Below are 108,237 nucleotides of genomic sequence, written 5' to 3' on the forward strand. Positions count from 1 at the left end.
CCTCGCCCTTGTCCACTCCTGGGTCCGCTTCGTCCCCCTCCCCCTCTTCACCTTCCGGTTCCGCTTCCGGTTCCGTGCGGGGACCCGGCGGGGCCGAGATGGTGGCGGCGCCGGTGCGGATCGCCGACGCGGCCACGGTGCGGCTGCTCAGGCCGGGGGATCGTGTCGACGTGGTCGCGTCGGACGGCCGCGGGCAGGGGCGCGTGGTCGCGGCCGGGGCCCGGGTGAGCGCGGTGCCGGACTCCGGCGGTACGGAACCCGGTGCGCTGGTCGTGCTGTCCGTGCCCCGGCCCACCGCGGCACGGCTGGCGGGTGCGGGCATCACCTCACGGCTGGCGGTGACACTGTGCTGAGGACTCCGCCGGATATCGAATCGGTGTCAAGTCCCACACGGGAGCTACGGGATTGGACAGCTCCGGCGTGCCCTGACGTAGGTTGCGGAGCTGTTTGTTCCACAACTTGTGCAGAGGGGCCCCTTGGTGAGCGAGAAGCAGCAACCCGGCGTCTGGGAGGGCTTCAAGGCCTTTCTCATGCGGGGCAATGTCATCGATCTGGCCGTCGCGGTGGTCATCGGAGCGGCCTTCACCAACATCGTCAACTCGGTGGTGAAGGGCATCATCAACCCGCTGGTGGGTGCGATCGGCACGAAGAACCTCGACAGTTACACCAGCTGTCTGAAGGATCCGTGCAAGGGCAGCGGGGACACCGCCACGGGGGTTCGGATCCTCTGGGGCTCGGTGCTGGGCGCCACGCTCAGCTTCGTGATCACCGCGGCCGTCGTCTACTTCCTGATGGTCCTGCCGATGTCGAAGTTCCTGGCCCGGCAGGCAGCCCGCCAGAAGGCCAAGGAGGGCACGCAGGAGATCGTCGAGGTGTCCGAGCTGCAGGTGCTCAAAGAGATCCGCGACGCCCTGTTGGCTCAGCGCGGTCCGGGGCAGCGGCCCGACTAGGCCTGTTCCGACGAGGGCTGTCGTCACAGTGGGGACCGGGCGGGGGCCGGTCCCGAGGGCGCGGGGGCCGTGTCCGCCGGCCCCGCTGCCCGGCTCAGATGTGGTGGGGCGGCTTCTCGTCGAGGAAGCGCTTCAGGTCCGCCGCGCTGTCGGCGTCGTCGCGCGACCCCTCGCCCCATCCCCGGTCCGTGTCGTCGGAGGACTGCCGGCTCAGCGGGTCGTCGAAGACCAGCGTCGGCTTCCGGGGAGCGGGGCGCACCTCCCCGGACGACTCGGTGCGCGGTTCCGGGGCATCGCGCGGTTCGGGCGCGGGGGTGGTACTCATGCGTCCAGGGTACGCCGAGGGCGTGCCGGCCCCTCGCGCCACAACCAGGAGATCAGGCCCCCGGCGTGGGCGTTCCGGGTTCTTTTCTGCTGTGCTTGGCCGCATGACGTCCAGTTCCGCTTCCGAATCCGCACCGCCGCCCGACACGTCCCGGCACGGGCCCTTGCGCAGGATGACCGCCCGGGGCCGGGACGAGGCGCACCGGGTCGCGACGCCGCTGGAGCTCTTCTTCGACCTGTGCTTCGTCGTGGCGATCGCCCAGGCCGGCGCCGAGCTGATGCACTCCATGGCCGAGGGCCACGCGGGCCGGGGCATCCTCAACTACGTGATGATCTTCTTCGCCATCTGGTGGGCGTGGATGAACTTCACGTGGTTCGCCTCGGCGTACGACAACGACGACGTGCTCTTCCGAGTGGTCACGCTGGTGCAGATCGGCGGTGTGCTGGTGCTCGCCGCCGGGGTGTCGCGGGCGTTCGAGAACCACGTCTTCCTGGCCGTCTGGCTCGGCTACGTGATCATGCGGCTCGCGCTGATCACCCAGTGGCTGCGAGCGGCGCGCTCCAGCGAGGGCGCCGAGAGAACGATGGCGCTGCGCTACGCGGCCGGCGTGCTGCTTTGCCAGGTCGGCTGGCTCGGTCTGGTGGTCCTGCCGGAGTCCGCCCGCGCCTGGGTGTTCCTGGTGATGGCGCCCTTGGAGATGTGCGTCCCGTTGTACGCGGAGAAGGACTACGTCACCTCGTGGCACGCCCACCACATCTCCGAGCGGTTCGGCCTGTTCACGATCATCGTGCTGGGCGAGTCGATCTCCGCGGCCACGGTCGCCGTGAAGACGGGCGTGGACGAGCAGGACGCGCTGGGCCATCTGCTGCCGATCGCCGTGGGCGGACTGCTGATCGTCTTCGCCGCCTGGTGGATCTACTTCGCGGTGCCCATCCACGGTTTCCTGCGGTCCAACAGGCAGTCGTTCCTGTGGGGGTACGGCCACTATCTGATCTTCTCGTCGGCGGCCGCGATCGGCGCGGGTCTGGAGGTCGCGGTCGAGCAGGCGGTCGGCAAGGCGCACATCTCGACGCTCGCCGCGTCCGCCGCGGTGACACTGCCGACGGCGCTGTACTTCCTCATGGTGTGGCTCCTGCACGCGCGCCACTTCAAGGTGGGCACCGCTCAGCAACTGGTGCTGCCGACGGCCGCGTTGCTGGTGATCCTGTGCACCTTCCTGGGCGAGTGGGCGGTGCTCGTGGCAGGAGTCGTGGCGGCCCTGACGGTGGCCGTGGGAGTGATCCTGACGGCGCGGATGACCGCGCCGGAGAGACGGGAGACGGCGGGGGCCGCTTAGGGGCCCGGGCCGCGTAAGGGCCGATCGAGCGGCTCGGGCACGGGCGGACAGGCCGACTGATCGACGGGCAGGCAGGCACGCGGGCAGCCGGGCAGGCGGGCAGTACCGGCGGAGGGGAGTACGGGCCGAGGGGAGTACGGGCGGACCGGCGGGCGGGCGAGTGGGTGGACGGCCGAGCGGGCGCGCCCGGGAAGCGCGGAGGAAGCGCTGGGCGGAGAGGGGAGCGCCGAGGGCGGGGCGGGGGAAACACTGGACCCATGACAGTTGACGCTCTGACAGATGTCGCGGGGCTGCGCGTCGGGCACGCGACACGTACCGGCGGCGGTTGGCTCACCGGCACCACCGTGGTGCTCGCTCCCCCGGGCGGCGCCGTCGCGGCCGTCGACGTGCGCGGCGGTGGACCCGGCACCAAGGAGACCGACGCGCTCGACCCGCGCAACCTGGTGCAGCAGGTCGAGGCGGTCGTCCTGACCGGCGGCAGCGCGTACGGACTGGACTCCGCGTCCGGGGTGATGGCCTGGCTGGAGGAGCGGGGCCGCGGCGTACGGGTGGGCGTCGATCCGGCGCACGTCGTGCCGGTGGTGCCCGCCGCCTGCGTCTTCGACCTGGGCCGCGGCGGCGACTTCCGGGCACGGCCGGACGCGGCCACGGGCCGGGCCGCGGTCGAGGCGGCCGACGCGAGCGGACCGGGCGCCCCGGTGGCGGAAGGGTGCGTGGGTGCCGGCACGGGGGCGACGGTCGGGTCGGTCAAGGGCGGTGTCGGGACGGCGAGCGCCGTGCTCGACTCGGGGATCACGGTGGCCGCGCTGGTGGTGGCCAACGCGGCGGGATCGGCCGTGGATCCGGAGACCGGAGCGCTGTACGGGGAGTTGCTGGGGGGCGGCCGGGTGGAGTATCCCCCGGCCGGGGTCCACGAGGCGGCCCGGCACCGCCTTGCCGAGGCCGCCGCGAAGAACGCGCCGCCGCCGCTGAACACCACGCTCGCCGTCGTCGCGACCGACGCGGCCCTCACCCGGGCACAGGCGCACAAACTCGCCGGGACGGCACACGACGGCATCGCCCGCGCGGTACGGCCGGTGCATCTGCTCAACGACGGGGACACGGTGTTCGCGCTGGCCACCGGCGTCCGGCCACTCGCCGCCGGGAACCCGCTCGCGCTCAACGAGATCCTGGCGGCCGGCGCGGACCTGGTGACACGGGCGATCGTGCGGGCGGTACGGGCGGCCGGGTCGGTGGACGGCCCGGGCGGGGCGTGGGCGTCGTACGAGGAGTTGTACGGGAGCCGGTAGTCGAACAGCCGGACGTCCACCGACCAGTCGTCGGCTGCCGGTCGTCGACAGCCCCTGGGCGACTGCCCGTGGTCGACAGGCCGTGGTCGGCAGCCAGCAGCCGACAGTCGGTGGTCGGTGGCAGGTGGCCGCAGGGGTGTCCGCGAAGGGGGGCGAATGTCCTGGTTCTGTCACCGGAAGGCGACAGGCGGAGATCGTGGGAACCCTGCTCTGCACCGCGCGCTCTTTCCCCACGCACCGGAGCGGATCACCCACATCACAAGGAACTGGAGAAGCCCGTGAATACGCCGAACTCAGCAGCGCGGCGCGCACTGGGGGCCTGTGCCGCCCTGATGGTCGGCGCCCTCGCCCTCACCGCCTGCGGCGGCAACGCCAGTGCCGAAACCGACGGCAAGGGCGGCAAGAACGGCAGCGGCTCGGCCAAGACGTCCACGGCGAAGATCGTCATCTCGGCCAAGGACGGTTCGACGAGCGCGTCCATCAACGCGACCGGCGTGAAGGTGAGCGAAGGCAAGCTGACGGACGTGAAGATGACGGTGTCGGGGAGCGGGGCCGCCGTGCCGGGGGCGATAGCCGCCGACGGCAGCAGCTGGCAGCCCGAGGCACAGCTGGAGCGCGGGACGAAGTACCGGATCTCGGCCACCGCGAAGGACGCCAACGGGCGCACGGCGGCCGCCAACTCCATTTTCACGACGGTCTCTTCGAGCAACAGCTTCATCGGTACGTACACGCCCGACAACGGCAGCACGGTCGGCGTCGGGATGCCGGTCTCCTTCACCTTCGACAAGGCGATCAGCAAGCAGAAGGCCGTGCAGTCGCACATCAGCGTCACTTCCAGCAGCGGGCAGCAGGTGGTCGGGCACTGGTTCGGCGCGCAGCGGCTCGACTTCCGGCCCGAGCAGTACTGGAAGGCAGGCTCCAAGGTGACGATGAAGATCGACCTGGACGGCGTCGAGGGGGCGAACGGCGTCTTCGGCGTACAGAAGAAGACGGTCACCTTCACCATCGGCCGCTCGCAGGTCTCCACGGTTGACGTCAACACCCAGACCATGACGGTGGTACGGGACGGCAAGACCCTCAAGTCGGTGCCGATCTCGGCCGGCAGCCCGGAGCACACGACGTACAACGGGCAGATGGTGATCTCCGAGAAGTTCACGCAGACGCGGATGAACGGCTCGACGGTGGGCTACGGCGGCGAGTACGACATCCCGGACGTGCCGCACGCGATGCGCCTGACGACCTCGGGCACCTTCGTCCACGGCAACTACTGGTACAACCGCGGGAATCCGCCCTTCGGCCGGCAGGGCACCAGCCACGGCTGTGTGGGCATGGCCGACGTGCAGGGCGCGCAGGGGGACACGACCGCCAAGTGGTTCTTCGACAACTCCCTCGTCGGGGATGTCGTGACGGTGAAGAACTCGCCCGACAAGACGGTCGCACCCGACAACGGTCTGAACGGCTGGAACATGTCGTGGAGTGCGTGGACCGCGGGAAGTACCGCCTGACGGGACGCCGTTGACGCCGGAGCGGGCCGCGTGGGAACTCGCCGCGCGGCCCGCTCGTTTTTGTGTCCGTACGTTTTCTCGGTTCCCAGGAATGATGTCGGACCGAGGGGCTACGGTATGCACCCACAAGGTGACATGCAGCAACGCCGGGAGAAACCTTGAGCGTTCCGTACGAGACAGCAGCGTACGAACCACCCGAGTCGCCCGAGTCTCCGGAGGAGCACCTCGCGCGACTCCTCGGCCGTGCCCTGAACTCCTTCGAACTGCCCGACGAGGCGATACGCCGGCTCGACTGCGCGCTGGCGCACGACAGTTCGCTGCACTCCGCGCACCACAGCGCGGGGCTGCACCGCGAGACGTACCGGCACACCTGGCTGCTCGCCGACGGCTCCGCGGTCACGCTGTGGGAGCTCGTGCACAACACGGCGCCGGGAAGCGCTCCGCAGCACGAGGTGTACGTCGACGAGGAGGAGCTGCGCGCGGCCACGGCGCGGCTGCCGCTGCCGCCGGACGCGCCGGACTTCGAGCTGCCGGTGATGGACAGTCTGTCGCCGATCCCCGAGCCGCGGCACGCGTACGTGCCCGACGACTCGGCGGACCACGCGCGGCGTCTGCTGCGGCGCGCGGAGAACGCGGACCGGCCGGGTCCCGACCTGGCGTCGCTGTTGCTGCGGACCGCGTTCGCGCACCAGATCACCCAGGCCTTCGGCCGCCCCTGCCGGGCAGGCCAGGTGGGCCTGTGCTTCTCGCTCTACGAGCACGCGTTCCTGCTCCGCGACGGCGGGGAGATCTCCCTGTGGGAGGTCGAGCACACGGCGACGCCGGACGGTCGGCACATGTGCGAGGTCTACCCGACGGAGGAAGCGGCCCGCGCCGCGATGGAACGCCGGGCAGCGCGACTCGGCTGACACGACTCGGCCAAGACGACTCGGCCGACACCACTGGACCGACCCGACGCGGCGGCCGATACCACTGGACTGACAGGACTCGGTGCGGATGTGGCCCGGTGTCGCAGGGGACGCCGTTGCGGGCCGGCGCCGCGGAGCACGCCTTCTACGGGCGGCTGTCGCTGAACTGCCGTACCAGGCCCGCGAACGCGGCGCGCTCCTCGGGGGTGAGCTCGACGGACTCGGCGACGGGGCCGGAGCGCCGCTGGTGGGGTATCGCCCGCAGCACGGCTCCGCGGGGCCGCAGGACGCCCGCGGCGCGGGCCCGGCGCACCAGACGGATCAGACCGATGGCCCAGACGACGGTCAGGAGGGCGAGGACCGCCACGCCGATCAGCTGGGAGATCGATACATGCTCAGGCATACGCACCAGTAGACACCACGGTCCGGGGCTTGACCCCGGACCGTGACGTATATCGCAGATGCCCCGAAGGGGGCTGATCTCTCACAGGTGCGGTGAACGGCTCACCACCGCACCAATCGGGCGGGCGGAAGGCGGCGCGTCTCAGGCCGCGACCGGCTCCGTGGTATCGGCCTTCGCCGCTATGGGAGCGTCCGCGACACCCGCGCCCGCGTCGGCGGAAGCCTGCTTCCGCATGCCCTTCAGGACGACCACCAGCGCGGTGGTGACACAGACGCCGGCCGCGATCGCGATCAGGTAGAGGAACGGGTTGCCGATCAGCGGGACCACGAAGATGCCACCGTGCGGGGCCCGCAGCGTGGCGCCGAAGATCATCGACAGGGCTCCGGTGACCGCGCCGCCCGCCATGGCGGAGGGAATGACGCGCAGCGGGTCGGCGGCCGCGAACGGGATCGCGCCCTCCGAGATGAAGGAGGCGCCCAGGACCCAGGCCGCCTTGCCGTTCTCGCGCTCGGTCTGGGTGAAGAGCCGGCCGCGCACCGTCGTGGCGAGGGCCATGGCGAGCGGCGGGACCATACCGGCCGCCATCACGGCCGCCATGATCTTCATGGCCGAGTCGCTGGGGCTCGCGACCGCGATACCGGCGGTGGCGAAGGTGTACGCGACCTTGTTGACCGGGCCGCCGAGGTCGAAGCACATCATCAGGCCGAGCAGCGCGCCGAGCAGGACCGCGTTGGAGCCGGTGAGGCCGTTGAGCCAGTCGGTCATGCCCTTCTGCGCGGAGGCGATGGGCTTGCCGATGACCACGAACATCAGGAACCCGACGATCGCCGCGGAGATCAGCGGGATCACCACCACCGGCATGATGCCGCGCAGGGCCGCCGGGATCCTCACCTTCTGGATCCCGATCACCACACCACCGGCGAGGAGACCGGCGGCCAGGCCGCCGAGGAAGCCGGCGTTGATGGTGAGGGAGATCGCCCCGCCGACGAAGCCGGGCACGAGACCCGGCCGGTCCGCCATGCCGTACGCGATGTAGCCCGCCAGCACCGGGACGAGGAACCCGAAGGAGACGCCGCCGATCTGGAAGAGCAGCGCGCCCCAGCTGTCCGCCTGGGTCCACACGAAGTGGTCCATCACCGACGGCGCCTTGTTGATCTGGTAGCCGCCGATCGCGAACCCGAGGGCGATCAGCAGACCGCCGGCCGCGACGAACGGGACCATGTAACTCACACCGGACATCAGCCACTTGCGGAGCATGGTGCCGTAGCCCTCACCGGAGGTTCCGGCGCGCTCCATCGGCGTGCCCGGTGCGGTGCCCGCGGTGACCTCGCCGCGCTCCGCCTTGCCGCGGACCTCGGAGATCAGCTCGGTGGGCCGGTTGATGCCCGCCTTCACACCGACGTCCACGGTCGGCTTCCCGGCGAACCGGTCCTTGTCCCGTACGGGCACGTCGTGCGCGAAGATCACGCCGTCCGCGGCCGCGATGACCGCCGGGTCGAGCCGGGTGAATCCGGCCGAGCCCTGTGTCTCGACGACGAGTTCGACGCCCGCCGCGCGGCCCGCGTTCTCCAGCGACTCGGCCGCCATGTAGGTGTGCGCGATACCGGTGGGGCAGGAGGTGACGGCGACGATCCGGAACGGACGCTCGCCGGTGGTGCCCGTGGCGGTGTCGGCGGAGGCCGCCGCCGACACCGCCACGGAGTCCTGGGAACCCTCGGCCGCCTCGGCCCCCTCGGTGGCTTCGGTCTCCTCGGTCGTTGCCGGGGACGCGGCCGTGCCGGCAGCCGTGGCCGCCGGGGACTCCTCGCCGCGGATGAGCGCGGCGGCTGCCGTCGCGTCGTCCACGGCCCGCAGCGCGGAGGTGAACTCGGCGTTCATGAGCTGGCGGGCCAGCGACGACAGGATCGTCAGATGCGCGTCGTCGGCGCCCGCCGGAGCGGCGATCAGGAAGATCAGGTCGGCGGGCCCGTCCGGCGCCCCGAAGTCGATCCCGGCGGCACTGCGTCCGAAGGCGAGCGTCGGCTCGGTGACGTGTTCGCTCCGGCAGTGCGGGATGCCGATGCCGCCGTCGAGACCGGTCGGCATCTGCGCCTCCCGGGCGGCCACGTCGGCGAGGAAGCCGTCCAGGTCGGTGACCCGGCCCTTGGCAACCATGCGCTCGGCGAGGGCGCGTGCCGCCGCCTCTTTGGTCTCGGCGGACAGGTCGAGATCGACCAGGTCCGCGGTGATCATCTCGCTCATCGCGGGCTCCTTTGCACGCGTATCGCCCGTGGGGAGTGGGCGGGGGTGGGGACAGGGGTGAGGACGGGGGTGAGGACGGGGGTGAGGACGGTGGTGCCGCACGCGGAGAACTCCGTAGGTGCGGGGATGGCGGGATCTGCCGGGTCTGGGGGACCTGCGAGAACTGCGTGATCCGTGTGATCCGCGTGATCCGCGAGGCCGGTGCCGTGGGTGGGACCGGGGAAGTCCCGCCACTTCAGCGCCCGTTCGGGAGGCGCCTTCGGGACCGGACCGCGGCGGCTCGACGTCTCCGGGGCCGGCCCGGGGAGCGCGTCCCGGCGCGCGGCCGCGCTCGTGGCGGCGGTGCCCGTCATGACACCGGCTCCGTGAGGACGCGGTCCACGGGGATCTCCGTCGTGACGGTCACGCCGGAGGGGTCGAGATCGGCCGGTCCCGGCATGACGCTGCCGGGCAGCTGCACGGCAGCGGCACCGTGGGCGACGGCGGAGGCGAGGGCTTCCGGGCCACGGCCGCCGGCGATCAGGAATCCGGCGAGCGAGGAGTCACCGGCGCCCACGTTGCTGCGTACGGCGTCCACCCGGGCGCTGCCGAACCAGGCTCCCGAGGCGTCCACGAGCAACTGCCCGTCCGCGCCGAGGCTCGCGAGCACGGCGCCCGCGCCCATCTCGCGCAGTTCCTCGGCGGCCTTGATCGCGTCGCCCACGGTGGTCAGGGGGCGCCCGACGGCTTCCGCGAGCTCCTCGGCGTTGGGCTTCACCACGTCGGGCTGCTCGCGCAACGCCGCGAGCAGCGCCGGCCCCGAGGTGTCCAGGGCGATCCGGGCACCTGCCGCGTGGGCGCGGGCGACGAGGTCGGCGTACCAGGAGGGACCGAGTCCGCGCGGCAGGCTGCCGCAGCAGGTGATCCAGTCGGTGTCGCCGGAACGGTACTGCCGGCGCACCGTCTCCAGCAGCGACTCGGCCTCGGCGGGAGAGAGTTCGGGGCCGGGCGCGTTGATCTTCGTGAGGGTGCCGTCGGGTTCGGCGACCGAGATGTTCGACCGGGTGGCTCCCGCGACCGGGACCGGGGCGACCTCGATGCCCTGCGCGTCCAGCAGCTCGGCGACGAGTGCGCCGGGCGCGCCGCCCAGGGGCAGTACGGCGATCGTGCGCCGCCCGGCCGCGGCGACCGCGCGAGAGACGTTCACGCCCTTGCCGCCCGGGTCCATGCGCTCACCGGTGGCCCGGTTGACCTCGCCGCGGTCCAGCGAGGGGACCTCGTACGTGCGGTCGAGGGAGGGGTTCGGGGTGACGGTGAGGATCATGCGCGTACTACTTCCGTGCCACCGCGCTCGATGTCGGCGGCGTCTTCTGGGCTCAGACCGGTGTCGGTGATCAGCAGGTCCACGTCGCTCAGGTCGCCGAAGCGGGCGAAGTGCTCCTGGCCGTGCTTGGAGGAGTCGGCGAGCAGCACCACCCGGCGCGCCGCCTGGACGGCCGCGCGCTTCACGGCGGCCTCGGCGAGGTCGGGGGTGGTCAGTCCGTGCTCGACGGAGAAGCCGTTGGCGGCGATGAACAGGACGTCGGCGCGGATCTCGCCGTACGCCCGCAGCGCCCAGGCGTCCACGGCGGCGCGCGTACGGTGCCGGACGCGTCCGCCGACCAGGTGGAGCTGGATGCCGGGATGGTCCGCGAGGCGGGCCGCGATCGGCAGACTGTGGGTGACGACGGTGAGCGTCGCCTCCAGCGGGAGGTCGCCGGCTAGGCGGGCGATCGTGCTGCCGGCGTCGAGGATCACCGTGCCCTCGCCGGGCAGTTCGGCGACGGCGGCCAGGGCGATGCGGTCCTTCTCGTCGGCCGCGGTGGACTCGCGCTCCGCGAGATCGGGCTCGAAGTCCAGGCGCCCGGCGGGTATGGCACCGCCGTGCACCCGCCGCACGAGACCCGCGCGGTCGAGGGCCTTCAGGTCACGCCGGATGGTCTCCGCGGTCACCTGGAACTCCTCGGCCAGCGACAGCACGTCCACCCGTCCGCCGTCACGAGCCAGCCGGAGGATCTCCTGCTGCCGCTCCGGTGCGTACATGTCCGTTCGCCTCCGACCGATGCCCGAATCTGTGGTTTCAGTCGGAGGCTACGCCCGGATTTCCGGAAAGTAAACAGGTTCGGACGCGGGACGGACACAAACAGGCATCGACGCTTCTCAGAGGCGTCCCGAGAGCGGACCTGATCGATCCCCGCACCCGCCTCCGGACCGCCCACGCCACCGGAACCGCCGGGCCCGCCCGCGCGAACGGCCGGTGCCCGCCCTCCGCGGACGGAGAACGGGCACGTGACCTGGGGGCACCGGCCCCTCGGGCCGCTCGCTGTCGAACCTCGGGAGATCAGCCCATCAGCACCGGCCCACCGTCGGACACCTCGGCGTCCTCCGACGAACGCACACTGTCCTGCACACCGTCCCGCCCCGCGGACGGGGACTCCTCCCCGGCGGACCCCTCCTCGGCGGACTCCTCCCCCGCCCCCTCCACATGCTGCGCCGGCCGCTTCGGCAGCGCGAACATCAGGAGGAAGATGACCGCCATGACCGCCACGACCCAGCCCAGCGCGTACTGGAAGGCGTCCACGAAGGCCGGGCCCACCTGGACCAGGGTGAGCCGGTCGGCGATCTGGCCGAAGAAGACCACCGAGACCAGCCCGAGGCCGAGCGCGTTGCCCATCTGCTGCACGGTGTTGATGAGCCCGGACGCCGAACCGGAGTGCTCGCGCGGAACCTCCGACAGCACCGCGTCGGTCAGCGGGGCCACGATGAAGCCCATGCCCGCGCCCATCACGACCAGCGGAAGGGCCATCTGCCAGGAGGCGATGGACATGCCGTACCGGCCGGCCTCCCAGATGTAGAGCAGTACGCCCACCGCCATGATCAGCGCGCCCGCCTGGAGCACCTTGCGCCCGAAGCGCGGGACGAGCAGCTGCACCGACATACCGGCCGCGGCCGAGACCGCGATCGAGAACGGCACCCCGGTCAGCCCCGCCCGCAGCGGGGTCCAGCCCAGACCGACCTGCATGTACAGCGTCCAGACCAGGAAGAAGATGCCGAGGCCGACCCCGAAGACGGTCTGTACGGCGATGCCCGCGGCGAAGCTCTTCACCTTGAACAGCGACAGCTCGACCAGCGGCGAACCGTCCCGCGCGGCCTTGCGCTTCTCGTACGCCACCAGCGCCGCGAAGACGACGAGGGAGCCGGCCATCGACGCGTACCCCCACAGCGGCCAGCCCAGCTCGCGCCCGCGGGTCAGCGGGTAGAGCAGCATCAGCAGGGCCAGCGTCACGAGAGCCACACCGACGAGGTCGAGCTTGAGGGCTTTCGGCGCCTTGGACTCGCTGATGAAGCGCCGTCCCAGGATCAGCGCGGCGACACCCACCGGCAGGTTGATGAGGAAGATCGGCCGCCACTCCAGGCCGAACAGGTTCCACTCGGTGAGCAGCGCGCCGAGGAGTGGACCGGACACGGCTCCCAGACCGATGATCGCGCCGAAGAGACCGAAGACCTTCCCCCGCTCGTGCGCCGGGAAGGTGGCGTGCACGATCGACAGCACCTGCGGCACCATCATCGCGGCCATGCCGCCCTGCAGGATCCGCGAGGCGACGAGCATCTCCGGGTTCGCGGCGAAGCCGCACAGTGCCGAGGCGACCGTGAATCCGCCTATGCCGAGGAGGAAGACCCGCTTGCGGCCGTGGATGTCGCCGAGCCGTCCGCCCGTGATGAGGCCGGCGGCGAAGGCCAGCGCGTAGCCGGCCGTGATCCACTGGATCTGGCTGAACGAGGCGCCCTCGTCCCGCTGGATCGACGGGATGGCGATGTTGACGATCGTGACGTCGACGAGGTCCATGAAGGCCGCGGTCATCACGATGGCCAGGGCGATCCAGCGCCGCCGGTCGGCCGCGGCGGCCGAGCCGTGCGCCTGCACGGCCGCGCCGCTGGGAGGGGTGTCGGTGGAGGTCATGAGAAGAAGGTAGGCCCCCATTAGGTCAGTTCATGTCCTAGACGTGCGGCACTCTGGGAAACATGACGACGGACACGCCGGCCCGGCTTCTCCAGCTGCTCTCCCTCCTCCAGACGCCCCGCGAGTGGCCCGGCGGTGAGCTGTCCGAACGGCTCGGGGTGTCCCGGCGTACCGTCCGCCGCGACATCGACCGGCTCCGCGAGCTGGGGTATCCGGTGCAGGCGACGAAGGGCGCCGACGGCGGGTACCGGCTGGTGGCGGGCAAGGCGATGCCCCCGCTGGTGCTCGACGACGAGGAGGCGGTGGCCATCGCGGTGGGCCTGCGGGCGGGCGCCGGGCACGCGGTCGAGGGCGTGGACGAGGCCTCCGTACGGGCCCTCGCCAAACTGGAGCAGGTGCTGCCGTCCCGGCTACGGCACCGCGTGTCCACCCTGCAGGCCGCGACCACCCCGCTGACCAGCGGGGACGGGCCGAGCATCGCACCCGAGACACTGACCGTGATCGCCTCGTCGGTGGCCGGCCGCGAGCGGCTGCGGTTCGCCTACCGCTCCGGGGACGGCACACCGTCGCGGCGGCAGGCCGAGCCCTACCGGCTCGTCTCCACCGGCCGTCGCTGGTACCTGGTGGCGTACGACCTCGACCGCGCCGACTGGCGCACGTTCCGCGTCGACCGCATCACCGAACCCTTCGCGACGGGCGTCCGTTTCACAGCGCGCGAGCTGCCGACGGGAAGCGCCGCGGAGTATCTGCGGCGGTCGATGTACCGGCGTCAGGAGACGTACGACTTCGAGGTCACCTTCGCCGCGCCCGCGGCGTTCGTCGCGGCCCGGCTGCCCAACTGGCTCGGCGCGCCCGAACCGATCGACGAGCACAGCTGCCGGCTGCGGACCTCCGCCGGTGACTCGGTGGAGTGGCTGGCCGTGCGGATCGCCCTGGTCGACTGCGAGTTCACGGTCCATCGGCCGCCGGAACTGGTCGGCTACATACGGGAGTTGGGCGAGCGTCTGACGCGGGCGACGGGCGGTACGGAAGGCTTCGGCACCGTGATCGGGTGACGCACGCCGAGGTACGCCGCCGTGCCGATCCCGGCGGTGCGCATCCGCAGGCGCCGATCCGCCGCTCCGTCGTGGCGGCGCGCGTTCAGGCGGTGCCCCAGGGAAAGTCACGCAGCGCTTCGAGGTGGCTCAGCGCGCGCGGTACCGGTCCGGCGGGGCCGTCCGCCGGGTCGTCCCCCGCGGCCCAGGTCTCCACCGCGACGCGCACCGCCGCGCCGGCGACCGCGGCACTGAGCCGGATTCCGGAAGCCGTCACGCGCCCCGCCCCGGCATCACTCGCCGCGCCGGCGCGATCGGCACCATCACCGCCTGCGACACCGCTGTCCGGCGCATCCCCACCCGGCTCCTCGCCACCCGGCGCACCACCACCCGCGGCACCACCCGCGGCACCACCCCGCTGGGAAAGCCGCGCCGCCAGCACCCCCTCCAGGGTCCGTTCCGCCCCCTGGCACGCCTCGCCCCACACTCTGAGCAGGGCGGGGCTCCCGTCGGCCAGGCGGAGGAGGGAGCGGGCCCATTCCATGGACTCCGGCCGCACGCCGACACCGGGTGTGAGGGTCCGGACGACGGCGTGGCGCAGCGCGTCGAGGACGGACAGGCCGGCCGGGGCGTCGCGTACGGCCTCGGCCCACTTCTCGACGCCCGCGGCGAAGAGCGGGCCGAGGGCCTCCTCCTTGCCGGCGAAGTAGCGGTAGAAGGTGCGCGGCGCGACCCCGGCGGCGCGGGCGATGTCCTCGGCGCGGGTGGCCCGCAGGCCGTGCTTCATGAAGAGTTCCGCCGCGGCGCGGGCGATCTCCATCCGGGTGGCGGCCTTCCGCCGCTCGGTCAGCGACAGACCGGCACCCGCGCCCGCACCGGTGCCGACGCCCGGTCCGGTATCGGTGCGGGTACCGGCACCAGGGCCGGAGCTCGCGTTGATGCTGGTGCCGCGCGACGGGGAGTTCCCTGCGTGGGCGGCAGAGGCACGGACGGCGGGGCGGGCCGTGCGTTCGGTACCGGTCACGGTCGGCAGGTTATGCCTCTGTGGCAGACTCTGCCATCCGGGTCACCCCGGGGTTCAGGTACGGGGTGGCCCGTCGGCCTGCCCGAATCCGACCCGCCCGCGCCGCCTTCCCCCGACGACCGCGCCGAGCGAAGGCCCCGTACAGCCGAGCGAATGCCCCGCACGAAGGCCCCGCCCGCGAAGACGGCGCAAGACCCCGCACGACGACAAAATGGAGCCGAGCCCCGGCGCCAGGGGGGGAAGGCGCCGAAGCTCGGCTCTGGAAGAGTCCCGGCGCGGGGGGGGGAGTGCGTCGGGACTCGGTTCTGGGGGGTCTGGGGCCTGCGCCCCGGGACCCTGAACCCTGGGCCCTGAGGTCTTGTGCCCAGAGCTCAGCGTTTTGAAGCGGCGTTACATGGCCATGTCCGGTCGAGTTATGGCCGACCTCAAGCGGTTACGGATCGGCCGCCCCGCCCGGACGGACCGGACGGGTGCTTCGGATCCCTACGAACCATACGCGGACCGGAACGGTATGAACCGCACGAACCGCGCGAACCGCACGTACTCATTACGTCGCCCTCGTCACGTCGGCCCCGTCACACCGCCCCCGTCACGCGGACCCTCGTCACGCCGCCGCGTCGAAGCCCGTGTCGCGAGCCAGCTTCTTCAGCTCGAGCAGCGCGTGCTTCTCGATCTGGCGGATGCGCTCACGGGTGAGGCCGTGCTCCTTGCCCACCTCGGTGAGCGTGCGCTCGCGGCCGTCGTCGATGCCGTACCGCATCTTGATGATCGAGGCCGTGCGCTGGTCGAGGCGGCCGATGAGGTCGTCCAGTTCCTCGCTGCGCAGCAGCGTCAGGACCGACTGCTCCGGCGAGACGGCGGAGGTGTCCTCCAGGAGGTCACCGAACTGGGTGTCGCCGTCGTCGTCCACCGCCATGTTCAGCGAGACCGGGTCGCGGGCCCAGTCCAGCACGTCACCGACGCGCGCCGGGGTCGAGTCGAGCTCGGCGGCGATCTCCGCGTGCTCGGGCTCCCGGCCGTTCTTCCGGTTGAACTCGCGCTGCACACGGCGGATCCGGCCCAGCTCCTCGACGAGGTGCACGGGGAGACGGATCGTGCGTGACTGGTCGGCTATGGACCGGGTGATGGCCTGACGGATCCACCACGTCGCGTACGTCGAGAACTTGAAGCCCTTGCGGTAGTCGAACTTCTCGACCGCGCGCACCAGGCCCGCGTTCCCTTCCTGGATCAGGTCCAGCAGCGGGAGGCCGCTGCGGGGGTAGCGGCGCGCCACCGCGACGACCAGCCGCAGGTTCGAGCGGATGAAGACGTCCTTGGCCCGCTCGCCCTCGACGATGAGCGCCTCTAGTTCCTCACGGGTCGCGTCCGCCTTGGGGGCATCCACCTCGCCGTCGATGATCTGCCGCGCGAACACACCCGCCTCGATGGTCTGGGACAGCTCGACTTCCTTGGCGGCGTCGAGCAGGGGTGTGCGCGCGATCTCGTCGAGGTACATGCCGACCAGGTCGCGGTCGGCGATTTCGCCGCCTACGGCGCGAACACTGCGTGCCGCGTCGCTGGTCTCGCCGGTGGCGGACTGACGACGGGCGACGGCACGGGTTGCCATGCGTGCTCCCTTGCGTATGGAGGTTCCCCCTGCTCCAGCCGGGGCCGAGAGCTCGGGGGAGGGCTTGCGGATCCTGGTGGCGGCTCGGTCACTCACCCGAGTGCCCGGCATCCGAAGGAAACAACGACTGGAATCCGGACAGAATTCCCAACCCGTTCCCCTATTTTTCTGATCATGCAGTACCCTGTGCCGCCACAGCAGGGGGTCAGATGACGTCAGAACGTACAGATGTGCAGGTCAGGGCCGGAGTCGAGGGCGATCTCGTCGGCCTCACCGAGATCTACAACCACTACGTGCGCGAGACGCCGATCACCTTCGACACGGTGGCCCTCACTCCGGAAGACCGCCGTCCGTGGCTGCTCTCCCACCTGGAAGACGGTCCGCACCGCCTGATGGTTGCCACGGACACGGACCCGGAAGCAGGGGATCCGGAAGCAGGGGGCGGGCGGATTCTGGGATACGCCACCTCCAGTGGCTTCCGCCCGAAGGCCGCCTACGTCACCTCGGTCGAGGTGTCCGTCTACCTCGCCCCCGACGCGGGCCGCCGCGGCATCGGCACGCTCCTGTACGAGGCACTCTTCGAGGCGCTGGCCGGCGAGGATCTGCACCGCGCCTACGCGGGCGTCGCGCAACCCAACGAAGCGTCCGTGCGACTGCACGAACGCCTCGGGTTCCGGCACGTAGGCACGTACCGGGAGGTGGGCCGCAAGTTCGGCCGTTACTGGGATGTCGCCTGGTACGAGAAGGAGCTCTGACCCGGCGGCTGCCTGGCTCGGCCCCGACGCCACCCGACGCCGCCCCTCCGGTGACTCCGCCTCGCCGGTGCCCGGACCTCAGCCGAACTGCACCGACCGCTTCGCCAGCCCCATCCAGAAGCCGTCGATCACGGACTTCTGGCCGTCGAGCTCGCCGGTGGCGTCCGCCGCGCCCATCGTCACGAACAGCGGGGCGAAGTGCTCGGTACGGGGGTGTGCCAGCAGACCGGCCGGCGACTTGTGGGTGAAGTCGAGCAGGGAGTCCCAGTCGTGGGCGTCCAGGGCCCGGTGACCCCAGTCGTCGAACTCGGCCGACCAGGACGGGACGCCGCCCTGCCGCAGCGCCGCCAGATTGTGCGTGAAGAATCCGGAGCCGACGATCAGGACGCCTTCGTCACGGAGCGGGGCCAGCTTGCGGCCGATGTCCATCAGCTTCACCGGATCGAGGGTCGGCATCGAGATCTGCAGGACGGGGATGTCGGCCTCGGGGAACATCTCGACCAGGGGCACGTAGGCACCGTGGTCGAGGCCGCGGTCCGGGATGTCCTGGACGGGGACGCCGGGTGCGCGCAGCAGCTTTCGTACGGACTCGGCGAGCCGGGGGGCACCGGGGGCCGCGTATCGCACCCGGTAGTAGTGCTCGGGGAAGCCCCAGAAGTCGTACACGAGCGGCACGGTCTCCACCGCGCCGAGGGCCAGCGGGGCCTCCTCCCAGTGGGCGGAGACCATCAGGATCGCCTTGGGGCGGGGCAGTTCGGCGGACCAGGCGGCCAGCTGGCCGGGCCAGACCGGGTCGTCGGCCAGCGGCGGGGCGCCATGACTGAGGTAGAGGGCGGGCATGCGCTCCCGCGGGGCACGCCCCTCGGTGACGTCGGACATGGCGACAGACATGGCGGCTACTCCCTCCGGGGGTTCCATCGTAGGACCGATCATCCCGTTATTTGAAGTCTCAAGCTCTCCTGCCCGACTCTACCCCCGACTTGTTTAAGCTTCAAGAAGAGGCTCGTACAGTGGAGTACATGAACACGGCATCCGCACCCGCTGAAGAGCCGCGCTGGCTCACCGACGAGGAACAGCGCACCTGGCGTGCGTACATGCACGCCGCCACCCTCCTCGAGGACCACCTCGACCGGCAGCTGCAGCGCGACGCGGGCATGCCGCACGTCTACTACGGGCTGCTCGTCCAACTCGAGGAGGCTCCGCGCCGACGCCTGCGGATGACCGAGCTGGCGATGAACGCCAAGATCACCCGCTCCCGCCTCTCGCACGCGATCGCCCGCCTGGAGAAGAGCGGGTGGGTGCGCCGGGAGGACTGCCCCTCCGACAAGCGCGGGCAGTTCGCGGTGCTCACCGACGAGGGCTACGCGATGCTGCGCAAGGCGGCCCCGGGCCATGTCAGCGCCGTGCGCCAGGCCTTCTTCGACCGGCTCACCCCCGAACAGCACAAGTCCCTCGGCGACGCCATGCGCGTCATCGCCGAGGGACTCCAGCCGAAGGACGCGGGCGCGGATCTGCCCTGGCTGCGGTAGCGCTCCGCCGGGTGCGCCGGCCCCCGGACGCGGGTCCGCCCCGGCTCCGACGAAGTCGGAACCGGGGCGGACCCTGGGATTCGTACGGGCGAGGCGTCCCCACCCCGCGCCCGTACGCGAAGTACCCGCGCCACGGGTGATCAGTGGGCGATTACCGGCACCTTGATCTCGTCCTCGGCGCCCTCACCCGAGCCCGCCGTCGAGGACATGTCCGGACGGCCGGTGTTGACGAGGGTCACGGCGATCGCGGAGGCGAGCACCAGGATGCCGACGGCGAACCAGATCGCGTTGGTGTAACCGTTCACCAGCCCTTGCAGCTGGACCAGCTGCTGCTGCGGCTTGGAGGCGGCACCACCGATGTGGTCCGCGATGTACGACGTGGTCGCCGAGGCGGCGATCGTGTTCAGCAGCGCCGTACCGATCGCGCCGCCGACCTGCTGCGAGGTGTTGACCATCGCGGAAGCGACACCGGCGTCCTGCGGCTGGACACCGTACGTGGCCAGGGACATGGCCGGCATGAACGCCGTACCCATGCCGAGGCCGAGCAGCAGCTGGGCCGGGAGCAGCAGACCGGCGTACGAGGAACCGATCTCCATCTGGGTCAGCAGGAGCATGCCGATCGCGGCGGTCAGGAAACCGGGGGCCATCAGCAGCCGGGGCGGGACCCGGGTCATCAGGCGGGCACCGATCTGCGTGGAGCCCGTGATCATGCCCGCGATCATCGGCAGGAAGGCGAAGCCGGTCTTGACCGGCGAGTAGCCCTTCACGATCTGCAGGTAGTAGGTAAGGAAGAGGAACAGGCCGAACATCGCGATGATCGCGAGACCGAGCGAGAGGTAGACACCGCCGCGGTTGCGCTCGGTGATCACGCGCAGGGGCAGCAGCGGAGCCTTGACCTTGGACTCGACGAGGACGAAGGAGGCGAGCAGCACCGCCGAGGCGACGAACAGGCCGATCGTGCTGGAGTCGCTCCAGCCCGCCGACTCGGCGCGGGTGAAGCCGTAGACGAGGGAGACCAGACCGAGGGTGGACAGGACGACGCCCGGGATGTCGAGCGGCGAGCGGTTGCGGCCGCCGGCCGGCTCACGGATGACGAAGTACGCGCCGAGGGCGGCGACGATCGCGAACGGGATGTTCACGAAGAACGTCCAGCGCCAGTTCAGGTACTCGGTGAGGAAACCGCCCAGGATCAGACCCACGGCACCGCCGCCACCGGCGATCGCACCGTAGATGCCGAAGGCCTTGGCGCGCTCCTTGGCGTCCGTGAACATCACGGCGAGCAGGGAGAGCGCGGCGGGCGCGAGCAGCGCGCCGAACGCGCCCTGAAGGGCGCGGGCCCCGAGCAGGAGGGCCTCGCCCTGTGCGGCGCCGCCGAGGGCGGAGGCGCCGGCGAAGCCGATCAGGCCGGTGACGAAGGTGCGCTTGCGGCCCCACAGGTCGGCGATGCGGCCGCCGAAGAGGAGCAGGCCGCCGAAGGCCAGGGCGTAGGCCGTGATGACCCACTGCCGGTTGCCGTCCGATATCCCCAGGTCACGCTGGGCGGAAGGCAGCGCGATGTTCACGATGGTCGCGTCGAGGACGACCATCAGCTGGGCGAGCGCGATGAAGGCGAGGGCCTTCCAGCGGTTGGAATGCGCGTCGGCCGCTTCCGCCGCCGTCGCTGTCGGTGTTGCTGATGAAGACATGGGGATACCCACTCCGGTACTTCGCAGTGAAAAAAGGTGAGGGAAAGAGACGGCTCGTCCTCGTCGACGGCCGAAGGCTTTGGGGAGTCCGGGGTCCGGAGTCCGACGTCCGGCACCCGCGGTCCGGAAGCCGTGCACGGATCACAAGGTACGGACTGCGGATTACGGGTTATGGACTACGGGTTACGGGTCGGGACTACGGCTACGGGCTGGCTGTCGGGCCATGGACCGGCGCCTCGCACCGGACTCATCGCTCGGGTCTGGTCGGTCAGGCGGTTCGCAGGCCCTCCACGGTGGCCGCCACTCCGGGCAGTACGGAGCGGGCCGGTGCCCGCAGACCGTCCAGGAACAGCTGCAGATGACGGTGTACGAACCGGTCGATGCCCTGACACGCGGTGCCGGGCAACGGCCGGGTGAGCTGGCTGACGGCGACCATCAGGTCACCGGACTCCACGTCGGAGCGCAACTGGCCGGCCTCGCGGGCACGCCTCATCAGCGCTTCGATCAGGTCCATGGTCCGTTCGCGCGCCGCGTACAGATCCGGATGGTTCTGGTCGAAGGCCGCGGAGAGCATGGGGCACAGGGCGCCGATCCGCTCGTCCGCCGAGAAGTGCACGAAGCGGCTCAGCGCGTCGAAGGCGTCGCCGCCCTCGACGAGTGCCGCCTCGATCCACTCGGACGTGCGGTCCATGACCGAGCAGACGACCTCCCGCGCGAGCGCGTCGCGGTCGGGGAAGTTGCGGTACACCGTGGCGTTGCCGACACCGGCGCGGCGGGCGATCTCGTCGAACGGCACGTCGGGGCCGAACTCGACGAACATCTCGCGCGCGGCGGCGACGATCCGCTCCCGGTTGCGCAGCGCATCGGCTCGGGGCCGGGGCATCCGACGCTTCACGGGGGTGGCGGTCTCCACGGCGTGCTCCTCGGAAGTAGGTGAAGGCTCTGGTGCGATCCGGGGATTCCCTCCCCGTTTCACTCGGACACCTATGCCAAACGGGGAAACCATCCCCGGTTATTTCCCCGACCCCCGCCCACTTCCTGTGACCCGCGTCACATCTTCCTCGCCGAGAAACCCACGATCGGGCTCTTCCAGCGAGCACCCGCGCATCCGTCGACACAGGGTGATCGCACAGGGTGCAGTCGGTGACCGGGCGGCTGCCGTGAGCGAAGGACCCCTGCATGCAGCCGACCAGCCACCGGATACGCCGGCGTCGCCTGGCCGCCCTGGCCTCGGTGACCCTCCTCACGCTGGCGGTCAGCACCTCCGCCGGCACCGGGCACCTCACGGTGGGCTCCACGGCGGCGGGCTCCATCGCGCTGGCCCGGTCGACGGCGCTCGGTCCCTGCATGATCAGCGGCGCGAAAGGCGTACAGATGGGGGAAGGGATACCCACCCTGCCCGGCTACGCCCGCTCCACCGGCACGGTCCGGGCCCTCACCGTGATGGTCGACTTCTCCGACGCACCCGGTCAGGGCAGCGCGCTCGACCGGCTGGGCGAGTTCTTCCCGCAGACCCAGGACTGGTTCCGCACCAGTTCCTACGGCCGCCTCGACTACCGCCCCGAGACCCCGATACGGCACTGGCTGCGCATGCCCAAGCCGTTCAGCGCGTACGGCATAGAGCGCGGCGCCCCCTTCGACCCCGGGTACCGCGGTCTGGTCCAGGACATCGTGGCCGCGGCCGACCCCGAGGTGGACTTCCACTCGTACGACCTTCTGAACGTGCTGGTGACGCCGAACGCCGGGCCCTCCGCCCTGGACACCGTCCTGTCCGTCACCTTCGCCGGCAACGCCGAGGCCCCGGTCGCCGACGGTGTCCCCGTCTCCAACGCGTCCTTCGTCTACAGCCGCCAGGACGACGGCTCCGGCTCCTACGCAGACACCGGTTTCCGGGTGCTCCCCCACGAGAACGGGCACACCTTCGGCCTGCCCGACCTCTACACCCAGGACGGCGGCGGCTCGGTCGGCCACTGGGACATCATGAGCGAGGACTGGGGCGCCGACAACGATCTGCTCGGCTGGCACAAATGGAAACTGGGCTGGCTCGACGACTCGCAGGTCAGCTGCGCCGCTCGGCCCGGGACCACGCGGTACACACTCACCCCGCTGTCCCGGCCCGGCGGCGCCAAGCTCGTCTTCGTCCCCACCGGCGCCCGGACGGGCTTCGCCTTCGAACTGCGCACCCCCGGGGGCAACGACACCGCGATCTGCCGCCCCGGCATCCTCGTCTACAAGGTCGACGCGGGGGTCGACACCGGCAGCGGCCCCATCACCGTCTACGACTCCCACCGGAACAGCGGCGGCTGCACACGCAGCCCCAACGTCCACGCGGAGCTGTCCGACGCGCCCTTCGCCCCCGGCGAGTCCTTCAAGGACCACGCGACCGGCGTCACGATCGCGGTCACGGGGGCGAATCCCGCGGGCGACTACCAGGTGTCCGTGACACGGCGCTGACCTCCTCGCCCCCCGGCGCCGGCCTCGCGCCGACCGTGCGCACGGACGCCGCCGACCTGCTGAGTCGACCGGGTAAGCACTACCGTGTCTCTTCCGGGCCTCTGCCCACGGAGGGCCCCGACGGTCCCTTCCGCATCATCACCTCCGCATCACTTTCCGCATCACTTCCGAACAGCCTCCACCGAGAGCCGCAACGGAGACCACATGCCAGCGAACGTCGAGGCGGCCCCGGGCAGCGGCGGGGCCGGGGGCCGGACCGGGAGCGAGTGGACCGGACAGGCGGGAGCCGAGGACGGGGCCGAGGGCGGGCACGAGACGGAGCCCGAGACCGAGGCCGAGACGGAGGCCGGGGCCGAGGCCGCCGTGCCCGTCGAGGCCGTCGCCCCGCTGATCCGCGGTCTCGCGGTGCTGCGGCGGCTGACTGAGGCCGACGGGGTGTCCAGCCTCAGCGGTCTGGAGCGGTCCACCGGGCTCGCGCGATCCACCGTCGACCGCATCACGGCGACCCTGGCGCGCCGGGGGTACGTACGTCTCGACGGCCGGGACGCCGTACTGGCACCCCGCCTGATGGAACTCGGCAACGCCTATCTGGCCGCCCTGCGCCTGCCCCGCCTCCTCGACGCGCACGCCGACGCCCTCGCCGACGAGCTCGACGAGTCGGTGTCCCTCGCGGTCGGCGACCAGGACGGCATCCGCTTCATCCACCAGGCGACCCGTCGCCGCGCCATGTCGCTGAGTTTCCGCATCGGTGACCTGCTGCCCGCCGAACGCACCGCGCCGGGACCACTGTTCGCCACCGAGTGGGGCGAGCGGGAATGGGCACGCTGGCGGGAGCGGCGTGCCGCGGATCCCGAGGACCGCGGCTTTCCGGCCGTCCCGGCACGCAGCCGGCCGATCGAGACCGACGCCGGCTCCGAGACGGGCTCCGAGGCGGGCTCCGAGGGACGGAACGCCTCCGGCGCGACGCCCGCCGACCGGTCCGCCACCCCGGACGACCCTCGGTCCCCCGGCCCGGACGACCATCCGTCTCCCACCCCTGACGACCGCCTGTCCCCCCGCCCTGAGGACCGTCTGTCCGCCGCCCCCGCCACGGGCGGTGGCGGGATCGTCCCTCCGGCCGCCGGTCGGCCTCCCTTCCCGGAAACACGTCTGCTCCCCACACTCGGCGACGACTTCGAGCGGCGTACGGCCGAGGCGCGGGAGCACGGTTGGGCGCTGGACGACCAGCTGATCGAACCGGGCCTGGTCGCCATCGCCATGCCCGTCCGGGAGGCGGGCCGGATCGCCTGTGTGGTGAGCGTGGTGAGCCACACCAGCCGGCACACCGCCGCCGATCTGCGCGACACCCTGCTGCCACGGCTGCGGGCGGCCGTCGCCGCGATGGAGCGGGAGCTGAGCGAGGTCCCGCCCGCCGCGCCCGCCGCACCCGCCGCCCCTTCCGGCCTCGCCGTCTGGACCGGCGCGTCCAAGCAGGAGCTGGGCCGGGACTTCATCGAGTCGCTGGCCCGCGGTCTGACAGTGATCACCGCCTTCGGCGAGGGCCGCTCCGAACTGACCCTCACCGACGTCGCGCGGGCCACCGGGCTGGCCCGCGCGACCGCCCGCCGCGCGCTGATCACCCTGGAACACCTCGGCTACGTCACCGCGCACGCCCGCGTCTTCCGGCTCACCCCCCGCGTGCTGGGCCTCGGCTTCCCGCCGCTCTCCCGTACCTCGCTCGCCGAGATCGCGGCCCCGCACCTCACCGGGCTCTCGGAGCGACTGCGCGAGTCGGTGTCCCTGGCGGTGCTGACCGGCGACGAGATCCAGTACACGGCCCGCATCACCACCAGCCGCATCCTGAGCGTCCACATCACCGTCGGCACCCGCCTGCCCGCGTACGCGACCTCGCTGGGCCGGGTGATGCTCGCGGACCTGCCCGAGCCCCCGCTCTCCGAGCTGCGCCCCCTGACCCCGCGCACGATCACGGACCCCGGCCGGCTGAAGGCGGTGCTGGACCGCGTACGGGACGAGGGGTACGCCCTCGTCGACGAGGAGTTGGAGCAGGGGCTCCGCTCGATCGCCGTCCCGGTGCGGGAGCGCGGCGGGCGGGTGGCGGCCGCCGTCAATGTCGCGATGCACAGCAGCCGTCGTACGACCGCGCAGTGTGTCGACGAGGTGCTGCCTGAGCTGCTGGCCACGGCGGGGAGCATCGAGGCGGACCTGCGGGTCGCGGGGCGGTTCCGGCGGGTCCCGAGAACGTGAGGAGGCGGGGGGCGGAGGCGCCCTCTCGTATGCGTGACCACACACACGCGTACACGTGTCCCGTTTCGCGTCAGCGGTTGACGTCGGCGAGCCGGGCGGTCTATTCGGAAGTGGCGCGCCGACCAAGGAGGTACCGTCCGCGACCGGCCTGACGTCCCGCATCAGGAAGACGGCGAGGACCGCCGCGACCACGACTCCCCCGGCGCCGGCCAGGAAGCTCGCCGACATGACGCTGGTGAAGGCGTCGTGGGCGGAGGCCACCAGCGAGGTGTCGCCGGCGCGGCCCGCCACGGAGAGGGCGTCGCCGATGGAAACGGCGGCCCTCGGCCGGGGCGTCGGCGGGCATGTGGCCGGTGAAGGTGCTGGAGAGGACCGCACCCAGTACGGCGACTCCGAGGGCCGCGCCGGCCTGCTGGACGGTGTCGTTCAGCGCGGAGCCCACTCCGGCGTGTTCGTCGGGAATCGCCCCCGTCATGGCCGCCATCGCCGCGGGCGGGTCGACAACGTCTGGCCCACCGCCGAACGGGCCGCCGAGTCCTACCCGCACCTTCGCGACGGCTACGCCGAACGACGCAGCAAGGACCCCCGCGCGTCCCGCGACACGAACTTCCGGTACGGCCTGGACCGCGTCCTGGACGGCCTGGAAACCCGAATCACCCACTGACCGGACGCCCCGACCCCCGCCCGCCCGCATCCGCTACGCTAGTCGCCGGACCTGAGATCCGTCCCGCCTTCGCGCCTTCGTGGGATGTGTCGAAAACCCTTGAAGCCCAGGTCAGCGCCTTAGCGCGCAGAGCCACCAAACGGCCCACCCTGGTTTTCAAAACGCCCCAGCCTGTGCGTACCGACCGGTCGGCGGACCGCCCGTCGCGAGCGAAAAACTCCAGGCTTCCCCACCCGGATCACCCTCTTGTCCTGAGGCCTGCCCTCGCCCCGAGCACCCCGAGTTGCTTCAGCTGCCCCCTTCAGGGTCGGCATGGTGCCTCTCGTCCATCACCAGGTTCAGGCAGTTGTGGACGAGTACGTCCCAGGGCGGCGTTCCCCTCCGATGTGCTTCCGGAGAGAAACGCCGCCCCTACCGCTATTGCTGTTCGATCAGGTACCTGACGGAATCCACAACGAATTCGCCCTACCGGAGAGCCGATCCGATGGCCTCCAGCCTCGTGTACTGCTCGGGGGACAGCGTGGGGTAATCAGGGGCGCATGTCATCGCTCTCAGCAGCACTCGGAACGCCACCTCCGGGGTGCAGTGGGTCGCGCAGTCGGTGAGCGCCGCACGCACCTCGGCCTCCAGGAACTGCGTGGCCTCGATCTCGGCGACGACCGCATCGAGGCAGCCCACGCCATCCTCGACGTCCGCCCCCGCGAGCGGGCGTCCAGTCGGTTCCCAATACCACAACTGGGTCTTGGGAACCGACGTCACGCGAGACCCCGAAATAACCAACAGCGTCACCAGCGGAGTTCGGGGCCGAATCCACACTTACACGGTCCATCCAGTTATCGGATGATTTAACATGGTGGATATTGATGGCGATGGCCTCCTATCGAAATTATTCCGGCAGGCAACCAGCGGTCGGCTCCGCCCGGGACAGCGCGACAGGATGAGAATCACTCATGCCTCTGTCCAGTCATTTCTCCGTGAACCCATCGAATACACTCGGGTCGATCGCCGGTTTCATGTCGACAGAACTCTTCAAGTGCGGTCCGAACTTGATCAATCGGCAGAGCACTTCTGGGATCAAAGAAGAACGGAACCCCGGGGTCGGACACAACACGCGGATCGAAGTTTGGAGGATTCGGGTTATCGGAAACCCAAATGTGCTCCGAAATTTCGTCTTTCGTTGCGCGCTCTTGGGTTACGAACCAGACGAGGCCGCCGTAACCGCTCTCCAAGTTGACTGCAACCTGCAGAGTGTTGTCAGGCCACCAATCGTCTACGGACTCTGAATGACGCCTGTCCGCGAACATGAGCGTTGCAACCTCTCCTGGACTGATCCAAGGCTGGTCACGGCGCTCTGACCGCATGTTCTCCATGACCTCGTCCACTATCCTGACCTTTTCCGGCCAGCTTTCCGCATAGTGATAGCGACCATGGATCACTGCATTCAAAATCACGGTGCGGCGGCCTCTCCGATAATGACTTCCGGCTTTAGTGCGCCAGGGTACCATACAGTCATCCTTGAACCTTCCGGCAGGATTACTTTGACTGCCCTCAGGCACCCGTATGGACCTCCGCATACACCTTCGGCGTTGTTCATTACCACCGTGGAATTGGTTACTCCATTTTGCCGCATCCACATGGCATATTGTGATTCAACATGCTGCGCAGCCGGGTAGTATTTGGCCTTCGGATGGATGGCGGTTCCGTATTTTCTCAGATACTCATCGGTAGCATCAACGAGAGCGCCGCCACCTCCGGCTTCTATCTCCTTGAAAACCTCTTCGCCCGATGAATCGAAAATTCGACCGGTCGTCACGCGCTTGTCGGCAAGCTGCGCCAGCACCTTCGCGACATTAACGCATGCCGTGTTGTGCACGAGGATTGGGGTCGCCCCGGCTAGCACATAGTACGTGTGGAGGTTTTCAACAGTGAGGTTGTAGGCCGAATGGAGCTGATGGTAGCGGTGGACGCGAGCCACCATGACGGTCGCGCCGTTGCTGGTGCGCAGGGTCTGGCCGGGCTTGAGGTCACCGGCGTCGATCCAGCGGTGGGCGCTGGGCGACCAGAAGGGGTGGTGCTGGGTGGCGGTGATCCGTGCCTTGCCGACGTTGATCGTGATGTCGGCAAAGTCGGTGTCGTCCGACGTGTAGATGGTGCGGGTGACGCTGTGGCTTTCGGTACGGCCGCTTTCGGGATCGGTGGCGAGGACCGCATCGTCGACCCGGACGTCCTGGATCTGCTTCGTGGTGCCGTCTGCCATCAGCACTCGTGTGGTGCCGGGAAAACTGTTGGTGCGCTCGCACACCTTGGCAAGAGCCGCAACGGCTTTTGCGGCAATACCGGCGATGACCTCATCGGACAGGTTGTAGGTGCGTAGCGCCTTCCAGGCGTCCTCGAACCCGACTCCGGTTTTGGCAGCCGTGTTGAGTGCCTTGACGGCACGCGCGATCGGGGTAAGCAGGCCTTCGACCGGGACGTATGTGGCGATGCTCCAAGCACAGGCGGACTTGTCGCCGTGCCAGCAGTCCATCAGGTCTGCGGCGAAGAAGTGGAACAGGATCGATCCGGCCGTATCACCGAAGAGGCTCTGCCATCCGGCTTCGACGATCTGTTTGCCGGTGAACTTGTGCGTCCAGCCGTCGATCTTGATGTTCTTCAGCGTCGCCCGCTGGAGGAACTGCCACGCCGATTTCGGGCATCCGTCCGCGGTGGCCTGGGCCTGGTCGTCGGTGCACAGGTAGAAGTCGGCCTCGTAGGTGACGACCAGGTCGTATGCAGCGTCGCAGCCGCTGAAGGCTGCTTCCGGCATCGGCGGGCATGTGCCGATCTGCTTGGAGCTGACGATCTTGACGGTGGACTCGTCCGGGACGGCGAACACACCGGGAATGCCCGTACCGGACCCCTTGGACGCCTCCTTGTTGGTCTCCGCCCTTTCCGTCCTGTCGGCTGCTTCCTGGGCTTCCTTGGCGTATTTGTCGGCGTCTTTGGCGGCCTGTTCGGCTTCGGTGGCGGCGGTGTCGGCGCGGGTGGCGGCGGCTCGGGCGTCCTTGGCGTCCTGTTCGGCCTGGGTGGCGGCGGAGCGGGCGGCTGTGGCGTCGAGTTCGGCTGCGTCGGCGCTGTCGCGGGCGTCCTTGGCGTAGCCCTCGGCATTGCTGGCGGCCTTGTCGGCGGCCGCGGCGTCGATGGTGGCCTGGGTGTCGTAGTCGATGGTGCGGGCCAGTGAGGCCGCGGCGGCGGATGCGGCTTTGGCGGCGTCGGCGGCGTAGCCGAGGGCGTCCTTCGCGTACGTGCGGGCGTCCGACGCGTATCCGGCGGCGTTGGCAGCGTGTTGGTAGGCCTCCTTGGCGTCGCCCTTGGCCTGGTCGGCGAGGTTCTTGGCGGCCTGGGCCTCGGCGGCTGCGTTCTTGGCGTGGGCGTCGGCGACGGCCTGCTGCTGGTCGGCGATCGTCTTCGAGCCCTGTCCGGTCAGGACGACGAGGCCGGCGGCGGAATCGGTGTCGACGTAGGCGGAGCCGAGCTGGACGGCGTCGTTGGCCGGGTCGGCGACCCGTTTGGCGGCTGCACCGGCGTCGACCGCGGCCTGGGCAGTGACGTGGGCGTAGCCAGCCGCCTTCGCCGCGGCTGCGAGTGCCTTGGCGGCCTCTGCGTTGGCACCATTGGCCTGGGTTTTGGCGTCCTTGGCGTGCTGTTCGGCTTCGTCGGCGAGCTTGACCGCGGCCTTGGCCTGGGCGGAGGCGTCCTGGGAGGCCTTGATGGCGTCGGCGACCGCGCTGGTCGCGGTCTTGACGGCGGCGTCGGCCTTCAGCTTGTCGGCCTGGGCGGCGTCGGAGTCGGAGCGGGCGCGTTTGGCGGCGGCCTCGGCGCGGGTGGCCGCGGCGTCCGCGTCGGCCGCCGCCTGGGTGGCGGCGTCGGCCTCGGAACGCGCGTTGGTCGCTGCCGTTTCGGCGTCGTCGGCGTGCCCGTCGGCCTCGTCGGCGGCGGCGCGGGCCGCGGTCGCCGCGTCACCGGCGTCCAGGGAGTCGGCGTACGCCTCTTTGGCGTCCGCCTTGGCGCGGGCGGCGTCGGCCTTCTGCTCGGCGTCCCAGGCGTCGTCGCGCAGGGACTTGGCGTGGTCCTTCGCCTTGACCGCGTCGTCGCGCCGGTCCCCGGCGGTCTTCTCGGAGGCTTCCGCCTTGTCCTTGGCGTCCTTCGCCTTCGTCGCCTCGGACTCGGCGTTCTTGCGGTGCTCGGAGGCCTCGGACCGCTTGACGGCGGCGTTCTCCTTCTCCGCCCTGGCCGTCTTCTCCTCGGCCTCCGCCGCGAGCCGCTTGGCGTGCGCGTCGGCGGCGGCCGCCTTGGCGTCGCCCTCGGCCGTCAGCGCGCCGGTGAGCTTGGCCTCCGCGGTCTCCTTGTCCTTCTTGGCGTCGTCCCGGTGCGCCTTCGCGGCGTCGGCGGCGGCCTTGGCCTGCAGCTCGGCCGTCTCGGCGGCCTTCTTGCGGAACTCGGCCTTCGACTGGGCAGCCTGCGCGAGCGCCCGCTGGGCGATGGTCGCGCTGTCGCCGGCGGAGGCGCGGGTGGCCGCCTCGGCCGTCTCACCAGCCTTCTCCAACGCCGCGAGGGCGGCGGCGGCACCCTGCGTGACCTGGTCCTTCTGCTGCCCGACCAGCAGACCACGGCCACGCGGCGCCCCGTTTCCGTCGGCGACGCCGTAGGCGGCCTGGACCGCCGTGTCCGAGGTGGTCGCCGCCTTCTGCCCGGCGGCAAGCTGCGCCTTCAGGACAGCGAGCTGCTTCTTCGCGGCGGCCTGCGCGGCGGCGATGCCGGCTGTCGCCTTGGTGAACTGCGCCTTGTCCGGGTAGTCAAGCTGTCCGGTGCCGTTGTGGCCGGACGGCTTGATGTCGAACTGCTGCGCGGCGCTGTCGTTGCAGGTGTAGAGCTTGGCGTCATTGCCGTTGTCGAAGGTGTGCAGGTCCAGGCATTTGCCCGTACCGACACTCTTCAGGCTGGTGGCGCCGCGCAGTTCGGACGCCCAGGTCTGCGACGTGGATTCCTTGCACGACGAGATCTGGATGTTCGTGCCGTTCGCCGTGTTGTTCCCGGCCACGTCCAGGCACTTGAGCGAATTGACGTTCTGCAGGTGCAGCTTGTCCTCGCTGCCCAACAGCACCCATTTCTGCGCCGCGGAGCCGTTGCAGGTATAGACCTGGACCGGCGTGCCGTTGTCCTTCTTGCCGCCCTGGACGTCGAGGCACTTGTCCTGCGCGGCGTGCACCTCGATGACGGTGGGGCTGTCGCCCACCCAGCCCAGACCGCCCGGCATCCAGTAGTCCTGCCACCGGGTGAGATGGTCGGCGTCCCAGGACTGGCCCAGCATGTCGCTCAGAGCCTTCGCACCCTTGGACAGGGCGTTGACCGCGTCCTTGTTCGCGCCCAGGATCTGGTTGCGCTGCACGGCCTGTGAAGTGACCTCCTGCTGCCACTCGCCGGCCGCCGTGGAGGTGATGTCGCCCAGCACGCTGTCCGGGTCGATCGGATCCCGCCAACCACACGCGGCGAAACGGGACTTCACATCCTCGACGGCGATGCGGTACTCCGGCGTGCCGGGCTGCGGCGCGCTGTGCGGGAAGCCACCGGAGGACAGGAAGAGACGGGCGTCGTCCGCGCCCGCGTTCGTCGCGGGGCCCCCATGCATCCACTGAAAGGCACTGCGCTCGGCGAGCGCGCGATTCCACTCCGTCGGCGTCGTCCCGGTGGGATCGGGGTCCTTCCCGTAGAGGGGGTTGCCCACTTGGTCGACGGCCTTGAGGGTCTTGTCGTCGGCCTTCGGGGTGGCGTCGTCGTAGAAGTCGGAGTCGGTCTTCCAGAACCGGTCGGCGACCCAGGCGGACAGACCGGTCTGGGAGTAGAAGCTCTTGTCGCCGTCGGGCGGCCAGTGGAAGTCGGTGTCGGTGAATCCGCCGGGCGTCGCAAGACCCTCCAGAGGCTTCTGCCAGGCATCCTGCTGAGCGGAAAGGGCGTCCATCTCCTTGCCCGCCGCGTCGCGGTCGTTGGTGTACGCGACGGCGAGCGGTGTCCGTTCCCAGTTCTTGCGGTCGGCCAGGACGTGGAGCTTGTCCGGCGTCTGGTTGAGGCCGTCCTGCGCGGCCGCGGCCATCGACGGGCCGCCCAGGCGCAGTACGTCGGCCATCAGGCACTGGTCCTGGCGCAGTTGCTCGGCGGCGGTGTCGTCGTACCAGGGGTAGGAGTCGGCCACCGGCTCGGTGTTCGGCCTGATCGAGCCGGGCTGCACCGCGAGAGCGGCCAGAACGGCCAGCGCGGCTGCCGAGGTGACGGCGGAGGTGAGCTTTCGCGATCTTCGTGCTGCGGGCAGCCGGAACCATGGTCTGGGGTGCAAGAAGGCATCCCTTTCTGCGTTCACTGGGGGGTACGAGCCCGAGGAACGGCCGAACAGCGGAGAGCGGTGATCTGCTTCTGAGGGGTGCTCAGGAGCACGCTGGACCAACCGCATCGATACATGTGCCGAGCCGCTAAGGCGGCATGGCGACGCAACCTATCCCCGTGAGCGACAGTGTTCCCCCGGTCGCTGAAATGACGTGCGCGAACGCGGAACTGGTCAGGTTTCGCGTCATGCGCGGCGTCACCCTATGCAGGCATACACGGGTCCGTACAGAGGTTCGATACTCCCGTGAGGGCGCTGGCGTGAAACCTTCTGCCGTCCAACGGTCCGTGGTCGAGGTCCCGGTGGCCCGGCGGCGCATGGATTTTCTGTGTGCTTCCTGTGTCCAAGAGGTGGAGTGCGGTCCGTGTTCGTCCGGCAAAGTATGGCCGGTTTTCGACTCCGCCCAAGTGGCCTGCGTGGGGCGCAACCGCGCCCCGTCGGCTGCGACTGTCAGGCGAGGCAAGTTCCGGCGCCGGGGTGGTGAGCACGGCAGCATCCGCGGCGAGCAGGCACCCTCACCGACGAGGAGATCGGCAGCCTGCTCGCCCCACTCCGCCCGGCCGGCACCAGGCAACAAGGCGGACGCACATGTCTGGCGCGAGTCGGACCTGCCGGCCGTGGCAGCAGGCACGCCGGTGATCACAGACGGCGCTCACCTCGGCACCGAGGTCTGACGGACTGAGTCGCCCGGCCCATTCGTGAGCGTTCAGAACGGTCTTTTCGTCCGGGCTGAACACGCAGGCGCGCAGTTCAGCACCGAGTGGCAAATAATGGATCTCGTTCGCACTGCCCGCTTCGGCGCCAGACCGATAGTGTGCCGCTGTGGAGAGCGGATACCTGGTCATACGCCGTCAAGGCAACGGTAAGGGTGATGACTGCACCGGCGTGGTCCGCCGGGTAGAAGACGACAGTGCGGTCGTCCAGTGGCCGGAAGGACAGCTCACCCGAATTCCGTTGCCCGTGCCTTCCAACATCACCGTGGTACCGCTCGGATCGCTGCGCTACCGCTCACTGAGGGACGCCACGGCACTGCGAAAGGAGTTCGCGCAGTCGCCAGTGTCCGTCCTGGTGGCGCTCCTTGGGGAGATGGACGGGGAGGCGACCATCAAGCAACTACAGCGCCGGACGCGGGAACTTGGGCTGGCAAGCGAACACAACAACACCTGGTGGGACCGCATGCGAGGACGGCTGCTCGCAGACCCGCGGGTGGCGGAGACCAAGCCGGGAGGACCTATGAGACTCCTCGAACAGCCTGTTGATCCGTTCGCCGAGGAAAGGGCCCTACCGGCGCGGGAGGCCTTGGAGGCGTTGGCTATACCTGCCACCAAGCGGGCGAGGGGCCGACAGCAGGCCCTGCGCGAAGCCGTCGTAGCGGGAGCGTCGGAACTGACCGCGTACGAGCATGTCGCAGCCCACGCTCTTGGTGTGGCTCTGCAGTCGTGGCCGTTCGACGACACCGAATACACAACGCGAGGTGTGTCGGAAAAGGTTCTCGGCGCGGCCGTTGAGTTCCTGGCCACCGCGACTAAGGGCCAGCGTCGCGCGAACAACCCGGTGCCTGACCCTTCGTCGGAATTACGCAAGCAGGGTGCTCCGTCATCCAACGCCATCACGCCCCTCCTTGTGGGTTTGGTGACGACCTCGGCGGACAGCTCCGCGACAGATCAGGCAGCGAAGTTGCCGCGTGGCCTGGCCGCGCAGGAATGCGTCATGGCGGTCATGGCGGAGTTCGCGAAGACGGATCAACCTGCTGGCAGTGAGCGCCTTCTGCGTCGCGGCACCATGCTGCTCCAGTGGGCACTCGCCGAGGACACCCTGACGACTGCCGAGCAGCGTGATGCGTTCGGGGAGGAGCTCGCAGGCGACAGTTGGTACGGGCCGGGACTCGGCGGGAGACCTGTCACAAACAATCCGCCACAAGTCGGCCACGCGCGACCCCCACCGCGACGACGAAGGCACCGCCTTCGTCAAGCTCGCCCGGTACGTCCTCGGCCGGGCCCCTGGCCTGCGCGCCATCACCTACGACACCGCCCTCCGCGGATCCCACCGTGCACCCCTCATCGCGGACGGCCTCGTCGTCTTCACCACCCAGCACGGCGGACTCGCACCCGAGTCCCTCCAACGTTTCGAGGACGGTCCCTGCCGCCACGACCTCTACGTCGCCGAGGGCCGCGTCTGCAAACGTCTGATCACCGACGACGGCACCACTCACTACACGCCGCTTCCCGTGGAAGAACTTGAGCGCCGCGAGTCGAAGCGGACCCGCTTCTACCACCGGCTGACCATCCCCTGTCGGGTGAAGAACCACACCCTGCGCATCCGAGTCGACGAAACCCCGGAGGACCGGGAGATCGACCCCTCGACCAAGCGGCAGCGCTTCAACCGCACCGAGCACCTGAGGCAGATACCGCCGGACACCCATGCCGGCCGCCGCCTCAAGGGCTTCCGCCAGGACAGCGAGTCCCAGCACTCCCGCTTCGACCAGAGCTACCCCCACAAGAGAGTCCCTGCCTACGGGGCCGACGCGGCCCTGCTGATCTACATCGGCTACGCCTGGCTGAGCAACTCCGTCGCCCGAGCCAAGATCACCCACGCGCTCGCCGCCTGAGCCATTGCGCACGTCTCTCCGCCCTTGGATCAGATACCACCCGCTACACTGACCGCGGTGGCTACGCCCTCACGGCTGCCACCACGACCTGTCGCCAAGCAAGCCTGAGCGGTCCGCCAATCTCGGTAGACTTTCAGACACGTTTTCCGACAGATCCCCGCCTTCGTAGCTCAGGGGATAGAGCACCGCTCTCCTAAAGCGGGTGTCGCAGGTTCGAATCCTGCCGGGGGCACAAGGGAAGTAGCGGCTGCGGCCCAGGTCACGGAGCAAGTCTCCGGTCCTGGGCCGCAGTTGTGTGCACTCTGGCTACCGCTCTGAGCACTCTCGATACACCCTCACTGCCGGAGCTCAACCCCTAAATCCCCCCTAAATGATCAAGGGGTTTCCGCAGGTGGGACGGCGGGAGACGCGACAGGCGGCCCCTGCGCCGGGCGTCGACCGGAGCGCAGAGACCGCCCTAGGTGCCAGGGCGCCCGAGGAGGGGGGCACCAAGTCTGACGACCTGACACGTTTGCGGGTAAGAATCCCTTACCTGCGTGTATGCATCTTGCAGTTGTTGAGCCTTAAAGTCAGTCACCCATTCGTGTGAACATGCGTGCGATTTTTCGCTCACACCAGAGGGCCCCGCGACCTGCATCGGACGGTCACGGAGCGGCAAATGCCGGGAGTACTTGACGAGCACAGCACTGGTGTCAACACGTCATGCCCAGCAAGTAGCAAGATCACTCAATTTAGGGTCGACCCTAATCCTTTTCGATCTTGGGCTCTGGAGTGTGGACGAGTGTCTCGTCCCTCCCAGCCCGATGACCGGGTCCTCGCCCGCCGCCGTGCCGTGGGCGTACAGATCCGCCGGGTCCGCGAGCACCACAACCTGACCCAGCTCGACGTCTGTTCACGGTCCGGGATCGACGTGGCCACCTACAGCCGCATCGAAATGGGGCACTCATCTCCCCTACTGGACACCCTGATCCGCATCTCCGACGCCATCGGCTGCTCGCTCGCCGACCTCGTCAGCTGACCGCCCCTCAACGACCGACGTACTCCTGCGTCCTCTGGATCGGCACCGGCCGGCACCCGCCCACATGCAGGTACACGACGTCACCGCCAACCGACGGCGAGTCGATGGGGTGCTCCGTGTACGGCTGGCCCGGACGAATCGGCCTATCGCAGCGCCCGCAGAACTTCACCGGGAACTTCCACCGGCAGTAGCCCTGCGGCGTGCGGCATTCCACGCCCGGCGGAGAGCTCCAGCCCTGGGACACTCCCGTTCCGTGACGGTCCGGCAGGAGAAGCACCTCGTGCAGTGGCTCAGGAGAGCTTGGTACTCCGGGTCAGCGACAGGCTGTATGACTCGGAGGCCCATGGCTGAACGCGTCATCCGAAGTGCTCCGCTCCCAGCCGTGGCCGCGGGCTCGCCAGGCCGTCCTCAAGCGCGGCCTTCAGCGCGTCGGCGTCGGTGAGCCACCTGTCCTCGCCCGGGCACATCCGCCAGTGCGGGCCCGGGCCCTCCGTGCGACGGGTCGGCGGGATTGCCACCGTGCTGCCCTCGCCGAGCGGCCGGGTGGTGTCGACGTCCCACACCTCAGCCGTCCCAACGCGCACGAAGAAGTACAGACTCGTGGTGACCGGGTCGTCGACGACAGCGCCGCAGCGCGAGCCGAGGATTTCCATAACCGTCAGGCCGGTGCTGCGGGTCACGCGGATCGCGTCCCAGTCCGCGCCGGCGTCCTGGAGCGTGCAGCCTGCGGATGTGTGTAAGCGCGTCGTCGGCATCTTGGCTCCCTGCGGCACCGGGTGGTCAGGTGCATATAAGGGTGGCCCTTGCAATTACAGGATTCGAGGACTTCTAGAGGTCTTTCTCCCGCACCGAAGAGGACTTTTGATGCACCGTAAGAGTCACTGCTGGCCAACGAGAGGGCCTACCGGGACACTGGTAGCACGCACAAGCAGGGAGACCCGCCGTGGCTAACAACCGTCTCAAGTCCGCCCGGATCGCGGCCGGCTACCGGTCACAGCAGGACCTCGCCGACGCCCTCGGCGTCGGCGTCCGCCAAGTCCGCCGCTGGGAATCCGACACCCCGCCATGGCCGCAAGGCGACGCGGCACACGCTCTCACACGCGCCCTCGGCCAAGAGCTCGAACACCTCGGATTCACCCCGCCGGATGGCATCGTGCCCGACCGTGGCCGCCGAACCATGCTCACAGTGGGCGCGGCCGCCGTCGGCCTGGCCGTCGTTCCCGCGCAGGCCGTCGCCGCCATGCAACCCGCCTCCGTCGCCGCCGACTTCCAGGCCGTGACCCGCTCACACCGGCGCCTCTACTGGTCCGTCGCCCCCGCCACGCTGCACCCATCCGCACTCGCCCACGCCACCCTCGGCTGCGCACTCCTGCCCGAGACCGCAGGCCAGACCCGAGCTGCCGTCGCGGCCGCACTCGCCGAGACGTGGCTCCTCGCCGGCCGCATCGAGTTCTTCGACATGCGCGAGCCAGACCGCGCCGGCCAGACCCTGCTCCGGGCCCTCCAGGCCGCTGGCGAGGCCGACGATGTGCTCCTCGGCGCGGCGATCCTCGCCCACACCGCCTTCATCCCCGCGTGGGCCGGAGACCGGGACTCAGCTGTCGAGCGGATGGTCGCCGCGCGGACCTACGCCCGCCGCGGCCCGGCATCGGCGGAGCTCCTCGCGTGGCTGGACGCAGTGGAGGCCGAGTGCGAGACCCGCTGCGGGAACACACGAACCGCGCTGCACCTGATCGGCCACGCCGAAACCGTCCTCGCAGGCGGCATCGAGCACTCGTCCCCGGAGTGGCTCGACTGGTTCAGCGGGGTCCGCCTGGCCGCCTTCAAGGGCAACACCCAGCTCAAGGCCGGACACCTGCCGCAGGCCCGCACCACGCTCCTCGAAGTCCTCGACGACCTCGGCCCGGGTGCCGACAAGCAGATGACCGTCGTCCTCGGCGACCTCGCCGCCGTCGAGGCCGCCGCCGGACAGCCGGAGGCCGCGTGCGAGTACGCGGTCCGAGCACTCGACCAGCTGGAACGCACCTGGTACGCCATGGGCATGGACCGGGTCCGGGAAGTACGGCGCGCCCTCGCCCCGCACCAGCACGAGCGGTGCGTCCGCGATCTCGACGAGCGGCTCTACGGGTGGTCGACGACCGTCAGCGCACTGAGCCGTTGAAGTGGGCGATCAGCCCGGACAGTTCGAGGAGGCTCTCCACCCGGAAGGTGGGGAGCTCCTTGGCCTCCTGGCCGTGCCACTGGATCGTCGCCCACGGGCCGCGGCGCACCAGGGCGGTCGGCATCCCAGCTGCGACGGCCGGCCGCAGGTCGTTGTCCACCCGGTCCCCGACGTACAGAATCTCCTCGACCTCGAACGGGACGACCTCCGCGACCCGGTCGAAGAAGGCGATGTCCGGCTTGCTCGCCCCCCAGTCGTCCGAGGTACCGATCAGGTCGACGTCATTGCTGAACAGCCCCCGGAGGATCGTTCCCGCGCGGATCGTCTGGTTGCCCGCGATGCCCAGCCACAGGCCATCCGCACGCAACTGCGTGAGCGCCGGCCGAACGTCCGCGTACAGGTCCTCCTCGCCGAACGTCTCGGGCTGGCCCGCGGCCGCGCGCGCCTCGCGCTGCTCGTAGAGGTCGAAGCCCGGCTGGAATTCCTGGAACACCTCGCGGTAGTCCCGTCCTTGGGCGATGACGGCTCCGAACATCGAGTGGAAAGTGTGCCGAGGGACACGGAGCCAATCGGCCCATGTGCCGTACTCCCGGGTCTCGTCCACCAGGCACTCACCGACGTCGAACACCACCGCACGAATCATGGCCGCAGCGTATCCGTACACGACAAAGCGGCCCCCACCGCCCGCAGGCGGAGGGGGCCGGAATCGTTCAGCGGGAGTCGCGAGCTGCGACCAGTTCGGGGGCCATCGGGACCAGGGGCATCCCTGCGGCTCGCAGCCGGTCGTCCTGCTTGCTGATGTGGTCGAGGGCCAGGCCGAGGAGCCGTTCGGTCCGATCGGCCCGCGACCGTGATTCGCGCTCGGCCTCTTCGAGGGCTCGCATCCGCCCGTACAGATCGGCCATCTGTTGCTGGAACCAGTGGTACATCTCCGGGCTGACGGTCCACGTGCCCTCGGGCTGCGGTGGCGCCTGGGGCAGACCATCCGCCGGGATCTCCTGCACCGTCGTACGGGTCCGGCCCAGCCACGCCCCGCCGAGCGAGCCGAGCGTCGACACCACGACCGCCAGGAGCCCCAGCCAGCTACTCGCCTCCACGCGTCACCATCCTCGGGACGATCAGCCGTGGCCGGGTCACGTACGCCACGATGGCGATGATGAGCGCGTGCGACGCCCACGGAGCGACCGAGCCCCACGCGGTCGGCGACGTCCCCACCGCGCCGCCGAGCGCGTACGCCAGGGCCCACAGCAGGGGCGGCCCCATTGCCGCGAACACCCCGACCAGGTCCCGCCCCGCCCGGGCCACAGAGAACCCGAGCGCCAGGACGCCGGCCCCGATCCACAGCCACCCCCAGGCGGCCATGCACATCAGGTCCAGGAGGACGCTGATCCCCCGGACCGTCCCGTACCGCGGTTGGACGGTGATCGAGGCGCCGTAGCTGATCCAGGCGATTCCGGTGGTGGCGAGGGCGAGGCCGCGCCAGCCCAGCCGCCCCCACGCCCGAGCCGACGCGGCCCCCATCAGACGTCCGAGCGGGGAGTGTGCGGCGCCACCCATCCGGCGACCCACGAGGCAGCCGCCGGAATGAGCGCCAGGACGAAGGGCTCCAGCGCGTCAGGCATGCCGGAGATCAGCGACGGATCGTTGCTGACGCCGCCAAGGACGGCCAGGCCCGCGAGGCTGGCCAAGTAGGCGAGGACTGAGCCCGCCTTCACCTTCGTCTCAACCGGAGCAGAGGGAGATGCCATTGCTGCCTCACTTCTTGGGGAGCTTGAGGACCTGGCCGGGCGTGAGTGCGCCCGCGTCCCGGATCTTGTTGAGGGCGGCGATCTCCGTCCACCGGGAGCCGCTGCCGAGGTGGGACACCGCGATCGACCACAGGCTGTCCCCGACCTGCACCGTGTACGTCTCCGTCGGCCGCAGCCGCTCGCCCACCCGGGCCCGCATCGACGACATGGTGAACCCGCGCGGGTCCGGCTTCCCGGGCTGCCACTCCAGGTGGCCGATGACCGAGCGCTCCGTCCAGCCGTGATGCCGGCAGATCGCTGCCGCCACCCGCTCGATGGCGAGCAGCTGCGCCTCCGGCCACGGGTCCTTGCCGTCGCCGCGGTTCTCGCACTCGAAGCCGTAGAAGTGGCGGTTCCCGTCCGTGTCTGCCTCGTTGTCTGCGGGCAGCGCGGTCTCGGCGATGACGGCCTGGAGCACGTCGCCGTCGCCCAGGCCGGCATGGTTCGCGCGCCCGTAGCCGACCAGGTGCACGATGCCCTTCTTGTCGATGACGCCGTGGCACAGCGGGCCCGGCAGGTCCGGGCGTCCGGCCCGGCAGACCTCGACCGTGCTGGCGGTGCCCGAGGTCGCGGTGTGGTGGATCATCACCCCGTACACGGGCCCCCACGGGCCCTTGTGGTTCCGGTTGTGGGCCTCCCAGTTGCCGACCTCGACGACCGTCAGGCCCTCGCTCCGGAGCATGGCGAGGAACGTGGACGCGGCGGGCGGAGCAGCCATTACGCGCGCCCCTTCCGGGTCCACACCGCGGGGACGCCCTCGATGCCGTCAAGGTCCTCGCGGTAGGTCAGGGAGCCGCGCCAGGTGACCGCATCGCCGTCGTGCAGCACGCGGACGTTCACCGTGGACGCGCTCCAGACCCGGGTGACGACCGCCGGCGCCTCGCCGGAGCCGTTGTTCTCGGCCGGATCGACCGGGACCAGGACGACGTCGCCGACCTCCGGCGTCGGCGCGGGAGCTTCCTCGAGGACGCCCGCGCTCGCGGCCGCCAGAACCGCCCAGTTCTTCGAGTCCCACAGACGCTCAAGCGCGCGCGTCACCTCCGGGCCGGTGAGCGTGCCGGTGAGGTGCTGCGCCAGGTCGCGGAACGGTCGGCTCACCGCCTGGAGGTGCCCGGGCAGGTGGTCGACCCGGAACGTATCGAGCAGCCGGGCGACGGCGGGATGGATCTCTGCGGCCATGCGTGCCTCCAGGGCATGAGAAACGCCCCGGCCGGACGGCACGGGGCGAGCGGGAGAGGGCGGGTCAGGCTGCGGCCTCGTACTGGCCCCACGCCCGGAGAGCGTCTGTGTTTGCCCAGGTCCACGGGCTGACCGCGTCGATGATGCCGCCCGCAGTCACCGCAGTCGCATCCACGCGGCCCGTCGACACCTCGAACTCGAAGGTGGTCGCGGTAGTCAGCCTCACCCGCAGCCCCAGACGGCCCGCCGTGTTCGCCACGGACACGTCGTGCGCCTCGCCCTGGCCGCAGATGCCATTGATCGCGGCCGCCGCCACAGGCGCCGAGATCCTCCAGTTGTCGGACCCAGACCCGCCGCCGAACGACGTCGTGTTCCCGAAAGTGATCTCCAGCTTCCAGAAGACGGTCAGCGCGGACTGCGCGAACCTGGCACTGATCACCGCGTTCCCGAAACTCGGGGTGTTCGCGCCGGTCGACGTCGTCCACACCGGGGACCAGTCGCCCCACACCGGGGAGATCGAACCCAGCCTCCCGGCTGTGATCGCCATCCCCGGTTGCCACGGTTCGTACGCCACGAGCCCTCCTCTCTACAGTGCGACACGGGCAGGGTTGGACAGCGAGATGGCCTCGCCCGCAACCTGGGCTTTCACGACCCCGTTCGACGAGCGGGCCACCGTCCACTTCTGTGGATTGACGACCTGGAAGTTGTCGTAGCGGATCACCGGATTCACGTTGGTGTTGCCCGCGTTCGAGACACTCCTGGTCCCGACGTTCGCGGCGGCCGCCAGCGCCGTGTCCGTGACCTCAATGCCCCAGAGGTTCGGCTCCGGGTCCGTGACCGCCCACATCCGCGCCCGCAGCGTCGACCCGACGATCTGCACCCTCACCCGGTAGAACGTCCCCGCCACGTGCGTCAGGTTCGGGGTGTACGCGCCGAGCTGCGTCTCGACGCCGGCCACCCGCTTGCGCAGGGACAGGCCGATCGCCGCCGACGTAGGAAAGTCCACTCGGGCGTGGTAGTTGTTGTTGTCGTCGACCAACCGAACGGCCAGGCCAGCGAAAAGGCTTGAGCCCGTCGCGAGTGCGCTCGTCGCGACGTCCACGTACACGTCGACATCCGCCGCCGGCGCCGGAGCCAGCGTCACGCGCGAGCTACTCGTCGCGGGGAGCGTCACCGACCCCACGCCACTGCCCACCGAGAAGTTCGCCGCGGTGCCGACGACGGTCCACGCCTGTCCGCTGTCCGCCGTCCCCCACCCGTTGCTGACCGTACGGCCGAACGCGTCGACGACCGAGGACGCGATCGCGCTCACGGTGACGTCCTCGCCCCCGACCTTCGCGTCGAACGCGACCTCCCACTTCCACACCGGGCCGACGACCGCCGACACCAGGAGGCTCGTGTCCGTGGCAGTGGCCGCCGCGGCGAGCGCGGAGCCGTCGGTGTCGACGATCCCGAGCACCGGGTCCCCCACCGAGGCGATCCGCCAGGGCTCCCCAGGCGCGCACACGAAGCTGATCTCCCAGGTGCGGATGCCGATCTTCTCGGTGTAGCCCTGCACGATCAGGTCCAGCGGCCCGGGTGGCAGCCAGTCGGGGAGGTCCGTGATCCGGATGAGGTCGCCCTCGGTGATCTCACGGACCGTGTCGATCAGCGCGGGCGCCTTGTGCAGGCGGATCGTCAGGACCGGGTACCGGGCCTGGTCGGCGCTTCCAATGGCAGCCATCCAGTACGCCATGGGCTCGGCCTGGTCGTCGCTGAACAGGCTCAGCGAGACGCTGTCGTCGTACCGGCCGATCCCAAGTGGCGGGTCCTGTACCGACAGCGGACCTTCCGTCACCTCGGCGCGCCCGGATGATCCGCCGATGCGGGTCACGGTTACATCGTTGGTGATGTCCATGTCGTCATCGGTGGGTTCCAGGCGCCCGAGTCCCACGGATCCGTACGGCAGCGTCAGCGTGGGCGTCTGGCTGTACATCGACGTCCGCGACCGGTATCGCAGTCCGAGCCGCTCCCGGTCCTCCACCAGGACCCCGCCATCGGCGGCCTCGGCCTGCTCTAGCTGCTCCAGCAGGGTGGCCGGCCGCTGCGGGCCCATCTGTGCGGTGGCCGTCTGGATTCCAGTGACGGAGATCGGGAGGGCCTCCTCGGAGGACAGGCGGAGCATGCGGACTGCCGCTGTCTCCCCGTTGTAGCCGTCGTCCGACCCGTTCATGATCTTCGTGTCGGTGGCCTGGAAGACCGCGAGGTGGCCCATCACGGTGCCGTCCATGCCGGACCCGAACGAGCTGCTCACGCTACGGACGCGGCCGACCTGTCCGGTGAACGAACCGGTCGCGGAGTGGCCGACGTTGTTGTCGGTGTTGAGCCAGGCGATGTCGACCTGGACGGCCGTGCCGTTCTGCCGGGCGAAGACGCGTACGCGGTTCCAGTTGCCGAAGAAGTTGGGGGCTGTGCCCGCGGTGAGGTTGTGGAGGAGTACTTGCGTCCCGTCCGCATCGAGGACCTGGAGGCGCACGTTGTTCGTCTGGACCTGCACGATGTACCGAGCCCCGGTGCCGGTGGCAGCGATCTCGAAGAAGGTGACGAGGCTGCCCGGCGCGGTGGGGATGCGGTAGACGAGCTCGACCTGCCATGGCCCGGTCCCGGACGGCGGCGGGGGCACCTCTGCCGAGAAGCTCGCGGATGGCTGGACGACGGGCAGCGCCGACGATCCGCCGAGGCTGTCGTCGCTGGCGAAGGTGAGGTTCTTCGTCCTCATCGGCTTCACGCCCGGGACCGGGCTGTACGCCTGCACCGCCTGGTCGTCGTCCTCCATCGGCCAGTACGCGATCAGCGTCGGGTCGGACGGGATACGGCGCCGCAGCGTGGACGCGAGAGGCTTGGTGCCCTGGTTGAGGCGTCGGAGAATGCCCGCGCCCTCGCCCTCCACGGTGATCAGGTGCCCGCCTCGGCTCGTCGCCGAGGGCCAGTCGCTGTACTCCCCAGAGAAGCGGGTCCTGCGGTTGGTGATCGACGCGTCGCCGACCAGCGTCCACGTCAGCCCGGTCGCGTCCACGAACGACGTGGCGCCGATGGCCGGCGCCGTGAAGTCCGTGTTTGCCACGAGCGTGGTGTTGTTGCGCAGTTGGAAGGCGTAAACGCTGCCGACGGGCGGGTCGACCGTCGCGGTCTGGTCGATGTCGCCGATCTGGACAGCGGTCGTGGACGCGAAGATCGTGCCGCCCGTCCCGGGGATCGTGTCGCCGAGCTGCGTCCACGGTCCGGCGATCGACGTGGCGGTGTAGTGGATGAACGCGCCGGTGGAGGCGTTCCAGGTGCTGCGCAGAGCGATGCGGCCGTTGGACGGCACGGGGATGGGGACGGTCGAGGTGGCCGTCTGGGTGTTCGTGCCGTCCGGCGAGATGCGGAGCAGGAGCTGGCCGCCCGCCTCTACGTACATCAGCCAGCTGCGCTGTGTCCCGACGCTGATCCACTTCCCGCACAGCTCCCGCGCGCCCCGCACGCCCCAGTTGGTGAGCCCGACCTCGATGCGCACGTCCAGGGAGCCGGACACGTTCAGGGCGGTTGCGCTCGGCGTGGACGCGCGGTGCCCCAGACCGTCCGGGAGGACGAGCCGCTGCTGCCCGGATGCCACGCTGAGCCGCATCGGCGTGTTCCTGCCGATCAGCCCGTAGTACGGCGAGCGCGGGTTCCGGCGCGAGAACAGCCCGTTCGGCGATTTCAAAGTGATGGCACAGGAGGCCGGATCAGCCTTCGACCCGTCTGCCTTGCGGCCGCGCGTGTGCGTGATGATGTCCCGCGTCATCGCGTACCTCGTGACGTCGGTCCACACGCCACCGATGCCAAACTCCACCATCGCGTCGAGCGCATCCTCGGGAAACGCCATCAGCCAGACCTCCGTCCAGTGAGCGCAAGGTCGACGTCGCCGCCGGCCGAGTTGCGGATGCTGCGGCGCACTTTGCCCATCAGGTAGTCGGTCTCTCCGCGCCCGTCGCCCCGGAACTCGACGACAACCCTCTGGGCTGCGGATGCCCGCGCCCGCGACGAGGCGCTATCCCACGAGCCCGGCGCCGGGGTGTCGACCAGCGACTGCATCGACGAGTTGACCGCGCTGCGCTGCGAGTCCACGCCCTTGATGAGGCCCTGCGCCGTGTACGCGCCCACCAGGGCCATGACCCTGGACGGACTCTTGATCCCGAGCGCGGCCCGGATCGACTTGGACATGCCGCGGGCGATCGTCAGCATCTGCCGCTCGATCGCCTTCTGCTGCGACGCCAGACCGGAGACGAGGCCCTGCGCGGCACGAATGCCCGCCCCGTACATCGCATCGCCAGCTGTCGCCCCGGCCTGCCCCGCAGCCTTGACCAGTGCCGCCTGTTGCGAGTTGATCTGCCGGACCTGGCCCGAGTTGGCGTTCGCCAGCGCGGCCGCCGCGGACGAGCCCTGGTCGACGCCGGCCTGGGCAATCTGAGAGATCAGGTCAGCCCTGACCCCCTTCTTCCGGAGCGCCGCCAGGTTCTTCGCGAAGAGCTGCGCCGCCGCCGTGTCCTGCTTCAGCCCGGAGAGGATCGTCTCCGCCGTCTGCGGCCATCCGTCGGACTGCTGCTTGGTGATGTTGGCCGAGTCGAGGACACCCTTGGCGACGTCCTCGGCGAGCTTCTGCCTGGCCTTACGAAGGCCGTCGAGCTTCTTCGTCGCGGTCTTCGACTTCGCGGCGAGGGACTCCTCCTGCTTGGCCAGCTTCAGCAGCTGCTTGCTGCCGGCGGACAGCTTCCCGAGGGCCTTCGACCTCTTGGCGCCGGGGGCCAGGGCGTCGGCGATGATGTCCGACAGCTTCAGTGATGCGGCCTTGACCTGCTTCGACGACCCGGTGAGGCCTTCGATGAGGCCGCGGGCGATCCAACGGCCCTGCGCCGCCGTGACCTTCGAGGGGCTGTTGATGCCGAGGGCCTTCGCGATCGGGCCCGGGATCATCGACTTCGCCCAGCCGATGAGCTTCGAGCGGATCCACCCGCCCATTCCCTGGATACCGACCCACAGACCCTGGACGATGTTGCGTCCCTTCTGGGTCAGCAGCGATCCGAGGGAACCCATCGCGGCGGAAATCCGCCCCGGAAGGCCGCGCACCCAGGCGAGCATTTCCGTGGCCTTTTTGACCGTGCCGTTCTTGATGGCAGACCAATGCTTGATGATCAGCCCAGGGAGTGTCCAATTCAGGAACGCGCTCGTCAGGAAACCGGGAATGGCCTTGACGAATGCGACCACCCAGTTCCATGCCGAGGAGGTCGCGGACTTGATCGCATTCCAGTGGCTGATGATCAGGCCGGGCAGGCTGAAGTTCATGAACGCGGCAACGGCCATGTCCTTGACCCACGTCAGCTTCGCGACTACCCAGTCCCACACGGCCAGCGTCGCGGACTTGATCTGGGACCAGTACGTGATCACCAGGAACACGAGGGCGCCGATTGCCATACCGATCCAGCCGATCGGGCCAAGGCCGACGATCCAGGCCCAAGCCATCTGGGCTCCCGCGACGAGGGCAGCGGCTCCGATGGCGACAAATGCCGCGCCGATTACAACAGCGGCAGTGGTGAATTCGGTTTTGTGTTGCTGGACGAATCCGAAGAATGTCATCAGCTTCGGAATGACTGTCGTGCCCAGGAAATCGACGAGCTTCTGTTGCAGGCCGCGCTTGAACTGCTCGATCTGTACGCCAGCGTTATTGCGGAGTCCGTCACCGAGCTTCCCCGCGCTCCCGGCCGCCTTGTCCATTCCTGACGAGGCGGCAGCGCTCGCTGGGTCGAGGGCGAGGAGGGCGTCGCCCATCACGGTGCCCGGGTCGCCGAACAGAGCTGTGGCGGCGTTCAGGCGGGTTGTCTTGTCGGTCGTCTTGCGCAGGGCGTCCGTCGTCATCTGGAGGGCCTGCTGGCCGGACTTGCCGCCCTTCTTCAGCTTCGCCGCGACCTCCGACGAGCTGAGCCCGATGGACTTGAACGCGTCCTTCACGCCCTGGCTCTGGCCGATCGCCAGCTCGCCGAACTGACCGAGCGCGTCGGCGACCTGGTCGGAGTCGCGGGCGCCGCCCTTGATGGCCTGGTCGATCAGGCCGACAGCCGTTGCCCCGTCGAGGCCGACTCGCTTGAACTGGACCGAGTACTCGTTGAGGGTGTCGAGCAGGTCGTCGCCCTTGTTCGCGCTGGTGGAGAAGCCCTTCGCGACGATGTCGAGGGCCTCGGTCGCGTTCGCCGCGAGTCCGGTCCGCATGAGCTGGGACACGGCGTTGGTGACGCCGCCGAGCTCCTGGTCGAAGGTGCTCGCAAGATCCGACACCTTCGTACTGATCGACTCGATCTGGCCGTTCGTCGCCTCCGGCTTCAGGAGGCCCGAGCCCATGACCGCGCCGATCGCGTCGGCGGCGCCCTGGAAGTCCTCCGTCACCGCGTGCGCGTACAGCTGGCCGGCGATGTGCCCGTACCGCTGTGCGTCCGGGCCCGTCGCGCTCAGCTGCGCGCCGAGGCGGCCGGTGATCTGGCCCTGCTCCATCGCCTGCCCGAAGGCGTCGATCAGGACCGCGCCGGCCGCAGCTCCGACACCGAGCGCGGCCGTCTTCAGCCTGGACAGCTTCGACTCGGTCTCCGCGACCGCGCTGTCCGCGCCGTCCGCGGCGCCGTCGGCGAGACCATCTCCGAGGGCGTCGCCCGCCTGCTGCCCGGCCCGCGCGGCGTCGGTGCGCAGCCCGTCGAGACCGTTGTCCACGCCCGCGGCGATCCGCTGGCCGCCGCGACGCGCCTGGGACTCCGCTTCGAGCGTGGCGGCCGTGACCGCGTCGACGAGCTGCGCCTGCATGTTGCGCCACTGGCCGTCAGCGCCACGGACGAAGCCGCCGCCGAGCTGCTGCCCGGCCTGCTGGCCGGCCCGTTCGGCGTCGTTGCCCATGGTGCTGCCGGCCTGACGCAGGGCCTGCTCGGCTCGGCGCAGCGCGGGGTTCACCGCGCGGTCGTCGATGCTGATGATCCCGTTGAGTTCGCCGACGGTCAGCGCCATGACTCACCTCCGTCGGGTCTTGGGTGGTTCCTCGGGAGGGTTGAAAAGGCGCTGCATCCGCGACTCGGTGGACAGCAGCATGAGGATGCGGTTTTGGAGCCAGCGCCATGTGCGGCGCTGGAGGATGCCGTCCTCGATGTCGATGCCGTACACCTGGTGGAGGTCGGCCTCGATCAGCGCCCACTGCTGGAGGAGCTTCGTCCAGCTCAGGTCAGCCGGGGGCCTTTGCCGTGTCCGCCCCGCCTTCTGCGCTGGGATCCCGCCCTCGTACCACTCGTAGAGGCCGGTGACTGGGTCCCGTTCGCCGCAGCCTTTGCCGAGGAGCCGCGCGAGATCTGACGGCGCTCCGCCCGGTTCCGTCCCGCTTTTCCCGGGGCCTCACCAGTGCGCCAGTACTCCAGCGCGGTGTCCTCGTCGGTGGTGATCCAGAACATGCAGGTCAAGGCGACGTGCTTGAACATGGACCACGACGTCTCGGCCATGAGCGACTCGTAGGCGTCGCCCAAGCACAGCTTGTACAGGTCGAGTTCCTCGTCGTTGTCGAGGACAGGCTGCTTGGGTGCGGTGCCACCGGCAGCGAGCCGAGCCGCGAGAGAGGTGACCCTCTCGATCTTGATACCGGCATCGGCGGACGGGTCGGGGATGTGGTACTCCCTGGTGATCCCGTCCTTGCCCTTGACCGGCAGGGTGAGGCCTTCGGACAGGAAGTCGTCGAGGGCCTCGAAGCCGTTGGCCACTGTCACGCCTCCGGGTTGGCGATCAGGTCGAGCGCGCCGTCGCCCGTGATGGTGACCTCGACCTGGTCCAGCGCGGTGTGCTCGCCGCCGCTCGGCTCCCACTTCACGATGCCCGAGCCCTCGTAGGCCTCGGGCAGGCCGTCGCGGTCGTACCAGCGCAGGTGGGCCATCGACTGGGAGCCGAACAGCCACGCCGCCTGGCGGAGCTTTTCGTGCGTCGGGGGGAAGACCTTCACCTGGTCGTTCTCACGGCGGTTGATGGTGAACCCGAGTTCCCAGCCCTGCGCAGTCTTCGTGTTGCCGTTCCACCCCTCCGACTCGTAGTCCGAGGAGTCCTCGATGTTGGGGTCCGGCGCCGGGGGCTTGAAGTCCGTGACGCCGATGACGGTCTGCCAGTCGCTGCCGTCCTGGTCGATGCTCATGTCGAGCTGGAGCCTGAAGCGCCGCGCGAGTGCGGTCGTCTCGGTGGGGGTGGCCATAGCGGGTCCTCCTAGTCGATCAGGTGAGCCCCGGACCTGGTCGTCCGGAAGTAGTAGTTGCTGGTCAGCTCCATGCGCTTCTGCGCGTCCTGGCCGATCCATGCCTGTGACTGCCGCCAGGACAGGGCGACGAAGATGCCGCCGATCCGGTACTGGCGGCGGTTGTGCAGCTCGTCGAACACCACGTCGGCGAGGTTGTCGATCGCGTCCGGGTCGCGGCCCGCACGCATGCGGATCTGCACCGCCGTGATCGCGTTGGTGGTGTCGTCGTCGGTCACCGGGTACGCGGTGATACCGAGGGCGCGCTCCGGGGAGTCGGGCATGACGCCCCGGAAGATCCCTGTGTCCGGGTCCTGGACCACCGCGTCGGGCGTGAACACACCGACGCCGGCCTCAGCGAGGAGGCCGGCGATTCCGTCGAGGAGGCTGCTGGTGTATCCGCTCACCGCATCGCCCGCCTCAGCTGGGCGGCGATGATGGCGAGGACCTCGGTACGGCTCGCGTTGAGGGGCTGCTCCAGGTACTTGGCGGTGCGGCCCGGGGCGTGCCGGTAGGTGAGGTCCTCGTGCTGCCGCACCGCGTAGGGGGTGTCGAAGGACACCATTCCGGTCAGCGAGGGCTCGTCCACGCTCGCCGTCCCCGACTGCATGAGCGGGCTCTCGTCGAGCGGGACGAGGGCCTGGGCCTGCCCGAGCACGTGCTCTGCCGAGAGGAACACCCCGCGCGCGGCAGCCTGACGCAGCGCCCTCTCCACAGCGGGTCCATTCCACGTGAGCCGGAAGCTCTGTGCCACGACGCACCCCCTACTGGAGAAAGACCTGCGTGTTGGACGGGACGGGCAGTGCGCCGCCGTCTGCGCGAGCGATCGTGATGACCGTCGTCCGGCGCCCATCGGGCAGCGTCACGCGACTGTTCGGCGGGGGCCGATGATCGGGGCGAGTGATGTACGAGGACCCAGAAGTGACGGTCTGTCCGCCTGGCGAGGTGACCTGCTGCGTCTTCTCGTCGATCAGGCAGCGCACCGTCACCGGGGGCGCGTACAGATCGCCCTTGCTGCCGGACCCGAGGTATGCCTCCACGGTCACCCGGTGCTGGAGCAGGAAGCCGGGGATCTGCCTCACCATGAGGGCAGCACCATCCCGGGCCACGCTGCGCTCGTCACGCCGGTCTGGAACTCACACGAGGGCAGCCGGCTCAGGGCGGCGGCCGCGCGCGGGGGCAGGGCGCCGGCGGCGATCGGTGTCGCGGTGGAGCCGCCAGAGGAGCGGCCCAGGGCGACGGGCCCGGCGGAAACGGTGTCCCAGCCACTGTCCGCGCCGATCGCGTCCCCGGTCTCGCCCCACCACTCGACGATCGCGCAGACCGCCTCGGCGAACGCCTCCGCGACGGTCGCGCTGGTGGGCATGCCGTCGTCGTCGGTGTCGTAGACCGCCGTGAGCAGCGCGTCGTCGAGGGCCTTGGACGCCTCTGCCAGCTGCTTCGGGGAGTCCAGGGGCGCCGCAGCGTGCAGGTAGTTCGCGAGTTGCGTCGTGGACGCGTACACGTGCGCCTGCGGACCCACGGCGGGGGCCGGGGCCACGGACACCAGCTCGTGCTCCACGCTTGCGCCGGTCCCGGTCACCGTCCACGACAGGCGCCAGATCCCGGCGAGCGTGTACGTGACCGGAGCCGTCCAGGCTGCGCCCCCGTCAGACCCCGTCACGACGGGCGTCACGGTGGAGCCGTCAGGGCGCGTGACGACCAGGCTGACGCCCGTCGTGACGTCCGCCGGGGACACCGTCAGCCGTGCCGTGACGAGGTCTCCCACATCGGGCATCGTCACCCTCCTCCGGTCGTGGTGGCCGCCAGGTGCGGCCCGCTGCTGGACGTCGACAGGCCCGGGCCGCCGGTGCTCGGCGTGAGTACCGGTCCAGACGTGCTGCTGTCGAGTTGGTCGGCGGGCCGCTGCCGGTGGCCGCTGAGGGCGAGCGCCTGGGCGTGCTCGACGGCTGGCGTGAGCCGGATCTTCGGGCCGATGAGCGCCCGGTTGATCTCGTGCGCGGTGCCCAGCTGCACGCGCGAGACGGTGCCGAGCTGCTCGGCGGACTCGAGCGCACTCGCGGTGCCGAGAGTCAGCCGGCCTGCTCCCGCCAGGGCCTGCGCCGTGTTGGTCTCGGCCGCCGTGCCGAGGGCCAGCCGTTTCCGGCCGAACAGTGGCTGCGCTGTGGCCACCTCGCCCGCGGCTGCGACCGCACGCGTCTTGCCCCCGGTGAGCGGCCTCGCCGTCGTCGTCTCGGCGGCAGGGACGATGCGGCCGGGGATGGTGAGTGCCCGGGCCGCTGTCGTCTCGATTGCGGCCGTGAGCGGCAGCTGCTTCGCCGCGGTGAGCGGACGCGCGGCCGCGGTCTCGGTCGCCGTGCCGAGCGTGGTCCGCTTCGTGCCGGCGAGTGCCTGCGCGGTGTCTGTCCCGGCAGCCGGTCCCAGCGTCCGCGCCTTGTGCGCGGGCAGGGGCTGCGCGGCCGCGGTCTCCCCGGCGAGGCCGAGGACGCCCGCAACGAGGCCGGTGAGTGCCTGTGCTGCGCTGCTCTCCACGGCGCTCGGCAGGGTCTGCCGCTTGGCCGTGGTGAGGAGTCCGGCCCCAGAGGACTCCTCACCCGGCGTCAGGGCCTGCCGCTTACGCCCCGAAAGCGGCAGCCCGGTCGTGGTCTCAGCCGCGGGGGCGAGGTCACGACGTCGTGCCCGACCGAGTGGCCGGGCGGTCTCCGTGGACTGGGCAGTGCCCAGTGCCATGGTCTTGATCTGGCCGAGGGCCCGGGCGGTACTCGTCTCGCTGGCGCCGACGATGCCCGACGCCGAGGCCAGCGTGAGCGCCGTCTCCGTGCACTCCGCGGTCGTGAGCGCCTGCCTCTTCGCCCCGGTCAGTGGCCGCGCGGTGGTGGTCTCGGCTGCGGCCTGGAGGCCGGTGGCCGGTACGAGCGGGAGGCCCGTGCTCGTTTCGGTGGCCGGGCCGAGAACGAGCCGCTTGGCCGTGCCCAGCGGGCGCGCGGTCTCCGTGGCGGCCGCGGCCCCGAGCGCGCGGGCCTTCCGGCGCCCGGCCGGCTGCGCGGTCTCGGTCGCCTCGCCCGTGGTGAGCGGCTTGGTCTTACGGGCGCCGAGGGGTTGCGCGGTCTCGGTCGCCTGGCCGACGCCGAGTGTGCGGCGCCTGCTGTGCGCGAGAGCCTGCGCCGTGTCCGTCTCGACCGCAACCGGAAGAGCGCGGCTGCGGGCGCCCGCGAGAGGCTGCCCGGCCGAGGTCTCCACCGCGGTGCCGAGCGTGCGGCGCTTAGTCCGGCCGAGGGCCTGCGCCCCGTCGGTCTCCGCGGCCAGGCCGAGGGCGCGCTGCTTCGCGCGCCCTGGTGCTTGCGCGGCCGTGGTCTCCGCGGCGGGTGTGAGCGCGCGGATGACGAGGCGGGTGAGGGGCCGTCCGGCGTTGCTCTCCGTCGCGGTCCCGAGGGCCTTCGTCTTGGCCTTGGCGAGGGCCTGGGCCGTGTCCGTCTCGCCTGCGGTCCCGAGCGCCTGGGAGGTACCGGACGTAGCGACCGCGACCAGCAGGTGGTAGAGGTTCGCTTCGGTGGCGCGCGCCGCACCCTGGTTGATCGTCTGCGCGCCCGGGGCGACGGTCCCGCTCTGCGCCAGCCGGTAGGAGAGGCTGGCCCCGACCTGCCGGGTTGCGTTGGTCGTTCCAGTGGCCGTGGACGTGTCGCCGCCGGTCGGTTCGGTCCAGTTGGTGGGCGGGGTAGTGACGACGGCCGAGCTGCCGAGGATGTCCGCGCGGGTCGAGTTGAGGACGACGCTGGTCACCGAACTGGACACTGCGGCAACTGAGTTAGGGGTGTGGGATTCAGCTGCGGCCGTGACGATCTTCGCTGTGGCGACCGCGTCGACTGCGATGGTCTCCCCCGCGCCCGGCGCGAGTGCGATCGCGGCCCACGCCCACTTCCCGGCGGCGGCCGCCGTGAACGTGGGGTTCCCGTCGCCGGACTGCATGACGCGCCGGTACACAGCACCGGTGTGCCCCGCCCCGCCCGAGTTCGAGTTGTCGTGGACCTCCGTCCACCCGGCCGATCCCGTCCACGAGGTGGAGGCGCCGACCGTGAGGACGACGAGGACCAGATCCCCGGCCGCCCACGACGTGCCGGCCAGGGTGGGGGTGATGGCGGTGGCCGTGGCTGACCCGCCGTTGGCGGATGTGGCGCCGCGGAAGCTGACGGCCATCGCTCACCCCCGGGCTATGCGGCGGAGCTGGAGCGGACGATGTCGGCGACCGTCAGCGTGAAGTCCGACCCATCGGGGGTCATCGACACGTCGTGCTTGGTCAGCGGGATCAGGTCGCTGTCCGTGCCGGTCGTGGTGTCCGGGTCGTAGCAGATGACCACCGCGCCAATCGCGTTGCCAGTGGCGGCCGTCCATGTGACGTCCGCGCTGTCGATGGCGACGCGGTCGTTGGTGTCATCGACAGTCACGGTGACGCTGGTGAGGGTCTTGCGGGTCATGTTGCTGGTCTGCTCGTTGGTCGCGCCGGCGAGCAGGGTCGACAGGTCGTCATAGTCGCGCATCGTCGAGTCCGCGACGAGGCCGCTTGCCTCCAGCGGAACCATGATCAGTGCGTCGTTGGTGGCGGGCAGCGACGCGTAGTACGCCAGCCGCCCGAGGGCGATGTTGAAGACGATGTTCGCCATCGCGTTTCCCTTCAGGAACGCGAAAGGGAGGCCCGAAGGCCTCCCGTATCGCTGGGCTGTCGGCTACGCGGACGCGCCGATGATGTGGATGTCGTAGGTCACCGGGGTGCCGGAACTGCTGTTGGCGATCTTCAGCAGGTCGCCCGTCGACGCCGTCACCGCGTAGCCGACCGCGTCCGCCACCCCGGTCCCGACCGCCACGAAGGCGCCCGGCCGCAGGGTCAGCGTGTGCGTCGAACCGAGCAGCGTCGCCCACGGGTTGGACGATGCGGCCCCGACGACGACGTTGTTCGTGTTCCCGGCCGCCGCCGCGACGATCAGGCCCTTGATCCGGGCGAACGTGATCGCTGCGCCGAACGCGTCGAGCAGGACGCCCGCCAGGTCGAGATCCTCGGTCGCCGATGCGGCCAGGGTGCGCCGGTCGGAGAAGATCCGGTCCGCCTTGCCGACGCCCGTACCTGACGCGAGAGACATCGACTTGGACAGAGACTGCGGCGCGCGGCCAGTACCCATGTCGAGCGCGTTGGTCAGCTCGCCGTACGCGCTGACCGCGAGCATTGCTCCAGAGAGAGGCATGTCCGATCCCCTCTCAGGTCGCGATGACGAGCGGCACGGCCCGCTTGAAGGCGGGCGTGGCGATCGTCGCCGGGGCGGTGGCCGTAAGACCGGAGCCGGACGTCTGGGAGAGGTTGCCCTCGCCCGTCAGGACAGGCTTCGCTCCGAGCGTGCCGACCAGCGTCGGAACCGTGGACGCGGCGACCGACAGCGCCGCGTAGTAGATCCCGGACTTGGTGATCCGCTGCGCCGTGGCCAGCGCGAACGTCTTCGCCGTGTCGGCCGCCCACGCCTCGCTGGTCCTGTCCGTGGACTGCGCGAGCAGCGCGCCCGCCCCGCTGTACAGGGCCGCGAACTGGTTCGTCAGCGTGGCGCCTGCGGTGCCCGCGCTGATGAACGTCAGGTTGCTGACCACGTCGCCGTCCTGGAGGTACAGGGCGACAGAGCACAGGACGCCCGTGGCCGCTGCGGCCACGTCGTCGAGACCCGTGCGGGGGAGGTTCGCCCGGTGGAACAGAGCCTCGGGGTCGGGGCGGCCGGCGGTGTTCAGCCAGCCGAGTTCGTTGCGGGGGTTCCCGCGGAATGCGCCGAGGACGGTCACTTCTCGTCTCCCTGCTTCTGCTCGCCGCGGGCGAGGATCGACTTGCGGGCCTTGCCGTCGCGTTCGGCGGCGATGACGCGGTCGTACTCGGCGTCGCTGTCGCTGTCCTTGTTGGCCAGCGAGTCGAGGTAGGCGAGGACCTCGTCCTGGTTGTGCTTGGACGGGTCGTACTCCGTGGCCGGGGTGATGGCCGCCGGGGGCTGCGGGTTGTCCTCCGCTTCCGGGCCGCCCTCGGGGGTGAGGGCGTAGCCCTGGCGACGGAAGTACTCGATGGCCGCCCGGCCGTCCTTCGTGGAGTCGTCCACGTGGCCAGTGCCCTTGGAGAACTGCACGCCCACGGACTCGCCGCTGAACGTACGGACGGGGGCTTCGACGGTGTACCTGTTCGTCATGTCGGTCACCGCACCTTCACGTTGCGCAGGACGCCGCAGGCCTTGGTGTTGCGGAGGACCGCAGCGACCGGGCCCATCTCGACCTCGCCGGTCTTGACCGCGCCCGGCTGTGAGAAGTCCGGCAGGTAGGTCTCGACGAGCGGGGTGCCCGCCATCGAGGCGCCGTGGAACGCGTCCAGGCCGAGGCTCACGGCGTAGATGTCGGTGAGGCCGGTGATGTTGCCGCCGCCGCCCGCTCCGTCTGCGTCGCGCGTCTGGATCGGGATGATCGGGGCCGAGCCGTCGGCACGGTCGCCGAGGTCGACGAGGACCCAGTCGCCGTACTTCTCGATCAGCATGCCGAGGGCGTCGCGCTCCGAGGTGTACTGCGAGGCGCGGCGGGCCAGGGACTTGATGCGGGAGATCGACTTCGTGTTGCCGAGGATCCCCTTGACGCCGGCCGGGATGGAGCCGTCCGCGCCCTGGTCTCCGGAGCCGGTCTGCGAGCCCATGATCCGCGACAGGAAGTCGTCGAACGCGTCGAACGCGCTCATGGCGATGTCCTCGGTGGTCACCGTCGCCGGGGACCAGTCGAGGTACCCCGCGGTGATGCCTTCGTTGACCGGCAGGTACTCCGTGGACTGCCCGGTCAGCGCCTTGTCCAGGCCGTCGAAGCCTGCGTCGTCGACGGCGGTGTCGCCGAGGATCAGTTCCTGCTGGAAGCGGGTCCGCATCGAGGTCAGCTTCTGTGCGAGCTGGAACGAGATTTCGTTCGAGGCGGCCGGGCCGAGGTTGGCCAGCTTCCGGTCGACAGTGAACGCACCACCGAGAGGGTGCAGGTCGACGGTCTTCCGCTCCCTGCTCGCCTGGTTGGGGACGTACTCCTCGTTGAACCGGCGGAAGCTGGCCGCCGAGGCGGCGAGCAGCCGGGTGTACCCGTAGGTGAGGGAGCCGCCGCCCGTGCCCGGGGTGACGGTGTCATCCCACACCATGTTCCGGAACAGCCACGAGTTGCGGCGGAGGTTGTCGATGACGGCGAAGTCGATGTCCGCCTGAGTGTTGAGCGCCGCCTGGGCGAGCGTCACGGGCATGGGTTACTCCTGAAGGTCAGGTCTGGTAGTGGTTCGAGATCGCCCCTGCGAGCGATCCGGAGCGCTTCTTCGCGGCTCCCTCACCCGTCCCGCCGGACAGGTCGCCGCCGGACTTCCCGGCGGGCTGAGCAGTGCCGAACGCGGTGGAGTTCTCCTTCAGCGCGTCCTTGATCGCGGTGTCGAGCGCGGTGGTGAAGCCCTTTTCGGAGGGGTCGAGTTCGGCGATCTCGCGGAGGAAGGACCGGGAGTCGAGGAGCGCGCCGGCCTTCGCCTGGAGCTTCTCGGCCCGCGACCAGACGGCGAGCTCGACGTCCTTCGCGCGGAGCGCCGCGTCCCTCTCGCTGATCGTGGTGTCCTTCTGCGCGATGGCGTCCGCAAGTGCCTTCGGGTCCGGCGGCGCGTCGTCCTTCACGAATCCGAGCGCCTTGCCGAGCTGCTTGGTGATGGCCGAGACCGCGTCGTCCGCGGCCTGCTTCTTCGCGTCCGTACGGGCCTTCCCGGCGTCCTTGCGGGCGTCGGCGAGTTCCTTCTCCAGCCGCTTGACCGTGGCCGCGAGGTCATCGCCCCCGTCCTTGCCCTGGCCGGTGTCCTTGCCGGAGCCACCTCCGGTGCCCGCGCCGCCCTGGCCGCCGTCACCGCCGCCCGAGCTCCCGCCGTCGCCGGTTCCACCGCCTCCGTCACCGCCCCCGTCGCCGCTGCCGGATCCGGAGCCGTCGCCGTCCCCTCCGTCCGCGTACAGGAACGGGGAGAAAGGGCCGTGGCCGTACGGGTGCGCCCAGCCGCCCCCCGCGAGTCGGGGCAGAGTCTTCTTCCGCATGCGCCCTCCAAGGGCAGGTGTCGCCCGCGCCTGGCGGGCATTGGGGGTTCGGGCCGCAACCTGGCGTGCCCGTGGTGGTGCTGTGTGGCCCGCGCCTGGCGGACCTTCAGGAGTGACCCGCACCAGGCGGATCGGTGTCCCCGGCCGCGCCCGGCGGCCGGAAGTCTCAGCGGGCGCCCGCGAGCTGCTCGCGGTGGCCCTTGCGCGGGAGCCCGGTCTCGGCGACCAAGGCGCGGATCCGGCCCTGGTAGGCGCGGACCTTCGCGTTCGCGGCCGCCTTCTTCTGGTCGTCCATCGCCCCGGCGGCCTCGCGCTTCCACTTGCGGACCTGCCGCTCTAGGTAGCGCTGCTGCTGTGACTGCTCGTACGTCGCACGCGTCCGCTCTGCCTTCGGAGGCAGCGGCTTGGTGACGCCTGGCAGGTAGATCGAGATGGAGTGCCGGCAGTTCGGATGCATCAGCCCAGCCGCGCGGGCCTCCGGGAGGGACCCGGCGACGTGGACGCGGACCATGCGGTCGTCCTCCGTCGCGTGCTCCATCTCCTCGACGCCGGCCCCGGCCGCGCCCTCCCGGCGGAGGATCTTCCCCTCCCACGGCTTGCACCGCGGGCACTCCTCCGGGGCGTCAGAGACCACGACGAGGTCGATCCCCGCAGCACCGAGCCGGTCGGTGTGCGCCTGCACCGCCGCCCGTCCGAGCGCGGACCGACTGGCCATCTCCGCGTACGAGGTGAGGTTCCAGGCGCGGCCGGATCGGTCCACGAATCCCGTGACCCCGCGGCCGGCGAATTTCGCGAGGGCCTGCTCGGCCGCTTGCCGCCGTGTCGTAGCTCCGAGCAGCGGCGCCGCTGATGCCTCGGCGATCACCTGGCGGTATACGTCCAGCCCGGTCCGCAGGATTCGCGCGTGCGTCGCCCCTGTCTCCGAGACGAGCGCGGCGGCGAGCCGGTCCACGGCCGGAGCTGTCGGCAGCGCCTCGGCCGCCGCGAGTGCGGGACCGGTCGCGACCGCGCCGAGTTCGAGCACTGCCGCCTGCTGCCCGCGGTCGTACGCCTCGGCGACGGCCTTGTGGATCGCTCCGGACGCGTTGGTCTGGAGTACGGAGATGATCTCGTCGATCGCACTGCGCAGGTTCCCGAGCGCGGCGAGCTTCAGCTCCACCCACAGCGGCGAGTCGATGCCCTCGGCCAGCGCGCGCGTGACTTTCTCGATCAGGGCAAGTTCGGCCTGCTCGTACAGCGTGGACACCGCAGCCGCGAGGTCCTCGGCCATGTCGGGGCTGACGGCCATCCGGTCACCCCCGCTACTGCGTCGCGGTCACGTCCTCGCCGAGGTCGTCCTCGGCTGCGGCATCCTCCGCGGCCGGGTCCGGCTCGTTGGCGGGCGGCTGCTCCCCGAAGTCGGGCCGGTCTGCGCCGAGCCTGAGCGGGTCCTCGACGAGGCGCCCCGTCTCGCGCATGATCCGTTGGACTTCGGCCTCCTGGTCGTCCTCGTCCCAGTCCGGGTGCAGCAGCGCCACCTTCGCCTCGGTCGACGCGGCTTCCGCACGTTGCAGCAGCTCGGCGGTCTCGGCGAGGGTCTTGATGTCGTCCTGGACCGAGTCCTGGAACTTCACGTCCGGCCGCTCGACTTCCACCCCGGTGATCCCGGGGAACATGCCGGAGGCCTCCAGCATGAGCAGGGTCTCCACGATGTCCGCGATGCCCGTCGCCGCGAGCTCGGCCTTACGCGCGCGGGTGGACATGCTCCGCGCGGTGCGGGCCTTGATCTCAGTCGCCGTGACCGCGGCCCCGCTGGAGTCGTCACCGAACGTACCGCCGGAGTAGCCCGCGTTCCTGATCACCTTGCCCACCAGCTCCTCGATCGTGGCCCGATGCTCCTCGTGCCGGATCAGGAACTGGTTCAAAGTGATCTGCTGCTCGCTGTTGGGCGGGACGTTCATCGGGGCGTACACCTCGCGGTCATCCCACACCGCGCCCATCCCCGGACCGTTGTTCAGGAGGTACCCGGACGGGACGATGATCCGGCTCTTGGCGAGGCGGATGTCCCGCATCCACGAGGTGTACGTCTCATCGACCGCGGACAGGAACGTCTCCGCGCCCTGGTAGTCCGAGGTGCCGAGGCCGGCCGCTCCCGGGATGTCGTCCCAGTCCGGGGCGACCATCGTGTTCGGGATGTAGGCGACGGCAAGCCGCTTCCCGATCGGCAGGGCGCGGGTGGGCTCCAGGTCCTTCGTCTCCGGGAACGCGGCGAGGTCGGCGGGCTTGCCGAGGTTCGTCTCCGTGCCGTCGTACACGCCGTGCAGGATCAGGCCCGGCTCGTGGCGCTCCAGGTGGCGGACGACCCGCTGCCCGTCGACGACGAGGACCGTCCAGAACGTGACCGCGCGGAGGATGTCTCCGTGCGCGAACTCGGGGACGGCGTTGTCGGCCTGGACCATGCTGATCCACGGCCGGTCCCGGACCGCGTCGTCCCACACGATCCGCAGGTAGGCGCCGCCGAGCGCGGCCCCGGTCTCGCCGGCCGCGATGAGAGTCCGCGTCAGCCCGCACTCCATCAGCTCTTCGAGGCGCTCCTGCGTGTCCGGGTCGTCGACCTTCAGGGCCGGCGGCTCGGAGTACAGGAGGTCGCTGCTGGTGCGGGCGATATCGCGGGCGAGCGGCATGTGCAGTGCGGCGCGCTTCTCGCCGAGGGGCGTGGGGGTGCCCCAGAACCAGCGGGCGACACGGCCGACGACGCCTCCGCGGTAGGTGCTCGGCCGGTTCATGGGCGGCCCGTAGCGGGAGGCGTCGCGGTGGCGGTTCATGTACCGGTAGGTGAGGCGGTCGGGGTTCGCGGAGAACCAGGCGCGCCAGTCCTCCATGTCCGCGCGGATCGCGGGGTGGACGGGCGGCCACGGGGTGCCCTTAGCGGGGAGCGGCATCGGGTACCTCCCCCTCGTCGCGCTTCTCGATCGCTTCGGCCAGGTCCCGCAGCAGGGCGGGAAGTTCGGTCTGCATCTCTTGCCAGGTGTCGCCTTCGGCCTCGCCGACCACGGCGGCGAGTTGTCCCTCGGTCTGGAGGAGGACCTCGATCCTCACGCTGCGACCTCCAGGCTGGTCACGGGCAGCAGGTGCCGCCACTCGTTCACCGAGCTGTGCAGCCCGTACCGGAGACCGTCCACGCTGTGGTCGTTGACCTTCAGCGGCTTGTCCTCGCCCTTGGCGGACGCCTTTTCGTCCCACACGTAGGCGGGCAGCTCGTCGAGGAGTCCTTCGCAGGAGCGGTGGATGCTCAGGATGTTCTCGCCGAAGGCCGTCCCCACGCTGCGGATGCCGTCCTTCACGTCGTTGTCGGCCTGGGCGACGCCGGGTACTCCGTCGCTCCACAGCTGCGTCATGAACGACGCGGCGGACGGGTCCACGAAGATCCACGAGGGGGCGACGCCCTTCGTGCCGCGGTGCTCGTACGAGGCCAGCCAGCGCCGTACGCCGACGCTGTACTGCGCGTCGGTGAGCTGCCTACGAGCGATCCGGGAGTCGTGCCGGTACTCCGAGGCGACGTACAGGCGACTGTCGGCGCCGACCCCGATCAGCAGCGCGGCGAACGGGTTCACGGTGCCGTAGTCGATTCCGACCGCCATCCAGCGGCTGATCTCCGGGACCAGGTCGACGACGTGCTTTGCCTCATCGAACCCGTCGAAGATCACGCCCTCTGCGAGGCACCACTCGCCGAGGATGTACCGCCGGTAGAACAGGCCCTGGTGGGACCGCTTCAGCGAGTCGACGTACGAGGCCGGCAGCGACGGGTTGTCTTGCAGGACGAACGAGAACCGGTGCAGGTCCAGGGCGGTCGGGTCCTGGCTCTCAACGAGGGTTCCGTCACGGCGGAGGTGCAGCCGGGCGCGGTCGAGGATCTGCTTCTTCAGCCAGTGGTTCGGGCCCTCTGGGTTGGTGGTCCCGAACCATTGCGCACCCTCGACCGACAGGCGGGTCTCGAGCATCTGGAAGAAGCTCTGGGGGTACGTGGTCACTTCGTCCATGTATGCGCCTGCGAGCGTGAGGCCCTTGATCTTGTCGGCGGCGCGCTCGTCATTCGCGCCGGCCACGTAGATCGTGCGGCCGAGGATCACGACCTCGCCCGCGCCGGCCTTGTAGACGCAGCGCTTCACGCCGAGCATCGAGACGATGACGTCGATGATGTTCCGCTTCAGCGTGCGCTCGGTCTTGCCGACCATGAGGAGCGCGCCGGGTGGCCCGGTGCGGATGTACTTGATCCACACCATGATTGAGCCGATGGTCTTGCCTGACCGGACCGCGCCCTCCCAGAGGTTTCCGCGCGCGGCTGCGAGCTGGGTGGCGCGGAGCGACTTCCCGGCGAGGGCGGTGAACATGGCGCCCCCTCACTCGCCGGACGGCATCATCCCCTTCAGCCAGGCGTCGACGGCGGCCAGGCCCTCGGTGTCCTGCTCCGGCGGGGCGAGCTTCAGCGACCGGTCCAGGGCGGTGGCGACGACACCCATCAGGGCCCGCTTGTCGGCCGGTGTCGGCTCCGGGGCCTCGTAGGTGTCGAAGTCGTGATCTTTTCCGCCCCAGTCGAAGTACGTGTGGGGCTTGTCGAGCTTCTCCAGCTCGCGTTCGGCGACGTCCTGAAGGCGTTGCGCGGTGGCGGCGCGGCGGTCGGCGAGGTCGGCCTGGCGGATCTCGGTGGCCTGTTGGACCTGGGCGGCGCGGGCGAAGGAGAGACCGAGGCTCTTGGCGATCTCGCTAATTGTCCGGCCGGAGCGGCCGAGCTCGGTGGCGATCTCGTTGCGCCCGCGCCCCTGCGCGTGCAGCTCGCGGACGCGCTGCCGCTCCTGGTCTGTGACGGGGTTCGAGCTGCCCATGGGTGGTCACCCCCTGGACATGGCGAAGGCCCGCACGGCGGCGGGCCTTCGGGCTGCGCACGTGGCGCGATCTACGAGTGTGGGATGTCCGGGCACGCCGGACTTGCGCTCAGGATGAAGCAGATGATCCCGAAATGCAACTACGTCACAGCTCGCTCTTGTGCTGCGGGCAGAGCTGGCTGACGGCCGCGCCGACGAGGTAGCCGGAGGCCGTGAGGCCGATCTGTGCGTTCTTCTCCACGGTCGCGGCGACTGCGGTGGGCGAATTGCCCTCGTCGATCGCGTCGCAGGAGGAGTGGCCGACGTCGAGGATCTGATCGTCGGGTGCCTTGGCCAGTGCGGGGATCTTCGAGTGCACGGCGAGGAGGAACGCGGTCTCGGGCGTGCTGTGCTCGGGCGTCTTCGGCTTGCTGGTGGCGGCCTTCGGCTTGTCGGCAGTAGTGCCGGTGTCGGTGCTGGCTGCGGTGCACGCGGTGAGCGCGAGGGCGGCGACTGCGAGGGCGGCGGCGGTGATGTGGTGGCGCATGGTTCCCCCTGGGACGGTGGTTACGAGGGGGCATCGTCGCGTCAGCGTCACGGGCGCCGGGCCGTTGTGGCGCTTCCGTGACGCTGCGTTCGAGCCGCTTGCACGCTGAGCTACTCGACCGCGGGGTCTTCCTGCGCGTGGCGTACGGCTTTCTTCGCGGCCTGCTCGATCTCGTACCGGGACATGGTCACGTCGTCTCGCCGGGCGTACTCGGTGACCGCGGCCTGGAAGGCGGTGGATGCTTCGCGCCAGGCTCGCCACTGGGCGTCGTACTCATCGCCGGTGAGGCCGGCCATTCTGGCGCGGGCGGTCTCGGCCGCGCACTCAAGCCTGATCAGATCATCGGGGATATCGGTCACGACCTGGGAGCTTAGGTCGAACAGGCGCGCGTCCCGTCTCGGCGCGCTGAGGTCGACACGTCCGCACGAGCGGAGCGCCCGCCCCGCCAGATGTCGGCGTGACGGGCGTCAGTGCCGTCGTGACGGTGCCTGACGGGGATTCAGGCGGGGGTCGGGCCCGTGCCCTGGAGGTAGACGGTCCAGGACTGACCGTCGAACTGGGTGTTCTGGATCAGCACTTGGGCGCTGCGACCTTCGGGCAGTTCGATCTTGACGGGCTGGCCGTCTCCGAGGTTCCCGGTGAAGCCTTCGGGAGCGTCCGCGGCGCGGAAGGACGACATGCCGCTCCAGGACTGAAGGCTCTCGCCGGGGCCGGTGTCCTCCTGGAGCAGGACGACGGGGAACTGAACGCCGTCGATGGCGGCCGGGCCGCGATACTTGAATGACTGGCTCATGGATCTATCCTCCCGACGGTGTCAAACAGCGTCAGCCCCGTCATGACGGGCGCCGGATGGGAACTGTGACGGGGTGGGCGAGCGTCTGGCTGGCGAGACTGAGCACGAAGTGAGGGGTGGGGTGTGGGCCCATTGCAGTGGGGCGATGTACCGACGTGGATTGCGTCGGTGTTCGCAGGCATCGTCGCGGTGTTCGCGTATCAGACGATCAAGAGTCAGCGGCACCAGATCGGCGAGCAGCGCCAGTTCATCGGCGAGCAGCTCCGGTTCATGGCCGAGCAACAGGAGAACCTGACGCTGGAGCGGGCGGAACTCCGCGCTGCTGCCGAGAGTCGACGGGTGGCACAGGCCCTCCAGGTTCGGATGACGGACACGTTGGTTCCGGTCGGCGCCCAGGGCGCGGCACTACGCTCGGCCGAGGTGGTCAACGGTAGTGACAAGCCAATCCGGGACCTGGAAGTCCGCTACGGAACCGCGTACATCGCAGCTGAGGTATACGCGGCCATTGGAAGCCAGGACAGCGGACCCCTGGCTCTCGGCGAGCGATGGATCACCCCGCTTCCGCTCCTTGGCGCGGGACGAGCGGCCGTGTTCCGGTCCCAGGCGTGGCCAGACTCGACCGCTCACAACAACCGGCCCACCCTGTGCTTCACGGACGACGCAGGAGTCCGCTGGTCTCTCGACTCGTACGGGAAGCTGGACGAGGTCGCGGACGACAGCGTGTCGTGATGCCCGTCAGCTCCGATCGACGTCGACAGCGACGGTGATCTCCTTGATCTTCCCGCTCGACGAGAGCTCGGCCCGGAGCGGGTTGTCCCCGGGGACGTCCGCCCTGCGCGCGGCCTCGACGAACGCAGCGAGCTCGTCGAGCGTCAGATCTTTGTCCTCGCCGGTGAAGCGGAGCGCAGCAGGCATGCGCCCAGGATGACGCACGAAGGCCCCGCCGCGACGGGGGATGCGCGACGGGGCCTGCTCCAGCCTGCCAGGGTCGCCGTGCGACCGCAGCGCAACGAGCGATCGGGCGCGGCCGGATCAGTTCTCGGGGCTGCGCCGGTAGCCGCGTCGTCTCGTCAGCGCCGTCGTGACGGTCTCGCCGTACCAGCGGTGCGCGCGGCCCGAGGTGTCGTCGGGTGCCGGCCACCGGTCCTTCGAGACGTCGGCGCGGATCGTGGCGGCCGTGACGCCCGTCAGGGCCTCGATCTCCTTCGCCGTGTAGAGGCGGCGGGGCTCCAGCTCGGTGGCCGGGCGGGCGAAGTGCTCAGCGATGACCCGGTCGACGGCGGCGGGGTCGTAGACGAGACTGCGGCCGCGCTTCTCGGGGAGCGGGTCGGGCCAGGCCTCGTGCCGGGACCACTGGTTTCGAAGGGTGTTGTACGCCCGGCCGTGGCGGTCGGCGATCTCTCGGAGGGTCTCGCCCTGCGGCTGGCTGGCTACCATGGTTGTCCGGCCCTTTCGGCTGGGTGGGACCGGCGGCTTTTCGCGAGCGCCCTTCGGGGTGTCTGGGCTTCGGCTCGGGGCCGCCGGTCGCTTCTGTTCTTGGATATGGGGTCGCCCCCGGCTGGGTGCCGGGGGCGACGGGGTGGGTTACTGCTGGTCGACGAGCCAGGTGCCGAGGTCCTTCAGCGCGTCTCCCGAGATGGAGAGGGCGCCGAGGGCCTGGTAGGCGCGGGCGTCCGTCCATTCGTTGGCGACGATGATGCCGAGCAGGTCCATTGCCGTGAGCCAGAAGATCGCGGCGGTGAAGAGGTGGGCCTGGACCTCTTCGGGCATCGGCTGCTCTTCGGCGAGGTCGACCACGCGCTGGACGGCCGGGATGGTGTCTAGGTTGCTCAGGGTCACGCTGGCCTCGGGGAGGGCGATCGGGACGGGGAGCATCTCGCAGGAGATCTGGAGTACCGCGTACTGCCCGGCGATCTTGCGGGCGATGGCCTCGATGCTGAGGTCTCCGGAGTCTGCCATGTCGGCTTCCTTCCTTTTTGGGTGGTGGGTTGGGGTTCGCGGCCCCTTCCCGTTTACGTCTCTATTGTCGCATGCTGGTGCACTGAAATGCAACACCTACGGGCAAACGGAAGGCCCCAATCCGAGGAACGGATCAGGGCCTTGACCAGCCATCAGGCCCGGCGCCAGCCGGACAGTCGATCACCAGGCCCAATCTCGGCCGTCAGCCGCGCCCCAGGGAGCTGCGCCCGGTCCAGCCCGACCGCCTCGGCGATCTCGGCCACCGGGTACCGCACGGGCGCCTCTCGCTCCTCCGGCGGGACGTCCGCCACGATCTCGGCCTGGTCCCCGAAGACCAGCAGGACCCTCACTGTCACGCGCTCGCTCATGCTGTCCACCCTCTCGTGATCACAGAATCTTGCTGTCGTCCGCCCGGGGCGATCGAGTGGGAGGCGGCGGGTCATCGACCGCGCCCCTCGCCCTCGTTGGGCTTGACCGGGCGGATCTTTCCGATCTCGGCGGCCATACGTCGACCAAGATCGTGAATCAGGTAGCCGCTGTCCGTGCGCTCTACACGAATCCCCTCCCCTGGGCCCTCGCCGTCCGCGTTGTTGCCGTTGCCGTTGTCGCCTGACCTGCAACAACAACCCTCACCATGGGAGTCGTCGGCAACGGGAGAGGGCGCGGGCGGGATGGCTTCCCGACGTACGGCCGGCCCATTCCCCTCTCGTGTGCGCGACGGCTTCCAGGGGATGCCCGCAGCCTCCAGGAGAGCCTTCACGGCCTTCGTGTCGGGGAGCTTCAGGTCGTCTCGGAGCACGGTGAGGAGCACGCCCTTGTCATCCCGGATGAGGCGGCGCAGCGCCTCGCCGACGTCCGGCGGCTCGGCCTCCGCCTGGCCCTCGGCGTCCCGTCCCTCGCGCCAGGCGGTGAACTTCTGCCAGCCGACCGCCCCGAGGATGCCGACCACGATGTACGCGACCTCCGGGAAGGCGGCGACGATGCGCCAGGCCGCCACGATGCCCACGACGAACAGCACTACGACGCGGCTGCGGCCGCTCGACTCGTCGGACTCCCCCGCCGTCTCGTCTGCCTGCTCCGCCGGTTCCTCGTCCGGCTGCTGCGCCTTCACAGCAGCCCCATCACGTAGTCGCCAGCCCAGGACACGGTCGGTGCGACGACGATGCCCACGGCTCCGGCGATGCTGGAGGCCAGGCCGAGGCTGATCCCGGCGAGGATCTGGCGGACGAAGTCCCAGCGGAATCCTCGGCGGCTGCACACGGCGGTGATCACGACCGTGATGATGATGACGGCCGCGTGCCCGCCGGGGGTGAGCGCGAGGTGGCCGGCTCGGGTGACGTTCGGCGCGGGTGCGCCGAGGCCGTAGACGAGGACGATGTCCCCGACCTGGTTCGTTCCCCACAGGGACCAGTCGACCAGGGCGCCGATGATCCCTCCGGCGCACAGGATGAGGAGCGCGCCGTACGCCAGGCAGAGCACCTGTGGCAGGAGCGCGCTCAAGGACTTCACGGCGAACCGCTTCTTGTGGCTGGCCCACCAGCGGGTGAAGTCCCAGGCCAGCAGGCTGAGTCCAACGGTGACGCCTCCGAGGGAGACGAGACCGTACGTGGGCAGGTCGAGGGGCGACAGGGCCAGGGGCATGCGGAGGTCCTCAGTGGAGGATGGCCGCGACAAGCGCGGTGATGGCGAGGATGGCGGCGCCGGTGGCCGTGACCGGGAGGACGGCGTGGGGCGCTGTGCGGGCGAGGGCGGCGAGCGCGCTGATGGCGCTCGCCGCGTAGGCCGCGCCGACGACGACGGTCACGGGCATCGTTAGGCCCCCCTGGCGAAGGGGGACGAGGAGGGCAGGCCTTCAAGGTGGGGCTCGTACCGCTCGACCTCGGCGCGCAGGACTCCGCGGATCGTCCCGTCGGACGCCTCGGGGTGGCCTGCGGCAATGATCGCGGCGCGCATGGCTGCGGTGCCGGGGCGAGTCGGCGGAACCGTGTCGTACAGCGCGCGGATCACTGCGCATCGCGGGTCGCTGTACTGGATCGGTGCGGGGTCCTGCGCGGGTACGGGCGCCTGCGAGGCCGCAGGCCGGGCGACGATCGGCAGCTGGCGCGCGCCGACCGGGACAACGGGCGGCCGCGGCGCGGGCCTGCGCGCGGGCGGAGGAGGCGGCGGGGTCGGCGAGCTGGGCAGGGCCGGCGGCGCGGGCGGGGCCGTCACGGGCGTCATGACGGGGGGCGTCACCAGGGCGTCAGGAACCCTGTCGACGCTGGTCACGGCCGTCACAGGCGGAGTGACGGTGTCCAGGGTCTCCAGCCGGGCCCTCACCGCTGTCCGCAGCTTCTGCCACGACAGTGCAGGGAACATCACCCAGGCCAGCAGGGGGATGTACGGCATGCGCTCCGCGACCAGGCCGCGGGCGGCGCGCTGTTCGTCCCTCACGTCCCGGCGGTGCAGCTCGAAGAGCAGCTCCACGGCGAGAGAGATGCTGGCGAGGCCGATGCCGCCCACGGTGCCGCCGAGCTCGACGCCTTCCGACCAGTTCAGGACTCCGGAGACGGAGACGAAGCCGAAGACGGCGAGGCGCGGGAGACCGGACGGGGTGCCGCGCATGATGGCGCGCTCGGCGTAGACGGCGCAGATGAGCCCGGCGAGGTCGAACATCAAGGACAGGGTCCAGGCCAGCCATTCGACCATGCCCCAGCCCATGAGCTTGCCGCTGATGGACCAGGCTGCGGCGGCAAGCATCATCAGCAGGACGATGGCCCAGGCGCCGCGGACGCTGCCTCCGAGGCGGCGGCCGGCGCCGACGGGTGGGGTGCTCAAGGGGGCTCCTTGGGAGGAAGGGCCGCCCCGCGGATGGTGGGGCGGGGGCGGCCCGGTGCGGTCAGATGCCGCGGACGATCGCGAAGATCAGCGCGGCGATGGACGCGAAGATGCCGAGGGCGTAGAGGAAGCGCTCCATCAGCGGCCCCTCCAGGTCCAGACGCTCGTGCCGGTGCGGGCGCGGTCCTTCGCTTCCCAGTCGTCGGCCTCGGACTGTGCGGCGCGGGCGCCGGTGGTCCGGGAGCGACGGAAGCGACTGGCGTCTCCGGTGACGGTGACGCCGGCGGCTGGGTAGCTGCGGCTGCTCTGGCTCCGCGAGAAGAGGCCCATCAGCAGCCTCCACACAGGGTCAGGGCGAGGTTGGCGAGGGACAGCGCGAGGGCGAGGACGGCGAGGATCGGGACGATGTGGCGCCCGGGCGGGCGGCTCACGCGGTCGCGTCCGGGGCGTCCTGGCTGCCGGTCTCTCCGGCGGCGGTCCGCTTGAGTTCGGCGAGCCACTGTTCGGGGGTGCGGTAGCGGACCGGGGCGGCCGACTTCTTGCGGAGGTACTCGGCCTCCCAGTGCATGTCGGTGGAGTCGTCGCCGAGGACGTCGTGGATCGCCAGCTGGACCAGGTGCATGCGCTCGGCTGCGACGCTCTGGTGGCGGGAGAGGTCTTCGAGGGTGCCGGCCGGGCCGGGGAGGGTGACAGCCTGGCGGATCGCGACGAGGAGGTCGCGGATGGGGGCGGGGATCTCGCCTTCGGTGGTTTGCGTCGGCTCGGTCACGTGGTCACCGTCGGGCGCGGGAAGGGGTGCGCGGCGAGGTGCTTGGTGAGGGCGCGGCCGGCGGCGGCCTGGGCGGGGTGGCGGAGGACACCGCAGAGGCGGCAGGTCGTGGGGTGGTGCTTCGGGTGGGGCTGGTGGATAGGCTCTGGCACGGTCGTTTCTCCTGGTAGCTCAGGGGATCTGACTGGCCCCGGCGGGAGTTGCTGCTCCCGCCGGGGCCGTTCTCGTTGTCGCGATGCCAGACTGGCAGAACCTCTTTACAACGTCAAGAGGTTCAGGGAGGATGTTGCCGTGCCCAAGAGCCCAGAGGGGAGCCCGCGCTTGATGACCGTCACCGAGATCGCGGCCGAGCACGGGGTCAGCCGGCAGACGGTGCACACGCACCGGAAGCGAGGCGCCTTCCCGAAGCCTGTCGAGGGCGAGGGCAGCACTCGGCCCCGTTGGCGCGAGGGCGATGTCGCGGACTTCTTCGCGAAGAACCCGCCGACACCTGGGAAGCGGACGGACCTCCCCGCCAAGCAGCAAGGAGACACGGCAGTGAGCGAACAGCAGACCAGCAGCCTGACCCGCGAAGACGTCGAGGCGTGCGAGCAGCTGCACGCAACGGCTGACCTGATCGAGGCCCGGTGGCCGGGCACCCACCCGACGCTGGTCCGGGATCTGCGCGACCTCGTTGACACGATCAGCGAGGAGGCGGGGGCGACCGATGGATGAGCTGATCGAGTGGTACGGCGCGCAGCTCGACGAGGACGAGCGGATCGCCAACGAGGCGGGTGGCCAGCGCGGGCAATGGCGGCTCGCGACACCGCTCGATGATGCGGAGCTGGGAGACGCGAGCTGGCTGCGCCCGCCGTATCTGAGGCACGTCGAACGGCATGATCCGGCCCGGGTGCTGCGCGAGGTCGAGGCGAAGCGGCAGATCCTCGCCCTGCACGTCCCGACCCCGCACCAGGACGAGGGCGACATGTGGCCGGGATGCACGACCTGCTCATGGCGGGATGAGATGGAAGCCTTGCGAGTCCGGTACCCGTGCAAAACGGTCCGCCTGCTCGCCCTGCCCTACGCGGACCGTCCTGGCTACCGCGAGGAGTGGCGTCCGTGAGCGACATCGCCTAGGGCGACGCTCCGGATGCGATGAAGCCCTGGCTGGGTGCGGCCGGGGCTTCTGTCGTGTGGTGAGGGGTGTCGTGACGCCTTACTATCGAACGCATGAGCGATTTGCCTCCGGATCCGCAGCGACTCCGTGCGATCCTGGCGCACCTCGACCAGCAGCTCGCCTCCCAGGCGACCGTGGCCACCTACCTCCAGCTCCAGCGGGACGCCGTCCGCCGCGCCCTGGCCGCGGCCGAGCGCCCGACCCGGGCACCCGTCCGGCACGGGCGACAGGAGCGGCGGGCGCAGCGGACGGCCGAGCCGCCGGCGTCGAAGCTGCGCCCGGGCACGTACATGCTGGAACCGAAGCTCGGCCCGCAGCACCCGCGCGCGCCGTACATCCACGTCGGCGGCTGCCCCATGACGCAGCGAGACCCGAGCCCCTGCACCCCCGAAGAAGCGCGCCTGGCGCTCACGCAGTCGACGGTCGGTGCCGAGCCGTGCGATTTCTGCAGGCCCGACACCGCCCTCGGCATCGACGTGGCGTGACGTTCGTCAGGGGCGCGCCCGCCGGCGGCGCGCACGACGCTTCCGGAACGCCTTGAAGATCAGAACCCCCCAGCCGCCGATCAGCGTGCCGAAGCACACGGATGCCGTCGTGAGGGGGCCGTTGCCGTGGAGAGCCCAGTACGCGACTCCCGTGTAGCACGTGGCCGCGACGCCCCATGCGAGGATCGCGAGGCTGAGAAGGACGCGTTCGTCGCGGCGCCGGTACTGGTCCAGGTCCTCGGCCATGGCCGTGACCTGTCGTTCGGTGTACGTCTCACACATGACGACCTCGCCCGAGGTCGTCGTTGACGTAGTCGTGAGGGTCGCTGGGATGGGTTCGCTTCCCGGATTCGCGCCGGGCGAACGTGATGAGGATCGCGCCCGAAGACGCGTAATCCACCGCAGCGCCTTGTGTACTGTCCAATGTGGGTCCGGTTCTGTGATCGCGGAATGTGGCCCACCAGGGCCCGCCGGCGTGACCTCTCACAGTTCACCGGCGGGCCCTTGCGGTTCCATGAATGTTCCTGCGCACACCTGCCTCAATGCCAACTCGAACCGCCTGTTTGAGATGCTTCACACACTGCTTCCAAGTCGGGCATTTCGGCACAGAGTTGACGCTGTGTCGGATTTCATAGACGACCGAGTGGGAATCACCGCAGCTCAGCAACACTTTCGGGCAACAACCGCGTCGAACTCCTGCCCGGACGTGCGGAGTTGGTGAAAGCCTGCTGCTGGGCTGCAGGTGAGGGAGCGTTCGTGCGTGCAGATCACCACGGGACTTCACTGATGAGCAGGGCGCCGTCCGTCAGTCCGTTTCGTCAGATCGTTCCGTCCAGGTCCGTCCGCAGCCGCGGCATCGCACGGTCGGGGTCTGGCCGTCGCCTCCCTCGATGCGCAGCTGGCCGCGGCAGTTCGGGCACGGGCGCTCCAGGGCCTGCGTCTGCCGGGCCATGTCCAGGGCGTGGTCGATCTGGCCCGCGGCCCATCGGGCGGCCGTGGCGATGGCGTCCTGGTGGAGGCCGGTGAGCTTGGCGAACGGGCCCGGGGCCCCGTCATGACGGGCCAGGAGCCAGGCCGCGGCGAACGGCGCGCTCCGCCGGCGAGGGTCGGTGTACGACCAGCGGCGGGCGTCGGCCTCGTCCTTGAGGATCAGCGTCCGCAGCGCCAGGGCGACGTCGTCTCCGGGGCCGGCTACCCGCACCCTGCTGGGGGTGGGGTCCCGCTGCACGTGGCTGGCGATGATGTCGGCCCCGTCGACCAGGCGCTGGTCGATGGCGGTCATGGTGTCGAGGATGGCGATGCGGAGGGGGGCGGTGGTGGCGCCGAGCTGGTCGGGGCTGCGCTCGAGCGCGCGCTGTTCCCAGGCGTCTTCGTCGGCCTGGAGGTGGTCGTGGAGTCGGGCGATGCCCATGACGGGGGGCCAGGTGTCGGCCTGGCTGGTGGCGAGGGCGGTCTGGAGGTCGGTCCAGTGGTTGAGGACGGTGTGCAGGTGGTTGGCGGTGGTGGTCATCGCGGCTCCTGGGGCGTGCGGGGGCGTACGGTGATCAACACCGGGGGGCGCGCTTCGTCCGGCCAGACTGTGAGCGCGCCCCTACGTGCTGCTCAGGGACGGCCGCTGTGCCAGGGCAGGGCGAGGCCGTCGCCCGCGGCGCGCGGTACGAGGTGCAGGTGCAGGTGGAACACGGACTGCGTGGCTTCCCGACCGCGCGAGGTGATCAGGTTCATGGGCCGGTCCATCCGCCGCATGAGCTGCGCAGCGTGCAGCATCGCGTCGGCCGACACCTCAGGGACGCTGGCGAAGTCGCGGACGTGGCGCTTCGGAATCACGAGGGTGTGGCCGTCGACCACGGGGCGGAGCGGGACGATGGCGATCACGTCGGACCACTCGTGGACGACGGTTGCGGGGGCGCGTCCGGCTGCGATCTCGCAGAACGGGCAGGGTTCTTCGGGCACGTCAGTCCTCCCAGGTGATGCCGTTGTTGGCGAAGGCGCGGACGATCGCCGGGTCGTCGAGGAAGAGCTGGAGCGAGTCGAGCTCGGTGTCCCAGTCCTCGCTCTGGAGGTTGGCGATCAGGTCGCCGAGGACCTTCTCTTTCATCTCGTCGGTGGCGCCGGCCTCGATGAGGGAGCGGGCGACGGGGTCGAAGAACGTGAGTCCTGCGCTGCCGAATCCCATGGTCAACGGCTCCTTCGTGCGGGTCCGTACGGTGACTGCCAGGCGGGCCGGTCCCGCCGGGTGACGGGTCGGCCCTGCTCGTCGATGAGGCCGGCCTGGCGGAGCGCGCAGCCGTACGCCTCAATGCCGCGCGCCGCGGCCTCGACGATGGGTCGGGCGGCCTCGACGTAGGCCTTGGCGAACTGGACGTAGGCCTCGCGCAGCGGCCGCGTCTCCTCGACGAACAGCTCAAGGGGTGTGGGCACCTGCTCGGGCTCCTCGGCGTGCAGCTGGACTGAGGTGATGCCGGGCACCTCGCGCCACTCGCCGTCGTCGCCGAGGACCTCCAGGCGGGCCGTCATGACTGATCTTTCGGGACCGGGCCGTTGATGGCCGTGCAGAGTTCGAGGAGGCGGGCGTCCCACCAGCGCGCCATGGACGTGCCGAGCGGCGGCGGTCCGGCCTTCACCCACCGCTCGTACAACTCAGAGACGCGCCGTACGTCAGCCGTGACCGTGCCGATCGGGCACTCGGGGTGCGGGTGGACCTCCTCGCCCTGCTCCTCGTAGCAGTAGCCGCAGGCGAGGAGGCGGGCCTCGGGGATGGGGATGCTGAGGTCGCGGGTGCCCTGAAGGATCCAGTCGGGGCCCGTCGTGACGGGCTTGACGGCCGTCACCGCGTCGGCGATGCGCCGGGCCTGCGCGGTGAGTGCCTCGGTGGCGCGGACGATGGCTCTGGTGTCCTGGGACAGGCTCACGTGGTGCTCCAGAGGGTGTCGGTGCGGGCTCGGATGGCGCGCGCGGCGGCCGCGGCGGCGACGACCAGGGCGCCGATGCCGAGGCCAGCGAGCACGAGGTAGAGGGCGGTCCAGCCGTCGATGTCGTAGGTCATGAGAGCTTCTTCCGGGTGCAGTGGCGGGCGCCTTCGCCGTGGTGGCAGCAGAGGAGGCCGGCGAGGGCGATGACGGTGGCGACGTACGCGACGACGACCGTCATGACGGGCCTGCGGCGTACAGGCGGCCGGCTTCGTCCCAGGGCAGCCAGACCCATTGGTCGTAGTTGCCGGTGGGCCAGCCGGCCGCGCGGCCGAGCTGCTCCCAGATGCCGCCCTCGGCGTGCAGGGTGCGGGCCCAGTCGACCCGCCAGCCGCAGGCGGTGCGGTCTTCGGAGACGGCGGACATCGCTTCGACCAGCTGCTCGCGATGCCGGTCGAGGTCGGCGAGGGCGGGATCGGGCTCGGGTGGCGTCAGGCCGACCATGCCGAGGAGCGCGTCGGCAGCGCGCTTCACGCCCTCGGCGGCCTTCTGGCCCATGTCCTCGTAGACGGCGTTGAAGACGTCGGTGCGGAGGTAGTGGGCGCCGATCCTGAGTGCGCCCTCCCGGAGCTCGGCGCGCTCCTGGGCTTTCGCCTCGCGGACCTTCGCCTCGATCGGGGCGAGGAGTGCCCGGGCGCGCTCGGTGGACTGCTGCTCCTGATCAGCAATCACTTTGGCTGGGGAGGCGATGGGGTCGGTGGCTTCGTCCTCGTCGGGGAGGGCTTCGGTGATGGCGCCGAGGAGTCCGTCGAGGGCCTCGGGACGATCTTGCATGGAAATCTGCTTCTCCTGGGTAGTGGGGTGGGGCCGGCCGTCCGCGTCTCCAACCGCGGGCGGCCGGTGCTGTGCGATCAGGCGTCGGGGGCGTCCGGGCCCGGGCAGGCGTCCGCCGGGTGTGACTGGCGCGTGCTCTTGGTCGTGCCGTGCTCGGTGCACTCGGGAGAGGTCTCGGAGACGAGGCCGCAGGGCGCTTTCTTGCAGGGGCAGTTGTCCTCGATGGCGTGGCCTGCCCATGCGCGGCCGAAGTGGTAGTTGCCCGTCATGACGGGCTGTGACGGGCCGTCGAGGGCGGCGAGGACGGCGGACGGCCAGAGGGCGTCGGCATCGCTCGGCTGGCCATCCGTGCCCGGGGCCTGGGCGACAGCGGCCTCGGCCTGCTTCGCCAGCTTCACCACGTGGGCCGCGCTCTGGGCGTTCGCCAAACCGGATCGAAGGAGGTGTAGGACCTGGCGCAGCCTGTCCCGCTCACGCTCCGCGTCCTCCAGCGCGATGGCGGCCTCGACGTACATGCCCACGGCGTGCTGCGCGCGGCCTTCCACCGTCATCTCGTACGGCTGGCGGCGAGTGGCGGCGTCGTGGACGTCGCGGGCCCAACGTGCGTCGCCGAGCGCGGTGTGGGCGACGTCCTCGGTGGGCGGCTCGACGCCGACCGCGCGGGACAGGACGTGCGTGCGCCACGGGAGCGGGCCAGCCTGCTGCGCGCCGATCTTCGCGGCGGCAAGCTGGACGACGTCGTACGGCCGGTAGTGCCACTGCGCACCACCAGGGCCGACGAGCTTGCGGAAGAACCGCTCATCAAAGCCAGGGTTGGAGCCGACGAGGACAGCGCCGCGGAGCACGCTGACGACGGCCTCGACGGCCTCGGCACGGCTCATCGGCACAGCCGGGACGCAGCCGGTGAAGGCAGCCCCGCCACCCATCGCCAGCTGGCGTCGCTCGCGGAACCGGCCGATGCGCAGGGCCTCCGGGTCGGCCGCAGTGAGGTCGATGGCGAACTGCCAGACGTACTCCGTGTCGGTGGCCGGGTCGCCGTTCTCGCGGAGGATGACGGCGACCTCCCACGCCTCGCCAATCTCGGCGGACAGATGGGTGGTCTCGCAGTCCACGAACGCGATGGGTAGGGGCTCAGGCACTGCGCACCTCCGAGCCCGTCATGACGGCCGTCGACGACCCGTCACCGATGGCCGCGAGCGCCAGGAGCCGGACGTGATTCCTGATCCGCTCGCCCCGCTGCATCGACCCATGGCCGTCCCACTGCGTACGGACGTCGGTCACGTCGACCGGGGTCACGTGCCGGAACAGGCCGGCGTACTCGGCGGCGAGGGTCCAGCGCATCTGCCATCCGCCGGCCACGACGTACAGGTCCTGCGAGTCCTCCCCGTCGTACGCCGGGGTGATCACGGCGGTCGCGGGGTGGAGGGCTGCGATCCACGCGAGGAGCTGCGCGCACTCCTCGTACGCGTCGTCGCGTTCCTGGGTGCGGTCGGCGAGCGCGTTGGTGGTCTCGCGGAGGTCCTTCTCGAAGGAGTCGGCGTGACGCTTCCAGCGCGCGGCTTCCTCCCGCGCGGCGCGGAGCTCGTCGGCCTGGCGGATGCCGGAGGCGAAACCCTCGGCGGCCATGCGGCCGGCCTTGGCATACGGGGAGGGTTCAGCGGCGAGGGCCTCTCGGCTCGGGCGCCGGAACAGGCGCGCGAACCAGGGGCGAACCGGTTCCGGTTCCTGGTTCCTGTGGAGACGGTTTGCTGTCGTGGACATGGTGGCTCCGGTGTGTGGCCGGAGGTGGGTCCCTGCGTGGGGCCCCTGTCCTCGGTGGTCAGTGCTTGGGTGGTGGGAGGAGGTCGAGGCTGTCGCCGATGTCGTGGGCGAGGGTGCGCCAGCGTGCGGCGATCTCGGGCGCGGTGTCGGCTCTGGCGTCGGCTCCTGCGAGGAGTCCTTCGACGATCTCGGTGAGGTCGTCGATGCCGCCGGGGAGTCGGAGGAGTGTGGCCATCAGTCGTCGTCGCAGTCGTGGTGGTCGTGGTGGTGGACGTGGTGCGTCGTCGGCTTGCTCCTGGTCGTCGACTTCGTGAGCTTCGGGGTCTTGCGTGGGCTGGCCGGCCGTACGCGCGGCTGCGGGGGGTGTGGTCGGTCGGGGGCGAGCGGTGCGGTCTGCGCGACGGGCGAGGGCAGGATTGCTGCGCCCTCGCAGTCGTGGTGTCCGGCGTTGTCGCAGGCGGTGAGGAGTGCGGCGGTGACGATGCCGGCGGCGAGGACGTTGCCGAGTCTCATGGCGCCGTCCTAGAAGGGGGGTTCGTTGCTGTAGCCGTTGGCGGCGTCGACGGCCCAGGGGTCGTCGGCGGGCGGGCTGGCGGGGCGGGAGCGCTGGGCCTGGCCCTGCTGGGGCTGGCTGCGCTGGCCTCCGCCTTGGCCGTTCTGCTGGCTCGCGGCGTCCTTCGAGACCTTGGCGATGACGAAGGCGAGGTTCGGCGCGATGCTTCGGATCAGCAGGTCCGGCCGCTCGTGCTTCTGGCCGTCCTTCTCCCATCGCTCGGTGCGGACGTCACCGGTGACGATGACTTCCATGCCCTTCTCAAGGGTCTCGGCCGCGTTCTCGGCGAGGCGCTCCCAGACGGTTCCGCGGATGTAGAAGACGTCTCCGTCCTCCCACTGGTTCGTCTGCTTGTTGAGGCGACGGGAGTTGAAGGCGAGGGGGATGGAGGCGACGGCCTTCGAGGACTGGGTGTAGCGGAGTTCAGGGTCGCCGGTGAGTCGGCCGACTCCGGTCAGGGTGGGAAGCAAGATCAGTTCTCCTTCGGGAGAGTGGGCTGGATGGGGATGGCGGTCTGGCCGGGGTGGACGCCCGTCGTGACGGGCTTGACGGGTGCCGTCAGGGCACGGTGACGGGGCGTCGGCTTGGGGATCAGACCGAGTTTCTGGCCGCAGATCAGGCCGTATCCGCGGTCCTTGGACTCCTTCGTGCGGAGTCGGCGCGGGCAGTAGCGGCACTTCATCGGCGCTTCCTTCGGCGGTGCTCGGCGAGGCTGGTCACGCCCACGGGGAGGGCGAGCTGCTCGACGCGGGCGGGACAGGTAGCGATGTGCGGCATGTGGAGTCGCTCCCAGCCGCAGAGGGGGAGCTCGGCGGAGGGGCGGCGGGACCGGAGGGCGCCGGTTCCGTCGCGCCAGATGGCGGCGTTGCCCTTGTCGTCCGGGGTGGGGTCGACGGCCAGGCGCTTCCCGGCCTCCGTGATGGTCCACAGGACGGGGCGCGAGCAGTCGTGGCACGCGGCGGGATGTCTGGTCATGGCCTGGTGGTGGGGATGGAGGCCGCGGTGATGCGGGCCTGGTGGGCGTCGGGGGTGATGGTGCAGGGATGGCCGGCGGGGGCCTGGCAGATACGCTCGGGGCACTGGGTTGACATGACCCTGACCCAGTCGGTTTGCCGGGCGCCGTGCACGTCGCGGCGGCGGTCGGCAGTGCCGCGCTGGTTCGAGCACAGGTCGCCGACGCGCGCACGGCACCAGGTGCACTGCACTCCCATCGCGGCGAACCTGTACGGCTTGCGCTGACGGGGTACGGGGGTCGTCATGACGGGTCGACCTCCTGCTCCTGGCCCTGCTCCTTGAGCGCGAGGGCGGCGGCGGCCGCGGCCTTGATCCGGGCCTCGTCGGCGTCGGGGTCGAGCAGCGGGAGGCCGGCGGCCGCGCGCTGCATGTCCTGCAACCGGATCGGGTGCGGGTCCTTGAGGCGGCGCTTCCCGGCGGTGCAGCTGCTGCCGGGGGCGGCTCCGCACCGTCGGCAGGCGCGGCCGCGGGGGTCCTTCGTGGCGTCGCGGCCGGTGGGCATCTTGCCGAGGGCGGCCCGGGCAGCGGCTGCGCGGCCCTCGTACGGGCCATGATCGGCACCTGGGGGCAGCGCGAGGCGCTCAGCGGTACCGAGAGACCCGGCGATGCTGCTGGGGCCCGTGAGGCCGTCTCCAGCGGCTCGGATGATCTCCCGGAGGGCGGCGGCGGACTCCGCGCCGGTGTGGGTCGGGTCGCCATCGACGACGATGTTCGCCAGCTCGATGCGCTCGGCACGACGGGCCTTGACCTCGGCGATGATCTCGGCCGGGGCGACGAACGCCTGCCGCGAGGCGACGGTGACGACCGCGGCGCGGGCCTCGTCGAGGCTGTACGGGCCTAGGACATCGCCCCAGACGTCGGGAGTGTGCTCGTTGAAGCGCTGCTGAGGACACAGCTGGTGGACGTAGGCGCAGAGGGCGGTCGCCTCCTGGCTGTTCATGTGGTGCCTCCTTCTGCGGCTGCTGCGGCTGCTTCGTCTCGGGCCTTCGCGCGTTCCATGGCGCGGTCGAAGAGGTCCGTGCCGGTGGCGGGGTCGTAGCCGGGGCCGGCGGACTGGCGAGACGTGGCCGAGCTGGTGGTGTTCATGACCTCGTTCACGACGCTGGGGAGCGTCGAGGGGTGGAGGCCCTTGCGCATCCAGTGCGCGATGCCACGGCGGATCCAGTCGGGGTCGATCCGGTCCTCGTCGAGGAGGACCTTGATCTCTTTCGAGAGCTGGCCGATCACGCGGGACGGCGGGCGCTCGGTGCAGCGCTCCAGCCACTCGCCGACGATCGTCTGCGCGGTGACCGGTGCTTCGCCGTCTTCGGGCGGGGCGTCGTCGACGGGCTCTCCATCGAGGACCTCGTCTGGTGCGTCTCCTGTGTCACCGGGGGTCGGTGTGGCGGCGGCACCGGAGGCGTCGGCGGGACCCGGGAACGGTTCCTGGTGGTTCTGCTGGTGGTTAATGACGGTTAGGGGGGCACTGAGTGCGTGACATTCGGACGCAGAGTGCGTGACGTCACGCATTTCGAGTGCGTGACTCACGGACTCTGAGTGCGTGACGCCCCCCTCTGTCACGTCGTCTGAGTGCGTGACAGTCACGGACTCTCCGTGCGTGACAGTCACGGACTCTGACTGCGTGACACGCTTCTGCCGTGCCCGCCGCTGACGCTCCGCAGCCTGCCGCTTCGCGTCCTCGGCCTCGGCCTCCAGCTCCGCCCAGTCGAACTCCGGACGCTTCAGGTGCATCTGGAGCTTCCACACCGTCCGTCCCTGACGCGTCCCCGTCCGCTTGATGAGCCCGCCGGCCTCCAGGCGCCGGAACGCCCGCTGGACGGTGCGCTCGTCGTAACCGGTCCGGAACTGGATCCGCAGGACGGACGGGTGGCTGTTGGAGCCGTCAGGGCGCGCGTGCTCGCCGAGGACCTGGAGGACATGCCGCGCCGTGCTGTCGGGGCGGTCTTTGTCCGTCCGCAGCATCGGGGCGTCGTCCATCGCCCAGGTCACAGCCTCGGTGCTCACGCGCTCCTCTTCCGGTCGGTGTGGGGGTGGCCGGTGGCCCGGCGGCCGGTGTCATCCGCCGGGCCACCGGTGCTCATCGGGAGGTGAGGACCTTGGTGGAGCCCGTGCGCCGGTACTCCCGGTGGGTCAGGGCGTGCGCGTCCAGGCATGCCTGGTCGGCCGGTTCGCCCTTGCGCTGATGCCGCTGGTAGGCGCCCTCCGTGCCGCACGGCGACAGCTTCCGGCCGGGCCCCGGAGCCTTCTTCGGCTTCTTCACGGCGGGCTGGCCGGTCTTCCGCTGTCGCTCGACCTCCCAGCGCTGCGCCCCAGTGAGGGCAGCGAAAATCCCCTCCCGCTGCGTCTTCGCCACGTGCGACTCACGAGCCAGAACGGCGTCGAGGCACTCCTCCTGGACCGGGCAGGCTCGACAGGTCCGCCTGGCCAGGGACAGAGAGTCCTTCTTGAAGAAGACGTTGGGGTCCACGTCTCGACACGCGGCGGAGAGTTCCCACTCCCGTTCCATAGATCGCTCCCTCGTTCTTGATGAATCGCGTTGGTGTGACGGGCCGTTGACACCCGTCACGCGGGGAATTCCGGCGCGCCGCTGTAGGTCCCGTGCTTCCGGAAGTGACGGTCCGCGGCGTTCCGCGCGAGCCTGCACGGCTCGCAGCAGGGCTCTTTGCGGCGTCGATGCCGTTGCGCGCCCCGGTAAGTGCCACACCGGATCGGTGGCTTCGCCGGCAGCTGCTTGGCCATCTCCTGGCACCACTCGGCCGCGGTACGGGCCCGTTGCAATGCCTCGCACAGGGGTGTGTCATCGGTCGGGAACCAGGCCCGGAGGGTCCGATGGTCCATCCCGGCTCGGCGTGCGATCACCGAGCGGTCCATGCCGCGTTGGAGCATGATGTCCGCCGCATAGGCGGCCTCGGGCGGCGTGAGCTCCCCGGCCTGGTGCTCGCCGTTGACCGCGAGCTCCACGGCGATCAGGTCGAGGCAGACGAGTCCCTCGGCGGTCGCCATGAACACCGTGGGCGCGGTCAGGGCGGTGACAGAGATCCACTCGCGCTGGCTAGGCACCAGGACGGCGCGCTCACGGTCAGTGTGGAGGGCGCTCACGCTTTCACCGCCGTCACGGTCTGGACCCAGGCGAGGGCGGTGTCGTCGAGCTGCTCGCGGGCCCGGGTCACGGCGACGTATGCGAGGCGGGCCTCTTCGCGGGGCAGGATCACCAGGCCGGTCTTCTGGTCGGCCTTCGGCGCCCGGAAGTCGGCGTGGATGCGGACGGCCGGCCACTCGCGGCCTTTGGCCTTGTGCGCGGTCGAGACGACGAGCTCGGCCTGCTGCTCGGAGACCAGGCCGTCCGCGGCCGCGACGATCCGGCCGGGCCCGTGCTCATCGATGAGCTTGACGAGCACTTCGAGGGAGCCGTCCTCTTCGGCTGCGTACTGCCGGACGTCGTCCCAGGACGCGAAGCCCATCAGCTCCGGGTGGTCGGTCGGCTTGCCGCCCTGGAGGGCCTCGGCCGCCCAGGCGAGCTGCTTGATCGCAGAGCCTCCACCGACCAGCGCGACCTTCCGCCCGGCCCCCAGGCCCTCCATGACGATCCCCATCGCGCCCGCGTTGGTGCGGCAGAGGATCGCGTCCGGGGTGTCGAGCGGGCCCACCGCGGACTCGGCGGCGTCCCAGCCGGTGAGCCGGAGGGGCGCGTCGATCAGCCGCAGCCACACGTTCGCGCGGGCGGCGATGGCCGGCCCGAACCGGAAACTCTGCGACAGCGTGAGCTCGGGGCAGCCGAGCTCACGGACAAAACCCTCGAGCGCGTCGTTGGCGCCGCGCCAGCTGTAGATCTGCTGCGCGGAGTCGCCGACCGCGATGCGCTGCGCGTGCTCCTGGGCGAGCAGGACCGCGCTCAGCACGTCGTTGGTGTCCTGGGCTTCGTCGAGCAGGACCACGTCCGTGGGGATCGTAGGCTTCGAGAGGGCCCACATCTTCAGGTAGTGGTCGTGGTTCAGGTTCAGCACGGAGTCATCGCGCTGGAGATCCTCCCAGGCGGCTCGTGCCACCGGCAGGACCAGCTTTACGACCTCGCCGCGGGCCTTCCGCAGCCCGTCGTACTGCGGGATGTGCTTCTGGACCAGGTCCTCGTCGGCGCTGTGGCAGTAGCGCTCGATCGTGTCGAGGGCCATCCGCATGATGATCTTCGAGGTCATCGCCTTGAGACCACCGAGGTCTGTGAGGATGCTCGGCGTCGAGCCGATGATGCCGAGGATCGCGCGGACGTCGAGGGCCTGCGCGGCCTGGTGCGCGGTCTGGCGCGGACGCTGGAGCCGGGCGCCGTACTTCGGGTCGAAGGCGAGGCCGTGGCCCGTCTTCGCCGTGACGTTCGATGGGAACGACCTGCGGGCGTCCGCCGCGATGGTCTTGTTGTACGCCACATAGGTCATGCGCCTACGCGCGTCAGCCTGGGCAATCATGCGCAGCGTCGCGGACTTGCCGCAGCCCGCGCCGGCCTGGAGGACCTGGTCCAGCCCGTCGCCGTACGAGTCGATCGCGTCGCGCTGTTCTGGGGTTGGGGTCACCACTGTGGTGCACCTCCTTTCTGGGGGCCGGGACCGCCCCGCACGGGGTCGGGGCGGTCCCGCTCAGTGGCGAATCAGACGGACTGCGCGGCGGCGACGTACAGGGCGTCACCAGCGGCCCGGGCGGCGTCGTCCTCCAGGCCCTGGACCATCGCGGCGAACTCGTCAGCCGGGTTCTCTCGGTCGCCCCACGTCGTGAGCGTGTCGAGGAGGGTCTGCGCCTCGCCCTTGGTCAGCTCGTTCGCGGACGAGAGCGGACGGCCGACGATCAGCGCGGTCGCCCGGAGACGCTGCTCGCGCAGGTCCTTGTGGCCGAGCCCGACCTTGGTGAAGCAGGCGTGCATCATCCGCATCTGCGGGGGGCTGACGGGCTCCGGCGCCCGGTCCTGGTCGGTGGCAGTCGGCCGGACGAACTTCGATGCGACGGCCCGCAATTGCTCGGCCGTACCCCAGATCGCGTCCGTGCCGTACTCGGCTTTGAAGCGCGCGCTGGCCATGTCGAAGTCCAGACCAGCGGCCTTGGCCGCGTTGTACATCTCCTCGCGGGCCCTGGCCGTGTCGGCGGCGATCTCGGCATCCGACGTCGGTCCCGGCGGAGTGGTGGCGCCCGTCGTGACGGGCTTGACGGCCTGCCCGTACTCCTTGATGACGTCCCCGAGCTTCGCGGGCTCCCCGGTCTTCGGGTGCAACAGGTCGGCCATGAGGAGACGCCGGTTCTTGGCCTGGCCGTACAGCTCCAGCGCCCGGTCATACGTCAGACCGTCGGCGACCAGCTCGTCCACGATGACCTGGACGGGGTCGACGCCCTGGCCGAGCTGCTCCAGGATCGCCTCGGCGAATGCCTCGCCGGGGTGGTGGACAGAGGCGCCGTCGAGGGCCGTGTACCGGGTCTTGGTGACGGTGCCGGTGCCCGCGATCATGTCGACCAGGACGTCGACTTCGTACTCGGCACCCTCACGCTGGACCGTCTTCACCCCGACCTTGGTGACCTTCTTCCCCTCCATCTCGTAGTCGTTCTTCGTCCGCATGGTCACGATGACGTGTCCGGGGAAGGTCAGCAGGGCGTCGAGCATCTCCTGCTCCAGCTCGTTCACCGGGCCCCAGGCAGTGAACTTCCCACCGCTCCCAGCCTTCTTGGCCTCCTCGTCGACGCGTGCGAGGAGCCCGCCCCTCCCTGCCCAGAAGTGCGACCACGAGTCGATGATCAGGACCGCGAGCCGGGCCTCCTCGGCGGCCTTCACCGCGGCGATCAGGTTCTCCGGGGAGCAGAACGCCATCGGCAGGTGAGCGAACTCGTGAGCCTCGATGTCCGGGCGGCCTGGGACCGGGGCGTACTTGAGAGCTGAGCCCCGCTCGGTGTCGACGACCCCGATGGCGCCGCCAGCCGCGAGGGCTTCGGCCATGCGGAGGGCCGTCTTGGTCTTGCCGGAGCCGCCGGGCCCCTGGATGCCGATGCGGGCCTTGGCGGTCTCGCGGGTCGCCGGGGCGAAGGTGAAGGTCGTCATGGGGTGCTCCGGGGGTCGCGCTGGGCGGGCGTGGTGAAACTGCGGGGGTTGCTGGCGAACTCGCGGACGAGGGCGAGGGTCCGCATCGCGATGCCGTACTTCTGCCGCTTGCGCCGGAACTCGGCGTTCGTGTCGGTGTCGGCCCGGCGGTACTGGCCGTCGAGGTCCTTCTCCACCGCGTCCGCCAGCTCCTGGCCGTACTCGCGGCGGAGGTCGGCGAGCAGCTGCACGACCTCGGCACGCGGGCGGGGCCGGCCGTCGGTGAGCGCGTCGTAGACCTTGCCGTACGCGTTCACTGGACCTCGACCTCCCGGCCAGCAGGGGTCTCGGGCGGCCGAAGCATGCCTGCGGACTCCAGGGCCTCGGCTGCCTGCGTGGCCAGGTCGTATGGGGGCCCGGCCAGCCACGCGGCCTCGATCGTCTTCTTCGCCTGTGCGGCGACGCTGGAGAGGCTCATCGGCGGCCGCCCAGCGGCTTCCGTCCGCCAGACAGTCCCGTCTGGCCGATGTTCGCGGTGCGGCCCGCGGCCTGTCCGGCCCCGTAGCCGCTTCCCCGGTAGGTCGTGCGGCGCCTCCTGAGCTTCCCGAACTCAGCGAAGACGCGCTGTTCGACCAGGGCGCTGCGGTCCGCCAGGACGAGTTCCGTACTGCGACCCGCGGGCTGGCTTTGCGGAGCACTCGCCGCGACGGCCCGGGCCTCTGCTTCCTTGATCCTTCGTACGACCTCTTGGCGGAAGCCGAGGATCCACGAGCGGCGGTAGCTACGGGCGTTGTCGCCCCACGGCACCTCGACTCGGTTCAGTTGCTGTGCCATCTGGAGGAGCAGCGAGGTGTACAGCAACTCGGCACGCTCCAGGTCCGACTGGAAGCCGAACATGTGCACTCGGTGCAGCGAGCCCTTGTCGCGGAGCACGGCTTGTCCCCGGAGTGCATCGACGATCCCGGAGACCAGGCTCTGCTTCTCCCGCGCCCACGGGTTGCTCATGGTGATGATGCGGTCGGTGAGCGCGTCGGAGTCGGATACCGAGTCGGCGAGGAGGGCACGTTCGATGCCGTACTTCGCCATGAGCTCGGTGGCCTTTGCCGTGAACGCCTCAGCTTCTGCCGTCGTGGACGCAGGGTCCTCGGCCTTGGCCAGGAGAGCGCGCACCTTCGCGAGCAATGATTCGGTGGGTTGCGTCATGCCTGCTCACCGCCCGTCACGGTCGTCATGACGGGCGTGACCAGCTGTGACGGGGAGTCCGTGACGGGCGTCAGACCACCCGCCTGACGGGTCAGGTCCGACAGCCTGGACAGCTCGGGCCGGCCGTCCTGCGACAGCAGAGGCATGCCGTCCTCGGCCCGCGCGCCCTCGAAAAACCAGGTGCCGCCGTTCACGTCCTGCTGCGGCAGGGCCAGGTCGTACACGAGCCCTTCCAGCTCGTACGGCGCCTTCGCGATCCGCATCGCGTGCGCCCGGGCCTCCGGCAGGTCGTACGCGACCACCGACACTCGGACCCCGTCACGATGACCGTCGCCACCGACCACGTACGGGAGGGGACGCTCCTTGTCGTGCGTGATCCCGAAGTACGTGCGCCACTCGCCCCATTGACGCTGGTCGACGATGTGTAGCGACACCAGGAGGCGGTCGCCGTCCACCTGGACGCCCTGGAAGGCGGGGTGCGCGCCGACGTGGAGCCGGATGGTGTCCGCGGCCCGCCGGGCGCGCTCGCATGCCTCGTCCCAGGCGCGGGCCTGCTGCTCGAGGTCGGTCTCCTGCGCCTGGCGCCTCGGCAGCTCGGGGCGCTCAGGCTGCTCGGCGTCCGCCGGGTACTCGGGCTGGCCCTGCGGCGCGCGTTCCCAGCCGCCGTCCGCCGCGCGGTGGAGGACGGTGCCGGCCGGGCGCTCCGGGTCGACCAGGAGCCGGACGTCGTCGAGGGCCTGGGCGACGGTGGCGGCCGGATCGCTGCTGCTCATGGCCATGGCCTCGCGGACGATCCTGATGGCCTCGGGGAGGTTCTTGTTCATGCCGCCGCCCCATCGGTGCTCAGCACGCGCCCCATGCTCCGCAGCGCGCGCCACTGGAGCGTCTTGACCGCTCCGACGTTGAGGTCCATGACCGCGGCGGTCTCCGGGATCGTGCAGTCCTCCAGGAAGCGGAGCCGCACGCACTCCTGCTGGCGCTCCGTCAGCCCCTCCATGCCGGCCTTGACCGTTGCGGTCGCCTCGACGGCCTCCAGCTCACGAAACGCGCTGGACTCCGCTGAGTCGAGGAGCTCGTCAGCCTCGAAGTCGACGAACGAGCTCAGGGGGACTTCCAGCCTGGTGCGGCTCGACTTGCAGTGGTCCGTGTGCAGGTTCCGAGCGATGGTCACCAGCCAGCCAGCGAATCCGCCGGTGCGCGGCCGCTCGTCGAACGTCTCGATCCGGCGCAGGGCGCGGACGAACGTCTCCTGCGTCAGGTCCTCCGCGAGCTCGCGATTCCGGATGCGGAAGTAGAGGAAGCGATACACGACGCGCTGGTACTCGTTGTAGAGGGTGGCGAAGGCGTCGCGGTCGCCGGTCCGGGCCCGGGCGAGGAGCTCGGGTTCCGCTCCTCTCGGCGGGGCGATCATGGCGTTAGCCTGTGTAGACACAGCCGGTCTCCTGTGAAGTAGGGGTTTTCGGGTTGTGGGGGTCGTTCCGGGTCGCATCCGGGGCGGCCCCGCGGTGTGTCAGCCGGTCTTCTCGAACGGCTCGACGGCCGTCCGCTCGGCCTCCCTGCGGAGGTCCTCGGCGGTGAAGGTGATCCGGCCGCCGTCGTTGTGGTGCCAGACCTCGCGTCGGTAGCAGCGCTGCTTGAGTACTCGCACGCTGCGGTACGGCAGCAGTTGCTTCTCGACAACTTCCTCCGGCGTGCGCCGGCGGACGTCGTCTTCGAGCTGGTCTGTGGCCTCGCGCTTCGCGGCACTGGCGGCGATGAGGCGCTTGAGCTTGGAGTGGTGCCTGCGCGTGGCCTTCTTCCCGGTCACGGCTTCTCCTTGAGTTTGAGCAGGTCAGGGCTGATATCGAGCACCGTGGCGACCCGTTGGATTCGCTCGTCCGCCGTGGTGCGGATCAGGCCACGCTCCACGCGGGACAGCCAGCCCCGAGAGAGGCCGGTCTGCTTCTCCACCTGGCGAATGCTCAGATTCCGAGCAGGTCGCCAAGCCCTCATTGCTTGTCCGTGGGGTCTCACGTTTACGATCTAAGCGCACTCTGCCTACCGTTGCAAGCACTCTCGCGCACTACTTGCTTGGAATCCAAGCAATCGCGTGAGGAAACGGGGCTCTCAAGGGGCGCGTGATGCAACCACGTGCGGACAATGCGCTCAATGTGCGCAGGTCAATGCGCCGGAAGTGCTCTTTCTGCATGCAACCATGTGCGGCATCATGGGTGTCATGGACCAGGACTTCGCACGGCTCGGCGAGCAGCTCAAAGCAGCTCGCGAACAGCGACGGCCGCGGATCTCGCAGGCGTACGTGGCCGCCGAGCTTGGAGTCGGCCGCAGCACCATCTACAAGATGGAGAGCGGCGACGGCGCCAGGGTCACATCAACGACCCTGCTCGCATACGCGCGCCTGCTCGGATGGACCGACGACTCCGTCAGCCGCGTTCTCGCCGGCGGGGACCCAGTCATCGCCACCTCCGAAACGGAAGCAGCAGCCCAACACGCCATCCCGGGCGTGCAGCTCTCCCCCGCCGTCGAGTACGAACTGCGGTCCGGCAAGGTCCTCGACAGCCAGGTCTTCAACCTCGGACCAGATGACGACGACGGGCAGATCATCGTCGTCTTGCAGGGCAAGAAGGACGCCACCCCGGAGGAAGCGGAACGCGTCGCGGCCCGGTACCGCCGTGCCCGCCGGCACCTCCAGGGCCTCGCTTCTGACCTCGATGGGGTTGCAGAGTCGTAAACGAGTTTTCCCAGATCACTGGCGCAACAACTGTACGTATGGTTGCATGCACAGACCGTCACCGAGAGGGGGGCACCACTCGGCGGATCGGGGATGCACCATGGACTTGAGCATTGAAGTGGAGCGGCACCAAGGCGCCTGGTTTGCGCCCTACATGAAGGACCACATCAGTGAAGCGGAAGGCCGCGCAACGGTCGTCTTCCACTTCCACTGGGATGACATCACAGACGAAGGCGCGGCAGCTTTTGCCGACGTCTTCACACAGCAGGCTCTGCGGTGGAAGCCGCGGACACCAGAGGCGCCTCGCGGCGAGCGCATCCCTATCTGGATGGAGCTCCGCACGGACATGGAGCCCGGGTGCGCGATCGTCGTCGACGACCGGCCGGAGTACATCCGGTACATCGTGCGCACGGGCCTGATCGAGCAGCGGGCTGCCGACGCGATCACCCGCTCTCAGTCCGAGCGATCACCGGACTGGGTACGCCTGCCCGCGCGCTACGTCGCGCACCTCCAGAGCGTCTGACCCCAGCCGGTACACCAGGCAGGGGTAAGCCATGGCTCACGCGGAGAAGGTCTACAAAGTCCGCAACGGCGCGAAGACGAAGCAGTTCACCTGGCGTGCGCGCTACCAGCGGCCAGACGGGAGCACCGGCAGCGAGCCCGGGTTCCCGACGAAGGTCCTGGCCGAGGAGTGGGGAGCGAAGCAAGAGGCGCAGATCAAAGAGGGGACGTGGATCGACCCCGACAAGTACCGTTCCCCCTTCGGCCAGTTCGCGCGGAAGTACATGGCGGAGAGGCCGAAGCGCGGCCGGACCGTGTCGACGCGGTGGGACCTGCTGGACACCTACATCCTGCCGAAGTGGGACCACGCCCCGCTGATCTCGCTCAACTGGTTCGACGTCGATTCCTGGCAGATGCTGCTCCCCTGCGACGACGTCACCAAGGGCCACTGCGTCTCGCTGATGTCGACGATCCTCACGGGGGCCGTGGACGCCAGGTGGCTGCCGATCAACCCCGTGAAGGGTCGGCAGCGGACGAAGGCCGTCGTGCACACTCCCGCGGCGCCGGCCGACGAGGACGAGGAGAAGGTGTTCACCGCGGAGGCGGTGCTCCGCGTCGCTGAGCGGCTCGGGCCCGCGAAGGGCCTGCACGTGATCACGACCGCGTGGACCGGGATCAACTGGGGCGAGGGGCTGGGCATCCAGCGCGAGCACTTCCGGGTGCGTCGGCAGCAGTGGGGCAAGTCCCACTGGGAGTGCTTCGTCCTGCGCATCGCCCAGGAGGTCGCCGAGTACGAGGAGCGTGACGAGCACGGGAAGAAGAAGGGGACCGTGCTCAAGCTGGAGCCGACGAAGAACGAGTGGCGGACCCGCGACCTGGACCTGCCCCCGTTCCTCGCCCGGCTGTGGCACTACCACCTGGCGGACTGGCCGTACGACTGGATGCTGTGCACGCCGAGCGGGAAGTGGTGGCGCCGCAACAACTGGGGCGCGAAGCAGCTGCGGCCCGCGGCGGACGGACGACCCGAGCGCAAGAAGCGGCAGGGCTGCTCGTACCGTGCGGAGTGGGAGCCGATCGCGCCGGGCATGACGATGCGCGGACTGCGACATACCCACGACTCGTGGCAGGACCAGATCGGCGTCCGGGCCGCGCTCTCCTTCGAGCAGGCCGGCCACAAGCGCCCGGGGATCAAGCGGGTCTACCAGCACCCGACGCCGGCGATGCGGCAGGCACGGCTCGACGGGCTGGAGGAGATCTTCTGGGAAGCGATGGGGAACCTCGGGTGGTCCTCGCTGTGGGGTCGGGTCAGCCTGGTGAAGCCTCCGGCGGCCCCTGCCGAAGATGATCTCCTAAATGCCCCCCAAACGATCTCCATGGAGGACTACCGGCGGGCGCGGGCTGGATATAAGAGCAGTTCAGAGGCCATGTGAGGTGATCCACGGGAGGTTAGGTACGCCAGTCTCCTAAAGCGGGTGTCGCAGGTTCGAATCCTGCCGGGGGCACCAGTTCAGAAGGGGACCACCTCCCAAAATTGGGAGGTGGTCCCCTTCTGACATCCAGATCTGACATCAACGCCGACGTCACCGACGACCGGGGCGCTTTCTGAGCAGCCGGTCCATGTGGCTCATGGCTTCGCGCTGAGTGTCCTGCACGACGTGCGTGTACACGTCCATGGTGATGCTGACCTGCGAGTGCCCAAGGATCTCCATCACGACGCGGGGCGCGACTCCGGCCGCCGTGAGCAGGGTGGCGGTGCCGTGCCGAGCGTCATGCAGCCGGATCACGCGAAGGCCGGCGGACTCGGCGACTCGGGTGAAGGAGCGGTAGACGTTCCGCGGCTCGACCTGGCGCCCGGTGCGGGTCGTGAAAACGTACCCCGACTCGTGCCACCGCAGGCCCGTCAGCGCGACCGGGGTACCCATCGCCAGGTCCTCGGAGACGCCCGGCGCCGGAACGGTGAGCTTGAGGATCTCCACCTCGTCCGGCGTGGAGAACATGACCTCCACCGTCATCAGCGTGACGCCGTCCTTGTCGAGGGCGATCTCACCGGTACGGCGGTCCTTGATCTTCGGCTGCGGAGCCTTGGCGACCATCACGGTCGCGTTCGTGGTGTCGACGGGAATCTGACGCACAGCGATTCACTCCTCTATAGAGGCTGGACTCCGTCACTCATGTATATGAGTGACATGAAGAAGAGTGCATGACTCCTATATATGAGTCAACCCGTCGCGAAGGAGAACTCGCGACGGGCTGAGGGGAGTTGAGGGCGCGTCAGTCGACGGCGGGGATCCGGTACTCGAAAACGAACTGGTCAGCGGCCATGAGCGTGTCGCAGACCTCGACCACACGACCCTCGGTCGTACGAGCCTCACGGATCAGGTGGATGACCGGGGCGCCGGGGCTGAGAGCCAGCTCCGAGGACTCCGCCTTGGATGCCGGCCGCCCTTGCAGGGTCTCGACGAACTCCTCGAACTCGTGCCCGTGGTCTTCGAGTCGGGCGTAGATGCCGCCACCGCCGGGGTTCTCGGCGAACAGTTCGGGGATGTCCTTCACGACGTCCCAGGGGAGGTACGACGTCGCCGTCTCGACGGGCGTCCCGTTGCGGAAGTAGAGGCGTCGCCGGGCGAGCACCTGAGTGCCGGCGGGGACGCCCAGTCGCTCCGCGGCATCCTCCGGGGCCTCCATCGGGCCGATGTAGAGGACGCTCACCTTGGCCGTGGCGCCGGACTGCGCTGACTCGGCGAGATAGGCAGCTTTGCCACCCTGCCGGAGGGAGCGCCGGAAGCGGTCGGAGGACCGATGGCGCACGGGCGGCCGATCCTTCACGATCGATCCCTTGCCGTGCCGTGTCTCGACCAGCCCGCTCGCACGCACCTCGACCATGGCCTTGCGGATCGTGCCGCCTGATACGCCGTAGCGGTCGACCAGCTCGGACTCGCTGGGCACCATGTCGCCGGGCTTGATGACACCGGCCCGGATCTGCTGCACGATCTCGTCGGCGATCTGTACGTAACGAGGTACGGACCGCTCACCTCCTACTGCTGTTCCCATAGTCCTTCTCTTCCTCCTATGCTCCTGCACATGAGTAACAGTGCCCAGGAAGGCGAGTCAACGCCGCTCCACTCCGTGTCCGTAGCCGGAGTGGTCATCGGCGAGGACGGCCGACTGCTAGCGATCCGCCGCGCGGACAACGGCACTTGGGAACTTCCCGGCGGCGTACTCGAACTCGACGAGACTCCCGAGGCCGGCGTCGCCCGCGAGGTCCTGGAAGAGACGGGCATCCACGTTGAGGTGGACCATCTCACCGGGGTCTACAAGAACACCACCAGGGGCATCGTCGCCCTGGTCTTCCGTTGCAAGCCGTCTGGCGGCACCGAGCGCACGTCCAGCGAATCGACAGCGGTCGACTGGCTCACGCCCGAAGAGGTCAGCGAGCGCATGGCCGAGGTCTTCGCGATCCGACTCCTGGACGCCTTGGACGGCAACGGGCCTCACGTGCGGAGCCATGACGGCAAGAGCCTGATCGCAGCGCGGTAGAACTTTCCCTACTTCATCAAGCCCCGGCTGCGCTCCGCTCCGCCGGGCGCGCTTCCCGGCTCCGCTGCGGGCGCCGCTCCTGCCTCCGGCCCGCTCCGCCCGCGCTGCGCCGACGCGCGCCCACGTGTGGGTAGGGCCTATGGCCATGAGTCGATCACCGCATAGAGCGGCCCGCGGTCAAGGCGATGCCTCCGGCGGGGGATCGGCCGGCACCGGGATGGAGGGGGCGCCGCCGCCGACTGCGGGCCCCTAGGGGCGTGCGCGGGGAGCTCCCATCCCGTCCACCGCCGACCCAGGCAGAGCCGAGCAGACGCGGCCGATGGCGTCCAGGTCGTTCGTACAGTGGCGCGCTCCACCTGGACGCCATGGACCACGCCCGCTCCACGGTGTGTGGGTCGACGGCGGACGGGATGGGAGCTGGGGTGAGTGGTGGGCGGAGGAAGGGGTTCGGCTGCGTCCTGCGCACTAAAAAGCCTGATTAGGCGTGGCATCCTCGCCGGACCCGAGCCCGGGCAGTTCACCCAGCCCAGCCCATGACCCGGCAAGCGACGTAGCAGCGTCGTAGCCCCGCACCAGCCTCACGACCCAAAGACCACTTGGAGAACGACGCCGATGAGCCCCAGTCCGGGAAGCGCGGCGACTGCAAGGCAGAACCAGGAGGCCGCCTTCGCGAACCGCGTTCCGTGCTCCCGCAGGACCGCGAAAGCTATCAATGCGACGCCGACCACGACAGCGGAGTAGAAGAGCGCGGCCATGGCTCACCTCCCCAGTCCGCGAGACTCTACCCCGGCAATACCTGCGCGTCGGCACCCGCCGAACACCCGAGACAGCGTGCCCCTGGCGTACCCGTTCCAGAGGCAAGCCACGGGGAACGCCGGTCAGCGCTCATCGAACAAACAGGTCACCGTTATGCCAGCTCAAGCCGCACCCGCATACGCGATCTTCCAAACTAGTGCTGCGGATCGGCGAGGCGGCCCTTGTCAAGACCGCAAGCGGTGGCTGACACCAGCCGCTGACACCAACAAGCACGAACAGCGGCGGTCGACGCCGGACCCGGGTGGACGATCGGCCGAGGCGTCCGGGCGGTTGACCGATGTTGACAGTCCCCCGTGATCGACCTGATAAAGATGAGGCCACATGGTCAAACTCTTTGGCCAGGGCGCGTTCGGTTACCACCACCAGTCGCCACCATCCGTGAGTGAGCGGTGCAAGTAGTCTTCCAACTCCCTTGCAGCCCACAGCCGACTGTCGGTCTCGTGGTCCCAGACGAAGATGTCCGGACGCTCGGGCGTCAGCACGAAGGCGAACTGGTCACCACCGCCGTTGTCGCCGAAGAACAGCAGCGGATCAAAGGGCATGTACAGCCCTGGGAACGTATCAGGAGCCCAGACAGCTGGTTCTGTTCCACGATCCGATCCAGAGACCAGACGACGTCCTTCGCGTAGGCGCCGACTACCCCATCAGTCTCCAGTAGCAGAGCTGCCAACTGGGTCGGCAAGCCTCGGCCGAGCCGCTGCTCCGTCGCAGCGAGAGCGGTCCTGTCCACAGGCGGTCGAAATGTCACGCCGGGTAGAGCCCCGGCAGCGGCTTCTTTCCACACAAGCGCAGCCTATTCGGCAGGACGAGCCATCCCGAGCGCAGGCACCGTACAGCAACGAAGCACAGCAACCCTCGCACTCGTGATTGATCGCCTCCAGCCCTAATCGACCGGCTGACGTGCCCGGCAAACCTCAGCGACCGTCCTGCCCATAGTTCGCATCGAGAAGGTCACCAGCGCAGGTCCCCGTGCCACTCTCGTGCCAGAACGGGCGGGGACTCAGAGGGAATCAGGGGGCGCAGGGGGACGCGCCGCCGAATCTGCCCAAGGCAGTGAACCCGCAGGTCAGGCTTGTGACCACCTCACCTCGCTCCTAAGGCGGTGGTCCAAGTCAAGGGATGCCCCAGTTCAGCCTGTTGAGGGGTGAGGCGTAGCCCAGCCTCAAGTGCTCGACCCTTCGGAAGTCGTATCACGCCTCCCAGGTACGTTGAGCCGTCAGCCGAGGGGGAACGCTCGCGAGGGAGCGCCCCGCAACGCGTGGCTGCGGGGCGCCGATCCACTTTCACAACGGGCCCTAGTGGGGTTTAGTCGACCGTCTGCCCGTCGTTCATACCGCCTCTGCAGGTCGGGAGCATGGGCGTCGACCGATCGATCGTTCCGCCGCCGTCCGTGCACTCACCCGGGGTGACGCTGGCCGGGGTGACGCTGGCCGGGGTGACGCTGGCGGCGGTGGCGGTGGCGGTGGCCGCGCCTGTGAGGCCGAGTCCGGCGAGGGCTGCCGTGGCGAAGACTGCGGCGAGGATTCGTCGAATGCGCATTTGGTTCGCCTTTCACAGATTGCCTCGGTTGGGACACTACTCAGCCAATTGTTCATCCATGTGGGTGGCACGTCATGTTGGGCCGTTCGGTTGACATTGCTGTCGGGTGCGGGGTCGGTGACGCGACCCGTCAGAGCGGATGGAAGCCCGTGCCACATCCGTGCCAGAAAGAGCGGATCCCAGCGGTCAAGAGCAGTCAAGCGCGACGCCTCGCGATTAATCACCAGAGGCCGTTTGCGCTGGTCAGCGTCAACCCCCTCCGTGACGGCCCGGTGATTCCCAAGCTCAGGGCTCTTCGTTGCCGCGGCGGACAGATCCCGGGTACTGCTCCCCCTCGTCGCCGATCAGCTTCGCGGACAGTTCGGCTGCGAGGTCAGCCAAGCCGACCAGGTCCACACCAGGTGCGTGGGCCCCGGACAGAATCACTCGTCCCTCGCACCAATGGAGCCCGACCGCGACGCTGTCCAGGATGCCCCATATGAACACCGGTTGCCGGCCTACGCTGTGCAGGTCGAGGTGGCCTTCTTGCCGAAGTGCCGCGCTGTTGTGTGCAAACTCAAGCCAGTCGCGCAGCGAGATGGGGCGTTCCTCGCTGTCCAACCAGTCCGAGGCGCGCGTCATGTGCAGTTCGTATCCCATACCCGGGATCATTCACCGCAGGTCTGACACGTCTCCTGCCCTGTCGACGAGGCCTCTGACATCCACGCCCGACATCAACGGCACCGGACGGCGGCGTAAATCAGCATCCCTGTCCGGACGTCGTGCCAGTCACCGATAGCAGCGGGAGCCGGATCGGATCGAACTCCTAAAGCGGGTGTCGCAGGTTCGAATCCTGCCGGGGGCACCAGCTCTGACCTGCATCGGAGCATCAAAAAGGCCCCTCGGAGCTGGTCTCCGAGGGGCCTTTTGACCTTCCATGGGAACGAATGGGAACGCGCGGTCAGGCAGCGTCCTCCGTGAGAACGTCGGGCGTCTCCTCCAGTCCCTGGGCGACGTCCCGCCGCGGCGGCGACTTGCGCGGAACCAGAGCAAGCGGGGTCTCGGCTTGACCACGCCCAGGCCGACGCCGAAGCGACCGGCCCGGCCGCCGCCGACCAGCCCGCCCCGGAGCCGCAGCCCAGTTCGCTCGCGCTCCGCTGCCAGAAGAGCACCCTGACAGCGGCACACCCTATGGAATCGGCACCATCTACTCGGGGTCCTGACTCCCCGAGCTTGAGCCGCACCACACGCGCACCAGATCGAGCGGGGAACAGCGGGGAGCCACGGTGAAAGCCGCCGAGCCGACGAGGCCGGCCACCAACCGTTGATTCAGGTCAGCGCCCTACCAGGCCTCAAAGGGACGCAGCTTCCCAAGCTGATGCGCCCGGATCGTCCCGGTCGTTCGGCGGAGTCGGAGCCGTATGGCGTCAGGCGGTAGCACCTCTGTCCCATTCGACCCATGGCCAGCCTGTGTGAACGCGGCTCCCGGCATGTCCCAAGGACGCGCCGGGGGCCGCTCAGCGACGGTCGGCCGTCAGCCGAAGAGGTTGTACTGCTGCCAGCCGGTGCCGATCGTCACAGGCGTGCCGAAGATGTCGGACGTGGCCTTGCCCGTGCCCGGGTACAGATAGAGCGTGCCGGCCGGGGTGCGGGCGACGAGGTCGGCCCTGCCGTCCCCGGTGATGTCGCCGACGGCGTCGAACGCGTTGAACTGGCCCCACGTACGGACCTGGATCCGGGCGCCGAACGCCCCCGAACCGGACTTGCCGGTGCCCGGGTAGAGGTAGACGTAGGAGTTGCTGCTGCTGCGGGCGATCAGGTCGGCCTTGCCGTCGCCGGTGAAGTCGCCGTGGCCGAGCAGCACGTTGTACTGGTTCCAGCCGCTACTGACCGCGACCGGCGAGCCGAAGGTGCCGTTGCCAAGGCCCGGGTAGATGTAGAGGATTCCGCTCGCCGTCACCGAGAGCAGGTCGGGCAGGGCGTCACCGGTGACATCGCCGGGTGCGACGATCTTCGTACGGGTGGACCAGTTGCCGAAGACCAGGGTGGTGGTCCAGCTGTCGCTTGCCGGGATGTAGTGCCGCCAGTAGACGGCGCCGGTGGAGGCGCGGCGGATGACCTGGTCCTGGTAGCCGTCCCGGTTGAGGTCGGTCTGCAGGACGACGTTCTTGTCGGTGTAGGAGCCCCAGGAGATCCGCGTGGCGAAGGACGTGCCCTTGGAGTCGTACTCGAAGCCTGTGTTGTCGGACGCGCGGCGCACGAACGGGTCGGCCATGGCGTCGCCGCTCAGGTTGGTGTCGTCGAGGCGCGGGTAGGCCGCGCCGACGTACGTACTCACCTTCGTGAACACGCTGTACGAGCCGGAGGCCACGCAGTCCTCGACACCCCAGGAGACCACGCCGACGATCTTGCCGCCGACGATCAGCGGGCCACCCGAGTCACCGTTGCAGGCGGCGACGGTGCCGCTGTCCGAGCCGGTGGCCGGGGTGCCTGCGCAGACCATGTGGCCGGCGACGAAGTTGGTGGTGTAGGTGCTGGAGCAGGTGGCGTCCCCGACCATGGGCAGGGTCGCGGTGCGCAGCGTCTGCGCGATGTCGCCGCTGGTGGAGCTGGTGCGGCCCCAGCCGTACAGGGTGGCGTTGGTGCCCGCCGTATAGGAGGAGGTGTCGTTCGACGTGGTGATGTTGATGGGCTTGGCGCTGACCGGGTTCGGCAGCGTCAGGACCGCGATGTCGTTGTCGATCGTGGTCGTGTTGAACGACGGGTGGTTCCACTGCCGCCATACGCCGGAGACGGTGCCTCCGTGCAGGTCGACCGAACCGTCGCTGTTGTCGGTCGGCAGCTGGTCGGTGCCAGTGACGATGGTGCCGTTGGCGTTCCAGTCGTAACCCCTGACGCAGTGCGCGGCGGTGAGGATCTTCGTCGGCGACACGACCGAGCCGCCGCAGAAGAAGCCGGTGTCGTCCGAGGTGTCGCTGGTGCCCTTGTCGTCGTAGTACCAGAGCTGCGCCATCCACGGAGCCTTGGCGATCGTGGTGTCCGTGCCACCGATGATCTTCGGGTCGACGGGGGACGTCGCGGAGGCGGAGGACGTGGCGGTCGGCGTCGCGGTGGTCGCGGACGGTTTGGACCGCGTCTGCGAGGCCTGGTCGGTCTGCAGCGCGCCCTTCACACGGGCCGTCAGCTGGGCCTGTGAGGGGACTCCCGCCCTCGCCGGCGTGGGAGCGGCAGCGGGGGATGCGTGGGCGGACGCCAAGGTAAGGGCGCCGACGAGGGCGGCGGCAAGCGCCACGGCGGCGGGAACAACTCTCCGCGCCCGTCGCCTGCGTCTTACGCCCCCGTTGGCCCTGTAGGCAGAGAACACTCAGATCTCCCGTCGGTGAAAGGGGTTTCTCGCACGCGGACAGGGAGAAAGCCGCCGGCCGACGGCAGCTCGCGGATACCACCAAATGGTTCGGGACCAACACGTTCCCGAAAGTCTGTTCCCCGCCCCGCGGCCGCCCGATCGTACGACCGATCAGGAGTTAACCCCGAGACCAGCCAGGAAACGAACGCGGAACAACCGCACATGAATTCGCAAAGTCGCCGAAGTCTGCGTCGCCGTGGACCACCCTGACCGTTCCCCTCCGGCAGGGGTGGCGACAGCGCCGTCGGCGCCCGGTGGATCCCGGTACGGCTGTGCGTGCGCTGGAAGCAAGGCCACGAACTCCGCATGAACGGCTAACTTCGGCCACTCACCACGACCTTGTGGCCACGGTTGGCGCCGGCGACGGACGTGCCAGATCCGTGCCAGGTCGTGCGGGGAACAGCAGGGAGCGTCGGGGACTGAGGCAACCGCCAGCGACACCGCCCCTCCGCAGGTCAGCACGGCAATCGGCGCTAGACCACCTCAGCTTCCCAAGCTCAGGGCACTCGTTGCGTTCTGTCACCCTTGTCCCTGGCGAAGGGCTCTTGAGGCTCAACGTGAGGGTTTGAAGCTCACACAGACCGCCAAGATGGGAGGCATGGGCAGCTGGGGGGATCTAGCGGGACAAACAGCCAGTGCGCTTGTAGGGACGTTGGCCGGCGGAGGCATCGCGGTGTACGTGGCGCGGTGGCAAACCGCGAGGACTGTCGAATCACAAATCCAGCTCGCGGCATCTCAAGAAGCTGCCAACAGCGCGTTAGCACGTCAGCAAGGGATGCAGCAGCGCTCTGCGGAGGCTGCACAGCGGCTCTTGGACCACCTCGCAGAGCTTTACGCGTGGCTGCCATCGCTGCCGGACCTCGCACAGGACGAGCCGCGGTTGAGTTTGCGGGCTCGTGAGCGATGTGCAGTGGCCCTCGACTCGGTCCGACGGGGCATGCAGACCGATCTCCTCTCCATAGGAGACAACCGTGTCCGCGATCGGTACAGGGCACTTGTGCGGTTGTGCTTCGACGTCGGCTACCGAGGCATCGGCCAGATCCATCGCGAACGCCAGATTCGCGACGTGCGTGGGTACCTGCGCTATGTCCAGTTCACCCTTGAGGCCGTGGTCGACGGTAGTACTTTGCCGGATGACTGCGCGGCACCAGTGCTTGAGCGCAGTGACAGTACTCCCTGGCTGCCGCCGGTGCTGCCCTGGCACTGGCAGGACCCAGCCGACGGTAGTTGAACTACTCAGCTGACATCCACACCTGACATCAACGACAGCGAACTTCGGCAGACTTGAGCCACCAGGGACGACCGACGCTCTTGGCGCTGGCCGCAGCACGGACGGTTGCGGAGCGAACTCCTAAAGCGGGTGTCGCAGGTTCGAATCCTGCCGGGGGCACGATACAAAGGGCCAGCTCAGGAGAGGTTTCCTCCCGAGCTGGCCCTTCGGCGTTTCAGGCGCCGTGCCACACGCGTGCCACTACGTCCGCATCCCCAGCCTGGGCGACCCGCCCGCACGTGGGCAGGAAGCCGCGCAACGGGCCGCCCGCCAGAAAGGCGGGCAGCCGATGGCGCGGACCGACAGCATCGCGCGGAGGCATGGGCACGGTGCATGACCCGTCGAGTGAACGGATCCCCGACGGATGCCGGCTGGGAACCCCGGTACCGGAGTGGCTCACCCCTGGTGGGACGGGGCATTGACGAAACGTCGGAACGTCTCCAGGGCCAGCCGGTCCGTCGTGACGCTCCTGCCGGACAGACGATGGACGACGACCCAGCCCTGCGGTGCGGCCCCCGCGAAGACCGAGGCGCCACCCGTCGCGCCGTTGTGCCACAGCAGATGTCCCGCTTTCTGCCAGGCCGGTGCGGGCTCGCCGAGCCTGCGGTCGACGAGCAGGCCGGTGACGAGGCGGGCGGTGGCCTCGGGCGTGGCCCACAGGCCGCCGGCGGGCAGGATCGCACCGGTCATGGTCCAGGGCCGCTCCGGTCGTCCGAAGAGCCCCCGGTGGGACAGCCGTCTGCCGGGCGGCGGGTCGGCTGCGACGTCGGTGACGTCCAGGGGGTCGAGGACATGCCGGTGCAGGAGTTCCTCGTACGGGGTGCCGGTGGCCGCGACCAACACAGCGCCCAGCAGGGCGTATCCGGGTCTTCGAAGTTAGGCGGGGTTGAGGTGTCCGCGGGCTCGGCGGGTGGTGACGCAGCGTGTGCGTAGGCGCTGGCTGTCGGCATTGCGGAAGCCGAATGCGTTGCGGGCGACGAGCTTGATGACGCGGTTGATGCCTTCGCTCTTGGCGTTGCTGTGGCCGGTGTCGATGAACCCGGCGATCTCGGGCCACCAGCGGTCGACGGTGGTGGCGAGGGTGCAGGCTTCGGGGATGTCTGAGTCCGCGCACCAGGTGAGGAACTTCCATCGGGCGTGGCCTACTTCTTCGCGGTCGGCGCCGGTTCGGGCCAGGGCGAGGAGGGTGCGCAGGCTCTCCTTGGCGATCCAGGCGGTCAGCAGCGTCTGCCCGATCGGCCCCTCGTCCAGCAGCGCGTTCCACATCGTGGCGAACTGCTGGTCGGTGAGGTCCTCACGGTTGCGCAGCAGCCGTCGACGGGCCTTCCATTCCGGGTCGGTGGCGCGTCCACGCCGGCCCCGGATCTCGGCGGTGGTGCGACGCCGTACAGCAGAGAGCATCTTGTTCGCGAGCTGGACGATGTGGAAGTGGTCAACGACCACGATGGCATCGGGCAGGCCGGTGCGGATCGCGGCCCGGTAGGTGGCTGACATGTCGATGGCGACGTAGCGGATGTTCTTTCTCCACTCCAAAGGGGTGGTGGACAGCCAGGCCAGGACGTCGGCGGCGGCACGGCCCTCGACCTGCCCGAGCAGGCCACCGGCCCCGAGCGCGTCGACGAACCCGGTGTGCCACCTCTCGCGCACCAGGTGCCACTTGCCGGTGTCCGCATCCTGTTCCCAGCGCGGCCGTCCGCGCCGGGTCTCGTCGACGCCCAGCACCTCCACTTCCGGCAGCGGCGCCTCGGTGACCTCGCGGGCGGCCGCGCGGAAGGCGTCCATCACCGTCGGCCAGGACACGTGCAGGTCACGGGCGGCCTGGACCACGGTGGAAGCAGCATCCCGCACCCGCAGGGCGGCAGCCCGGCGCAGCCGGCCGGTGATCCGGGCCCCGGCCGGTATCTGCCGAACCTGCTCGGTGAACGACTTCCGCTCGCATCCGGACTCCCGGCAATACCAACGCCGCTTGCACCACACGAACTCCAATCCCCGTTCTCCGTAAGGAAGATCACGTGGACGGGTGTACACGAGGCCCTTCACATGTGACGCGAACACGCCGCAGGAGGGACAGGCCCGGGCGGCTTCGTCCGCTGTGGTCAGATGCACCCGCCGGGTGCCGTCCATCAGCCGCTCAACGCTCTCGACGGCAAGGCCGTCCAAGTCGAGCAGCACCGCCGTATCGTTGTCCAAGCCCGTGGTTTCTGGTGATCAAACTGCCGGAGAACAGTCATGATCGCCGATGACCACGGACGCCCTGCACCCACGAGCCGACCACCCCCACGCTTACCCTCCGTGAGAACCCCGGAGGACGAAGGCTCACCCACCCCGCCTAACTTCGAAGACCCGCGTATCCGAGGTTCGAGTATTCCTCGGTGGTGCCCGCGGGAGCTGTGACCAGTGTGTCCAGGCGCCGTACGACCGTGTCCAGGGCCCGGGCGTCGAAGGCCGCGTAGGGGTCGCGGCCGCTGATCCCAGGGGGCAGCCGTGGCAGGCCCGAGGTGTGCTCGGCGAGGTGGCTCAGGGTGATGCCGGTGCTCCCGGGCGCGGGCAGGAACGACTCCAGCGGGTCGTCGAGGCTCAGGACACCGCGGCCGGCCAGGGCGGTCAGGACGGTTGCGGTGAGCGTCTTGGTCAGGGACCCGATCTGCACGAACAGGTCCAGGCTGTGGCCGTTGCGTACCCGTGGCGGCTCGAAGCTGCTGAGTACGCAGGTGGGGACTCGGATCATGTTGGTCCTCGGTCGTGCGTCCGGGGCAGCGCGCATGCGACCGTGCCTCCAGGCATGCGGTGCCGGTGGGTGGCCACCCGGCGATGGACGAGCCGAGCGGCCTGCGTGATGACGGGCGCGCGCAGGAGCAGTCCCGTGGCCCGGTAGCGGGAACGGGGTGACGACGCGAGGTAGGAGCCGAGTGCCCGCGCTCCGGAATCAGCCACGCGGGCCCCGCGGAGGACGAGGACTTCTCGGTCGAGGCGCGTTCCCGGTGCGGCCGGGTGATGTGGTCGGCCAGGGCATGCCACGGCGTGGCCCGCATCCGTGGCCTGGCGTGGCGTTGCGGACGGCTGATGGCCGCCTGGCAGAAACCGCGGTCACCGTCGAAGGCGAGCGTGGGCGCGTCGGGGCCGATGGCTGCCGAGAGGTCTGTGCGCACGGGCTTGTCCTCCTGTGCGGGGTTCGTGGGCAGGGCCGGGCAGGCACGGGCGGCCCCCGAAGGGCCAATCAGGCTCACGCGAGCCAGAGTTCAAGCACGGCCTCCCGCTCACGTGACCGGAGGACCTTGGTCGGCCGGGTCTGTTCCCACCACTTGGTCATGACGGCGGGCGTGCCGGTGCCCTGGGTGAAGTCGTCGAGCAACCGGCGTGAGAGGGCGACCTCGCGCGGGGAGTAGGCGACGGAGGCGCTGGAGTAGACCGGCGTCCGGTAGGTGCCGTCGGACGCGATGACGGAGACGGTCATCTCGGTCGGGCTGCTCGGCACCCAGGCGTCCAGAGCTGCCGCGATGAAGCTCGCGGCGTGGGTCGCCCAGCGTTGCGGAGCGGAGCGGGTCGGGACTTCGGTGATCTCCAGGCCGACGAGGTCGGACCATGTCCACTCCCGTGGGTGCGGACCGGTGACGCGAGGCCCCGCTGTCGTGAGCACCATGTTGGGGGCCGGTGCCGTCGCCGGGGCTCCCATGTACACACCATCCGCCGAGACCCAGAACAGTCCCACCGTGGCGCCGTCCTCGGCGGGGTGCAGGGGCGGGATTTCTTCCATGTCCTGTCGGTCTCCTTGGTCGACCCGGTGAAACTGAGAACTTGCCCGTCGCCCGCCGCCGTTGCGCCGTTTTCGGTCAAAGGCGCGGGGAAGGCTGTGCGGACCCCTCTGCGCGGACGACCGGGGCCCCTTCTGGACGAACTCCGTTATACGGACTCCTCGGTGAGCGCTCCTTCGCGGGCGTTCTCTCCGCGCTGCCGCGTCTTCCGGACCCACCGGCTCAGCCGTACGGCCGACTCGCGCGCCATGGAGACGGCCTTGCCGAGTTCCCTGTCGAGGAAGACGAGGTCACAGGCGATCATCGTCAGGGCGAAGCCGGTCAGCCCCATGCACACCGCGATGGCGAGGTGGAAGCTGATCGACATCGCGGCGGCCCAGGGACGCAGCGCCGGGACCAGCACGCCCATGGGGAAGTAGACGAGGAAGAAGACGGTGACGTACGTCCCGGCCACGACCAGGAAGTCGTTGCCGTAGACCAGGTTCGAGACGCCGGGCAGCGAGAACTCCGGAACCCGGAGCACGTAGAACAAGGCGGTCCCGTCCTGCCACATCTGCCCCTGCACCTTGTACAGGCCGCTGACGACGTACACCAGGCACATCTGGGCGGCCACGGCCACGACACCGAGATTGTGCAGCGGCGTGGTCAGCGAGCCCAGCTGCGCCGGCACGCGCCGGGCGAGTCTGTCCGCGAGGCCGGAGGACAGGGAGAACCGGTCGTAGCAGCGTGTGGCGAGGAGCATGAGAATGACCAGGTAGGCGAGGTTGTCGCCGCCGTCGAGCAGGACCGGCTGGCGCTCGTAGAGGGACCACAGGAGCACCCAGTGGCAGGCGAGTACGGCCCTGCCGCCGATGCCCAGGGTCACCATCAGGGCGGCGAGCAGGCCCAGATGGAAGACCAGTTGGAACCATGCCTCCGAGGAACTCCAGGCGTACAGGCTGAAGGAACCGCCCTCGTGCACCTGTGCGACGAATTCACGCCACGGCAGAACGGCGGTGGGCCCGAAGAGGTAATCCCGGTCGGCGTACTGACTGACGTAGAACATCAGCCCGACGAACCCCAGCAGGGCACGGGTTCCGGACACCCCGACGACGCCGAGCGGTACCGAACTCCACCTGTCGACAGCGGAGATGAGCTTTTTCACCCCGCCGCCTCCGCATTCCGCCACTTGAGGTCTTCGAAGCTGGTCTTTCCTTTGGCGAAGGAATCCTTGCGCTGCGACCACGAGGGCAGTTCGTGCACGTACATGCGCACCTGCACACGAGAAGGCGCCGAGCCCTCACAGACCTCCGGCAACTGGGACTGCGCATACCGCGCCAGGAAGTTCTCCGCGTCGTTCCGGGACGCCTTCTCGTCCGGAAGGAGAGGAACCGGCCGCTTCTTCTTCTCCATTTCCTTGTTCCGCAAGCGCGCCAGAACCGGATCCGGAGTGGCCATCTGAGTGATGGTCCCGCTGACGAGCCGGTCCATACGAGACGGAAAGAACCGGTCGTGTTGAACCCTGGCCACATAGGGCCGGGTGACGTCATAGAAGCCGGTGACCCGGCCGTCTCCGCACTTGGCCCGCGCGACAATGCCGCGGTCGTCCGACAAGGGGTCCGGAGCGAAAAGCATCCAGTTCTGCGACAGATAGGGCTCCGTCACGGAATTGATCTCGTCGTAGTAGCGCAGCTTGACGGGGTTCAGCGGCGCCTGGGTCAGTGCGGCGGCGGCGAGGTAGGTGCCCAGGAGGGCGGCCCCGGAAACGAGGACCGCCCTCCTGAGCATGACGTGCTCGGTCACTTGTCGAAGACCGTCTCGGCCGCCTTGGCACCGCCGACGCCTCCGGTGGGCTTCAGATGAGTCCCGAAGACGTCGTTGGCCACCTGGCCGAGCCCCTTCGCCACATGCGGGCAGGCCGCGCGGCCGTGCACCACGGCCTTGCCCAGCAGGCTGCCGAAGCCGGCGGGCGTCCTCGCGGCGCCCGGCTGGACGGCCGCCGGAGCGGCGTGCACCTGCGGCGCGGCGGCCTGCGCGGTTCCCTGCACGCTCAGCACGGCCGCGACACCGGCCGTGGCGATACCCGCGACGGCGAACAGCTTTTTCATCTTCTCTCCTTGCACCTGCCGAATTTCGGGCAGATTTATCCGAGGGACAGAAGAGGGATGGAATGCCGACAGCACGGAAGTGTGCTGCCCAAATTTCCCCCTGTTGACCACGAGGACACTTTCGGCATGTGGTCAGCACGCCGTGTCCTCGTTGGCTTGAATACTTCCACACCGAGAGCCGATGTTTCTCGCCAGTAACAACGGCGCGACCGAAAACGATCACCCGCGGGGCGAGGCGTGACCAAATTGGTCAAAAAATGAACTTTTACCTCATGGTCAATTCAGAACAAATAAGGACAACAGCTGGGGTGGTTCATGGCGATCAGGGGTGGATGCCCCCAGGGCGTCCAGCGGAAGGGTTGGCCGAAAACACGCGGGCTCGGCGTGAGCGGATCCGGCTGGCGGCCGCCCGTTTGACCGAGGCCGGGGGACCAGGGCGACGCCGGTGCAAAGCGCGTCGGCTACGCCGCACGCGCGGCCGGTCGGCTGTGCGTGCGGGTTCTCGAAGGGGCCGGTGAGCGCCCCGACTCGTCCCGGTTCAGACGCGGTCGGTGGACGGTCCCGAGGGCTTCGGTCTCACGAGGGGCTGCCGGGGCGGACCGTGAGGTGCCGGAATCCTGACGCAAAGTGACCGCACCGGACCCGTCGACGGACCCGATGCCGCCGGTGCCCGCGCCTGCCGTTCCGTACCCGAACCAGAGCGTGCCCCCGGCGACGGCCGGCGAGTCGGGATGCGTGCCCGCGCCCGTGCCGTGACGAGCCGACTGGGTCAGGTTCTCCGTACTGATCGCCGCGATCACCGCGGTCGGCCGTGCGGGACCTCGCTGTCACCCGGTCGCGACGCTGAGGGCCGGTCCCGCGATGGTCATGCTGCCGCTGAGCCGGGCGACCTGTGAGACGGTCACGTTCTCGAAGGTGATGGTGCGGGTGGGCACGGCGGGGTGGGAGAGCCACGGGGGCAGTGCGTCGGGGGTGACGGTGACGCTGCGGTCCGCCGGGAGCGGAGCGCCGCCCAGTCCGACGAGCGTCCCGTACAGCTTCCGGGTGTAGAGGGTCACCACGTCCTTGCCCTTGAACGTGGAGGTGGTCGCGGGCTTGGCCCGCAGACGCATCGCCGCGCGGCCGCGGCCCGCCGTCAGGTCGAGGTCGCCGAAGTCCAGCGACCGTGCGGTGAACTTCAGCAGCCGCTCGGACCCGGCGGCGGTCCTGACGATGACCACGCCGCGGAAGGCGCTCCCGTGGAGCACGAGTCTGTCGGCACGCAGCACCCAGGGGACATTGGCCGGATGGTCCGGTGGTCGGGCGACCGGCGTGCCGGCCCCTGCCGGCTGTCCTGACGTACGGATGCCGCCAGGGGCGAGCAACGCCTTCGAGGCCGCTGGTGTGGCGAGTTGCAGGACCAAGGACAGGGCGGCCACTGTCAGCGCGCAGGCGAGGGACCGCAGCAGTTGGCCGGTCGAGGGGCCCTTCGCCGCACCGGTCGGACGGCAGGGGTCCGGCGCCGGCCCGCTCGCAGCGCAGCCGGACAGGGCGGACGCACGGTCGGACACGGCGGCTGCACGGCCGGTCAGCGTGTCACTCGCCACCGTGGTCCTCGCCCACGGGGACGGGGGTCGGCGCACTGTTCGCCGCGGGCTGCGACTCGGCTGCGCCCGCCGGAGGAATCCAGGCACAGGCCAGGGATCCGCCGGTCAGGCCGCAGACCAACCCGATGAGAAGACCCCCGAAATTGGCGACGGGAAACGAGATGAGGGCAAGCAGAATGACCGTGATCCCTGCGAATACGCGCATCTGCTGCTGGAACCAGAGGGAGACGGCGAGGGTCACGAGGAGAACCCCGATGATCAGCGACCCCGCGCCGGCCGAGGTCGACAGTGCCAGCGGGATGGCGCCGAAGTTCAGGTGTGCGTACGGAAAGTAGATGATGGGCAAGCCCGCCGCGAAGGTGAACAGCCCGGCCCAGAAGGGGCGTTCGCCACGCCAGGTCCTGAATCGTCGTCGGGCGTCGGTGGCGGCGACGCGCACGTTCTCGCGTCTGCCGCTGCGTGGGAAGAACACGTGAGCTCTCCGTGATGTCCGGCGGGCGGGAGTACGTGGCGGGCGGGCAGGCAGTGTGCGTGTTGTGTGCCGCTGGATCAGAAGCACTCGTGGTGGCCCTGCCTGAGTCGCACATCGAGGCCCGGAACGTTGAACGTGGCGGCCGAGACCGCGACCGTGGTGAAGTGCACGTCCCTCAGAAGCGCCGAATCCGCCTGCTGGGCAAAGCCGTTGGGATCGAAGAACCGGGAGTTCCTGTCTCCCCGGCTGATCGGGCCCTTGCTGACCGCTCCCGCCGCCACACCGATGTCGAGGTCGTTGAAATTCGCCTGCCCGCTCGACACGGATGTCGCGTCGAGGAACAGGTCCCTCGCCTCGATGCGGCTGCGTTGGCCGCCGGTGATCCTCAGTGTGTACGGGCCCAGGACCGGGATCGGGACCACCACGGACTGGCACAGCCCGCTGATCTCCGCACGGCGGGCTCCGGTGACCACGACCGGCACGAGGGTGCCCTCCCTGGTCACGTCCACCGTGCCGTAGATGCTCAGACCGTGCGCGTCCAGGGTGTCCAGGGCCACCTGGAACTTCTGGCCCGAGATGAGGAACGACGCGGCCAGTGCTCCTTGGGCCATACCGACACCGAGGGCCGCCGCGGCCACCACACTCGGGACGAGGACGCGGGCGAAGCGCTTCCAGGAGGTCCTGCCGGCGCGGTGCAGCATCCCGTCTCCTCCGGTCAGACGTGAGCTCGCCGATGCCAGACAGGGGTAGGCGACGTCTCTCTAGTGGCGGATCCTAGGCTTCCCGGCGCGGCAGCCGACGGCACCTCAGGTCGGCCGGACGGGTGAGTCGGTTTCCGTTGCGCCATCCGGTTGACACCCGGTGCAGTGGCGCCGCCGAGGTCTCGCCGGTCTCGCCAGGGGCACCCGAAGTTCCTTGACGATCAACCGGGCATTCCACGATTGTTCTGTCCATGTCGCTCCCGGAGGGGGTGAAAGGGAGGAAACCGTGAGTGCCGCACCGACTGACGCATGCATGACCGCCGCGCTGACGAAGGAATCGGGTTCCCGCCCTGGCCGGCACCTGATGAAGCCGCCCCCGCGGGCCGTCGGCCTGTCGGCCCTGGTACTGGTACTGGTGTCGGCCTGTTCCGGCGGCGCTCACCCCCGGGCGACCGCCGCGCACACGGTGACACCGCCGCCGGAGAGAACGACGACGAGGACCGGCGGGACCGCCGGTGCGACCGCCGGCGCGACTCCTTCTCCGGTGCAGACTCCGAAGAGCCCGGACCGCCTTCCCGACCCGGTGCGCTCCCCGATCCCTGTGGGGTCGAAAATCCTGTACACGCGGTCGGGTCACGGTGCGGGCGGTGTCACCCTTCCCGCGTCAGCCGGGAGAGCCTCATCC

127 protein-coding genes, 1 tRNA gene and 3 pseudogenes (1 of these 131 cut by a window edge) are annotated in these 108,237 nt (G+C 69.8%); 27 read left to right on the forward strand and 104 right to left on the reverse strand.

The annotated features are described in order from the left end of the window. Nucleotides 1-353, forward strand: partial view of a hypothetical protein gene (locus OHB41_RS20700; RefSeq protein ID WP_266699708.1) — the 3' portion only. The gene continues 349 nt to the left of window position 1, outside the view; the window shows 353 of its 702 coding nt (coding positions 350-702); the start codon falls outside the window, past its left edge; the stop codon is at nt 351-353. Between the two features lie 126 nt (nt 354-479). Further along, nucleotides 480-950: a large conductance mechanosensitive channel protein MscL gene (gene mscL / locus OHB41_RS20705; protein WP_266699709.1), complete on the forward strand. Its 471-nt coding sequence runs from the start codon at nt 480-482 to the stop codon at nt 948-950. A 94-nt stretch (nt 951-1,044) separates the two neighbouring features. Here mscL and OHB41_RS20710 read toward each other — a convergent pair whose 3' ends face one another. Next, entirely contained in the window at nt 1,045-1,275 is a 231-nt protein-coding gene (locus tag OHB41_RS20710; RefSeq protein WP_266699710.1) for a hypothetical protein, read from the reverse strand. Nucleotides 1,276-1,378: 103 nt separating this feature from the next. On the opposite strand from OHB41_RS20710, the gene OHB41_RS20715 reads away from it, so the two are divergent. From OHB41_RS20715 to OHB41_RS20730, 4 genes are all read left to right on the forward strand, one after another. After that, on the forward strand, nt 1,379-2,611 hold the full coding sequence (locus OHB41_RS20715) for a low temperature requirement protein A (RefSeq protein ID WP_266699711.1): 1,233 nt from the start codon (nt 1,379-1,381) through the stop codon (nt 2,609-2,611). Nucleotides 2,612-2,868: 257 nt separating this feature from the next. Continuing rightward, the gene (locus OHB41_RS20720) at nt 2,869-3,900 is read left to right on the forward strand and encodes a P1 family peptidase (RefSeq protein ID WP_266699712.1); all 1,032 of its coding nucleotides are present in this window, start codon (nt 2,869-2,871) and stop codon (nt 3,898-3,900) included. Nucleotides 3,901-4,178: 278 nt separating this feature from the next. Next, nucleotides 4,179-5,405, forward strand: coding sequence for a L,D-transpeptidase (locus OHB41_RS20725; RefSeq protein ID WP_266699713.1), 1,227 nt, complete (start codon nt 4,179-4,181; stop codon nt 5,403-5,405). A gap of 158 nt (nt 5,406-5,563) precedes the next feature. Next, nucleotides 5,564-6,313, forward strand: a complete 750-nt coding sequence (locus tag OHB41_RS20730) for a DUF6227 family protein (protein WP_266699714.1) — start codon at nt 5,564-5,566, stop codon at nt 6,311-6,313. Between the two features lie 145 nt (nt 6,314-6,458). On the opposite strand, the gene OHB41_RS20735 is transcribed toward OHB41_RS20730, so the two are convergent. From OHB41_RS20735 to OHB41_RS20755, 5 genes are all read right to left on the reverse strand, one after another. Beyond that, nucleotides 6,459-6,716 (reverse strand): hypothetical protein, encoded by a 258-nt coding sequence (locus OHB41_RS20735; RefSeq protein WP_266699715.1) that lies wholly within the window; start codon nt 6,714-6,716, stop codon nt 6,459-6,461. 141 nt (nt 6,717-6,857) lie between these two features. Next, nucleotides 6,858-8,957 (reverse strand): PTS fructose transporter subunit IIABC, encoded by a 2,100-nt coding sequence (locus OHB41_RS20740; RefSeq protein WP_266699716.1) that lies wholly within the window; start codon nt 8,955-8,957, stop codon nt 6,858-6,860. A 349-nt stretch (nt 8,958-9,306) separates the two neighbouring features. Further along, nucleotides 9,307-10,260 carry a 1-phosphofructokinase gene (gene pfkB / locus OHB41_RS20745; RefSeq protein WP_266699717.1) on the reverse strand — a complete coding sequence of 318 codons (954 nt, stop codon included), beginning with the start codon at nt 10,258-10,260 and terminating at the stop codon, nt 9,307-9,309. Continuing rightward, nucleotides 10,257-11,018: a DeoR/GlpR family DNA-binding transcription regulator gene (locus tag OHB41_RS20750; RefSeq protein WP_266699718.1), complete on the reverse strand. Its 762-nt coding sequence runs from the start codon at nt 11,016-11,018 to the stop codon at nt 10,257-10,259. The genes pfkB and OHB41_RS20750 overlap by 4 nt, the downstream gene beginning before the upstream one ends. A gap of 298 nt (nt 11,019-11,316) precedes the next feature. Next, a complete protein-coding gene (locus OHB41_RS20755) occupies nt 11,317-12,936 on the reverse strand; it encodes an MFS transporter (protein ID WP_266699719.1) in 1,620 nt (539 codons plus the stop codon). 62 nt (nt 12,937-12,998) lie between these two features. On the opposite strand from OHB41_RS20755, the gene OHB41_RS20760 reads away from it, so the two are divergent. After that, complete coding sequence (locus OHB41_RS20760) at nt 12,999-13,991, forward strand: helix-turn-helix transcriptional regulator (RefSeq protein ID WP_266699720.1); 993 nt, start codon at nt 12,999-13,001, stop codon at nt 13,989-13,991. A gap of 85 nt (nt 13,992-14,076) precedes the next feature. Here the strand turns inward: OHB41_RS20760 and OHB41_RS20765 are convergent, their stop codons facing one another. Then, nucleotides 14,077-14,994, reverse strand: a complete 918-nt coding sequence (locus OHB41_RS20765; protein ID WP_526024942.1) for a TetR family transcriptional regulator — start codon at nt 14,992-14,994, stop codon at nt 14,077-14,079. Nucleotides 14,995-15,598: 604 nt separating this feature from the next. Continuing rightward, nucleotides 15,599-16,600, reverse strand: a complete 1,002-nt coding sequence (locus OHB41_RS20770) for a sigma-70 family RNA polymerase sigma factor (protein WP_266699721.1) — start codon at nt 16,598-16,600, stop codon at nt 15,599-15,601. Between the two features lie 209 nt (nt 16,601-16,809). On the opposite strand from OHB41_RS20770, the gene OHB41_RS20775 reads away from it, so the two are divergent. Further along, nucleotides 16,810-17,355: a GNAT family N-acetyltransferase gene (locus OHB41_RS20775; RefSeq protein WP_266699722.1), complete on the forward strand. Its 546-nt coding sequence runs from the start codon at nt 16,810-16,812 to the stop codon at nt 17,353-17,355. 78 nt (nt 17,356-17,433) lie between these two features. On the opposite strand, the gene OHB41_RS20780 is transcribed toward OHB41_RS20775, so the two are convergent. Then, nucleotides 17,434-18,246: a dioxygenase family protein gene (locus OHB41_RS20780; RefSeq protein ID WP_266699723.1), complete on the reverse strand. Its 813-nt coding sequence runs from the start codon at nt 18,244-18,246 to the stop codon at nt 17,434-17,436. A gap of 128 nt (nt 18,247-18,374) precedes the next feature. Here OHB41_RS20780 and OHB41_RS20785 point away from each other — a divergent pair, with 128 nt between their 5' ends. After that, on the forward strand, nt 18,375-18,884 hold the full coding sequence (locus tag OHB41_RS20785) for a MarR family winged helix-turn-helix transcriptional regulator (RefSeq protein ID WP_266699724.1): 510 nt from the start codon (nt 18,375-18,377) through the stop codon (nt 18,882-18,884). A gap of 140 nt (nt 18,885-19,024) precedes the next feature. Here OHB41_RS20785 and OHB41_RS20790 read toward each other — a convergent pair whose 3' ends face one another. Continuing rightward, on the reverse strand, nt 19,025-20,569 hold the full coding sequence (locus OHB41_RS20790) for an MFS transporter (protein ID WP_266699725.1): 1,545 nt from the start codon (nt 20,567-20,569) through the stop codon (nt 19,025-19,027). A 268-nt stretch (nt 20,570-20,837) separates the two neighbouring features. Beyond that, nucleotides 20,838-21,482: a TetR/AcrR family transcriptional regulator gene (locus OHB41_RS20795; RefSeq protein ID WP_266699726.1), complete on the reverse strand. Its 645-nt coding sequence runs from the start codon at nt 21,480-21,482 to the stop codon at nt 20,838-20,840. A gap of 266 nt (nt 21,483-21,748) precedes the next feature. Between OHB41_RS20795 and OHB41_RS20800 the strand changes: the two genes are divergently transcribed. The 3 genes from OHB41_RS20800 to OHB41_RS20810 all read left to right on the forward strand — a co-directional run bounded on the left by OHB41_RS20800 (nt 21,749) and on the right by OHB41_RS20810 (nt 25,931). Further along, a complete protein-coding gene (locus OHB41_RS20800; RefSeq protein WP_266699727.1) occupies nt 21,749-23,023 on the forward strand; it encodes a M6 family metalloprotease domain-containing protein in 1,275 nt (424 codons plus the stop codon). Between the two features lie 204 nt (nt 23,024-23,227). Next, nucleotides 23,228-25,267 carry an IclR family transcriptional regulator domain-containing protein gene (locus tag OHB41_RS20805; RefSeq protein WP_266699728.1) on the forward strand — a complete coding sequence of 680 codons (2,040 nt, stop codon included), beginning with the start codon at nt 23,228-23,230 and terminating at the stop codon, nt 25,265-25,267. Between the two features lie 226 nt (nt 25,268-25,493). Beyond that, on the forward strand, nt 25,494-25,931 hold the full coding sequence (locus OHB41_RS20810; protein ID WP_266699729.1) for a hypothetical protein: 438 nt from the start codon (nt 25,494-25,496) through the stop codon (nt 25,929-25,931). A 465-nt stretch (nt 25,932-26,396) separates the two neighbouring features. Here the strand turns inward: OHB41_RS20810 and OHB41_RS20815 are convergent, their stop codons facing one another. The 3 genes from OHB41_RS20815 to OHB41_RS20825 all read right to left on the reverse strand — a co-directional run bounded on the left by OHB41_RS20815 (nt 26,397) and on the right by OHB41_RS20825 (nt 32,301). After that, nucleotides 26,397-26,690 carry a hypothetical protein gene (locus tag OHB41_RS20815; protein ID WP_266699730.1) on the reverse strand — a complete coding sequence of 98 codons (294 nt, stop codon included), beginning with the start codon at nt 26,688-26,690 and terminating at the stop codon, nt 26,397-26,399. Between the two features lie 185 nt (nt 26,691-26,875). Continuing rightward, nucleotides 26,876-27,436, reverse strand: coding sequence for an Imm1 family immunity protein (locus OHB41_RS20820; RefSeq protein WP_323138387.1), 561 nt, complete (start codon nt 27,434-27,436; stop codon nt 26,876-26,878). Next, the gene (locus tag OHB41_RS20825; RefSeq protein ID WP_526024943.1) at nt 27,379-32,301 is read right to left on the reverse strand and encodes an RICIN domain-containing protein; all 4,923 of its coding nucleotides are present in this window, start codon (nt 32,299-32,301) and stop codon (nt 27,379-27,381) included. The genes OHB41_RS20820 and OHB41_RS20825 overlap by 58 nt, the downstream gene beginning before the upstream one ends. Before the next feature lie 596 nt (nt 32,302-32,897). Between OHB41_RS20825 and OHB41_RS52340 the strand changes: the two are divergent. Then, nucleotides 32,898-33,011: pseudogene (locus OHB41_RS52340) on the forward strand (IS5/IS1182 family transposase); the annotation flags it as partial. Here the strand turns inward: OHB41_RS52340 and OHB41_RS20830 are convergent. Beyond that, nucleotides 32,997-33,095: pseudogene (locus OHB41_RS20830) on the reverse strand (hydroxymethylbilane synthase); the annotation flags it as partial. The pseudogenes OHB41_RS52340 and OHB41_RS20830 sit on opposite strands and share 15 nt — an antisense overlap. Nucleotides 33,096-33,324: 229 nt before the next feature. On the opposite strand from OHB41_RS20830, the pseudogene OHB41_RS52655 reads away from it, so the two are divergent. The 4 genes and pseudogenes from OHB41_RS52655 to OHB41_RS20845 form a co-directional block, all read left to right on the forward strand. Beyond that, a pseudogene (locus OHB41_RS52655) lies at nt 33,325-33,546 on the forward strand (hypothetical protein); the annotation flags it as partial. A 637-nt stretch (nt 33,547-34,183) separates the two neighbouring features. Further along, a complete protein-coding gene (locus tag OHB41_RS20835) occupies nt 34,184-34,954 on the forward strand; it encodes a hypothetical protein (protein ID WP_266699731.1) in 771 nt (256 codons plus the stop codon). A gap of 159 nt (nt 34,955-35,113) precedes the next feature. Further along, a tRNA-Arg gene (locus OHB41_RS20840) sits at nt 35,114-35,186 on the forward strand. 549 nt (nt 35,187-35,735) lie between these two features. Continuing rightward, nucleotides 35,736-35,972, forward strand: coding sequence for a helix-turn-helix domain-containing protein (locus OHB41_RS20845; RefSeq protein WP_266699732.1), 237 nt, complete (start codon nt 35,736-35,738; stop codon nt 35,970-35,972). 356 nt (nt 35,973-36,328) lie between these two features. On the opposite strand, the gene OHB41_RS20850 is transcribed toward OHB41_RS20845, so the two are convergent. Continuing rightward, nucleotides 36,329-36,727 carry a hypothetical protein gene (locus OHB41_RS20850; protein ID WP_266699733.1) on the reverse strand — a complete coding sequence of 133 codons (399 nt, stop codon included), beginning with the start codon at nt 36,725-36,727 and terminating at the stop codon, nt 36,329-36,331. 188 nt (nt 36,728-36,915) lie between these two features. Between OHB41_RS20850 and OHB41_RS20855 the strand changes: the two genes are divergently transcribed. After that, nucleotides 36,916-38,133 carry a helix-turn-helix domain-containing protein gene (locus tag OHB41_RS20855; RefSeq protein WP_266699734.1) on the forward strand — a complete coding sequence of 406 codons (1,218 nt, stop codon included), beginning with the start codon at nt 36,916-36,918 and terminating at the stop codon, nt 38,131-38,133. Here OHB41_RS20855 and OHB41_RS20860 read toward each other — a convergent pair. The 31 genes from OHB41_RS20860 to OHB41_RS21010 all read right to left on the reverse strand — a co-directional run bounded on the left by OHB41_RS20860 (nt 38,114) and on the right by OHB41_RS21010 (nt 63,672). Next, nucleotides 38,114-38,776: an HAD family hydrolase gene (locus OHB41_RS20860; protein ID WP_266699735.1), complete on the reverse strand. Its 663-nt coding sequence runs from the start codon at nt 38,774-38,776 to the stop codon at nt 38,114-38,116. The two genes, OHB41_RS20855 and OHB41_RS20860, sit on opposite strands and share 20 nt — an antisense overlap. A gap of 67 nt (nt 38,777-38,843) precedes the next feature. After that, the gene (locus tag OHB41_RS20865; RefSeq protein ID WP_266699736.1) at nt 38,844-39,230 is read right to left on the reverse strand and encodes a hypothetical protein; all 387 of its coding nucleotides are present in this window, start codon (nt 39,228-39,230) and stop codon (nt 38,844-38,846) included. Continuing rightward, nucleotides 39,217-39,654, reverse strand: coding sequence for a hypothetical protein (locus tag OHB41_RS20870; protein ID WP_266699737.1), 438 nt, complete (start codon nt 39,652-39,654; stop codon nt 39,217-39,219). The genes OHB41_RS20865 and OHB41_RS20870 overlap by 14 nt, the downstream gene beginning before the upstream one ends. Next, a complete protein-coding gene (locus OHB41_RS20875; RefSeq protein ID WP_266699738.1) occupies nt 39,654-39,881 on the reverse strand; it encodes a holin in 228 nt (75 codons plus the stop codon). Before OHB41_RS20875 ends, OHB41_RS20870 begins: the two co-directional genes overlap by 1 nt. Before the next feature lie 7 nt (nt 39,882-39,888). Further along, on the reverse strand, nt 39,889-40,638 hold the full coding sequence (locus tag OHB41_RS20880) for a LysM peptidoglycan-binding domain-containing protein (protein ID WP_266699739.1): 750 nt from the start codon (nt 40,636-40,638) through the stop codon (nt 39,889-39,891). Next, complete coding sequence (locus OHB41_RS20885) at nt 40,638-41,099, reverse strand: hypothetical protein (RefSeq protein ID WP_266699740.1); 462 nt, start codon at nt 41,097-41,099, stop codon at nt 40,638-40,640. Before OHB41_RS20885 ends, OHB41_RS20880 begins: the two co-directional genes overlap by 1 nt. Nucleotides 41,100-41,163: 64 nt before the next feature. Beyond that, the gene (locus tag OHB41_RS20890) at nt 41,164-41,673 is read right to left on the reverse strand and encodes a hypothetical protein (protein ID WP_266699741.1); all 510 of its coding nucleotides are present in this window, start codon (nt 41,671-41,673) and stop codon (nt 41,164-41,166) included. 12 nt (nt 41,674-41,685) lie between these two features. Beyond that, nucleotides 41,686-44,985, reverse strand: a complete 3,300-nt coding sequence (locus OHB41_RS20895) for a hypothetical protein (RefSeq protein ID WP_266699742.1) — start codon at nt 44,983-44,985, stop codon at nt 41,686-41,688. Further along, nucleotides 44,985-48,143 carry a phage tail tape measure protein gene (locus tag OHB41_RS20900; RefSeq protein ID WP_266699743.1) on the reverse strand — a complete coding sequence of 1,053 codons (3,159 nt, stop codon included), beginning with the start codon at nt 48,141-48,143 and terminating at the stop codon, nt 44,985-44,987. Before OHB41_RS20900 ends, OHB41_RS20895 begins: the two co-directional genes overlap by 1 nt. A gap of 3 nt (nt 48,144-48,146) precedes the next feature. Beyond that, the gene (locus OHB41_RS20905; RefSeq protein ID WP_266699744.1) at nt 48,147-48,296 is read right to left on the reverse strand and encodes a hypothetical protein; all 150 of its coding nucleotides are present in this window, start codon (nt 48,294-48,296) and stop codon (nt 48,147-48,149) included. Nucleotides 48,297-48,349: 53 nt separating this feature from the next. Next, nucleotides 48,350-48,886 carry a DUF7426 family protein gene (locus OHB41_RS20910; RefSeq protein WP_266699745.1) on the reverse strand — a complete coding sequence of 179 codons (537 nt, stop codon included), beginning with the start codon at nt 48,884-48,886 and terminating at the stop codon, nt 48,350-48,352. Then, the gene (locus OHB41_RS20915) at nt 48,883-49,359 is read right to left on the reverse strand and encodes a phage tail tube protein (RefSeq protein WP_266699746.1); all 477 of its coding nucleotides are present in this window, start codon (nt 49,357-49,359) and stop codon (nt 48,883-48,885) included. The genes OHB41_RS20910 and OHB41_RS20915 overlap by 4 nt, the downstream gene beginning before the upstream one ends. Nucleotides 49,360-49,370: 11 nt before the next feature. Next, nucleotides 49,371-49,805 carry a minor capsid protein gene (locus OHB41_RS20920; protein WP_266699747.1) on the reverse strand — a complete coding sequence of 145 codons (435 nt, stop codon included), beginning with the start codon at nt 49,803-49,805 and terminating at the stop codon, nt 49,371-49,373. After that, on the reverse strand, nt 49,802-50,152 hold the full coding sequence (locus tag OHB41_RS20925) for a hypothetical protein (RefSeq protein ID WP_266699748.1): 351 nt from the start codon (nt 50,150-50,152) through the stop codon (nt 49,802-49,804). The genes OHB41_RS20920 and OHB41_RS20925 overlap by 4 nt, the downstream gene beginning before the upstream one ends. Nucleotides 50,153-50,162: 10 nt before the next feature. After that, nucleotides 50,163-50,483, reverse strand: coding sequence for a hypothetical protein (locus OHB41_RS20930; protein WP_266699749.1), 321 nt, complete (start codon nt 50,481-50,483; stop codon nt 50,163-50,165). After that, nucleotides 50,477-51,175 (reverse strand): hypothetical protein, encoded by a 699-nt coding sequence (locus OHB41_RS20935; RefSeq protein WP_266699750.1) that lies wholly within the window; start codon nt 51,173-51,175, stop codon nt 50,477-50,479. The genes OHB41_RS20930 and OHB41_RS20935 overlap by 7 nt, the downstream gene beginning before the upstream one ends. A gap of 2 nt (nt 51,176-51,177) precedes the next feature. Next, on the reverse strand, nt 51,178-53,592 hold the full coding sequence (locus tag OHB41_RS20940; RefSeq protein WP_266699751.1) for a hypothetical protein: 2,415 nt from the start codon (nt 53,590-53,592) through the stop codon (nt 51,178-51,180). Between the two features lie 14 nt (nt 53,593-53,606). Next, nucleotides 53,607-54,056 carry a hypothetical protein gene (locus OHB41_RS20945; protein WP_266699752.1) on the reverse strand — a complete coding sequence of 150 codons (450 nt, stop codon included), beginning with the start codon at nt 54,054-54,056 and terminating at the stop codon, nt 53,607-53,609. 63 nt (nt 54,057-54,119) lie between these two features. After that, nucleotides 54,120-54,632: a hypothetical protein gene (locus OHB41_RS20950; RefSeq protein ID WP_266699753.1), complete on the reverse strand. Its 513-nt coding sequence runs from the start codon at nt 54,630-54,632 to the stop codon at nt 54,120-54,122. A gap of 13 nt (nt 54,633-54,645) precedes the next feature. After that, on the reverse strand, nt 54,646-55,212 hold the full coding sequence (locus OHB41_RS20955) for a hypothetical protein (protein WP_266699754.1): 567 nt from the start codon (nt 55,210-55,212) through the stop codon (nt 54,646-54,648). After that, on the reverse strand, nt 55,209-55,604 hold the full coding sequence (locus tag OHB41_RS20960; RefSeq protein WP_266699755.1) for a hypothetical protein: 396 nt from the start codon (nt 55,602-55,604) through the stop codon (nt 55,209-55,211). The genes OHB41_RS20955 and OHB41_RS20960 overlap by 4 nt, the downstream gene beginning before the upstream one ends. Nucleotides 55,605-55,609: 5 nt before the next feature. Further along, on the reverse strand, nt 55,610-56,674 hold the full coding sequence (locus OHB41_RS20965; protein WP_266699756.1) for a major capsid protein: 1,065 nt from the start codon (nt 56,672-56,674) through the stop codon (nt 55,610-55,612). Between the two features lie 16 nt (nt 56,675-56,690). Continuing rightward, the gene (locus OHB41_RS20970) at nt 56,691-57,491 is read right to left on the reverse strand and encodes a hypothetical protein (RefSeq protein WP_266699757.1); all 801 of its coding nucleotides are present in this window, start codon (nt 57,489-57,491) and stop codon (nt 56,691-56,693) included. Nucleotides 57,492-57,657: 166 nt separating this feature from the next. Further along, complete coding sequence (locus OHB41_RS20975; RefSeq protein WP_266699758.1) at nt 57,658-58,779, reverse strand: phage minor capsid protein; 1,122 nt, start codon at nt 58,777-58,779, stop codon at nt 57,658-57,660. A gap of 13 nt (nt 58,780-58,792) precedes the next feature. Continuing rightward, the gene (locus tag OHB41_RS20980; protein ID WP_266699759.1) at nt 58,793-60,412 is read right to left on the reverse strand and encodes a phage portal protein; all 1,620 of its coding nucleotides are present in this window, start codon (nt 60,410-60,412) and stop codon (nt 58,793-58,795) included. Further along, complete coding sequence (locus OHB41_RS20985; RefSeq protein WP_266699760.1) at nt 60,396-60,569, reverse strand: hypothetical protein; 174 nt, start codon at nt 60,567-60,569, stop codon at nt 60,396-60,398. The genes OHB41_RS20980 and OHB41_RS20985 overlap by 17 nt, the downstream gene beginning before the upstream one ends. Next, nucleotides 60,566-61,861: a PBSX family phage terminase large subunit gene (locus tag OHB41_RS20990; RefSeq protein ID WP_266699761.1), complete on the reverse strand. Its 1,296-nt coding sequence runs from the start codon at nt 61,859-61,861 to the stop codon at nt 60,566-60,568. The genes OHB41_RS20985 and OHB41_RS20990 overlap by 4 nt, the downstream gene beginning before the upstream one ends. A 9-nt stretch (nt 61,862-61,870) precedes the next feature. Beyond that, nucleotides 61,871-62,353, reverse strand: coding sequence for a helix-turn-helix domain-containing protein (locus OHB41_RS20995; RefSeq protein WP_266699762.1), 483 nt, complete (start codon nt 62,351-62,353; stop codon nt 61,871-61,873). Nucleotides 62,354-62,498: 145 nt separating this feature from the next. Further along, nucleotides 62,499-62,879, reverse strand: a complete 381-nt coding sequence (locus OHB41_RS21000) for a DUF732 domain-containing protein (protein WP_266699763.1) — start codon at nt 62,877-62,879, stop codon at nt 62,499-62,501. A gap of 110 nt (nt 62,880-62,989) precedes the next feature. Further along, nucleotides 62,990-63,238 (reverse strand): hypothetical protein, encoded by a 249-nt coding sequence (locus OHB41_RS21005; protein WP_266699764.1) that lies wholly within the window; start codon nt 63,236-63,238, stop codon nt 62,990-62,992. A 140-nt stretch (nt 63,239-63,378) separates the two neighbouring features. Continuing rightward, nucleotides 63,379-63,672: a hypothetical protein gene (locus OHB41_RS21010; protein ID WP_266699765.1), complete on the reverse strand. Its 294-nt coding sequence runs from the start codon at nt 63,670-63,672 to the stop codon at nt 63,379-63,381. A 168-nt stretch (nt 63,673-63,840) separates the two neighbouring features. On the opposite strand from OHB41_RS21010, the gene OHB41_RS21015 reads away from it, so the two are divergent. Next, on the forward strand, nt 63,841-64,401 hold the full coding sequence (locus OHB41_RS21015) for a hypothetical protein (RefSeq protein ID WP_266699766.1): 561 nt from the start codon (nt 63,841-63,843) through the stop codon (nt 64,399-64,401). A 6-nt stretch (nt 64,402-64,407) separates the two neighbouring features. On the opposite strand, the gene OHB41_RS21020 is transcribed toward OHB41_RS21015, so the two are convergent. The 11 genes from OHB41_RS21020 to OHB41_RS21070 form a co-directional block, all read right to left on the reverse strand. Next, nucleotides 64,408-64,587 (reverse strand): hypothetical protein, encoded by a 180-nt coding sequence (locus OHB41_RS21020; RefSeq protein WP_266699767.1) that lies wholly within the window; start codon nt 64,585-64,587, stop codon nt 64,408-64,410. A gap of 117 nt (nt 64,588-64,704) precedes the next feature. Beyond that, nucleotides 64,705-65,109, reverse strand: a complete 405-nt coding sequence (locus tag OHB41_RS21025; RefSeq protein ID WP_266699768.1) for a helix-turn-helix transcriptional regulator — start codon at nt 65,107-65,109, stop codon at nt 64,705-64,707. Nucleotides 65,110-65,256: 147 nt separating this feature from the next. After that, a complete protein-coding gene (locus OHB41_RS21030; protein WP_266699769.1) occupies nt 65,257-65,631 on the reverse strand; it encodes a hypothetical protein in 375 nt (124 codons plus the stop codon). Between the two features lie 152 nt (nt 65,632-65,783). Then, complete coding sequence (locus OHB41_RS21035) at nt 65,784-65,999, reverse strand: hypothetical protein (protein WP_266699770.1); 216 nt, start codon at nt 65,997-65,999, stop codon at nt 65,784-65,786. Nucleotides 66,000-66,070: 71 nt separating this feature from the next. Continuing rightward, nucleotides 66,071-66,742 carry a hypothetical protein gene (locus OHB41_RS21040; RefSeq protein ID WP_266699771.1) on the reverse strand — a complete coding sequence of 224 codons (672 nt, stop codon included), beginning with the start codon at nt 66,740-66,742 and terminating at the stop codon, nt 66,071-66,073. Further along, nucleotides 66,739-67,272: a hypothetical protein gene (locus OHB41_RS21045; protein ID WP_266699772.1), complete on the reverse strand. Its 534-nt coding sequence runs from the start codon at nt 67,270-67,272 to the stop codon at nt 66,739-66,741. The genes OHB41_RS21040 and OHB41_RS21045 overlap by 4 nt, the downstream gene beginning before the upstream one ends. A 10-nt stretch (nt 67,273-67,282) precedes the next feature. After that, complete coding sequence (locus tag OHB41_RS21050) at nt 67,283-67,441, reverse strand: hypothetical protein (protein WP_266699773.1); 159 nt, start codon at nt 67,439-67,441, stop codon at nt 67,283-67,285. A gap of 2 nt (nt 67,442-67,443) precedes the next feature. Further along, entirely contained in the window at nt 67,444-68,448 is a 1,005-nt protein-coding gene (locus OHB41_RS21055) for a DUF2637 domain-containing protein (protein ID WP_266699774.1), read from the reverse strand. A 138-nt stretch (nt 68,449-68,586) separates the two neighbouring features. After that, complete coding sequence (locus tag OHB41_RS21060) at nt 68,587-68,778, reverse strand: hypothetical protein (RefSeq protein ID WP_266699775.1); 192 nt, start codon at nt 68,776-68,778, stop codon at nt 68,587-68,589. 97 nt (nt 68,779-68,875) lie between these two features. Further along, nucleotides 68,876-69,217, reverse strand: a complete 342-nt coding sequence (locus tag OHB41_RS21065; protein WP_266699776.1) for a hypothetical protein — start codon at nt 69,215-69,217, stop codon at nt 68,876-68,878. Then, on the reverse strand, nt 69,214-69,369 hold the full coding sequence (locus OHB41_RS21070; protein ID WP_266699777.1) for a hypothetical protein: 156 nt from the start codon (nt 69,367-69,369) through the stop codon (nt 69,214-69,216). The genes OHB41_RS21065 and OHB41_RS21070 overlap by 4 nt, the downstream gene beginning before the upstream one ends. A gap of 172 nt (nt 69,370-69,541) precedes the next feature. Here OHB41_RS21070 and OHB41_RS21075 point away from each other — a divergent pair, with 172 nt between their 5' ends. The 3 genes from OHB41_RS21075 (at nt 69,542) to OHB41_RS21085 (ending at nt 70,858) form a co-directional block, all read left to right on the forward strand. Continuing rightward, complete coding sequence (locus tag OHB41_RS21075; protein ID WP_266699778.1) at nt 69,542-69,931, forward strand: helix-turn-helix transcriptional regulator; 390 nt, start codon at nt 69,542-69,544, stop codon at nt 69,929-69,931. Further along, nucleotides 69,924-70,319, forward strand: a complete 396-nt coding sequence (locus OHB41_RS21080; RefSeq protein WP_266699779.1) for a DUF6221 family protein — start codon at nt 69,924-69,926, stop codon at nt 70,317-70,319. The genes OHB41_RS21075 and OHB41_RS21080 overlap by 8 nt, the downstream gene beginning before the upstream one ends. A gap of 107 nt (nt 70,320-70,426) precedes the next feature. Next, nucleotides 70,427-70,858: a DUF6233 domain-containing protein gene (locus tag OHB41_RS21085; protein WP_266699780.1), complete on the forward strand. Its 432-nt coding sequence runs from the start codon at nt 70,427-70,429 to the stop codon at nt 70,856-70,858. Nucleotides 70,859-70,864: 6 nt separating this feature from the next. Here OHB41_RS21085 and OHB41_RS21090 read toward each other — a convergent pair whose 3' ends face one another. The 29 genes from OHB41_RS21090 to OHB41_RS21230 form a co-directional block, all read right to left on the reverse strand. After that, nucleotides 70,865-71,140: a hypothetical protein gene (locus tag OHB41_RS21090; protein WP_266699781.1), complete on the reverse strand. Its 276-nt coding sequence runs from the start codon at nt 71,138-71,140 to the stop codon at nt 70,865-70,867. Between the two features lie 523 nt (nt 71,141-71,663). Beyond that, complete coding sequence (locus OHB41_RS21095; RefSeq protein WP_266699782.1) at nt 71,664-72,368, reverse strand: hypothetical protein; 705 nt, start codon at nt 72,366-72,368, stop codon at nt 71,664-71,666. Between the two features lie 92 nt (nt 72,369-72,460). After that, complete coding sequence (locus OHB41_RS21100; protein WP_266699783.1) at nt 72,461-72,811, reverse strand: HIT family protein; 351 nt, start codon at nt 72,809-72,811, stop codon at nt 72,461-72,463. A 1-nt stretch (nt 72,812) separates the two neighbouring features. Then, a complete protein-coding gene (locus OHB41_RS21105; protein WP_266699784.1) occupies nt 72,813-73,034 on the reverse strand; it encodes a hypothetical protein in 222 nt (73 codons plus the stop codon). A 2-nt stretch (nt 73,035-73,036) separates the two neighbouring features. Then, nucleotides 73,037-73,375, reverse strand: coding sequence for a hypothetical protein (locus tag OHB41_RS21110; protein ID WP_266699785.1), 339 nt, complete (start codon nt 73,373-73,375; stop codon nt 73,037-73,039). After that, nucleotides 73,372-73,770, reverse strand: a complete 399-nt coding sequence (locus tag OHB41_RS21115; protein ID WP_266699786.1) for a hypothetical protein — start codon at nt 73,768-73,770, stop codon at nt 73,372-73,374. Before OHB41_RS21115 ends, OHB41_RS21110 begins: the two co-directional genes overlap by 4 nt. Beyond that, nucleotides 73,767-73,904, reverse strand: a complete 138-nt coding sequence (locus tag OHB41_RS21120) for a hypothetical protein (protein ID WP_266699787.1) — start codon at nt 73,902-73,904, stop codon at nt 73,767-73,769. The genes OHB41_RS21115 and OHB41_RS21120 overlap by 4 nt, the downstream gene beginning before the upstream one ends. A 100-nt stretch (nt 73,905-74,004) precedes the next feature. Further along, nucleotides 74,005-74,601, reverse strand: a complete 597-nt coding sequence (locus OHB41_RS21125; protein WP_266699788.1) for a hypothetical protein — start codon at nt 74,599-74,601, stop codon at nt 74,005-74,007. 77 nt (nt 74,602-74,678) lie between these two features. Next, nucleotides 74,679-75,740, reverse strand: coding sequence for a 3'-5' exonuclease (locus OHB41_RS21130; RefSeq protein WP_266699789.1), 1,062 nt, complete (start codon nt 75,738-75,740; stop codon nt 74,679-74,681). After that, on the reverse strand, nt 75,733-76,362 hold the full coding sequence (locus OHB41_RS21135; RefSeq protein ID WP_266699790.1) for a hypothetical protein: 630 nt from the start codon (nt 76,360-76,362) through the stop codon (nt 75,733-75,735). The genes OHB41_RS21130 and OHB41_RS21135 overlap by 8 nt, the downstream gene beginning before the upstream one ends. 58 nt (nt 76,363-76,420) lie before the next feature. Next, entirely contained in the window at nt 76,421-76,597 is a 177-nt protein-coding gene (locus tag OHB41_RS21140) for a hypothetical protein (RefSeq protein ID WP_266699791.1), read from the reverse strand. Further along, on the reverse strand, nt 76,597-76,875 hold the full coding sequence (locus OHB41_RS21145) for a hypothetical protein (protein WP_266699792.1): 279 nt from the start codon (nt 76,873-76,875) through the stop codon (nt 76,597-76,599). The genes OHB41_RS21140 and OHB41_RS21145 overlap by 1 nt, the downstream gene beginning before the upstream one ends. Before the next feature lie 9 nt (nt 76,876-76,884). Then, nucleotides 76,885-77,385, reverse strand: coding sequence for a single-stranded DNA-binding protein (locus tag OHB41_RS21150; protein WP_266699793.1), 501 nt, complete (start codon nt 77,383-77,385; stop codon nt 76,885-76,887). Between the two features lie 2 nt (nt 77,386-77,387). Next, entirely contained in the window at nt 77,388-77,597 is a 210-nt protein-coding gene (locus tag OHB41_RS21155) for a hypothetical protein (protein WP_266699794.1), read from the reverse strand. Next, entirely contained in the window at nt 77,594-77,890 is a 297-nt protein-coding gene (locus OHB41_RS21160) for a hypothetical protein (protein ID WP_266699795.1), read from the reverse strand. Before OHB41_RS21160 ends, OHB41_RS21155 begins: the two co-directional genes overlap by 4 nt. Continuing rightward, nucleotides 77,887-78,174, reverse strand: a complete 288-nt coding sequence (locus OHB41_RS21165; protein WP_266699796.1) for a zinc finger domain-containing protein — start codon at nt 78,172-78,174, stop codon at nt 77,887-77,889. Before OHB41_RS21165 ends, OHB41_RS21160 begins: the two co-directional genes overlap by 4 nt. Next, nucleotides 78,171-78,869 carry a zinc finger domain-containing protein gene (locus OHB41_RS21170; RefSeq protein ID WP_266699797.1) on the reverse strand — a complete coding sequence of 233 codons (699 nt, stop codon included), beginning with the start codon at nt 78,867-78,869 and terminating at the stop codon, nt 78,171-78,173. Before OHB41_RS21170 ends, OHB41_RS21165 begins: the two co-directional genes overlap by 4 nt. Further along, complete coding sequence (locus OHB41_RS21175) at nt 78,866-79,933, reverse strand: helix-turn-helix domain-containing protein (protein WP_266699798.1); 1,068 nt, start codon at nt 79,931-79,933, stop codon at nt 78,866-78,868. The genes OHB41_RS21170 and OHB41_RS21175 overlap by 4 nt, the downstream gene beginning before the upstream one ends. Nucleotides 79,934-80,006: 73 nt before the next feature. Next, nucleotides 80,007-80,435 carry a WhiB family transcriptional regulator gene (locus OHB41_RS21180; RefSeq protein WP_266699799.1) on the reverse strand — a complete coding sequence of 143 codons (429 nt, stop codon included), beginning with the start codon at nt 80,433-80,435 and terminating at the stop codon, nt 80,007-80,009. A gap of 56 nt (nt 80,436-80,491) precedes the next feature. Beyond that, nucleotides 80,492-81,028, reverse strand: a complete 537-nt coding sequence (locus OHB41_RS21185) for a hypothetical protein (protein ID WP_266699800.1) — start codon at nt 81,026-81,028, stop codon at nt 80,492-80,494. Continuing rightward, nucleotides 81,025-82,491 (reverse strand): UvrD-helicase domain-containing protein, encoded by a 1,467-nt coding sequence (locus OHB41_RS21190; RefSeq protein ID WP_266699801.1) that lies wholly within the window; start codon nt 82,489-82,491, stop codon nt 81,025-81,027. The genes OHB41_RS21185 and OHB41_RS21190 overlap by 4 nt, the downstream gene beginning before the upstream one ends. Before the next feature lie 74 nt (nt 82,492-82,565). Then, complete coding sequence (locus tag OHB41_RS21195; protein ID WP_266699802.1) at nt 82,566-83,996, reverse strand: ATP-binding protein; 1,431 nt, start codon at nt 83,994-83,996, stop codon at nt 82,566-82,568. Further along, complete coding sequence (locus OHB41_RS21200) at nt 83,993-84,292, reverse strand: hypothetical protein (protein ID WP_266699803.1); 300 nt, start codon at nt 84,290-84,292, stop codon at nt 83,993-83,995. Before OHB41_RS21200 ends, OHB41_RS21195 begins: the two co-directional genes overlap by 4 nt. Next, complete coding sequence (locus OHB41_RS21205) at nt 84,289-84,453, reverse strand: hypothetical protein (RefSeq protein WP_266699804.1); 165 nt, start codon at nt 84,451-84,453, stop codon at nt 84,289-84,291. Before OHB41_RS21205 ends, OHB41_RS21200 begins: the two co-directional genes overlap by 4 nt. Beyond that, nucleotides 84,450-85,178, reverse strand: coding sequence for a DUF2786 domain-containing protein (locus OHB41_RS21210; RefSeq protein ID WP_266699805.1), 729 nt, complete (start codon nt 85,176-85,178; stop codon nt 84,450-84,452). The genes OHB41_RS21205 and OHB41_RS21210 overlap by 4 nt, the downstream gene beginning before the upstream one ends. Next, nucleotides 85,175-86,002 (reverse strand): BN159_2729 family protein, encoded by an 828-nt coding sequence (locus OHB41_RS21215; protein ID WP_266699806.1) that lies wholly within the window; start codon nt 86,000-86,002, stop codon nt 85,175-85,177. Before OHB41_RS21215 ends, OHB41_RS21210 begins: the two co-directional genes overlap by 4 nt. Then, the gene (locus OHB41_RS21220) at nt 85,999-86,610 is read right to left on the reverse strand and encodes an RNA polymerase sigma factor (RefSeq protein ID WP_266699807.1); all 612 of its coding nucleotides are present in this window, start codon (nt 86,608-86,610) and stop codon (nt 85,999-86,001) included. The genes OHB41_RS21215 and OHB41_RS21220 overlap by 4 nt, the downstream gene beginning before the upstream one ends. A 78-nt stretch (nt 86,611-86,688) precedes the next feature. After that, nucleotides 86,689-86,985 carry a hypothetical protein gene (locus OHB41_RS21225; protein ID WP_266699808.1) on the reverse strand — a complete coding sequence of 99 codons (297 nt, stop codon included), beginning with the start codon at nt 86,983-86,985 and terminating at the stop codon, nt 86,689-86,691. Then, nucleotides 86,982-87,170: a helix-turn-helix domain-containing protein gene (locus OHB41_RS21230; RefSeq protein ID WP_266699809.1), complete on the reverse strand. Its 189-nt coding sequence runs from the start codon at nt 87,168-87,170 to the stop codon at nt 86,982-86,984. Before OHB41_RS21230 ends, OHB41_RS21225 begins: the two co-directional genes overlap by 4 nt. A gap of 223 nt (nt 87,171-87,393) precedes the next feature. Here OHB41_RS21230 and OHB41_RS21235 point away from each other — a divergent pair, with 223 nt between their 5' ends. The 3 genes from OHB41_RS21235 to OHB41_RS21245 all read left to right on the forward strand — a co-directional run bounded on the left by OHB41_RS21235 (nt 87,394) and on the right by OHB41_RS21245 (nt 89,837). Next, the gene (locus OHB41_RS21235; RefSeq protein ID WP_266699810.1) at nt 87,394-87,906 is read left to right on the forward strand and encodes a helix-turn-helix domain-containing protein; all 513 of its coding nucleotides are present in this window, start codon (nt 87,394-87,396) and stop codon (nt 87,904-87,906) included. Nucleotides 87,907-88,006: 100 nt separating this feature from the next. Then, on the forward strand, nt 88,007-88,429 hold the full coding sequence (locus OHB41_RS21240; RefSeq protein WP_266699811.1) for a hypothetical protein: 423 nt from the start codon (nt 88,007-88,009) through the stop codon (nt 88,427-88,429). Between the two features lie 31 nt (nt 88,430-88,460). Continuing rightward, nucleotides 88,461-89,837, forward strand: coding sequence for a site-specific integrase (locus OHB41_RS21245; protein WP_266699812.1), 1,377 nt, complete (start codon nt 88,461-88,463; stop codon nt 89,835-89,837). A gap of 150 nt (nt 89,838-89,987) precedes the next feature. On the opposite strand, the gene OHB41_RS52660 is transcribed toward OHB41_RS21245, so the two are convergent. Next, entirely contained in the window at nt 89,988-90,539 is a 552-nt protein-coding gene (locus tag OHB41_RS52660; protein WP_526024944.1) for an SCO3933 family regulatory protein, read from the reverse strand. A gap of 139 nt (nt 90,540-90,678) precedes the next feature. Continuing rightward, nucleotides 90,679-91,458 (reverse strand): GntR family transcriptional regulator, encoded by a 780-nt coding sequence (locus tag OHB41_RS21260; protein ID WP_028800904.1) that lies wholly within the window; start codon nt 91,456-91,458, stop codon nt 90,679-90,681. Nucleotides 91,459-91,476: 18 nt separating this feature from the next. Here OHB41_RS21260 and OHB41_RS21265 point away from each other — a divergent pair, with 18 nt between their 5' ends. Next, nucleotides 91,477-91,944, forward strand: coding sequence for an NUDIX hydrolase (locus OHB41_RS21265; RefSeq protein ID WP_266699813.1), 468 nt, complete (start codon nt 91,477-91,479; stop codon nt 91,942-91,944). 578 nt (nt 91,945-92,522) lie between these two features. Here OHB41_RS21265 and OHB41_RS21270 read toward each other — a convergent pair. The 5 genes from OHB41_RS21270 to OHB41_RS21290 form a co-directional block, all read right to left on the reverse strand. Then, nucleotides 92,523-92,699 (reverse strand): hypothetical protein, encoded by a 177-nt coding sequence (locus OHB41_RS21270; protein WP_168508452.1) that lies wholly within the window; start codon nt 92,697-92,699, stop codon nt 92,523-92,525. Between the two features lie 414 nt (nt 92,700-93,113). Next, entirely contained in the window at nt 93,114-93,302 is a 189-nt protein-coding gene (locus OHB41_RS21275; protein ID WP_266699814.1) for an SMI1/KNR4 family protein, read from the reverse strand. Between the two features lie 763 nt (nt 93,303-94,065). Continuing rightward, nucleotides 94,066-94,299, reverse strand: a complete 234-nt coding sequence (locus tag OHB41_RS21280; RefSeq protein ID WP_266699815.1) for a hypothetical protein — start codon at nt 94,297-94,299, stop codon at nt 94,066-94,068. A 285-nt stretch (nt 94,300-94,584) separates the two neighbouring features. Continuing rightward, a complete protein-coding gene (locus tag OHB41_RS21285) occupies nt 94,585-94,938 on the reverse strand; it encodes a hypothetical protein (protein WP_266699816.1) in 354 nt (117 codons plus the stop codon). Nucleotides 94,939-95,812: 874 nt separating this feature from the next. Beyond that, on the reverse strand, nt 95,813-97,570 hold the full coding sequence (locus OHB41_RS21290; protein WP_266699817.1) for a trypsin-like serine protease: 1,758 nt from the start codon (nt 97,568-97,570) through the stop codon (nt 95,813-95,815). A 1,051-nt stretch (nt 97,571-98,621) separates the two neighbouring features. Between OHB41_RS21290 and OHB41_RS21295 the strand changes: the two genes are divergently transcribed. Next, entirely contained in the window at nt 98,622-98,915 is a 294-nt protein-coding gene (locus tag OHB41_RS21295; protein ID WP_266699818.1) for a hypothetical protein, read from the forward strand. Between the two features lie 435 nt (nt 98,916-99,350). Here the strand turns inward: OHB41_RS21295 and OHB41_RS21300 are convergent, their stop codons facing one another. From OHB41_RS21300 to OHB41_RS21345, 10 genes are all read right to left on the reverse strand, one after another. Then, nucleotides 99,351-99,809 (reverse strand): serine hydrolase, encoded by a 459-nt coding sequence (locus OHB41_RS21300; protein ID WP_323138454.1) that lies wholly within the window; start codon nt 99,807-99,809, stop codon nt 99,351-99,353. A 21-nt stretch (nt 99,810-99,830) separates the two neighbouring features. Then, nucleotides 99,831-101,144, reverse strand: coding sequence for an ISL3 family transposase (locus tag OHB41_RS21305; protein ID WP_266696430.1), 1,314 nt, complete (start codon nt 101,142-101,144; stop codon nt 99,831-99,833). Nucleotides 101,145-101,283: 139 nt separating this feature from the next. After that, on the reverse strand, nt 101,284-101,682 hold the full coding sequence (locus tag OHB41_RS21310) for a serine hydrolase domain-containing protein (protein WP_323138388.1): 399 nt from the start codon (nt 101,680-101,682) through the stop codon (nt 101,284-101,286). 495 nt (nt 101,683-102,177) lie between these two features. Beyond that, complete coding sequence (locus OHB41_RS21315) at nt 102,178-102,708, reverse strand: hypothetical protein (RefSeq protein ID WP_266699819.1); 531 nt, start codon at nt 102,706-102,708, stop codon at nt 102,178-102,180. Between the two features lie 146 nt (nt 102,709-102,854). Continuing rightward, nucleotides 102,855-103,850, reverse strand: a complete 996-nt coding sequence (locus OHB41_RS21320) for an HTTM domain-containing protein (protein ID WP_266699820.1) — start codon at nt 103,848-103,850, stop codon at nt 102,855-102,857. Next, nucleotides 103,847-104,488 (reverse strand): DUF5819 family protein, encoded by a 642-nt coding sequence (locus OHB41_RS21325; RefSeq protein WP_266699821.1) that lies wholly within the window; start codon nt 104,486-104,488, stop codon nt 103,847-103,849. The genes OHB41_RS21320 and OHB41_RS21325 overlap by 4 nt, the downstream gene beginning before the upstream one ends. Next, entirely contained in the window at nt 104,485-104,793 is a 309-nt protein-coding gene (locus OHB41_RS21330; RefSeq protein WP_266699822.1) for a hypothetical protein, read from the reverse strand. Before OHB41_RS21330 ends, OHB41_RS21325 begins: the two co-directional genes overlap by 4 nt. An 827-nt stretch (nt 104,794-105,620) precedes the next feature. Next, a complete protein-coding gene (locus tag OHB41_RS21335) occupies nt 105,621-106,379 on the reverse strand; it encodes a hypothetical protein (protein ID WP_266699823.1) in 759 nt (252 codons plus the stop codon). Continuing rightward, a complete protein-coding gene (locus OHB41_RS21340; protein WP_266699824.1) occupies nt 106,369-106,818 on the reverse strand; it encodes a DUF6114 domain-containing protein in 450 nt (149 codons plus the stop codon). The genes OHB41_RS21335 and OHB41_RS21340 overlap by 11 nt, the downstream gene beginning before the upstream one ends. 110 nt (nt 106,819-106,928) lie before the next feature. Continuing rightward, a complete protein-coding gene (locus OHB41_RS21345; RefSeq protein WP_266699825.1) occupies nt 106,929-107,552 on the reverse strand; it encodes a DUF6230 family protein in 624 nt (207 codons plus the stop codon). Nucleotides 107,553-108,237 lie beyond the last annotated feature (685 nt).

Source organism: Streptomyces sp. NBC_01571 (assembly GCF_026339875.1).
In the GTDB taxonomy this organism is placed as follows: domain Bacteria; phylum Actinomycetota; class Actinomycetes; order Streptomycetales; family Streptomycetaceae; genus Streptomyces.

Excerpts from the sequence above, each read along its gene's own strand:
- OHB41_RS21260 (WP_028800904.1), bottom strand. The coding sequence starts at position 91,458 with ATGGGAACAGCAGTAGGAGGTGAGCGGTCCGTACCTCGTTACGTACAG.
- OHB41_RS21160 (WP_266699795.1), bottom strand. The coding sequence starts at position 77,890 with ATGACCAGACATCCCGCCGCGTGCCACGACTGCTCGCGCCCCGTCCTG.
- OHB41_RS21215 (WP_266699806.1), bottom strand. The coding sequence starts at position 86,002 with ATGAACAAGAACCTCCCCGAGGCCATCAGGATCGTCCGCGAGGCCATG.
- OHB41_RS20770 (WP_266699721.1), bottom strand. The coding sequence starts at position 16,600 with ATGGCAACCCGTGCCGTCGCCCGTCGTCAGTCCGCCACCGGCGAGACC.
- OHB41_RS21345 (WP_266699825.1), bottom strand. The coding sequence starts at position 107,552 with ATGCTGCACCGCGCCGGCAGGACCTCCTGGAAGCGCTTCGCCCGCGTC.
- OHB41_RS21170 (WP_266699797.1), bottom strand. The coding sequence starts at position 78,869 with ATGAACAGCCAGGAGGCGACCGCCCTCTGCGCCTACGTCCACCAGCTG.
- OHB41_RS20935 (WP_266699750.1), bottom strand. The coding sequence starts at position 51,175 with ATGCCCGATGTGGGAGACCTCGTCACGGCACGGCTGACGGTGTCCCCG.
- OHB41_RS21020 (WP_266699767.1), bottom strand. The coding sequence starts at position 64,587 with ATGCCTGCTGCGCTCCGCTTCACCGGCGAGGACAAAGATCTGACGCTC.
- OHB41_RS21060 (WP_266699775.1), bottom strand. The coding sequence starts at position 68,778 with ATGGGCCTCTTCTCGCGGAGCCAGAGCAGCCGCAGCTACCCAGCCGCC.
- OHB41_RS20885 (WP_266699740.1), bottom strand. The coding sequence starts at position 41,099 with ATGGCCGCAGAGATCCATCCCGCCGTCGCCCGGCTGCTCGATACGTTC.
- OHB41_RS20975 (WP_266699758.1), bottom strand. The coding sequence starts at position 58,779 with ATGGCCGTCAGCCCCGACATGGCCGAGGACCTCGCGGCTGCGGTGTCC.
- OHB41_RS20800 (WP_266699727.1), top strand. The coding sequence starts at position 21,749 with ATGCAGCCGACCAGCCACCGGATACGCCGGCGTCGCCTGGCCGCCCTG.
- OHB41_RS21110 (WP_266699785.1), bottom strand. The coding sequence starts at position 73,375 with ATGACGGCCCGCCTGGAGGTCCTCGGCGACGACGGCGAGTGGCGCGAG.
- OHB41_RS20785 (WP_266699724.1), top strand. The coding sequence starts at position 18,375 with ATGAACACGGCATCCGCACCCGCTGAAGAGCCGCGCTGGCTCACCGAC.
- OHB41_RS21165 (WP_266699796.1), bottom strand. The coding sequence starts at position 78,174 with ATGACGACCCCCGTACCCCGTCAGCGCAAGCCGTACAGGTTCGCCGCG.
- OHB41_RS20760 (WP_266699720.1), top strand. The coding sequence starts at position 12,999 with ATGACGACGGACACGCCGGCCCGGCTTCTCCAGCTGCTCTCCCTCCTC.
- OHB41_RS20835 (WP_266699731.1), top strand. The coding sequence starts at position 34,184 with ATGCGTTCGGGGAGGAGCTCGCAGGCGACAGTTGGTACGGGCCGGGAC.
- OHB41_RS21035 (WP_266699770.1), bottom strand. The coding sequence starts at position 65,999 with ATGAGCGAGCGCGTGACAGTGAGGGTCCTGCTGGTCTTCGGGGACCAG.
- OHB41_RS21120 (WP_266699787.1), bottom strand. The coding sequence starts at position 73,904 with ATGACCTACGACATCGACGGCTGGACCGCCCTCTACCTCGTGCTCGCT.
- OHB41_RS21050 (WP_266699773.1), bottom strand. The coding sequence starts at position 67,441 with ATGCCCGTGACCGTCGTCGTCGGCGCGGCCTACGCGGCGAGCGCCATC.
- OHB41_RS20810 (WP_266699729.1), top strand. The coding sequence starts at position 25,494 with ATGACGCTGGTGAAGGCGTCGTGGGCGGAGGCCACCAGCGAGGTGTCG.
- OHB41_RS20965 (WP_266699756.1), bottom strand. The coding sequence starts at position 56,674 with ATGCCCGTGACGCTCGCCCAGGCGGCGCTCAACACTCAGGCGGACATC.
- OHB41_RS20775 (WP_266699722.1), top strand. The coding sequence starts at position 16,810 with ATGACGTCAGAACGTACAGATGTGCAGGTCAGGGCCGGAGTCGAGGGC.
- OHB41_RS21140 (WP_266699791.1), bottom strand. The coding sequence starts at position 76,597 with ATGGCCACACTCCTCCGACTCCCCGGCGGCATCGACGACCTCACCGAG.
- OHB41_RS21310 (WP_323138388.1), bottom strand. The coding sequence starts at position 101,682 with ATGATCCGAGTCCCCACCTGCGTACTCAGCAGCTTCGAGCCGCCACGG.
- OHB41_RS20945 (WP_266699752.1), bottom strand. The coding sequence starts at position 54,056 with ATGGCGAACATCGTCTTCAACATCGCCCTCGGGCGGCTGGCGTACTAC.
- OHB41_RS21145 (WP_266699792.1), bottom strand. The coding sequence starts at position 76,875 with ATGAGACTCGGCAACGTCCTCGCCGCCGGCATCGTCACCGCCGCACTC.
- OHB41_RS21295 (WP_266699818.1), top strand. The coding sequence starts at position 98,622 with ATGCAGACCGATCTCCTCTCCATAGGAGACAACCGTGTCCGCGATCGG.
- OHB41_RS20755 (WP_266699719.1), bottom strand. The coding sequence starts at position 12,936 with ATGACCTCCACCGACACCCCTCCCAGCGGCGCGGCCGTGCAGGCGCAC.
- OHB41_RS21315 (WP_266699819.1), bottom strand. The coding sequence starts at position 102,708 with ATGGAAGAAATCCCGCCCCTGCACCCCGCCGAGGACGGCGCCACGGTG.
- OHB41_RS20860 (WP_266699735.1), bottom strand. The coding sequence starts at position 38,776 with ATGATTCGTGCGGTGGTGTTCGACGTCGGTGAGTGCCTGGTGGACGAG.
- OHB41_RS21000 (WP_266699763.1), bottom strand. The coding sequence starts at position 62,879 with ATGCGCCACCACATCACCGCCGCCGCCCTCGCAGTCGCCGCCCTCGCG.
- pfkB (WP_266699717.1), bottom strand. The coding sequence starts at position 10,260 with ATGATCCTCACCGTCACCCCGAACCCCTCCCTCGACCGCACGTACGAG.
- OHB41_RS21010 (WP_266699765.1), bottom strand. The coding sequence starts at position 63,672 with ATGAGCCAGTCATTCAAGTATCGCGGCCCGGCCGCCATCGACGGCGTT.
- OHB41_RS21285 (WP_266699816.1), bottom strand. The coding sequence starts at position 94,938 with ATGGGATACGAACTGCACATGACGCGCGCCTCGGACTGGTTGGACAGC.
- OHB41_RS20750 (WP_266699718.1), bottom strand. The coding sequence starts at position 11,018 with ATGTACGCACCGGAGCGGCAGCAGGAGATCCTCCGGCTGGCTCGTGAC.
- OHB41_RS21230 (WP_266699809.1), bottom strand. The coding sequence starts at position 87,170 with ATGAGGGCTTGGCGACCTGCTCGGAATCTGAGCATTCGCCAGGTGGAG.
- OHB41_RS20720 (WP_266699712.1), top strand. The coding sequence starts at position 2,869 with ATGACAGTTGACGCTCTGACAGATGTCGCGGGGCTGCGCGTCGGGCAC.
- OHB41_RS21180 (WP_266699799.1), bottom strand. The coding sequence starts at position 80,435 with ATGGAACGGGAGTGGGAACTCTCCGCCGCGTGTCGAGACGTGGACCCC.
- OHB41_RS21125 (WP_266699788.1), bottom strand. The coding sequence starts at position 74,601 with ATGCAAGATCGTCCCGAGGCCCTCGACGGACTCCTCGGCGCCATCACC.
- OHB41_RS21240 (WP_266699811.1), top strand. The coding sequence starts at position 88,007 with ATGGACTTGAGCATTGAAGTGGAGCGGCACCAAGGCGCCTGGTTTGCG.
- OHB41_RS20915 (WP_266699746.1), bottom strand. The coding sequence starts at position 49,359 with ATGGCCACCCCCACCGAGACGACCGCACTCGCGCGGCGCTTCAGGCTC.
- OHB41_RS20930 (WP_266699749.1), bottom strand. The coding sequence starts at position 50,483 with ATGGTGAGGCAGATCCCCGGCTTCCTGCTCCAGCACCGGGTGACCGTG.
- OHB41_RS20880 (WP_266699739.1), bottom strand. The coding sequence starts at position 40,638 with ATGGCTGCTCCGCCCGCCGCGTCCACGTTCCTCGCCATGCTCCGGAGC.
- OHB41_RS21095 (WP_266699782.1), bottom strand. The coding sequence starts at position 72,368 with ATGACCACCACCGCCAACCACCTGCACACCGTCCTCAACCACTGGACC.
- OHB41_RS21245 (WP_266699812.1), top strand. The coding sequence starts at position 88,461 with ATGGCTCACGCGGAGAAGGTCTACAAAGTCCGCAACGGCGCGAAGACG.
- OHB41_RS20960 (WP_266699755.1), bottom strand. The coding sequence starts at position 55,604 with ATGACGAACAGGTACACCGTCGAAGCCCCCGTCCGTACGTTCAGCGGC.
- OHB41_RS21080 (WP_266699779.1), top strand. The coding sequence starts at position 69,924 with ATGGATGAGCTGATCGAGTGGTACGGCGCGCAGCTCGACGAGGACGAG.
- OHB41_RS20820 (WP_323138387.1), bottom strand. The coding sequence starts at position 27,436 with ATGGTACCCTGGCGCACTAAAGCCGGAAGTCATTATCGGAGAGGCCGC.
- OHB41_RS21155 (WP_266699794.1), bottom strand. The coding sequence starts at position 77,597 with ATGAAGTGCCGCTACTGCCCGCGCCGACTCCGCACGAAGGAGTCCAAG.
- OHB41_RS21210 (WP_266699805.1), bottom strand. The coding sequence starts at position 85,178 with ATGACGCAACCCACCGAATCATTGCTCGCGAAGGTGCGCGCTCTCCTG.
- OHB41_RS20980 (WP_266699759.1), bottom strand. The coding sequence starts at position 60,412 with ATGCCGCTCCCCGCTAAGGGCACCCCGTGGCCGCCCGTCCACCCCGCG.
- OHB41_RS20715 (WP_266699711.1), top strand. The coding sequence starts at position 1,379 with ATGACGTCCAGTTCCGCTTCCGAATCCGCACCGCCGCCCGACACGTCC.
- OHB41_RS20950 (WP_266699753.1), bottom strand. The coding sequence starts at position 54,632 with ATGCCTCTCTCTGGAGCAATGCTCGCGGTCAGCGCGTACGGCGAGCTG.
- OHB41_RS20710 (WP_266699710.1), bottom strand. The coding sequence starts at position 1,275 with ATGAGTACCACCCCCGCGCCCGAACCGCGCGATGCCCCGGAACCGCGC.
- OHB41_RS20850 (WP_266699733.1), bottom strand. The coding sequence starts at position 36,727 with ATGCCGACGACGCGCTTACACACATCCGCAGGCTGCACGCTCCAGGAC.
- OHB41_RS21235 (WP_266699810.1), top strand. The coding sequence starts at position 87,394 with ATGGACCAGGACTTCGCACGGCTCGGCGAGCAGCTCAAAGCAGCTCGC.
- OHB41_RS20870 (WP_266699737.1), bottom strand. The coding sequence starts at position 39,654 with ATGGGGGCCGCGTCGGCTCGGGCGTGGGGGCGGCTGGGCTGGCGCGGC.
- OHB41_RS20940 (WP_266699751.1), bottom strand. The coding sequence starts at position 53,592 with ATGGCCGTCAGCTTCCGCGGCGCCACATCCGCCAACGGCGGGTCAGCC.
- OHB41_RS21025 (WP_266699768.1), bottom strand. The coding sequence starts at position 65,109 with ATGGTAGCCAGCCAGCCGCAGGGCGAGACCCTCCGAGAGATCGCCGAC.
- OHB41_RS21075 (WP_266699778.1), top strand. The coding sequence starts at position 69,542 with ATGACCGTCACCGAGATCGCGGCCGAGCACGGGGTCAGCCGGCAGACG.
- OHB41_RS20970 (WP_266699757.1), bottom strand. The coding sequence starts at position 57,491 with ATGCGGAAGAAGACTCTGCCCCGACTCGCGGGGGGCGGCTGGGCGCAC.
- OHB41_RS20790 (WP_266699725.1), bottom strand. The coding sequence starts at position 20,569 with ATGTCTTCATCAGCAACACCGACAGCGACGGCGGCGGAAGCGGCCGAC.
- OHB41_RS21045 (WP_266699772.1), bottom strand. The coding sequence starts at position 67,272 with ATGCCCCTGGCCCTGTCGCCCCTCGACCTGCCCACGTACGGTCTCGTC.
- OHB41_RS21205 (WP_266699804.1), bottom strand. The coding sequence starts at position 84,453 with ATGAGCCTCTCCAGCGTCGCCGCACAGGCGAAGAAGACGATCGAGGCC.
- OHB41_RS21090 (WP_266699781.1), bottom strand. The coding sequence starts at position 71,140 with ATGTGTGAGACGTACACCGAACGACAGGTCACGGCCATGGCCGAGGAC.
- OHB41_RS21195 (WP_266699802.1), bottom strand. The coding sequence starts at position 83,996 with ATGACGACCTTCACCTTCGCCCCGGCGACCCGCGAGACCGCCAAGGCC.
- OHB41_RS20995 (WP_266699762.1), bottom strand. The coding sequence starts at position 62,353 with ATGGGCAGCTCGAACCCCGTCACAGACCAGGAGCGGCAGCGCGTCCGC.
- OHB41_RS21280 (WP_266699815.1), bottom strand. The coding sequence starts at position 94,299 with ATGCGCATTCGACGAATCCTCGCCGCAGTCTTCGCCACGGCAGCCCTC.
- OHB41_RS20875 (WP_266699738.1), bottom strand. The coding sequence starts at position 39,881 with ATGGCATCTCCCTCTGCTCCGGTTGAGACGAAGGTGAAGGCGGGCTCA.
- OHB41_RS20740 (WP_266699716.1), bottom strand. The coding sequence starts at position 8,957 with ATGAGCGAGATGATCACCGCGGACCTGGTCGATCTCGACCTGTCCGCC.
- OHB41_RS20895 (WP_266699742.1), bottom strand. The coding sequence starts at position 44,985 with ATGGCGTTTCCCGAGGATGCGCTCGACGCGATGGTGGAGTTTGGCATC.
- OHB41_RS21265 (WP_266699813.1), top strand. The coding sequence starts at position 91,477 with ATGCTCCTGCACATGAGTAACAGTGCCCAGGAAGGCGAGTCAACGCCG.
- OHB41_RS21135 (WP_266699790.1), bottom strand. The coding sequence starts at position 76,362 with ATGTCCACGACAGCAAACCGTCTCCACAGGAACCAGGAACCGGAACCG.
- OHB41_RS20780 (WP_266699723.1), bottom strand. The coding sequence starts at position 18,246 with ATGTCTGTCGCCATGTCCGACGTCACCGAGGGGCGTGCCCCGCGGGAG.
- OHB41_RS21275 (WP_266699814.1), bottom strand. The coding sequence starts at position 93,302 with ATGCCCTTTGATCCGCTGCTGTTCTTCGGCGACAACGGCGGTGGTGAC.
- OHB41_RS21030 (WP_266699769.1), bottom strand. The coding sequence starts at position 65,631 with ATGGCAGACTCCGGAGACCTCAGCATCGAGGCCATCGCCCGCAAGATC.
- OHB41_RS21270 (WP_168508452.1), bottom strand. The coding sequence starts at position 92,699 with ATGGCCGCGCTCTTCTACTCCGCTGTCGTGGTCGGCGTCGCATTGATA.
- OHB41_RS21085 (WP_266699780.1), top strand. The coding sequence starts at position 70,427 with ATGAGCGATTTGCCTCCGGATCCGCAGCGACTCCGTGCGATCCTGGCG.
- OHB41_RS20990 (WP_266699761.1), bottom strand. The coding sequence starts at position 61,861 with ATGTTCACCGCCCTCGCCGGGAAGTCGCTCCGCGCCACCCAGCTCGCA.
- OHB41_RS20900 (WP_266699743.1), bottom strand. The coding sequence starts at position 48,143 with ATGGCGCTGACCGTCGGCGAACTCAACGGGATCATCAGCATCGACGAC.
- OHB41_RS20805 (WP_266699728.1), top strand. The coding sequence starts at position 23,228 with ATGCCAGCGAACGTCGAGGCGGCCCCGGGCAGCGGCGGGGCCGGGGGC.
- OHB41_RS21330 (WP_266699822.1), bottom strand. The coding sequence starts at position 104,793 with ATGAAAAAGCTGTTCGCCGTCGCGGGTATCGCCACGGCCGGTGTCGCG.
- OHB41_RS21105 (WP_266699784.1), bottom strand. The coding sequence starts at position 73,034 with ATGGGATTCGGCAGCGCAGGACTCACGTTCTTCGACCCCGTCGCCCGC.
- OHB41_RS20735 (WP_266699715.1), bottom strand. The coding sequence starts at position 6,716 with ATGCCTGAGCATGTATCGATCTCCCAGCTGATCGGCGTGGCGGTCCTC.